This is a genomic window from Bacillus sp. ISL-78 (assembly GCF_018613455.1).
GTDB classification, from domain to species: domain Bacteria; phylum Bacillota; class Bacilli; order Bacillales; family DSM-1321; genus Peribacillus; species Peribacillus frigoritolerans.
In genome coordinates this window covers 1-115,343 of the sequence record NZ_JAGGQC010000008.1, presented here as the reverse complement: position 1 = coordinate 115,343, position 115,343 = coordinate 1, and the positions used below count along the sequence as shown (strand labels likewise).

The window sequence follows — 115,343 nt, the reverse complement described above, 5'->3', positions numbered from 1 at the left end:
TAATACTTCATGGATCTTTCTTGGACTTTTACCTATTGCTTCCTAGTATAGTCTTCTACCTTATTTCGTGTAGAATTCGCCATGGGAATAGAACATAAAAAAGTTATAATAGAAAGATAACCAGACATCAAGGGGACGTACAATGGATAGTAATGATAAATCTAAGATTTTTTAATGCAGGAGTTACTAAAGCTAAAACTTTCACTAAGACATGAATTAAATCGTGTCACTCAAATAATAGATCATTTAAACCCGGATCAAGAGGCTGTACTTCCTTTAAAAGATGTGTCAATACATAATGAATTGTTGGACGATAAAGATATATTCTCCCTTGTTAAATTACAAATGCAGAAAAAGATCTCTAAACCGAGTTATGAGGCTTGGATGAAAGATGTGTACTTTTCTTCTATTGAAAGTGACCAAATGACATTAGTTGCACCTAATGTATTCGCTCGAGATTGGCTTGAGGAAAGGTACTCTGAATTAATTAAATCCTTGCTGAAGAGTTTCAATGGAAGAGATTATACGATTCGATTTATTATGAAGTAAGGGAACTCTTAACCAACCAAACGAAGAAGCTATAAAGGCTCCTTCGTTCGTTATAAGAAAATAATAAAGTACATGTTATATGCCTAAAGCTTTAGTCTGAGATAATATGAAGTAAATAAGCAGTCAACTGGCTGTTTTTTCGTCCGGAATTTCCCCAATTTCATAAGTTTAGCGTTTACTAAGCATTCATTTTCCTATATCTTACGGTCATATCAACGATTGTCAATAATAAAACAAACCATAGCATAGGATTATTCAAAGAAATTCCTACAGTAGATTTTCCGCCCATTACCGTTAATAATCCTATTAGCACTAACATATAAAAAATAAATACTGCTTCTCCAATTAATGCATTTTCACAATCTTTTTCAGTCTTTCGATTAATGATAATATAGACAACCGCTAATGAGATCATTCCAATTGTCAGTGCAGTTTTAGGAATGTCTTTGAGAACGAGATGAGGGAAATAATCAAAAATCATTAGACAAGAAAATAATAAAAAGATACTTATTCTCAATAATATTTTCAAATTCATCTTATTCCCCATTTCCTCGATTTATTATTTCCCAAACCAGTAATTGCATTGGAAATATTGAACTGATTTAGGTGATGTGTAATTACTTTTGCCATAATGAACCACTGTCGCATGATAATTTCTTTTCTTTTCTGCAGTGCTATATGAACTTGATACCCAAGAACCCACGTAAGTTGGACTAATTTTGGACCAGCTATTTAACTTTACAAAAAGCTAATTAGCGAATACACTATCTGTCAGTTTTTTAGGAATCTTTTTCATCATATATGCAAAAATTAGATTTTTGGCTTCATTTAGACCGGTATTTTTGTAGGTTCTATAAATAGGAGCTATTTCAGTTATTGTTGATCCACCTGAAATAGGTCCATATGCAGTTATACCACCAGAGTTAAGTGTATTAATACTCATAACTTCATTATATAGATTTTCAATCTCTTGCTCCGTTAAAATTGTATTACTTATTATTTCTAGTTCATTAAAAGAATAGGCATGTTCGTTTACTTCTTGTTGTGTCGATGTCTCGTTGCTAACTTCTATACTTGCAAATGAAGGAGCTACAAAACTAAATAAAATAATCAACGATAATGAAAAGGCAAATATATTTTTCATAATATTCTATTCCCCTTCTAGTAGATTTTTTCTTAACATTTTTCCTACATTTAAGAAATAAATTCTCTCATAGAAAGAAGATGCGGTTTATGGAGTGATCTAAGTAGAGGCTGAAGGCTGAGGCGGGAACAATTTTGATTTCTATATCTGTTTATAAAATCCTCTCCTTTCCATGGTTAGGTATTATCTACCACTTTACATTAACATTAGTATGAAAATATAACTAGATTTATTTTGTTTTTATAAAAATATATATAAAAAAGGGTCTGAAGAATCATTATCCAAATTATCGTTACCTCTTTTAGAAGCTGTGGGATTTTATGACTTCATTCAAGACTTGAAATATGTCTCAGTCAAGATTTTTTTCGAAAGAAGTAGTTTTTTATGTTCGGTCAATTCTTTGACTGGTTCACATAGACGTCGTAAAAGATACTATTTATTATGTCATCTAATAATTTTTAAAAGTTTCATTTCCTCATACATTTAAATGCTTTTATAATATTTGTTAACCAATATCAAAATAATATATTATATTAATTTTTTTTGATTGTAATTCCACTTATTGCTTTTGAATTAAACGATTGGTTCGTTCATTCAATAAGAAAAAGAGCCGTTGTAACAGCTCCTTGTCCCCTCTTTCCCCCTTTTGGACCGAATGATAGAGGAATGTTTCTCCTACTCTTTTTTGACTCTTTGCAAGCGTTTGACCTTATATTGTTCAAAATCCCAATTCGACAAAAATTCTTTTGCAGAAGTATAGCCTGATTTATAGAGAAAGTCGATTTCATCCTCATTCAGTTCAAAATCCGTTGCGTTGATGCCGCCAGTAGGAATTTGAATCGTGCGTTCAATCGTTTCTTTGTTCATATAACGTAAATCATGGGCTTGAAGCATCGTTTTAAATATATTTTTGAAAAGGTGGATTGGCGTTGGTATAACCGCATCTATGTTAACTTCAGCTTTCACAAAATGGAATCCAAACGTTGGAAAGCGAGGATTGTCGGTATCAAAAATCCATATCGGGAAGTTACTAAGTAAACCACCATCTAAAATGTAGGATTTTTTCCGGTCTTTTGATTTCCAAATAACCGGACGGAAGAAAAATGGTAAGGAGGCACTCATCATTACGGCAGTTGAAACTTTTAAATCAGCAGGAGTCATCCCATAGCGATCCAAATCATCTGGCAAAATAAGCATCTGGCCATTCGAAACATCCGAAGCAATTATCTTCAACTTTCCATCTGGAAGATCCGCGAATGTCTTAATCCCTTTTTCTGAAAGAAGTGAATCCACCCATGTTTCCAAATAATCGTTTTTGTAAATCCCGAGATGAACCATAAGCTCCAAAAAGAATCCACAAATGGGAATTCGATTCAGAATTGTCCTGCCTCTAAGCTTTGAGTAATTGATTTCACTAAACTGTTTTCTAATTTCATGGCTTTTATAGCCACTAGCCAAAAGAGCAGCTATTATTGCTCCTGCTGATGTCCCAGCAAGTCTCTCCCATTCTACTTTTTCCTCTTCCATTGCTTGAATCGCTCCAATAAAAGCAATTCCCCTGACCCCACCACCTTCAAAAACGGCATCTGCTCTCATTTTTTTCCACCTCTCGATAAGAGTTACTATCATATTAACAATATTTGAAAATAAAGTGAATTTTCACACTCTTGGACTCTTTGATGGCAATCAAACGTAATAACAATAGTAGGATAGCATCTATTATCATGGTATGTAGAAAATGAAGCATTTGCATGGACAAATTATCAGATTAGGATGCAGCTTTTGATAAAGGAGTTCTTTAAATGATGTCGAAAAGGATATGTAACAATTAAAGGAGTGAAAAAATGGAAAATAACCGCGCCAAGAAAATGTATGATTACCACGTTTGGGCTAATCAGCAAGTGTTCCAAAAACTAAAACAATTACCGGAAGGAGTCTATGGAGACACGATAAAAAGTGTCTTTCCATCTATCAAGGAAGTTCTAATTCACCTTTACGCAACAGATATTACCTGGTTGGAGATAATGAAAGGACGCACAGTTCAAGAAACTTTTAAGAAAGTTGAACAGCGGCGGAAAGAAGTGGACGGAATCACATTAAATGAACTGGAATCCTTATATGATGAACTTGCAAAGGATTACGACAATTTCCTTACTTCGCAGCCTGATCTTGAACGGACCATTGTAACCGAACATCCGAAAATGGGGGCTTGTGAGTTTGTACTTGCCGACCTCATCCATCATGTAGTGAATCATGGGACCTATCATCGCGGTAATGTATCAGCGATGCTCCATCAACAAGGCGAGAATGGCACACCTACAGATTATGTTTTTTACTGTTTAAAATAAGCGGTTTGACAACCTATAAGAGTGGCAGTAACATGCCGCTCATTCCAGATGAAAGCCGATGATCCTCTTGCCAAGGAATCATCGGCTTTATTTGGATGATTATAATCCATACGCCCGTAGAATGGTATATGCAGTCAGTACAACTGCCTTCTATATATGTTACATGATCATTAAAGCTTTATCCGTTGAAGGCGAAGTGCATTCAATACGACTGACACAGAACTGAAGGCCATGGCAGCACCCGCTAACCACGGGGCAAGCAGTCCGATTGCCGCAATTGGTATTCCGATTACATTATAGGCAAAAGCCCAGAATAGGTTTTGTTTGATATTTTTCATCGTCTTTCTGCTCATGAGGATGGCATCTGCAATACTGTTCAAATCACCCCGAATCAAAGTGATATCGGCAGCCTCCATGGCTATGTCCGTCCCGGTTCCTATCGCCATTCCTATATCGGCTAGTGCCAGCGCGGGCGCATCATTTATCCCATCACCGACCATTGCCACAGTTTTACCGGCGGCCTGCAGTTTTTTCACTTCTTCCGCTTTCCCTTCAGGTAGGACTTCTGCGATTACATGGTCAATGCCAACTTGATGGCCGATGGCATTTGCTGTTCTTTGATTATCCCCGGTTATCATGATGACCTGGGTATCCATTGCTTTTAACCTTTTAATCGCCTCAAGCGAGCTCTCTTTTATCGTATCCGCAACAGCAATGAGTCCTGCATATTCCCCTTCAATGCTAGCGAGCATTGCAGTCTTCCCTTGCTCTTCAAATTCTTCCATCGCTGTTAGCGCCTTAGTGATATCCACGTTATTTTGCTTCATCAATTTACGGGTTCCGATGAATATCACTTTTTGATCCGCCACAGCTCTAATCCCGTATCCAGGCATCGCTTCAAATTCCTCAACCGCTGCAAGTGAAATCTGCCTTGCTTGAATTCCTTGAACGATTGATTGAGCAAGAGGGTGTTCAGATTGTTTTTCAGCTGCACCGATTAATGATAAAAACTGTTCTTCCTCCATACCATTCTCAATGAGGACATCTGTCAACACAGGGGTACCATTCGTTACCGTTCCCGTTTTATCCAGGATGACCGTATCGATATGGTGGGTGGTTTCCAGATGTTCCCCGCCTTTAAATAAGATGCCGAATTCGGCAGCCCTTCCAGATCCTGCCATGATAGAGGTGGGAGTGGCCAGGCCTAGAGCACATGGGCAGGCTATGACTAGCACTGCAATCATCGCTTCAAAAGCAGGTAGGAATTCTCCAGGGTTAACCCAAATCATCCAAACCAGAAAAGTTAAAAGAGCGATTCCGACAACAATGGGAACGAAAACACCGGAAATTTGGTCAGCAAGCCGTTGAATCGGCGCTTTCGAACCTTGAGCATCTTCGACGACTTTGATGATTTGGGAAAGAGCTGTATCCCTTCCTATTTTAGTCGCCTTCATTTTGAGAAACCCATTCTTATTCAATGTTGAACCGATAACAGTATCCCCGTTTGTTTTATCGACCGGGATGCTCTCACCCGTTAACATGGATTCATCGACGGCAGAGTTCCCCTCGATTACCTTGCCATCGACAGGAATCTTTTCACCCGGCTTCACCAAAATCGTATCCCCTACGATGACTTCTTCAAGTGGTATTTCCCGTTCTTCCCCATTTCTTAAAACCAATGCCGTTTTGGCCTGAAGCCCCATCAATTTTTTGATGGCCTCGGAAGAACGTCCTTTTGCTTTTGCTTCAAATAGCTTCCCCAAAAGAATGAGGGTGATAAGAATCGAACTGGTTTCGAAATAAAGTTGTGCCGTATTGTGATGGGAACCCATCGAGATGATCGCCTGATAAACACTGTAAAAATAGGCAGCGGATGTTCCCATCGCGACTAATACATCCATATTGGCACTTTTATTTCTCAAGGCTTTATAAGCTCCAACATAGAACTGCTTTCCAATCAAAAATTGAACGGGGGTTGCGAATGCCATCTGCACCCAAGGATTCATGAGGAAATCAGGCATATAGATAAACGAAGTAAAACTAAAATGGCTTACCATCGCCCATAACAATGGGAATGATAAAATGACCGAAAAGATGAATGTATTCTTTTGTTTTTGTATTTCTTTTTGACGGAAATTCACGGATTCCATTTTATCTTCCTTGATGATCGCCCCATACCCCAGCTTCTCCACCCGTTGAATGATGTCAATTGGGGAGGCTTGGGAAGGATCATATTCGACGGTCGCATTTTCAAGCGCTAGATTGACATTAGCCATGCTCACCCCATCCATCTTATTTAACCCTTTTTCAATTCGGTTTGCACAGGCAGCACAGGTCATGCCAGTAATCGTAAATTCCTTTTTCTCTTTTACTACATCATAGCCAAGATCTTGAATTTTCTTTTCAAAGTCCTGGTTGCTTACTTTTTCCGAATCATATTTAATAACCGATTTCTCAAGTGCAAAATTAACGGTGGCTTCCTCAACGCCTTCCATTTTGTTTAACCCTTTTACAATTCGGTTTGCACAGGCAGCGCAAGTCATTCCTGAAATCTGTAAACTTGTTTCTTTTATTTGGCTGCTCACTTCATTCCGCCTCCCTATACCGCTATGGGGTATATTTCCTTGTAAAAAAGAAGTGCTTAACAGCACTCTCATAATTTACTCAACATCATAGCCTTGATCATCGATTGTTTCTTTTATTTTCTCAAGTGATACTTTTTCCTTGTCAAACGCTACATCTACTTTTCCTGCATCCAAATGCACCTTTACGCTTTCAACACCCGCAAGTTTTCCTACATTCCCTTCAACTGCATTCACACAATGACCACAAGACATTCCACTAACATTCAATGTTACATTTTCCATTTTATCCACTGCTCCTTTATTTTTTCATTAATTTTTGTATCGTTACAAGAACTTCATCTATAACCTCTGTATCCCCTTCATTCAGGCGTTCCACCACACAATTCCTTAGATGGCCTTCCAATAAAATCTTGGCTACACTATTCATCGCGCTTTGTGTAGCTGCTATTTGGGTGATCACATCATCACAGTACGTATCTTTTTCAATAAGACCCTTTATACCGCGAATTTGACCTTCAATTCGATTTAACCGTGTCGTTAAATTCTTTTTTACTGCTTCTGAGTGATGACTCTTTCGGCCGTGGGAAGAGGTCGTACAGCATTCTTCTTCATTCTTCGCATCTTGCCCATTCATCATTTCATCCATTGCCCATCCCTCCTCAAAAATAATATACCATACCCTCCTACCCTATGCAAAGAGAAAGATTTATGTTCCTTATTTATTACTATTCGTTTATTAAAGTTTCTTATTCTTAAGCTAAGAAAAGCACAGGTTGTAGTTGGACTATCCTAAACCTATACCGCCAAGATCCTTTTTGCCAAGAATACGATTAGTCAGTAAATACCCAGGTAACACAAAACACTGCGATACTAATGTACCCTCAGCCAGACTGAGAACAAACTTGAAGAAAAAAATCAGTAAATATATTCTTACCCATTAAAACCCACCGTCCATTCTCATTACACTTATTGAAACATAAAAAACCCCGGATAAGGGACACTTTTTTATGTGTGTCCCTTATCCGGGGTATAGTTCATGTATCCTCAGCGTTTTTTTCATTCAATTTAAGATTCCAATTTGTAATCATCACAGTTCTTTTGAAATATTATTATTCCTTTTCTTTTTCACTAAAAGAATGATGGCAATGATAAAAGCAACTGCGCTGTATAACCAGGTATACATAAAGGCTAGGCCCAGTCCGATATTCGCGTCCATATAATCGTTTTTCACATGATCTATGGCTAAATATAAAAGCGGTGCAGCTCCAATGATGAACAGGATGACCCAGAGAACATTCTTTTTCGGATTCTTGGTTGATAAAATAATAATGATGAAGGACAACAAGAGAAACGCTTCTGAAACTATCGTCAACGTTACCAGATTGCTCATAATCATTCACTCCTAATCGTGGTTGCATAAAGGGAATATATTTATGTTCCCTTATATCTATGCTACTTTTCGTTCCTATAATATTAACTTTAAAAAACCTGAACCCCTCCAACAGGATGAAAGATCCAGGTTTGATGTTAATTTTTCTTGGATAATTGCAGGGCATTCTTGATGCTTTTCAATGATTTTGAGCTACCGTACATCAAGACTCCACCCCGATAGATTTTGGCTCCGATTATTCCAAGTAAAACAATCGTTAAGATTAACACTCCTATGCTGATGGCGATTTCCCAGAATGGAACATCAAGCATCCCCACGCGCAAGAACATGATCATCGGAGTGAAAAATGGAATGAATGATGTGATCGTAATATAACTGGCTGACGGATTCCCCAGTCCAAACATCGCAATCATGAAGGCGATGACAACTAACATGGTCATCGGTGAAATCATTTGCTGGACATCTTCAATTTTGCTGACAACGGATCCAAGGCATGCTGCAAGAGTCGCGTACAGAAAATACCCAAGCAAAGCGAAGATGATTGCATAAATGATCGTTGAGATATCTGTGCTGCCGAAACCGAAAAATGAAAAGAATCCTTCATCCATCCCCGTCAAGTTTTGTTTAATCGAGAAATAGCCCACCCCAAAAAATAAAATCATTTGAGTAAGACTAAGTAAAGCAACACCCATTATTTTGGCAAACATCTGTGTGACTGGCGGGACACTTGAAATCAGGATTTCCATGACTCGTGAAGTTTTTTCAGTTGCCACTTCCATTGCAATCATCGTTGCATACATCAACACACCGAAGTAAATCACGAATAGGAGCACATACACGAGACCGCGTGCTTGATTTAGATCCTCTTCCGTTTTTGCATTCTTCTGAAGTGCAATCGTATCAAATGCTGGCGGCGTATTTAATTGAGCGATTTGCAGCTCTGTCAAATTCAATTCCTTCGCCGTTATTTGACCCTTCAATTGGGTAAGTGCTAATAGCAAATCATTACTTACCGCAGAATCTGAAATTTGATTCGCTTTGTACGTTCCCTTAAAGCCGAGAGTTTTATCCTTTTGGATTAATAAATACCCAACGATTTCTTCCGCGCTGACCATTTCCTCCGCTTTCTTTTCATCCTGGGCTGATAGTATCGATAGGTCATCGTTCACACCTGCTACCGCATTTTTATAAGAATCAAATAAACCGCCTTCAGTCTGATCGATTACGGCAACCTTTTCCTGTTCATCACTGTCGAATTTATCAATAAGATTCGAAAGATTCGAAAGAACGAGAATCAGTGCCATCATAATGATTGTAGAAATGATAAAGGATTTCGTCTTTAATTTTGATAGGTATGTATGGGAAAGGACAATCCAAAATTTATTCATAGACTGCACCTACTTTTTCAATGAAAATATCCGTCAGCGATGGTTCTTCCAATTCGAATTTCCGGACGAAACCTCTTGGAACAAGATCACGCAGCATGCTCTCAGCCACATTTTCACCAGTTACTTGAAGAACTTTCCCTTCCATCGTGTTCTTCACTTTTGTTACACCTTCATAATGATCCAAGAAAGATAGATCAAAATCCGCTTTAATTGACACATTCTTTTTACCAAAAGAACGCTTGATTTCTTTTAACTTTCCAGCCACAACAGGTGAACCTTTATGCATGATGCAAAGATGCTCACACATCTCTTCGACATGCTCCATGCGATGGCTCGAGAAAACGATCGTCGTGCCGCTGTCCCTTAAGTCAATGACCGCTTTCTTCAGAATTTCCACATTCACTGGATCCAGTCCGCTGAAGGGTTCGTCAAGAATAAGTAATTCAGGTTTATGGATCATTGATGCGATCAGCTGGATTTTTTGTTGATTTCCCTTTGAAAGCTCTTCAACTCGCTTATCGATATAATCTGGCACCATGAAGCGGTCCAGCCAATACTCCAATTCTCTCAAAGCATCACGTTTGTTCATCCCTCTTAATCTAGCCAAATAAACAATTTGATCACGCACCTTCAGTTTTGGATATAGTCCGCGTTCCTCAGGAAGATAGCCAATCATTGAGCTGGTCGTATAATCGATTTTCTTACCATCCCAGGTCACTTCCCCTTCAGTAGGGTCAAGCAGGCCGAGTATCATCCGGAACGTGGTCGTTTTCCCTGCTCCGTTCCCGCCTAAAAAGCCGAACATTTCTTTTTCGGGGATAGTTAAATCAAGCTTGTTGACCGCCGTGAAATCCCCGAATTTTTTCGTAACTTCTTTAATTTGTAAAACCAATGCAAAACCTCCTAATATATGATTCTAATTACATGTTAACGGAAAGGTTTTCCAATTTCAACTATCGCCAAGGAGCAAATAACTCTTTTCTCCTTCGATTGTATGTAAATTTCCGGAAAAAATTAACGTTTCACGTCTGCCCTTTCGTTTGCCCTTTACCCTAATGGTATTTTTTCTGCGAAACTTAAGACAGAACCCCCTTTCCCTTCCTATTGGTAATATTCACAACCCCGTACGTCTCCTGCCTTTCCCTCACGCAAGCATGTTACTAAACTGAAAGCCCTTTTTTTTGGAAACGAGGCAATAATAAAAATAGATTGCTCGCTTTAAAGGACACATTTCCCAACTGTCGCTAATGATTCTATTTTATTTTACAATCGTTACTTTTACATTTCTTTTTTCAAGCAATTTTCTTGATGCTTCATCTATTTCTCTATCCGTAATGACCTCATCCACTTCACTAGGCGGAACGATTAATGAAAACGCCTTTTTTCCAAACTTTGAGGAATCCACCATCAGGATCACTGCATCCGACCTTTCGATCATTTTCTTTTTTAATAAAGCCTGCCCTTCATTAGAATCACTGAGTCCTTCTTCTAAGTGAATCCCCTTGCAAGACAAAAACGTTTTGTTGACATGATACATCGTTAATGATTTCTCTGCTATCGGACCAACAAATGATAAAGACTTTGACAGCAATCTTCCCCCGGTTGAAATAACCTCTATTTTTTCTTTTTTACTCAATTCCATCACCACTTTGGTGGAATTGGTAATAACCGTTAGCGGTATGTTTGGTAAGGCTTTTGACATATACCAGGCAGTTGTACTTGCATCTAAAATAATCCTGTCACCTTCCACTATCCGCTTTGCCGCTTCATATGCTATCACTTTTTTTTCGTTGACATTTGTTATCACTCTTTCGGAAAAATGGATTTCCGAATCATCTTCTTGCAGGCTAACGGCACCGCCGTGGCTGCGTTTTAGTTTTGTTTCTTTCTCAAGCTTTTCGAGATCACGTCGGATTGTTTCCTCTGTTACTGAAAAGATTTCACTTAATTCTGTAACACGAATACTCGAACGTTCATTTACGAGTTCGACAATTTTTTGGTGTCTTTGAGCTACAAGCATACCAACTTTCTCCTATCTATATAATCTTTGTTTACTTTTGTTTGTTTTTGTATTGTAACATATATAAAGCCCTCTATATAAATAGAGAGCTTAGGAACTGCCTTTTTTCATTGATATCGTTATTTGGCAATTAGCTTAAAACCTTCAATAATTTCTTCAATATCTTCATCACTAATATCGATTACTTCGCCAATACTTTTAGCGTACACCAATGCTTTTGCACTATATTCAGCTACTTCTAGCCTATCAAATACACTCAGTAAACTTTTTCCTGAGACAACTGCATACCCATTTTCAATTAATAGGACAGGATTATCCTCTGCTAGTTTATCTGCAATCATTCTATTATGATCTTCTCCCATTCCAAAAGGCACTTTATCTATATCCCGAAGTACAATGTAGGCCTCTGGAATTATATGTGTATTATATTTAACATCTGTCACAGCATAGGCCATTAAAAATCTTGGGTTCGCAATGATTACGGATGTAAGCTCCGGGTTTAACTCATATATTTTTTGATGAAGCTCAAAAAACTCACATGGTTCCTTTCCAGCTTCACTATACTCCTGATGAATCAGAACCAATTCATCTTCCTTAATATATTTACGGTCCTGTTGAGCAGGCGTGATTAAAATAGAGCCATCTTTAAGGCGGGTTGAAAAGCTGCCTGAGATACTTGTAAAAAGCTGACGATCATATAACCGTTCCAATAACCTGATCATTTCTTGACGGCAAGAAACCTCTTCGACAGAATGGTGCTTCATTTCTATCTGTGTTAATTTATCCGCTTTATATAAATCTATTTCTTGTAAATTTTGTTCGGTCAGTTCAAATGGTTTCCCTATATTCCTTGCATTTATTTCCATACAAGCAGTATCTTCAAGTGTTTCAAACAACTTAAAGGCATCAAATATAGTGGGTTTCCCTACCACAATACCATGATTCTCCAATATGACCGCATCCCCTCCTTTTGCAAATTCAGCCGAAATATTTTCCTTTAATTTGTCGCTTCCAGGGATCGCATAGGGTGCAACCTGAAGGGAATCTGCTACACTCTTATATGCATGTAAAAGCAACTTTGGGTTTGGTCCTTTACGAGCCATGCTAAAGGAAACCAAAGCCGGGGGATGTGCATGTACGACAGCTTTTATATCGGACCTTGCTTCATAAATTCCTTGATGAAAAGGAAGCTCTACCGATGGTTTATGTTTCCCTATGAATGTACCGTCCTTTTTGACGCACATGATATCATCCATGGTTAATGCTCCTTTATCAATTCCCGATGGAGTAATCCAAAGGTCACCATTTTCATCTAGAATAGAAAGGTTTCCTCCTGAAATTGTTGTCATGCCATATTTATAGACACGTTCCATGATCATAACAATTTGTTTGGCTGGATGCAGATTTTCATTCATACTTTATCACTCCTATTATTTACATTCTTCTTTCATGGAAATTGCTTGTTTGAATTTTTCAATCAGAGATGATGATTCAATTTTTTCTTTTGGCTCATATTTTTTTATAAGGAACGAGTGTTCTATTAACTGACGTGCCGTTTGTAAATCGCTTATTTCATTGCCTGAAATCATTTGTACTAGTATATTCCCAATCGCCGTAGCCTCCGTTGGTCCAGCGTATATGGTTTTCCCGCTAAGGTCTGCTGTAAGTTGATTAACGAATTCATTTTTCGCCCCTCCTCCGACAATATGAAGTTGCTCGATTCTTTTCCCGGTTATCTCTTCTATTTGCCGAATGGACATCGCATAAATAATAGACATATTTGTAAATATACAGTTCGCTAATTCGCCCACTGTATGTGGAATCTCCTGATTCGTCTCCCGACAATACTGCTGAATTTCTTGAATCATATTTTCTGGATTTAAAAATCGTTTATCATTAAAGTTGATGAACTGCGTGCACACCTTTATTTTCTCTGCCTCATATACAAACTGCTCGAAGTTATAGTCTTCCTTTAAATGTCTTCTGACCTCTTGAATAACCCACATACCAATGATATTTTTCAGAAAGCGGTAGGTTCCGTATGCACCCCATTCATTTGTATAATTGTTTTTAAGGGCTAACTCATTCACTATCGGTTTATCGCTTTCAATCCCAAGCAACGACCACGTTCCGCTACTAATATAGGCCCATTTCTCTCCATTACCAGGTGAACCGACTATGGCGGAAGCAGTATCATGTGAAGCAACGATAATCACTTCTGTATTGGGAAGATCAAAAGTAGAAAAACGTTCTTTCATCAGTTTCCCTAATCGTTCTCCCGGATTAACAAAAGGCGGGAATTGATCTTTTGACAATGCAATCAGGTTTAGTAACTCTTCATCAAACTTCTTCGTGTTTACATTCAATAATTGCATCGAAGAAGCACTTGTAACTTCTGTGACCTTTTTCCCCGTTAGGCAGTAACCTAAATAATCTGGCACAGTCATGACATTCCTAGTGACTTTCAGGTTCTTTATATCTTCTTCGTACAATTGGTATAACGTGTTAAATGATAAGAATTGAATCCCCGTTTTTTGATAAATGATTTCTTTAGGTAGTGTTCTTGTGACCTTTTCGATTGTATTTTCGGTGCGCTTATCACGATAAGAGATAACTTCTTGCACTCTGTGTCCATTATCATCCAACAATACGTAATCCGTTCCCCACGTATCAATTCCAAGTGTACAGTGGTCGTATCCAAGCTTTTTTGCTGATTCTAACCCCTTTAAGATTTCATTCAATAAATGATCAATATCCCAAAAACAGGTTTCATTTTGGGAGGTGAAACCATTCGCAAATCGATGGATTTCTTCAATTACTAATTTCCCGTTCTCCATTTTCCCTAAGACCAGCCGGCCACTTGAAGCACCAATATCCACCGCAATATGTATCATTAGTCCACACTCCTCAATTTCTTTAAACCGTGCATTATGGAAATATGATCGCGGCCAAAGAAGTCATGCAGTTCTAAATAATAAGCATACAGTTGTTGATAAATACTTACATTTTCTTTAACCGGTATAAAAGTATCTTCTTTTACTTTTGCCATCTTAGAGGATGCCTCCTCTATGGAATCATACCCACCATTTATACGGCCGGCAGCCGTGGCAGCGTATATGGCTGCTCCTAATGCAACCACTTGTTCCCCATCCGCGATTTTAATTTCACGATTTAAAATATCGGCATATATCTGCATTAACAGTTTATTTTTTTGAGGTAATCCGCCACAGGCAAACAAATCGTTTATCTCTATACCATCATTCTCAAAGGTTTCAAGGATTTTCCTTGTTCCAAAGGCTGTTGATTCTAAAAGTGCACGGTATATTTCTTCCGGCTTCGTGGAAAGAGTAATCCCTGCTATCACACCTGACAAGTTCGCATCTACAAGGACTGTTCGGTTGCCATTCCACCAATCTAACGCCACTAACCCAGATTGACCAGGCCTTAAGCGAGAAGCCTTTTTTTCCAGTAAGCTATGTAGATTGACACCTTCTTGCTCAGCTTCTTTCTTTACATACTCAGGAGCAGTTTGCTCAATATACCATGCAAACGAATCGCCAACAGCCACCTGACCCGTTTCATAACTGAATGATCCGGGAATTATTCCATCCTCCACTACTCCACAAATACCTTCTACTGTTTGTTTTTTCTCAGAAATTAACATGTGGCAAGTAGAGGTTCCCATCGTCATCACAAATTGGCCTGGATGGACAGCTCCTACAGCTGGAACACCTGCATGGGCATCGATTATGGATACAGAAACAGCCGTACCAGATTTCAACCCCATCTTCTTAGCCATCCCTTCTGTTAAACCACCCGACCGTCCAGCAATGGGTAATACTTCACCACGCATTTTTGTATCCAGTATATCCAGAAGACGTTCATCAATAGCCGCTAAAAAAGCAGGGTCCGGATATCCATCTTTTTTATCCCAAAATGCTTTATAACCGCTCATATTACTGCTGCGTACCAGCTCATTCGTCAGTCGGAAGGTAATCCAATCTCCGGCTTCCATAAATAGATCCGTTTCTTCATAGATATCAGGTGATTCACGTAACACTTGTAAAATCTTAGGGAACATCCATTCAGAAGAAATTTTCCCGCCATATCGTTGCAGGAATGGTTGATTCGTTGCCTGTGCAATGCGTGTAATATCATCCGCTTCTTTTTGTGCGGCATGATGCTTCCATAATTTGACCCAACTGTGAGGGTCCCTTTTCCACTTCTCATCAAAACAAAGGGGATTTCCTTTCTTATCAACAGGCAAAATGGTACATGAGGTAAAATCGATTCCAATGCCTATCACATCATTCGCATCTACTCCGCTTAACCGAATCACTTCAGGAACAGAAGTGTATAAAACGTCCAAATAATCACCTGGATGCTGGAGAGCCCAATCTTTTTCAAGTTTACATCCGTCTGGAAGCCTATTAGACAATACTCCATGACGATAAGGTGTAACATGTGTAGCCATTTCATTTCCGTTCTCTATATCTACTAGCAGCACTCTTCCTGATTCAGTGCCAAAATCAATTCCGATTGTATATCTCTCATTCATCCCTTCATCATCTCCTAACATGCAAGTCTCGCAATGATATTTAATAAAAAGGCCCCTCTAGATAGTTGAGAGGGGACTTTTCGGTCAATCTAACCTTAAAAATTAAAATCAGCTGCATTGTCTTTCGTAAAATCTGTCGGTGGTCCCATGATGATTGTTTTTCCATCCTCCCACACGTCAATTTCACCTACATTTTCAACTTTCAAACCATCTTCTGGTTTCTCCCCTTCAGCTAGACGTTTGGCGAGGGCAACTGTTAAATAACCTAGTTTGTCTGGCTCCCAAAGAATGGCTACATCTAGAGATCCATCATTTAAATATGGTGAAGAGTCTTTCGGTAGAGCAGTTCCAACAACTGTTATATCTTCTTGCAGTCCTTTTTCCTGAACAGCTTGGGCTGCCCCAAGAGGTGCCGGAGTAGAAAAAGCCATGATTCCTTTTAATTCAGGATTTGATTTTATTAAATCCAGTGTTTTTTGGTATGCCACCTGTTGTTTTTCATCTGTCGCGATTTTATCCGATACTAATTCAATACCTGGATAATTCTCTTCCAGTTCTTTTTTTGCTGCATCAATCCAGGTGTTTAAGTTTGCTGCTGAAAGCCCTCCAGTTAATATAGCGATTTGCCCTTTTTCAACACCCATTTGTTTTACGAGTGATTTAGCGATATGGCGACCGTATGCTTCATCGTCTATTTGGTGGACAGATAATTCTACAAGGGATTGATCAGCTGGTGTATCCCAATCCATTACAATTATTCCTTCATCCTTCGCCTTTTGAAGGACTGGTGAGAGTGATGCAGCGTCATTTGGTGCTACTGCGATTACATCCACATCTTGACTAATTAAGTCTTCAATGACTTTTACTTGCTGTGCAGCATCCGGTTCCGTAGGTCCTGTGTAAATGGTTTCCACACCAAGATCTTTACCTGCTTGAATCGCTCCTTTTTCAGAAGCATTGAAATATGGTATCCCCATTAATTTTGGAACTACGGCAATTTTCAACTTCTCATTACCACCTCCGCCACTTGTTTCTTTTTCACTGTTCCCCGATGCTCCTTCTTGTGATACACAGCCTGCTAACAGTCCCCCAGCTAAAATAGCTGTTGCCAATATCCCCGTCATTTTCTTCATAATGATCCCCCTTACAATTTTTCTGATTTTTCACTAAAGTATTTTCAGAGATTACATGGTCATGTAAATTACGCTACAGAGTTTGAAGGTAACTTCTTTTGACTTTTTTCATCTAATTTCGTTTTCACGAAGTTTATGACCAATACCGTGATTAAAATAACCCCCATCATCACAGTCACGATCGATCGTGGTACACCCATTAAGTTCAATCCACTTGATAACATTTGGAAAATGACCACTGCGTAAACAGTGCCGATAACTTTGCCATAACCACCTTGAATTTCAGTTCCGCCAAGTACGGCTGCCGCTACACTTTGTAATAAATAAGAAGATCCCAGATCCACTTTTGCAGTATTATAACGGGATGTCATAATAATGGAAGCAATTGTGGCAAGAAGTGCCGCATATAAGTAAACCCTCATTAATACCTTGCTATTATTTATACCTGAAAATAATGTGGCGATCGGATTGCTACCCACCATATAAACACTTCTGCCCCATTTGGTTTTTGACAGCAATATAGCTGTTATTATTGCAAATAGTACAAAAATAATGATGGAAAGAGGAACGATCCCCATATAGTAGCCGTTTCCAATTAAGCTATAACCCTCACTGAATCCTGAAATTGAATTTCCTTTCGTAATGCTTAAGATCAAACCTTCAAAAAGCACCATCGTTCCGAGTGTTACCAGTATTGGCGAAACACCGATTTTTGAGATGAGTACGCCGTTAATCAATCCGCAACTCAGCCCGACTAAAACACCGATTAAGATTGCGCCTAGCATTGGGTATCCGCTGCTTGCCATAAGTGCGATTGTCACGCCAGACAAGGCAGCTGTATACGTAATCGATAGGTCAATCCCTCCAGTTACAATCACCACCATCATTGCTAATGCGATTAAACCAAACTCCGGGAGCTGGAACATCATATTGGTTAAATTATTTGAAGAAAAGAATCCAGGTATTGAAAAACTCATTAACACAAACAAGCCTGCTGTAATTACACCTAAAGTATTTTCTTTTGATATTGAAAGCCGTTTCATTTTTTCACCTCTTTCTTACGCTTCCACTTCAATTTTCGCTAACTTATCTTTTGAGCGTTTATATTGAATGTGGTCGTATGACACAGCCAGTAATATAATCAATCCAGTGAATACTTTTTGCCAGAAGGTATCAATTTTTGCCAAGATAAGTCCATTTTGTACAATGCCTAGCAGAAGAACGCCCAAAACAGTTCCCAAAATGGTACCGCGCCCCCCCATGATGTTCGCACCGCCCAAAACAACGGCTGCTATGACCATCAGCTCCAGACCAAGCATTCCATTAGGATCCACAGACTTTGTATATGCTGTTTGAGCAATGGCTGCTATTCCTGCAAGAAACCCCATATAGGAGAAAACAAATATTTGAACTTTGTCAAAATTTATCCCAACCCGAATGGCTGAATCTTTATTACCGCCAATCGCCAATACTTCGCGACCGATTAATGTGTATTTCAAAATATACCAAGTAAACAGTGCTACGGCGATAAAAATTAGAATGATGATAGATATACCAAACATCTCAAAACTGGCAAACTTGATGAATACGGTTGGAAAACTGCTGCTGTTCAAATACTGTCCATTCGTAATGTACAACACGAGCCCATTAATGATACTCATCATTCCAAGTGTCACGACAATAGCTGGAATTTGAACCTTTGCAACAAGCAGTCCATTCAGTGCACCTAAACAAACCCCAAGAAATGGCCCAATCAAAAAGAGTAATAGTATAGAGATGGGATGGTCAGGCATGAGCATCATTACTTTTCCAACGATGACACAGACAGCGCTTGTAACAGCGGCCACCGATACGTCAATCCCGCCAGTGATGATTACAAGTGTCATACCCACCGCCAGAATTCCAAGTACAGCATTCCCTTTTAGTACATCCAGCAAATTGTCTACAGTAAAAAAATACGGGCTTAAGAATGTCAACGTAATACATAGAAGCAAAACAATCATTGCGATGCTGATTTCCTTCGACTTCAAAATGGCGTTCATGTACGTACCTCCTCTTTTAGCGGAAGCCCTTTTTTGGAAGGAGATTGAGAACCAAGCAGAGCATAATTCATGATATTTTCCTGTGTCGCTTCTTCTATACCAAGCTCTCCGGCTATTCTTCCATGTCTCATGACCAAAATCCGATCACTGACAGCAAGTACTTCTGGAAGCTCTGAAGAAATCACAATAATGCCTATTCCTTCAGCAGCCAGTTCCCTCATTAACTTATGAATTTCTGACTTCGCCCCAATATCAATCCCATTCGTCGGTTCGTCAATAATTAGGATTTGTGGTTTAGTAGAAAGCCACTTGCCGATCACGACTTTCTGTTGATTTCCGCCTGATAGGTCACCAGCTGCCCTTTTAGGCAAAGCGGGTCTAACATCTAGCGTTTTCATATAATGATCAGCCAGCTTAACTTCTTCCTTTCGCTTAATCAATTTGAATTTATTTCTCAATTGTTTCAAAACAGGTAATGAAATATTATTGATTATGGACTGGCGAAGGATGAGACCTTGCGTTTTTCTGCTTTCTGGAATATATGCAATCCCTTGCTTTACAGCATGTTCAGAAGAGTTGATTTTAGTAGAAACCCCATTTATTTTCATACTTCCATCGTAGGGCCTGTTGACCCCGAATATCGCTTGTGCAAGCTCTGTTCTTCCTGATCCGACAAGTCCTGTAATCCCAAGGACTTCTCCAGCTTTCAATTCAAAGGAAATATCTTTAAAGTTACCTTCTTTTGATAAACCATTCAGTTCCAAAAGAGTTTTTCCTGTTTTTCCTTTTACCATATTCTTGTTATATAAAATCTGACGTCCCACCATTAGTGTGATTAATTTATCTTCATCAAGTTCTTCAGTTTCATAAGTGCCGACATATTTCCCATCTCGCAATATTGTAAATCGATCGGAAACAGTAAATAACTCTTTTAACTTGTGGCTGACAAAGATTATGGAAATTCCGCGATCCTTTAATTTTTGTATAACTTTATAAAGCTTTTCAACTTCCCCTGCGGATAGGGATGAAGTCGGTTCGTCCATTACAATTAACTTGGAATCAAAAGCGAGGGCTCTGGCGATTTCAATCATCTGCTGTTGAGCAATGCTTAATTTTTCAACGGGTGTATGAACATCAATCTCAAATTCTAGTTCTTTAAGTGCCCGTTTTGCTGTATCCTCCATCTCCTTCCATCTAATCTTTTTCCATGGTTTTTTGTCACTATCCCGGCCAATATAGATATTTTCAGCTACAGATAGGTTTGAAAATAAACTTAAATCCTGATAAATGATTGAAATGCCTTTTAGCGTAGCATCAATCGGTTTTTGAATTTCGGCTTCTTTTCCTTCAAAGTAAAACTTGGCGCCTGGGTCCGGTCGATAAATGCCAGCTAATATTTTAATGAGCGTTGATTTCCCGGCACCATTCTCACCTATTAACGCATGAACTTCTCCTTTTTTCACTTCAAGCTGAACGCTATCCAGTGCTTTTACACCTGGGAAGGTTTTACTGACATTCGTCATTTGCAATAAGAAATCAGACATGTTTCTCTCCTTTCCAACCTTAATCAGTCATAAATTTGATTCAACTTTTGTTTTTTACCATAATAATTAATGTTATTAGTTTCACAAAAATGTTCCACTTCTGCTAGCCTCGGCACACCATCTTGGGCCCCCATTTTCGTTACCTTCATCGCCGCTACAATTGAAGCAAACTCGGCTGCTGATTCGATCGTCTCCCCATCTGCAATGGCACAAGCAAGGGCTCCTGCGAACGAGTCTCCTGCCCCCACTGTATCAACAGCTTTTACAGCAATGGGCTCGATAAAGTTTGTTTCACCGTTTTGATAAACCAATGCTCCTTTATGGCCCAACTTAATAATGCTATTCTCCACTCCAAAATGATTCTCAAAGAAAACACCCGCTTTGCATGCATTTTCCTTCGAGTTGACGTCAATCCCAGTCAACACTTTTGTTTCCTGCCAATTCGGCGTAATCAAATTGGCATACGTTAGTGCTTCAGTCGTTACCCCTTCTGCCGGAGCAGGGTCCAGGATAATAAACATATTTTTTTCTTTAGCCCTTTTCATTGCTTGTAGAACAGCCTCATTAGGAATTTCCATCTGTACAAGTAAAACAGCATAGTCATCAATGATGGTAGAAAAACAAATGTCAATATCACTTCTTGTCAAATGTTCATTGGCCCCTTTAATGACAAGCATGGTGTTTTCTGCTGTAGCATCTACTGTAATGACTGCGCATCCAGTTGGATGTTCTGCAACATGTTTCAAGGAAGATATGTTCACGTTATTTTGAAGAAGAGAACGTTCTATTTCATGCCCGAATGCGTCGTCGCCAACCGCACCGATCAGTTTTACTGGTTTTCCAAGTTTAGCGCACGTCGTTGCTTGATTTGCGCCTTTTCCACCACTTAATAGTTTCATATTTTCTCCAAAAATCGTTTCCCCATGCGCTGGATACTGATTAGTGACTGCGACAATATCCATATTAATACTCCCTACCACTACAACCCCTTTCATGCACAACCCTCGTTTTTCATTTTCATTTGCTCTAAGAATTCCCGGAGTTGGCCAACGGCATCTTCCAGTAATACATCGTTTTTAAATAAACAGGACGTCCCGCAAACCAACATGTCGGCTCCATTTTTCAATACACCCGGAATGGTTTCGAACCCAATGTTTCCATCTACCTGAATATCAATTTGGTAGCCTTCCGATTGAATTAATTCTTTTATCTTTTTTATTTTCTTATACATAAGCGGTACAAAGGACTGTCCGGCAAAACCAGGATTCACCGTCATCACCGTTACATAATCGACTACATCCAATACATGTTCAAGCTCTGTGATGGGGGTTGATGGATTTAAGGCTACCCCTGCCTTAATCCCATCATTCTTCAGCTTTTGTAGTGATCTCTGTAAATGGGCAGTTGCCTCTGCATGAATGGAAATCATATCTGCCCCCGACTGAATGAAAAGATCTAAATGGTCTTCCGGTCTTTCAACCATTAAGTGAACATCAAATGGTTTATCCGAGAATTGCCTAATGCGTTTAATTAGATCCGGGCCCATTGTAAAATTAGGAACAAACGATCCATCCATTATATCTAGATGAAAGAAATCAACACCTGCACGGTCTAATCTCATTACTGATTCTTGTAAATTCCCCATATCTGCACACATAAGTGAGGGTCCAATTAAGGTCATATAAACACTCCCGTTCCATTTCGTCTTTTATCAAGAAAGCGTTTTCCTCATAAAGGAAGCGCTTTCTTTTCTGATACTTTCACTATAAAGGGAATTGGTATAAGCTGGTAGGTGATAAAATTCGGGTAGGGGGGATTTTCTTCGGGACATTTTCAATGTAGACATAAAAAAAAGCTCCGGAATGGAAGCTTCTACTTTTTCACAAAAAACTCATGAGTATCTCGATATTGAGACGGAAGTTGTCCTGTCCATTGCTTAAACAGCCGACTAAAATATTTGGTATCTTGATAGCCTACTTTTGAAGCGATATCGTAAATCTTTAAATCTGTATGACTTAATAATTCCTTCGCCACTTTTAACCGTTCATTAGTTACATAGTCAAGCACGGTTTCACCTGTCTGATTTTTAAAATACTCACAAAAATAGGTTGAATTTAAATGGACATGATTGGCGATTTTTTTTATTGTGATGTTATCGCCTATATGTTTTAGAATCCATTCTTTTGCCTGGCGTATGGGATCTGTTTGGTCATTTTGAAATGCTGCTTGCTTTTTTAACATATTCATGACCCAGCGCTCCGTCTCCTTTTTTAAATGATTAAAATGAGAAGAATCCTCGGCAATGCTAAATGCTTCCTCAAGTAAAAGCGGAAGGTCTTTAAAACCATCACTTTTAATCCATTTATTAATAATTCTAATAGACAAATAGCGAACCGATTCTTGTATTATGAAAGGGGAAGTGACATCTTTCAGTTCGTTAAAAAATTGCCTGAGAGAACGAATGGCAGCTTCTTCACCATGCTCCATCGCCTCCACTGTCTCTTCTGCCCATTTATAGATGGATGGCGGCACTTCAATCACTTTATTATATGATACATGTTTAAGCATTTCAGTTCTGAAAATTTTATTGCCTCCTTGTATCATTCGATATTGCAAGGTAGATCGTAATTCATCTTTAATATTTACTAAAAGGGTAAGGTCATTAAACTCATTCGCAAGGGCAATGGAAACCGTAAAAGGGGTTTGCCGTTGGACACTTGTTTTTAATGTTATACACAATTGCTCCAAAGCTGTAGGGGTAGTATCCTTAATCAAAAACCAACTAGCATGTAGACTATCTTTCCACATCCAATGCATTGAATGATCATCTAGTAAGTCTGTTATAAGTTTTTTTATTACATCATTCCATCCACCCCAATCTTCTGGTGAAAAACTTTGGGTCTTGGCAGATGTATGATCGATTCCAATATGGATCAGGGAATAGGTTCCTTCTGGAAATTGCCGCGTCCATTCAAGTAATGATAAGTCCATTGCATCTTTCCACGTAATTTCCATCAGCAATTGAAGCTGCTTTTCATGGGTTAATATCAAGGCTCTTTCTTCTATTTCTCCTATCTTTTCCCTTTCCTTTCGTGCCTCAATTACTTTTTCCTGCACAGTCTTCAACTGCAGTTTAAACTTTTCTCGATCAATCGGTTTCAATATATAATCGACAGCTCCTTCCCTTAGGGCAGTCTGTACATAGAGAAAATCATCATACCCGCTTATAATGAATGGAAATAGCCTTGGTTTAGTTTTTTTCAAATGTTGAATTAACGTTAACCCGTCCATGACAGGCATTTGTACATCTGTAATTAATACATCAACTTCTTCTACTTGATTGATAATTGCATCGTATGCCTCTTGACCATCGGAGTAAACACCTACAACATGCCACTCTTCCCCACAAGATTGTACTAGTCTTTCTATGCCTCTTCTAATCCTTGGTTCATCATCTACAATGACCGTCCTGACCCTTTGTATCATCTCTGTTCTTCTCCTCTCCTTGAACATACATGCTTACTTGTTGGGCATTTATTTTGGGAAGTCGGATAATCACACTCGTTCCCTTTCCGTATTCGCTATTAATTTGAAGATTATATTGTTCCCCGAACATCATGCCAATTCTTGCATTTACATTGATAATCCCAAAGCCAGAGTCCCGTTTCATCATTGGATCCAAACGTAACTTTTCATTTAATTCAATCAATTTGCTTTCTGTCATCCCTGGTCCGTTATCACTGACTATCAGCAAAAGATATTCCTCACCTGTCTGAGTTTCCTCTTCAGAAATATGTATCTGAATGTCTATTTCCTTTCTTTTTTCCAATCCATATTTAATGGAATTTTCAACGATTGGCTGTAAAACAAACTTGGGTATATAATAATTAACTACATCTGCTCCTTTTTCTATCATAAAATGCAAACGATCTTCAAAACGGAATTGTTGGATGCTTAAATAATCTTCAATGTGCTGAACCTCACTGTTTATAAGAACCAAGCTTTCTTTATTACTGATTGAAAAGCGCATCATTCTACCAAGCAGAGTCACCATCTTCACGACTTCATCGCTCTCTCCTTCTTCCACAGCCATGCCTATGGTTTCCAGCGTATTATACATAAAGTGAGGATTTATTTGAGATTGAAGGGCGTATAATTCAGCTGTTTTTTTTCGCAGTTCAATGTGGTAGTTTTTATGAATCAGCTCTCTTATCTCTGCAAGCATTGATCGAAAACTGTTCGCGAGCATCCCGACTTCATCCTCGGAATGTATAGGTATATCTACTAATAAATCACCTTTTTCCACCCGCTTCATTATATCTCCTAATTCGTTTAGTGGACGTGTAACGGTCCAGGCAAAAAAGATAGAGATCAATGTAGTAATAAGTGTAAAAAGGATAAAAACGAAAATTGTTACATTTCGGATAACATCCGTTTTTTCTGTCATGTTTTTGATAGGCATGCTATGAACGAGTACCCATGGCAGCTCATTTGATTCACTTATACTGATTAAATTCCGTTTTCCATCGATTTCTGTACGAAAACTACCATTCAGTAATGGGTAATCATGTATCCCTTTTTCCACTGTACCAATTTTTGAATGATCCTTATGATAAATTATCTTCCCCTGCTTATTCATGATCCACATCGTAACATTCTTTTCCTTTTGCAAATCCTGAAGTGATTGCTCAAAAAAGGCTACATCGATGGCTAAATAGAGCGTTCCTAAATTTTTTCTATTATCGAAATCAGTAATTGTTTTGACCAGCATAAAATAGGAGGGATCCCCTTCAAACGTTAAATTAGTCTGATTAGGAAGGAGCAACTGCATCTCGCCTAGCAATCCTAGGTCATCTGCATATGGCAAGGAACCATCTTCAAAACCAAAATTGTCATAATGCAGACTTGTACTTGCAAATGTACGATTCTTGGAAACAAGAAACGCCCCCAAAATAAGAGATGAATTGTTATTTAAATAGGTTCTTGTCAAATAACTCTTCATGATATATTCATCGTGTAGCAAAACCGATTTTTTTTTTGATTGGCTGTCTCTTAAAATAGCCATAACATCACCGGAATTATAAATTAAATCAGGTAAGGTCTCTAGTTTTTGAATGTCATTTTCAATGTTGCCATTAACCTGTTTAACAAGACGGGGAATATATTCGCCTACTTCTTCTTCTATTGATTTTGTGTATTGCCAGTATGCAATTAACCCAAGGAAGGCCATAGGTAGAACCGTTAATAATGTATAGGTTGTAACTAGTTTTGTCGTTAAACGAAGGTTTTTTATCAGGATAGGCTTTTTTCCTTTAAAAATCATACTGGTTCACATTTCCCTTTGTAAAATCGATGGGCTCTCCCATAATAACCATATCACCTTTGAATTTAATCCTACCTATGTTATTAATGTTCTGTCCTTCATACGGAAATTCATCATTCAATAAGTTTTTTGCTAGGCTAACAGTCAAGTAACCTAACTTTTGTGGACTCCATAACGTAATGGTCTGGGCAGCCCCTTCCTGTAAATACCCATTCATTAAATTAGGAGTCGATGTACCGACTACAGCAACCTTGCCGATTTCCCCTGCATCTTTCACAGCCTGAGCCGCAGCAGGAGGATTAACCGTTGAAATACCAATAATTCCTTTTAGGTCCGGGTATTTTTTAAATAAATTTTGTGTTACCTTATACGCTTTATGAATATCTTCGTTTGTATATTCCACTTCAACTAGTTTCATAGTTGGATAATATTCTTTTTGTTGAATTTGAATCCAATCAATCCATGTATTAAGATTGGCAGCGGTAGGAGATCCCGTCATAATCGCAAACTCCCCTTTTTCTTCCATTTCAATAGCGAGAGTATCCATTACATGCCTGCCAATTATCTCAGGATCTATCATGTTCACAAAAAAGCTTCTGTATGATGCATTAGTATCAGAATCCCAGGTGATCACCTTGATTCCTTTACGCTTTGCTTTTTTCAGCACCCTGCCTAATTTATATGGATCATTTGCAGATACCGCAATTACGTCCACTTTTTTTTCAATTAATTTTGTTATAATCTCTTCCTGCTTTTCAGAGCTGGGGGTAGGTGGGCCTGTATATATGACCTTAACACCTAAGTCTTTTCCCGCCTCCAACGCCCCCTCCTCTACCGCTTTAAAATAAGGTATTCCGTCAATTTTAGGTATAACAGCTATCGTATACGAATCTTTTTTATTCTCGACAGGTTTTGTATTAACGTCGATACTTTCTTCATCATTGTAAATAATCTCGTATTCTGTAGAATGATCACAGCCGCTTAGTATAAATAAAAACAAAATAAAAAAGATGGGCATCCTTAACATGATTAGCTACCTTCTTTCTTAAATTCTAAACTTTAGCACGTATCATGGATATTGTAATAAGGAATGACTTAAGAAGTGCTTTTCTCTTCCGGTTCCATTCACCGCTGCTTCTTTCTAAGAAAACGGTTTCATAAATGATGGATTTTACCGGGAGTATAACCTTAATTTCTTTACTAAAATAGGAAACCTTTATATACTTTCAGGTTTCCCTATAATTTATTGTCCAGCCATGTCCTTCTCTGTTATGTTCAACCACTAACTTACACAAAAAGCGAGATGGAAACTGAAAAAATCGTATTTTAGCAACAAGAGTGAGCGCCTTTCCCATTCTCTTCTATATGTATTAAAAATATCTCTATTGTACATTTGAACCCCATCACTTTTTTCTTTTTATTATTGATTTTTACTGTTTTTGAAAGGTTTGTCAATTTAAATTTCACAAACTTTTTTAAAATTCAAATAATATTTTTATATAGTTTCACTTGCTCATAGTGTTTCATTTTTAGTTGTATTGGAAAATTACAAAGCAGTCTACGTCATTACATTTTCTATATCCTTTTTTCATAGTGCTTTTATTATCTTAAACTGTAGATTGATACCTTCAATCCAAATCCTCCCTTTTTAGAAAAAGTTACTTTAACGATTCCTCCTCAATCCTCAGTCTAATTTTCAACTGGTTAAATCAATTTGTTGCACGAGACTCTCATTCCGGATTTAACACAAATTGACTAGCTTTCATGTCTATTTATTAACGTGCAATCAAAAAAAATATACCCATAGAAAGACCTGTGTCATAGATCGTTATAGGTATATTTTATAAAGGAATTACCTTTCTAATAAGTTTTCCTTTTTAACTATATTAATTTTCTAATTTAAACAAAAACTTTTTTACTTTTTCTCCACTTCTTCGTTATATTTCGGTAATTCCAGACCATTCACCATTCACTCGGGACGAATCGATAGACCCCATATTAATACTGCAGAATTAGTCACACATCGGTTTGCGGATTCAGGACAACTTGTTATTTTAACGCTTTGCTAAGACATCACGTTCATATTCTTTCACTTGCGTCAGCCATCTTTCCTTTACCGGCACATTCATTTTTTCACAATAATAATCCCAAATTGCACCAAATGGATAGGTTTTAAATTCCTCCATTAATGCCAGTCGCTCAGTAAAATCGCCTTTTTCTTGCAGCTCTTTCAAATGATCGTTCGGTACAAGTAAGGCATATAAGAGGGCCTTAATCATATTACGCGTACCAATCGTCCAGGCAGCAACACGGTTGATGCTGGCATCAAAGAAATCAAGACCAATGATCACCTGGTTTAATGCATCATTGCGAACAATTTCAAGCGCAATTTCACGAAGCTCATCGTCTAAAATTACGACGTGGTCACTGTCCCATCGAACCGGGCGCGAAACATGAAGTGCTAGTTTATCACTGTATAATAGCATCGAAGAAATTTTGTTCGATACAGTTTCAGTCGGATGATAATGACCCGTATCCACTAAGCAAATCTTGTTATTTTTCAGTGCGTAGCCAAGGTAGAATTCATGCGATCCTACGACATATGACTCGGAGCCAATACCGAATACTTTACTTTCCACAGCATCCCAATTACATGTTTCATCCACTTCTGCTGTAAAAATTCGATCAAGGGATTCTTTTAATCTCTTTCTCGGTGTCAAACGGTCGCTTGGAATATCTTTGTAGCCGTCAGGAATCCATATATTTGTTAAGCAGGGATTGCCTAGTTCACGGCCAAAGTACTCTCCGATTTTTCGGCTGGCGATGCAATGATCAATCCAGAATTCACGAATTTCTTCATTTGGATGAGAAAGTGTCAAGCCGTCTGCTGCTTTTTCATGGGAAAATAGTGTCGGGTTAAAATCCAAACCAAGACCGTTTTCTTTAGCCCAATTCAACCAGTTTTCGAAGTGCTTTGGCTCAAGCTGATCGCGTTCGACTGCTTCTCCATTTGTTTCCGCATAAATGGCATGCAAATTGACCCGATGTTTCCCCGGAATAAGAGATAGCGCTTTTTCAAAATCCATGCGCAGCTCTTCCGGCGTAGTGGCTTTTCCTGGATAATTTCCCGTTATATCAATACCGCCAGATAATTCACTTTTGTTCACTTCAAATCCACCAATATCATCACCCTGCCAGCAATGAATCGAAATGGGCACTTTTTTCAGCGTTTCGAGTGCCGCATCAACATCAATTCCCCAATTCGAATACGCTTGTTTCGCTGTTTCGTACTGTTCTTTAATTGTCATATCGTCCCACCCTTTTAACGGATTGAATTGATTACTCCATGATTCCTACTACCTTTTCACATATTCTTCAATTATCATAATGGGCAGTACATACTTAATCTATTATTTTTCGATAGATTGATTCCACCTATGACAAACCCTCCACTTAAAGCAACAAAATCCAAGAAAGCAGGCAAAACCTATTCAGCGATTAAAAGCTCCAGGTACACCGCCGTCTACAGTGACCATACAACCCGTTGTTTTGTCTGCTTTTGATGAAGCGAAAAACGCTATGGACTCAGCAATGTCTTCCGGGAATATGTTGACTAGCAATGTCGTACGTTTTTTGTAATGATCTTCAAGCTGGTCTGGTTCTATTCCGTATGCAGCGGCACGCTCTTGACGCCAAGCCGATCCCCAAATGGAAGATCTTTGTAATACGGCGTCTGGCAAAACAGAATTAACACGGATTCCGAAATCCCCGCCTTCCACTGCAATGCATCGTGCTAGATGTGTTTCAAGTGCTTTGACTGAACTGTAAGCAGAAGCATTTTTTCCAGCGTAAACAGAGTTTTTCGATCCCACAAATACCATATTTCCTCCTGTTCCCTGTTGTTTCATTTGCTTAAAAGCTTCACGTGCTACAAGGAAATAGCCTGTCCCCAGTACATTCATGTTTAGGTTCCATTCTTTTAAGGTTGTTTCATCAAACGGGCTGGATGTGGCAAGGCCGGCATTGTTGACGATAATATCAATTCCCCCAAATGTAAGAGCTGATTTCTCAAAGGCATCCTGTACCTGCTCTTCACTGGTAACATCCATTTTAAAAGCTGCAGCACGTATTTCCCCGTATTCTTTATTGATTTCATCCGCAACTTTTTCAGCACCTTCAATATTTAAATCAGCTAGAACTACATGGGCACCTTCAGAAACTAAACGCCGTGCTGTTGCGCTGCCAATTCCGCCCGCACCGCCTGTAATGAAGGCTACTTTCCGTGAGAACTCCGCTTCTGCCGGTGAAAGAGACAATTTATAAAGCTCAAGTGGCCAGTATTCAACGTTATATGACTCATTTTCACTGAGAGATACGAACTCGCCAATTGCTGTTGCCCCTTTCATAACCGCAATCGCTCGATGGTAAAGTGCTCCGCTCACGTTTGCCATGGCTACGTTTCTGCCTGTGTTGACCATTCCGACACCTGGAATCAAAATAACTCGTGGTGCCACCTCAAACATCACATCTCCTTCGTTTTTATTGCGCTCGAAGTATTGCTTATACTCTTCCTTATATTGTTGAATACCCGTTTTAACTTTTTCCACCAAGGATTCAGTCCGTTCATTTTGAGGATCCCAGTTAATGAAAAGTGGCTTCATTTTTGTATGTACAAGGTGATCCGGGCAAGCGGCACCGACTTGTGATAGGGCTGCCGCATTTTTGCTGTTCAAAAATTGCAGGACATCATCTGCATCGTCAAAGGTTAAAAGCATTTTTTTCTCCTCGCCCACAGCACCGCGGATAACCGGCATAATAGAAGCAAGTACCTTTTTGCGCTCTGCTTCAGTTAAAGAGTCAAATGCCTGTCCACCAAATGCATCTTCTTCATGCTGGCGGCTTTTAATAAACTCTTCTGCTTCCGTTATGATCGAAATGGTTTTTTCATAGGCTTCTTTCGATGCTTCACCCCAAGTAACCAATCCGTGTTTTTCCATTAAAACAAGCTCGGCTTGCGGGTTATTTTTCACACCTTTTGCGATCATTTTAGACAAAGTGAAGCCAGGGCGCTCATATGGTACCCAGACAAAACGATCACCGAAAATTTCATTGGCGACTTCTTTTCCATTGTCTGCACAGCAAAGACTAATAATTGCATCTGGATGTGTGTGGTCAACATGTTTAAAGGGAAGGAAGGCATGAAGTAAAGTTTCAATCGACATTCGTGGATGCTTACTGTCGATCATGCAGTGTGACAAATATTCAACCATATCTGCATCAGGCATGTCATCACGCTCGATTAATGGGTGAATTTCCGCTAGATTCAAACCTGTGAAATTGCCCGCTTTCATTGTTGCTAGGTCGGAACCGCTTCCTTTAACCCATATGACTTCAATTTCCCGGCCACGAAAATCCTTTTCCATTGTTTTCATGGATGTATTGCCGCCTCCCCAGTTGCAGACGGCTCGATCTGTACCGATTAAATTAGACCGATATACCAGTTCTTCTACTCCAGATGTCACTTTTGACGCTTCTTTATCATTCCATAAATTATTAACCATTTTGTTTTACCCCCGTTTATCTTTATTTGTTTTTGTTTTATTGTATAACACTTTTGTTTTCATTTGAAGAAGTTTTTTTAATTGTTACAATTTTACGAAAACAAGGAAAATCGTTGAGCGTAAGATAATGGATGTATCCGCATTTTCAACAATCCAAATCATTCTGCAAGGTAATATCATCTAAAAAAATCACCATTTTCCTTAGATGAAGTCTGTAAAATAAACGTAAATACAACAAATGACCAGGAATGTAAACACCATGTCCCTTCCATCTTAGAAAAAGAAAGATGCAAAACTTCCCAAAGACTTCGCAGGACATTTCCTACGGAAAGACATAATTTTCACGGGTAAACAGGCAGCTAGACAAACTTCTTTCTAATCCAAATACCATTGATGCAATAATGCTTCTCAATCCTTTTTACTGAAATTAAGAGATACAGTGTTTTTAATCGAATTCCATTTGAAAAATCGGTGCTGTGGTTCAAATAAGAAATGGTCTTGGGCTTTCACACCAAAGATGGGGTTAACCTTTTGATATTGTCTTTCGCTTTAGTACATTTGAAGCTTTTTTTTCTATTTAAAATCAAAGATTCACAAAAGAGTGGATTGGGTACAATATGAAATGAACTAGTAAACGTTATCGTAGTATTAGAAGTTTCGGGAGGAAGTTTATATGATTAATGAAAAAGTGGCTTTAATATTAAAAGATAAAATTAACGTTATTAAAAGTGATGAAACATCCATTTATTTAGTCGGCCCAATCAAATTACCCGTTAACTTAGAGGGAGAAACAATTATATTCCAGTGGTATTGCTGGTTACGATGTGAGAATATGGCGGGTCATTTTTGTGGTGACGGCACTTATAATATAAATAAGATCATTGAAACTTTAGCCTCTTCCAACTTAGCGGAAATGCAGCAATCCAGTGTGTTACTGTATGGAGATTTTCAACATTCAGCTGATGCACTTATCCGGATGCATAGTATTTGTCATACTGGGGATATATTCGGAAGCAAACGCTGTGATTGTGGCTTTCAATTAAAGCAGGCTATGAAAATGATTGCAACTCAAGGATCCGGAGCGTTATTTTATTTAGCGAATCACGAAGGAAGAGGCATCGGATTATTTAGTAAAGCCATGGCTTATGTTCTGCAAGAAAAAGGATTGGATACGGTGGAAGCGAATTTGGAGCTTGGATTTGTGGATGATGCACGTAACTATGATGACGCCATTCGGGTGTTAAAAAAACTGCGCTCTAATCCAGTGACTCTTATCACCAACAATCCGAGAAAATTGGAAGCTCTTCAAAACTCAGGTGCTAATGTTGCAGGCAGAGTTCCGTTATGGGGAGACATTTCCGAGTTTAATGAAAAATATTTAAAAACTAAAGTCGTTCGTTCCGGTCATTTAAAAGATAGTAAAAATGAATGAATTATTTGTTTTATATGAAATTGTTTATACCCCTGAATAGGCTTGAAATGGAATAAATCAACTTGTTACCGTATGCTTTTCCTTATTGGGTGCTTTTATTTATAACACCACAGGTTACCTAAAATATACAGATAGGGGATAAAATAAAATTGCTAATAATACATAAAAACAGGATGCAACGGAACGTTGCACCCTGCCTGAAAAAGGGGTTTGCTTCATTTCGAATCAGCATAAATTCTCTGCGATAAACACCTCATCTACTTTAGAGTAAGAACAGGTATCTGGCTAGAGTTTACCCTCCAATGCAACCATCCCCTATATCTTCAAAGTTTCATCAACTTTCAAAGCATAAATGACAATTATTGAATGAGTTTTCTGCTTTTACGTGCAAGAGAACCATCTCCTTGCTCGAATCGATTTTTTAATGAAGCTACCAATAGTTAAGTTAAACGTCTTTAACTAACACCTCATTTACTATATGATGTGAATCATACGTAATCAGTAGCCCCTTCTTCTTTATTTATAATGACCATCAGCGGATAAAAAATAACTGGTTGTTTATGGATATCAGAATTTTTTCAAACGATTTCCAGCAAATACAAAGGCATTTAATGGAATCCCAAGCGAAAATCTTCGCATTTTCAATGGCATAACAAATGCTTTGTTCCCTAACGATCCTTATTAGCACATTAATTAGTGGAATTAAGCAAAACTAAACAGATAAACTCTACACTAATTTCAACTCCCATCAGTGGAAAAGGCGGGTGAGCAAAAATAAAAAAGGCACCAGTCAGTTAGTTTGCAACGACTTGTACACCCCCTTCCAGCATTTACTTTATCATTAATTTAGAAAGGACAAAGCGTTAACCTCGCTTTGTCCTTACCTCATTGCACAATGAAGAGTTTATTATTGCGCTTTCAAATCTGCACGATAATCATCAATAATCGCTTGTATCTCCGGATTAGCCGGAACATTTGTGACGTCGTAGAGGAATCCATCGGATTCGACCAAAGTCATTTTGGCGTCAACGACTTCAAAAGTCAAATTAAGACGGCCCAAATAATGTTCTTGTTCTCCGCCAGCTTGAGTGATTGGCACCATCACCTCTCCGTTGAATTCATATTCGGGTGTTTCGATGACCTTGTGTGTATCTGCGCCGATTACCGCCGAAACTCCGGGAACCTGAGCCAGCTTGTGGTCTTCGGGATTTCCAGCATGCGAAAGGACAATGTTTACGTCTGACTTTTCACTCACTTCAGGAAGCAACGCATTCAACGCTTCAACCGGTTCGATGAAATCGAGGTCTGCAACATCATCCCAACCGCGAATTTCCGGCTTCATCGAAGTAAGGCCGATCATACCGACTTTAACGCCTTTGAAAGTAAAACCCTTCCAGGGCTTGACATTCTGTATGTACTTTCCTGTTTCCTTTTCAATGACATTTCCAGTAAGGATGGGGAAATTTACGTTCCGGTGGTAATTCTTTAACTGTTCATAACGGCTGTCCGGTGTGCCCTCCCCGGCAGGGTAAACGCGGAAGTCGTTGTTTCCGAGAGCCATCGCATCATAGTCCAAATCTTTCAAAAGAGACGTCTCCAACTCTCCTTGACCCGCCTGAAACTCGCCTCGCAGGAAGACATCCCCGCCATCGACGAGAAGCACATTCTCCTCTTCATTGCGCACATTTTCAATGATGGTGGCGTACTTCGCAATGGAATTGTGATGAACGGTTCCATCATCAAGCATGACGATGTCATCCAAATGACCATGAAAGTCATTTGTCTGGAGAATGGTGAGTTCAAACCTCTCTCCCTCCTTGAGCTTTTCCTCGGCATCTGCCGTAACGGGAATTGCGGCAAAAGCGGCAGCCATCGCCAGCGAAAAGCAGCCCTTCAAATTAATCTTCCTTATTATATTCATACTATTTCCTCCAAGCATTAATTCTATTAAATGATAAAAGTAGTTATTTAGTTTCCAGTTTTTTCGGATTTCACAAGAGCTATTCAATTGTTTTTTTCTTCAAAGTTAGTTTTTTCTCTTTGTCATTGCTGATTAAAAATCATTTGTCTCTTTTTTAAATTCTTTTAATGTGTTTCCAAAAGCCCTTCCAATTTCGGGTAATTTTGAAGGACCAAAAATGATTAACGCAATGACTAGAATTAGAATTAGGCCAGGGATGCCGATACTGGATAACAAATGTCTCACCTGCTACCATGATGGTTTGAAAGATCTAAAAAAATGCGTTCATTACTTATAAAATTGGCATGCCATGACGCTCTAAAGCTGCTGCTTCTAATATAGACATGCCTTGTTCTTCTGCGAATGCAGTAAGTTTATCCGAAACAACAGGAGCAAGACTTGCTGGCGGCAAAGCCTGGTTCATAGCTCGTCTACGGGTAGAATTTCTGCGTGCAAATGGTCCCCAAATCGCAAAGGTGATACCTGGTGTTTGCATATTCACAAAGAAAGTATTTCCATCTGGAGAAAATGTAGGGCCAGCAAATTCAGAACCGTTCATCATATTCTCAGCGAAAGTATAAATATTTCCTTCAGGAGTTAATCCGACGATACGGTCATTGCCGCCACCATCTTCGGCGATCCAAAGATCTCCCCAAGGAGTGATCGTAATGTTATCCGGTGCTTCTAAATCATTTTTATCAGTAGACTCATAGAATAGTTCTAAGTTGTTTGTCGCTGGCGTGTAGCGATAAACACGGCCAAGGCGTGATGAACCTGCACTTGTATCATCAAACCATAAAGTACCTTCAGAAAAATATGCCCCTTCTAAGCGGCTAAACTGAATACAGCCTTTATCCTTAGCATCTTGCTGTGCGATTTCAGGATTTAATTTTTTCCAAACAATCCCGAATTTTTGTCTAGTACTAAATTGACTTGCTGCTGCAGCAGGCAATTCATCAATCGCTGCCGCTTCAAGGATACCGCCCTTTTGCAGAGAACCTAGCTTTTGACTACGGTCATGCGGGGTAAAACGGTACAAGAAGCTTGGACTTGCGTCTTCGGTTAAATACCAAATTCCTGTTGAAGGGTCAACATGCCCAGCTTCATGGGAGAAATACCCCATATCACGGATTGGTGTTCTTGACATTTCATTTTCAGGATCAAGCGGATTCACTTCAAATACAAAGCCATGCCCCATATCACGGGTTTCTTCCATTGTTAACCAAGTGCCCCAAGTTGTAGCTCCACCAGCACAGTTACGGATTGTACCTGAACTTGATACATACTGATCAATGACCTTGTTATTTTGTCCAACGATTAATGTGGTTGTGCCGCCGGCAGCACCAGCACTCCAAGGTTTTTTCCCGTTTACAGGGTAATCCGAGTTTGTCCCATTTTCATGATTTCTTACAAGAATGGTTGTACCCTTCTCTCCTTTATAGGCAGCCATTCCATCATGGGCAGAAGGGACAAGGTCACCATTAGGCATAATATCACCAGTTTTTGAAAGCATTTTGTAATGAAATCCCCTTGGCAGATCGAGAACTCCATTTGGGTCCTTTACTAGTGGGCCAAATCCACCAAATCCGTTTGTTGGTTTGCTGGAATCCGCTGCAAATCCTTTTGTAGCCCCCGCAAGAGAAAATACCCCGGTTGAACCAAGTGTTAATGCTAAAGTACTCATACCGCCAACTTTTAAGAAATTACGCCTGTTTAAACCGCTATTGCCAGATTTCATCAACATTACCTCCAAAAAATCTTTTTGAGGGGTGCTATATTCCTTATAGCAAACCCTACCCTCAAAATTAACAGATCATTTTAAATGCTCTGTTAAACTCATGTGATTTTATTCCTTCGCAAGAAAGATAAACCAAAAGTCACTGTTTTCACAAAACAATGGAGGTTATAACGACATTTTTAACATGTAAAGGGTGGAAATTGATGGTATTAGTCAAAAGTGGAGAAAAAACTAAGGATTTTGTCATAAAAAGACCGATGCAGAATATTAAAGCTTATTAATCGTTTGTAAATATAAGAGATACACTATGACAAACTAGTTACCCCGATTAATTCCACCAAAATCTACTGAATTTTTGGAAGAGGAAAGGCAAAGACTTGATATAGTTGAATCACGCTTGATATCTATTCGCACACAGTGAAGCATGCAGGAAAAATCAGCCGATGAGTTTGATGATTGTAGGACGGACAAAAATGCACATAACAACCAAAAATAAAATCCATACGATTGTAAGACAAAGCGACAGTCTTGTGCAGTTCCTGTGCAGTATTTGAGTAATGTAAATAGCGAGACAACACCCCAAATATATATTCTCTTTTCCTATCGCTTAATGAAGCAATAACAGTATAGTCACCACAGTCATATCAGATTATCCCTTTTATTTTGATGCAATCAGGATACCAAAATTGACTACAGGACTACTCAAAAACAATCAATAGCTTTTACATAGCCAATTATTAAGTAAATGGTCGATTTATTTTTCGACATATTCTTTTCTTAAAAGGAATTAACACTTGGATAATCGAATATAGGTATTTAAGTTTATTAGAAGGGGTGATTCAAGTGAGTATTAACATGGCTGAACACAGACTTGTCAAAGAAATAGCGATTTCAATCATCTCTACCCGCTTAGAAAAAAGCTTGGATGAAATAGAAAACTTATTTGGTGTCATTCTCGATACAGAACCGGCAGATGTATTGGCTACAAAAGCAAAACAGTTAGCCTCTGCAACAACTGTGGAACAATGCATTGATATTTTTATATAAAGGATTGAAACATAAAAGGCATTACAATAAAAGGTACTCACCATTGTTGTGAGTACCTTTTTGCCTAAAATTTCTGCTTTAAAAAATGAACATGAAAACTATTATTTCTCTTCCATAATCCATTTTGCTTTGCTACCCGTAGTATAATCTGTGAAAAAGATTTCATAAGGTGCATAATCGGTTACTCCGAAAGCAGCGGGCCCGTTAACGTGCTTACCAGCTTGAACAATCTCGGTTAATGTATCGAGAGCATATACCTCCATCTTTTCACCTTTGCTGTCATACACTTCAAAATCTCCTGCGCTAACTACTTGTTCTTCTTTTGTACCATTTAGGTATTCAATATCAAACCCCAATACTTCTTTGAGCTGTGTTTCTTCGAATTCGTTTCTTTCCTTTGTGTATTGTACATTTGTTAATATTATGATATGACCTTCTACATTTATCTTTTCACCTAGTTTAAAGGTTCCAAGCTCTTTCGGTTTTTGTTCGGAATCTTCATCGAATTCAATGGGTTTCTTGTTTTCCGCAATAACTGTATTGCTCAAATCAACGGTACGGATAGTGGGTTCTTTTTTATCATCATAGAGCTCAGAGTGTTTATATAGTTCTCGTATGTAGGCATCCATAATAGCTGCTTGCATGCTGCTCTCAAAGCATCCACCATCTGAGTAGTTCACTTTCATTTCTATCGTTTTAGAGTCTTTTAATTCAATGCTTTTATAAGTGATAGTTCCTTCATCATCAGGACCAGCCATCTGTTTTAAAATTGTTTTGAAATCTTTTTTAGGCATATAAATTTTAGCCCATGCATCTTTATCAGGATTCACAGAATCTATTTTAGAAAAATCTTCTATAGTTGAGAATTCTTTTTGTTCCTTCTTTGGTAAAGAAAAACGCCATAATACATAAAAGTATAATAACGATAGTATTCTTTATCTATATTTCTAAATAATAGGATGGGTACCCATAAAAATATAAGTTCTCCATATTGGTGAGCTAGAGAAATTAAGTAGCCAATTTCAGTATTGGTGCTAGTAGAATGGCATAGTCTATTCCACTTGCTTGTTGAGAGAATAATCGTTTTAATCTTTCTGTTAACATCAGTGCCCTTCCATACCGGTGTTTGTTGTATTTTTAATTTCACTATGAAATACAACTAAGGTTTTTCAAACACATAAAGCCAAAGGATTAAAAACCCTTTGGCCAAAAGAGCAACTTAATAGTAAACGGCTCTTTTATCTATTGAATGTGACCTTCTATTGCGTGTCTATTTCTAAGTTCCAATAAACTCTCCAATTTTCTCTTCACTCTCTGCAACGCATTATCTATAGACTTGGCGTGAGTATTTAATTTATCAGACATTTCTATATAAGTAAGGTCCTCTAAGTAATAAGCCAAAACCTTCTTTTCTAACGGACTTAGAACCTCAGATAATTTTAATTCCAAGTCATCCGCAGATTCTTTATCTATCAATATCGCAACCGGATCAGAAATAACGGTGTCTGTCATTACTTCCATAAGAGTATGATCCGGATTTTCTTCATATATAGGCATATCAAGCGAAATAGAAGAATTTAACGGAGTATGTTTTTGACGAGTAGCTGCCTTGATGGCTGTAATAATCTGCCTCGTGATACATAGTTCTGCAAACGCTTTAAAATAAGATTGTTTCTCGCCATTAAAATCCCTGATGGCTTTGAACAATCCTATCATCCCCTCTTGGATAATATCTTCTCTATCTGCCCCAATTAAGAAGTATCTGTTAGCCTTAATCTTTACAAAAGTTTGGTATTTTTTCATTAGTACTTCTAGTGCCTCCATATTTCCTTGCCGGACCTTTTCTATTAATACTCCATCTTCAAAATTAGCGCATAGGAATGACGGTTTTTCTTCGATAGCTATACCCACAAAAATCCCTCCATCGGCTGTATTCAATTGAGCCTTGTTGTTTAAACGGACGCCCATTTTATATGCGGTAAATTACCATATTATTTAATATTAACCTATAACGACCACCAATGATATTAGATTATTTCGACAATTTAATACATTCCTATACACCTTTTTTTAGTTAGAAGGAACCGTTTACACCCTCTTTTTAGGCTGTTTTCTAAAGGATTGTTGCCCTTTGGAAAAAAAATTAAAAACTTAAATTTTATGGTAAAACACAAGGTGGTTCTTATTCAATAAACTGGCAGTTTAATGGAGTTGCATTTTAAACGTTTGTACTAGGAGTCAATGTGAGGGTTATTTCCTAATGTACCATTTATATACAATGAAGGAGGGATTTCAGTCTTTTTTCAACTCTATTTAACTACTTCCTATGCAACTAACCTCCCTCTATAAACATTGATGTATCAACGGTTTGCACCACTCGGTATATTAGGGAATTTTTTTTTTTAATCTTCTTTTAAACAGAGCATTGAAATTCTGGTTTTTTTTAGTAAATTGAGCGTACGCTTCGCTAAAACTAATGGAAATTATCAGCTATTTTCTTCACTATGTGATGCACAATAGATCTCTGCGAAGCTTATGATGACGTACCCTCCCATGTCTCTTAGCGTGCTTCTACTTCTTTTAATGAACGTGGATAGCTATAACCGAATTGTTGATAGTTCATCATACTTTAAGTTGATGGACTTATCAGTTTTACATATTTTCTTTTCGATATTTTTCAATTAAACTTTTAATTGCTTTCCAATTTTAATTCTTCTTTGATTGACTATTTTTTCACGCTGACTTTCAGCTTCAATCCAATCTATACAGCATTAACATCTGCATAGAGTAGCTTTTTTTATTAAGACTTATTCATGATCATAGTAGCTCTTTCTTCCTTGTATGTAAGAATTGGCAAGGTCCAATGCTTTTTGGACGGCACCAATTCGGTTATAGAAGTGGAAGAGTTTTTTTTCGTAGTGTTCAATTAACATGGTGAAGCCCATATTTTTAAAAAAAGGAAGGGCTGTAGTCTCAATAAAATGATAGTAATCGTCTTCTTCATGATTAAGCTGATAAAGGTGTAATTCAAAAAAAATCCAGTTATACGATTTTGTCGATTTTGCTATTCTAAGGCCTTTATGTGCTAATTCCAATAAAATCTCGTTTGAAAGTAGTTTTCCTTTATAACAAGTATTCATATAACCATCTAATGCAGTTAAATAATGAGGAACCTTTTCATCCATTAGTTCCATGGCTTCTTTGTATAGTTCGGATGCTTCTTTGTATTTTTTTCTTCTGTAAAGTTCAAATGCAAGATTATTAAGAAGCTTTGATTTACGGTCTATTTCATTAATGGTATCACAGGTACGTATTAATTGTTCGTAACGTTCTTTCGTCTCTTCAAAATCATGAAGCTCCTTTGCATTTAATTGTAATAACATGATCGTCTCTGTATCAATTATTCGGATGACATTTAACGTTTTTTGAAAATAGTCAAGAACTTTCTCTGCATAATAATACGATATTATATTAGAATGAATAAGGTGATAGGCTAGTGCCAAATGGTAATAATATTCAAATTGATTATATTGACTTTGATCAATCGATGTTAAAATTTGAATACAATCTCGATACTGTCCGTTGTGAAAATAGTACATACCTAGAACATGTTTTAACATATTGCGGTCTTGCGGAGAAAAAGATGATTCAATTTTTTGCAGGTTTTGAATAATTAATAATGCTGTTTCTAATTGATAATTAGATAAATAATACCTTGCAGAGAGTAATTGATAGAAAACTTGAAAATCTGGCAATTGAATCAGTGTTTCTTTTTCGATTTCTTCTTTTAAAATTTCTGATTCTTTGCTTTGTTGCATAACGAACGTGTTGTGCCATAGCTTTAGTTTCTGTTGAAGATTATGATACCGCACAAATTCATCATCAAGACAGATATTCAATCTTTGGGATAATAAGAGAGTAATTTCCCCTGAGTATTCTGTTATCTCCCGTTCTATCTTACTAAGATGTGTAGCAGAACAAATTCCTTCACAAAGCTGCCCCTGAGTCAACCCCGCTTTTTCACGATAAAACTTGATAAGTTTCCCTTCAATCATAGCTTCACCTCTAGGTTGTAATTTTATCTAGTATATATAGAAAAAAATAAATATATAATCTATATATTCTAGTAAAATTAAGAAAAGCGCAAGACTACTTTAATACCATCCCTCTATTTATTAGCTTTTTCAATATTCACTTTTGTTTCCCTTTTTTACGAATTCCCTATCTACCTCAATATTTTATTCTGAAGAAAATCCAAATAACGCAACCTTATTGGAATACTCTCTTTCTTAATACTTTTAGAAAAATTTTATACTTTCTTTAAAGTTAAAACACGATGAAGCTAAGCTTTCATCGTGTTTTTTAATATTTATGGCTGTATTCCCAACTCAACTAAAATTGATTCTAATGTCTTACCTTTATACTTCTTCTTTGGTTTTGGAGCATTATCAACATGCACATTTTGCTTGAGATAGTTTGTTTGAACATATTTCATATCTTTAGCATCAACTATTCCATCAAAGGTGATATCCGCTGCACGCTTCTTTGTTTTCCATGCATTTTGAATTTCAATCGCATCTTGAACATCAATGACATGGTCTTGGTTTACATCACCTGCAGTAATATCAAGGGCAGGTATCCAGCGATTTTGACCGTATAACTCACCATTGTGCTCAAAACCTATACCAGAATTTAGTTTTTCTTTCGTGACAAAGTGGCCTGGGACTTTCATTTCTATCGTGAAGGCATTTGTGCTTAACGGCAGCTTGTTGAATACATATTGTCCATTTTCTTCTACCGTTGATGTCGCATCGAACTCATTTCCTTCTGAATCGAAGATTTTCACTGTACCGCCAACCTTGCTCCAATCCCTTTTCTCTGTAACAGTACCATCTTCATTTTCAAATCCTTGCGGAGAGACATAACCTCTAGCCATTGAGAATTGCGGATTAACCTTCCAACTATAACCAGCTTTTAACACACTGCTTTTCTGATTATTAGCATCCATTACGCTCACAATCGGATTAATCGCTGCTCCAAGGGTATATTGATCATCCTGAACCTTAAACGTAACCTCAACGACTTTTGCATGGTCCAATGCTTTACTCTCTTCATTAAATTGGACAGTAACGACCTTGTCTTTAATCGTTAAAGAGGCTTTGTCCGAGAATTTGCTGTAAAGCTTGGCATCAACTAACTCTACGCTATCTAAACCTCTGTCAAAGTCTCCGTCACCATTAAAGTTCCATTCCGCCTTTGACACTGCGTTTAGGTTATCTAATGATAGCGTTGCTTTTACCGTATCGCCTGTTTTCACCTCATACTTTTCGCCAATAGTATACGAGACAGGTGTACCTTCTTTTACAAAGTAATATTGCTTTGTTGCTGGTTTGTTTCCTGCCATATCATATCCATTCATGCGGAATTGAAGTGCTGGGATGGATTCATCCAGGGCGATTTCTTCGACAAACTTTCCTTCTTTATCCATTGGAATTGGCGTAGAAGGGAAACCACCTTGACCCCAGTAATACACCATCGAGTTCGATGATTGATCGATATTTACGCCCAATTTCTTTAGTTCGTCAATGGTTGGATCTGTGATTTGAATTTCGAATGGATATGTTTCTTGACCTGGTTTATATTCAATAAATGGAGACTTTCCATCAAGTGAACTTTTGAAGCTCGGTGCATCGAGATCGATGAGCAAATGCTGCGTTTCAGTTGTAACCTTCCCGGAAGTACCTGTACCAATGAATTTCAACTTGTAATGTCCCGGTTTTTTCACATAACTTGCTTCTTCCGAAATGGGCTGTTTTGAGTTTCCTGTAAACTCATAATAAGCTCCATTAAATGCATATAATCCATAATCTACATTGTCATAAGCGTAATCTAAATTTATTGTTCCGACCAACCCGAGGTCCTTTCCTGTTTTGCCATCTTGAAGAACGACATCCATTTTTTCCATTGGTGCACGAAGGTTAAAATCAGCAAATACAAATGGAGTACGCATAGGATCCCATCCTACTTGGTTTAAATGACTTGGAGAATAGGCAGGATTTAGTACATCAACCTTATTAAACCCATCTTTCATTGTTCGGAAGCTGAAAGGAATCCGATACTGCTCTGATGAATTCGAATTGTTTGTTAATGTTATATAGCCTTCGTAAATTCCATCCTTTGCTTTCTTAGGGATAAGCAAACGTGGTGTTACTTTTTTGAAGTCTTCACTTTTTACAGAAATTTTGCTTGGAATATCCAGCTCCACTCCGTTTTCCTTCAAGCTATTTGAACCATTCGATTCAGCTACAGATACACTGAAAGTTTTGTTTACTTTATCGTTATTTTCAATAGTGATTGATTTTTTTAGATTTAACTTTTTATCTGCATAGTGAACATCAAAGCTGAGTCCGCCCGTCAATTCTTTTACCTTGATTAATGCCTCTGCACCTGGAACAAATGTTTTATCGTTAATTTTGAAGCTTGTTCCACTATACACAGCTTGGTATGGATCGACTCTTCCTGCTCCAACTTCAAATACACTGTATTCTCCGTTAAGAGGATCTGCCGTATTCATTAGAACGGCTTTAATATCTTCCGGCTCTAATTGCGGATTCGCTTGAAGCATGAGTGCTGCAATCCCTGCTGTATGAGGAGTAGCCATAGATGTTCCAGAATATCTGGAATATGCATATTGATAGTTTTCTTGATGTTCAGCGTCCACCATATAAGAAGGGACTGTTGAAAGAACACTTACTCCCGGTGCCGTCACTTCTGGCTTCATATCGTATGTTTCTCTTGCCGGGCCTCTTGAGCTAAAGTCCGCTAAGTGGTCACCTTCTGTCTGTTTATCCGCGTATTTGGAAAAAGTAAAATTCGCTTCACCTGCTTGAATCTGTGCTTTAATGCTTTCTCCCGCTTCTTTTGTTAAAGAAAATGCAGGCACAAAGTCAACGGACTCTCCAAGATTGGCATTAATTTGCCCTTCCACATTGTTACAAAGAAGAACGGCGGCTGCTCCATTTTGTTTCGCATTGCTGACCTTTTCCGCTAAGGCGAACTCTCCGCGTTCCACAAGTGCAATTTTCCCTTTTACATCCTTGCCGGAATAATCAGAGCCATTTCCTAAACCGACATTCACTACCTTATAGGATTTCCCTTCCCATTCCTTTAAATGGTCTGAATAGTGGCGTCCCAAACTAACAAGCTCGATCGAATCTTTATTTCCGATTTTCCCATTGAAAGTAGAAACCGCCATCGGTACATCACTCGCCCCGACTGTCAAAGCAAGTGCTGCTGAGCCAGGTGAACCTAATGTATAATCATCTGATCCTGCATTTCCAGCTGCTACAACTGCTGTTACATCATTAAGGACAGCATAGTTAATGGCAGTACTGGTTGGATCATAAGGATCATTGATGTCCGATCCGAGGGAAAGGTTGATAATATCCATACCATCGTTTACAGCTTTTTCTATACCTGCAATGACCCCTTCAGATGATCCTGATCCATATGGTCCAAGAACACGATACGCATATAAATCCACATCAGGAGCCACACCTTTTACAAAAATCTCTGCATTCGTTCCTTGTCCAGCAATGGTACCTGCAACATGTGTTCCATGGGAAGTATAATAGGAAGAACCGGACCAGCTAAATTCTGGTTGCCCCGACGCTTGCCAATCCTTGTACGTTGCCTCCATTGGATCATTATCTTGATCAACTAAATCGTAACCGCCCTTATAGGCATCTTTCAAATCAGGGTGGTTGTAATCAATCCCTGTATCAAGAACCCCAACTTTGATTCCTTTTCCTGTAATACCTTCATTGTGCAGCTGGTCAATTTTTAAATATGGAATACTTTCAACGGATGTACCAGGGGCTGATTTCTCTCCCATGGCGATCGGATCGACCTTAAATTCTACATTTTTATATACTGCTTTTACGACCTTGGATTGCAAGAGCTGCTCTACCTGATTAGCTGGCAGCTTCATAGCTACCCCGTTATAAACGGTCTTAAAGGTAGAAGTGATTTTATGACCTGTTTTCTTGCTTCTAAGATTAGTAGATGGAAGAATCGATTGAATGTCTTTATTAAACTGGGAATGTTCCTTTTCTACTTGATCATCCGCTTGTTTTTTTGAAAGCTTCTTTCCTTTTACATTCGCATCCAAGACTGCAACTTTTCCCGGCTTTGATTTGAACTGGACGATGACCGAGATTTCTTTATCCTTTTTTAACTCTTCCATTTTAAATCCTTGCAATCCGACATTATCTGTCATTTCAAGTTTATTTAACGCTTTTCGTTGTTCACTTGTCAACGAAGCCAAGACGTCTTCTGCCTTTATGTTCGCTGCATTTGCATAAGGAATGAAAGGCGTGTTTGCTGATGATAGCAGCAGGCCAGCTGACAGCGTAATCGCTGCTGTTCGTTTAATGAATGAATGAATTTTCATATCTTCCCTACTTTCTTAGTTAAATAGAATTCCCCGAAAAAATACCCCTTTCTAAAAATTTAAAATATTCATACAATAATATTAATTGCCTTTCTATCGGATTGCTATTGGGTTAATTTTACAGGACTTTATACCTTCTTTCTCTTTTATATGTTCTGAAAAATCATTATTTTTGCGAAAATTAGTGAAAAAGACTTAAATCCATTTTTATAAATTGGGGTTTTCTTTAGTAAAATAAGAAAATATGAATTCATTGAAAGAGTTGAGGAGGGGAAGATCTATACTTAAGTTGCAGCAAAAAGGTTTATTCACGAAAATATCCAAATTAACTTCCAAGTGTTATTCTATTATCTGGCCCAATTGTTGAACAAAGATCAAACAGCACTGTTGTACTAATAGAAAAGGTTCGTTTCCCAAAGATTTTTTCGAACAGAATACACGCTTTTACCATCTCTGATGCCTTATTCTATTCTAAAAACCAGTAACGAACTGCCATTGAAGGATATTTTAATGCAATTTAGATGTCCCCTAATTTTTTTTACGAAGTTCTAACTCATTAGGATAGGTTGAAATTAACCCTATTAGTCTATCCCTTGCTTTCCCTAAATCATTTTTTTCAATGTCCTCTTCTATCTTCTTAATCGTTTTAACAGGTACCTTTTCTATACGAATACCTCCTTATCTTTTTTCTATATAGTATTTATTTCTAGGTAGTTCAAAATAGTTCTTTTTTCAACTAACCCGCCCCGTTAGTAGAATAAGAAAAAGCTGCCTTAAAGACAGCTCTGATCTTCAGCTAAACCAGCTAATAGGATGTCAATTTCTTTCTCTTATTTTTAACCTCATCTTTAGCTGAATAATCAAAAGGCTTTATCCACAGTTTCTTGAAATATTAATTATTACAAATAGTTGTCCTGTAATACGTTTTAATCCTTCTCTATTCTCCACCAATTGAGTAAATAAAACAAAACTGGCTATAAATTTTATAAACAAAAAAAGGCTCAAACCCCTATGATATCAAGATTTGATCCCTTGGTAGTTGATGACCTGTGCGGGATTCGAATATACAAAAGAAGAATAAATGGTGTTTGTCCCTAAATAGAAATATAATTTAATAGTTATATGAAAAAGTAAGTATGAAAAGGTGGAGTTTCATTGGATATTTTATGGTGGGGATTAACGATCGTCTTATTTGCTTTAAGTTTTGTAGGAATTATCTATCCTATTATTCCTTCGGTAGTTGCCATTTGGGGAGGATTTGCAGTTTATCAATTCCTGGTTAATCCCGATGAGTTATCGTTATGGTTCTGGATCAGTATGGTTGTGTTGAGCGGTGTATTAATCGCGGCCGACATTATCGCAAACAGTTATTTTGTTAAAAAGTATGGGGGGTCAAAAACATCCGAGACAATAGCAGCTATTGCCACGATTGTTGGTTCATTTGTATTCCCTCCTTTTGGAATAATTCTCGTACCATTTTTAGCAGTCCTCATTTCGGAATTTATCATTCAAAAAGATATAATGAAGGCTACTAAAGTTGGGTTTGCAACTATCATCGGTTTTTTAGGCGGCAGCTTAGCCAAAGTAATAATTCAATTATTGATGATTGTCTGGTTTATTTTAGCGGTAATCTTTTAATTATTAATAAACGGCCACATAAGAAAAAAGCTGACTTTCAACAGTCAGCTTTTTTCTATTAACTGAAATCACATTGACTTATCTGGTACAAGATAATAAGAAAAAAAGTGATGGAGGAAAAGGAACCATTAATGTGGCCTATTGTGAACACTTCTTTAACGATAGAACTTTTCACAACTGCTCCCTTTCGTGTCAAAACTCAAGACATGATCCCCGCCCAAGTTTTCACAGTTGTCGCTAAAATCAATAGAGCCAGTATGACTTGCAGCACTTTTACATTCATTCTTTTACCGGCCATTGCCCCAAGCGGAGATGCTATTAAGCTAGCTACAACCATGATCAACGCCGGATAGAAGTCAACTTGACCGGTTGAGATTTTCCCTGCTGTTGCACCAACGGATGAAATGAAAGTAATGGCCAATGAAGAAGCAATCGTGACCCTTGTTGGAATTCTTAAAACGATAAGCATGATGGGAACTAATAGAAAGCCCCCTCCGGCACCGACTATCCCGGCGCCTAAACCAACGATTAATGCCAGGATGGCCGTAAGCCATTTGTTAAAGGTAACTTGATCTACAGGAATGTCATCTATCCCTTTCTTCGGAATGAACATCATGACAGCCGCTATCAACGCCAAAATGCCATAGACGATTTTCACTCCGTTTTCCGACATCGATTGTGATCCAAAACTCCCAACCACGCTTCCGATCAACACACTGATTCCCATGTAGAGAATTAGCGTTTTATTTAAATGTCCGCTCTTACGATAGCTCCATATACCTCCGATGGAAGCGAATAAGACTTGTACAGCGCTTATACCTGTCACATCATGGGCACTAAATGCCGCTAAACCGAAGATTGGGGGAATAAACAGCAGCATTGGATAATTTATTATCGAACCGCCGATGCCGAGCATCCCTGAAACGTATGAACCTATAAAACCAATCAAAAAGATGGTAATGATAAAGGTTATATCCATTTTAAGTGCCTCCCTTAAAAGAAGGGAAACCAAATGGTTCCCCTCTCTTTATCAACCTTTTCTGATCCAAAATTTCAGTATATCATTTTCTTCTGCCGTTTCCACCAGTTCATGGCCACCGGATTTTGACCAAGCGGCTAAGTCTGCTTTAGCTCCTTTATCAGTTACATGTATTTCCAGAACTTGCCCGGTTTGCAAATCATTCATGGCTTTTCTCGTTTTGACGATTGGCATTGGACATGCCAGTCCCTTAGCATCTAGCACTTTATCTGCATTCATATTTCATCTCTCCCATTTACTTGGTTTCTATTTTTATCGGTTTTAGCGAACCGCACAGCGATTTGGTCCAATTTCCATTTCGCGCTGTTTATCATCATCGGGTTCGATTTTCCCCATATTAGTTTCGCGAATTTCTTGATAAGCGTTTGGCTGAGGCGGTAAATTACCTGTTACCATTTCTCTGAATTCCGTTTCATCCGCAATGTTCAATCCGTGATTTTCAGCAAACAGCGCACCCAGCTTTTTAGCGACACTTCCATCTTCATTCAATTCATCAATGATCATGAAATGTGATGGCAATAAAATTAACTCGTCTGATAATTCTTTATAACGTGTATACAGTGTTTCTCTCAAGTCCCCTACCCAATCCTCAGCCAAACCAGCTAGGTCCGGTCTGCCAATGGAATCGATGAATAGTATATCCCCGCTTAGCAAGTATTTTTGATCCACCACAAATGAAGTGGATCCAATGGTATGACCCGGGGAATATAATGCTTGGATATCAATCGCTGTATGACCGATCGTTATCACTTTCCCGCTTTCTAAAGGCTGATATTGAAAAGTTACTTCAGCCGCATCTTTTGGCGGCAGCCAGTAAGCTGCATTTGTTGCTTCCGCGATTCGTCTTCCACCTGAAATATGATCGGCATGTAAGTGCGTATCCAGAACATGTGTAATCTTCACCCCGATATCATCGGCGAAATCAAGATAGGCATCTATCATTCTTGTGGAATCAATAACGGCTGCCTCACCATTGGAAACGACCATGTAAGATAAACAGCCTTTACCAAGTCGAACAAATTGGTAAATTTCAGCGCCATTTGTCAATTCACCTATCCTCACTGGTTCCAAATGTTCACTCCATGCTTTCATGCCGCCCATTAAATAAAAAACATCCAATCCAGCTTCAGATAACATTTCAGCTACCATGACGGATGAGCCTTCCTTGGCACATACTACCAGGATTTCTTTATTGGCCGGGATTTGATCGAGAATTTCTTCTACGCCATCCAGTAGATCAAAGTAAGGGATATTAAGGAATTCGAAATTCTGCCCTTCAATTTTCCAATCATTAAAGTCACTTTCATTTCGAACATCCAAAATAAATAAGTCGGTTTTATTGATCACTTTCTTTGAAACTTCAGCAGCTGTCATTTGCTTACATGTCATATCATATACCCCCTATAGTATTAGTGCTTTCAAAAAATTTTCCTTCATTAAAAGGTTAATGTAACATCAGCATCTTTTGCGAACTCCAAAAATGTGACCGCTCCACCTACTTCGATACCGTCAGCGAAAGCTTCTTTTTCCAAGCCCACTACGTCCATGGTCATTTGACACCCAATAAACTTGACGTCCATTTCCTGTGCCATAGTAACTAACTCTGGACACATTGGCCCTTTTAAACCCTTCGGCAAAAAGCTCCTTACCTTCAGGCAGAGGAAGTTTTCCATTCGCTTCTTTATGAATTAAGTTCAAACCTTCGTCAGTAAAGAAATGGCCACTTCTTGATCTGTTGCTGCCGCTGCCATTGCAATGTTAAACACCATTACTTGCGATTATAGCTACTTTTTAGTCATGATGTATTCCTCCATTTTATAGTTTTATTCATTCACGAATTTTTGTGAAGGACCGTTCCATTGGCTCATGCCTGGTACAACATTGAAAACCCGTTCAAATCCAGCCTCAGTCAGTTTTTGTGCAGCAAGATCACTTCGGCTGCCTGTACGGCAAATCACGAAAATCTCTGACTCTATATCCAGTTCACCCATACGTTGTTCCAATTCACCCATTGGAAGGGATCTTGCTCCTGGAATGTGATTAATAGCATATTCTGCGGATTCTCGTACATCCAGGATGACCATATTTCTATTTTCTTCCATCACGTGTAGCAGTTCTTCATTTGAAATGATTTTTTCATGCTTCTTCATTTCTGTTTCTTCATCGCTTGCTTTCCGAAGATAATGTTTTAGTGTGGTACCTTCTTCAACCGTACCCAAGTATTGATGGCCTGAACTTTCCGCCCACGCCTTCATATCGGCGGTTGACCCTTTATCAGTTGCTTGAATCTCCAGTACTTCCCCCGCTTCCAGGCCATTCATGGCTTTTTTCGTTTTTACGATTGGCATTGGACAAGCTAAACCTTTAGCATCCAAAACGGAATTTGTTTTTATCATTTTATATCCTCCTTCTATTATAGATGTGGGGGTATATTCGAATTCAAAATTTTTCTGTGGGACCTTCCCATTCATTCATACCACCTATCATGTTCAACACTTTATATCCATGATCCTCAAGTAACTGTGCAGCCATTGAACTTCTGCCCCCTGACCGGCATACCATGATATACTCTTTTGATTTATCCAGATCCTGCATTCTAAATTCCACTAGACCCAACGGGATATTCAAAGCATTTGGTATTTCCCCTGCCTTGACTTCATTCACCTCCCGCACATCAATGATGTGGACTGGTGAGTTTCCCTTCAATAATGCGTTCACTTCATTCGGTAAAATTTCTTTCATTCTTATAAGATCCTCCTTTTATTCGCGCCAAGAACTCATGCCGCCTTTTACATTGGTGACTTCTTTAAATCCAAGTTTTTCCAATGCTTTACTCGCATTACTGCTCCTCATCCCGCTTTGGCAGATTACAATCACTTCTTTATCTTTTGAAAGTTCTTGTGCCCTTTTGCCAAGTTCGTTTAAAGGTATGTTTTTAAAGTCCTTTATGTGATTGCCCCTATATTCATTAGGTGTACGGACATCAATCAATTGCTTATTTCCTCTATTTTTCAACACAGCTTTTAGCTCAGCCGCATTTATATTTTTTATCCCTTTTACAGGGACAAAGCGCTGATATAAAAACCAAACGATGAAACCTAATATGATGAGGTTAAATATAGTTCCCAATGGACCCATCCCTCCGGTACCCAAATTTATATAAATAAGTTTACATTTCCATCCTCTGCTTCAGCTAAATAAGCCGCAACACCTGCATACTCAATTCCATCCAATAATTCCTCTTGCTGCAAGCCCAATAAATCCATTGTCATCGTACAGGCTATTAGTTTGATTTCTTGTTCCTGAGCCAACTCAATTAAATTTGGGAGTGACATGGCGTTATGCTTCTTCATCACGTGTTTGATCATTTTGGGACCCATCCCAGCAAAGTTCATGTTGGATAACCTCATTTTATCAGGACCACGCGGCATCATTTTTGCAAACATTTTCTCCAGAAATCCTTTTTTTAATGAAACCTGTTCATCCTTCCTTAAAGCATTCAATCCCCAGAATGTATGGAAGATAGTCACTTCATGATCGTAAGCCGCAGCCCCATTTGCAATGATATAAGCAGCCATTGCCTTATCATAATCACCACTAAATAAAATGATCGTCGTTCTTTTCTTTTCAGTCATTACAGTCATTATGTTTCCCCCTGATTGATATTCCACTTCACATTAATACCCTAAGGGGTATATATTATGCTAAAAAATATAGTTCGTCAACCCTATTCAAGGGAATAGGGTTTTCTTTATTTAATTGGTCCATGATTGATTGAAGTCAAAACGTCATTCACTTCGAAAATTTTCCCATTAACCTTCTCAATACCAAACCCATTTAACCGAGCTGTATGCATCGTCAAGTACTTACATGCGGTTTCCTTCGTTTCAAACAGATAAATGCCACCTGCTTCCTTTGCCTCACTGTCTTCGGTCCAAATCTTCCAGATCAATCCTTCTTCATCATTAATGCTTTTTGCTAAATCTGTAAATTCTTTTACCATTTCGTTGCCGAAAGGTCCCTCCATTTTAAAATCCACTTGTAAAATATAAGACATGAATAACACTCCTTTCCTGGTAGTCAGGTCAAATACTTTTACCTGCTTTTAATCAGTAAATTAACCGCTTCCTTGACTAGATGATCAGTGCCTTCTCCATTCTCGACGTTTTCCCGAACGCATTGCTCAAGATTGGCACTTACGATAACACCCATGGTTCTATCGATGGCATTTCGCGCAGCCGACAACTGAGTGACGATTTCCCTGCAATCTTTTCCCTGCTCCATCATTCCAAGAACACCCTTGATTTGTCCTTCAATCCGTTTCAAGCGATTCATGACATTTTTATCATACTCCATACCCCACACCCCCCATCTATTTGCAATCAGTAATATCATGACTGATTATATTATTTCCATTTCCGATTAAGAAGCTCAGTCCCAAGGTCACTTCCCAATTGATCAGATGCAATGATCGTGAATTTGCACGTTTTACTCGTGAGTTTGGGTATTTCACTTGTGAATTTTATGCTTTACTGATGAGTTTGCGCGTTTACTCATGAATTCGGGCACTTTACTCGTGTGTTTAGGCATTTTATCCCTGAGTTTGCGTGTTTACTCGTGAATTTTGGCATTTTACTCGTGAGTTTAGGCAGTTTACTCGTGAATTTGCACGTTTTACTCGTGAGTTTTGGCATTTTACTCGTGAATTTATTCATTAATGACTCGTGAGTTCATATTATACCTATAGGGGTATATTGTCAAGCCGTTGAATTCACACTTTAATAAACACAACCTAATACTAAAAACACATTATGGATTAAACTGACCTCTTGGAGGGAGAGCATTACGCTCATATGAAGCCAAACCAAGATATGAAGTGGCTGATATTTCTACAATTGCCCTAAGAAGTTAGCAAAAATGTGAGCAACTCACTAATGTTGATCAAAACGCATCTAGTGGACAAAATAAAAAGGCCCAAACCCCTGTTATTACAAGGATTCGAGCCTTAGGTAGCCACTTTTTTCTTGTATATCCAAAATATTGAATAAATAATGATTTTCCCCGTTTACGTTCTTTATATTGGCAATTCCAAAATCTAATATAGATTACTATAATAACGAACATAGAAAGAAAAAATTGGCAGGAGTGAGTGCGGTTCAATACCACCTTCACATTATTCAATTGTAAAAAGAGCCTTTTAGCGTCCTACTACGCTTTTACCTTGAATGGGGACACTTCTACTGTTCCCCCATTCCATCAAGATTCTTTGACCCAAAGTTTTCGAGCAATGCACGCGCTTCATCTGTTGACTCTGTGTTCATTAATTGATTTCTTAATTCACTTGCCCCTCGAAACCCACGGACATATATCTTAAAAAAGCGATGAAGAGCCTTGAATGAACGTAGCTCTAATTTTGAATATTTATCATGGAGATCCAGATGCAACCTTAAAAGATCAAGCAATTCCTTACTACTATGATCCTTCGGTTCTTTTTCAAAGGCAAATGGATTATTGAAAATACCACGCCCAATCATAACACCATCAATACCGTATTGATGAGCAAGCTTTAAGCCAGTTTGACGGTCAGGGATATCCCCATTGATCGTCAAGAGCGTATCTGGTGCCACCTGATCACGAAGTTTCTTAATCTCCGGGATTAGTTCCCAATGAGCATCTACTTTACTCATTTCATTTCTTGTACGCAGATGAATGGAAAGATTAACAATGTCTTGTTTCAATATGTGTGTTAGCCAGTCGTGCCATTCGTCCACATCCGTGAAACCAAGCCTCGTCTTTACACTTACGGGCAATCCTCCTGCTTTTGCTGCTTGTATTAATTCTGCTGCAACTTCTGGACGACGGATAAGGCCACTTCCCTTCCCATTCTGTGTCACATTAGGTACAGGACAGCCCATATTGATATCCACACCCCGAAAGCCCATTTCCGCCATACCTATGCTCATTTGCCGAAAGTATTCAGGCTTATCCCCCCATATATGGGCTACAATTGGTTGTTCATCCTCTGTAAAAGTCAAACGCCCACGTACACTGCGGATGCCCTCTGGGTGACAATAACTCTCCGTGTTTGTAAACTCTGTAAAAAACACATCTGGTCTGGCTGCTTCACTCACTACATGGCGAAAAACAACATCGGTCACATCTTCCATTGGTGCCAGTATAAAAAAAGGTCGTGGTAGATCACGCCAAAAATTATCTATCATATTCAAATTCCAATCCTTTCATTATGGGTTACCAGGATAACCCCTTATCCCAAAATTAAAAAGCAGAATGTCCCTGCTTCCTTTACACTTATACCATGCTTAAGCACTTTTTATCAAACTGCAGAAATTTTTTTTCACGAAACCCATCCGACTTCCATATTCCCCCTCCTAGTTTAGAGCCGCAAATGCTCAAAATGGTTTTTCATACACGCAAGTACATAATTTCTAGGGGGCAAAGCCAACATATAAGGAAAGAAATTGAAATGGTCGAGGAGGGAATAATTTGAAGGCATCTGATTTGTTTGTAAGATGTTTAGAGAATGAAGGGGTTCAGTTTATTTTTGGGATACCTGGTGAGGAAAATACGGATCTTATTGATTCTCTAATAAGCTCTGATATTGAATTTATCTTGGTTCATCATGAACAAGCTGCAGCTTTTATGGCAGACATCTATGGCCGGCTAACTGGAAAGCCAGGCGTATGCTTGGGCACATTGGGACCGGGTGCAACCAATTTATTGACAGGGATAGGAAGTGCTTATCTGGATTATTCCCCTGTTGTGGCGATTACAGGTCAGGCTGGCCTTGATCGCATTCATAAAGAGTCGCATCAATATGTGGACATTATTGGCGTTTTTGAGGAAGTAACGAAATGGAATCAACAAATTAAGGTGCCGCATACGATTCCGGAAATTATCCGTAAAGCATTTAAAACGGCTGTCATTGAAAAGCCGGGAGCTGTCCATATAGAACTTCCGGAAGATGTGGCGATGATGGATACAGAAGGGGAACCTCTTCCGGTTACACCAATGCCTAGATCCCGCCCAGCCGAGGAAGAAATCAAAAAAGCAGTCGAATTAATAAATCGCGCTAAAAAGCCTATCATTCTAGCTGGTAATGGCGTGATCCGCGATGGAGCTTCTGGGGTTTTGCGGAAATTTACAGAAGAGATGCAAATTCCCGTTGTGAATTCGTTCATGGCTAAAGGAGTTTTACCTTCCGACCATCCATTGTCCCTTTTTACAGTAGGGATGCAAGCAAGGGATTATGTTCTATGCGGATTTGATTTGGCCGATCTTATTATCACCGTCGGCTATGATTTCGTCGAGTATTTGCCAAAGTATTGGAACGATGAGGCAATGAACCCGATTGTTCATATTGATGCCCGGCCGGCCGAGATTGATGCCTATTACCCCGTTCAAGCAGAATTGGTCGGGAATGTTAGCGAGGCACTTGAAGCCTTGACGACTGGTGTAGCAAAAAAAGAACTTTGGCCAGAAGTGAAAAGGTTAAGGTCCCAAATCATTGAAAAATTTCATTCTTCGGATGATGTATCAGGAAGCCCAATCATCCCTCAGCGAATTATTGCCGATTTGAAAAGGGCGGAAAAGGGTAATGCCATTGTCATTTCGGATGTGGGTGCCCATAAATTATGGATTGCTCGGATGTATCAGCCGGAAATCCCTAATCAAACGATCATTTCTAATGGCTTTGCATCGATGGGAATTGCCATTCCCGGCGCAATTGCAGCCAAATTGGCAAAGCCTGATAAACCTGTCATTGCGGTTACAGGGGATGGTGGATTCCTGATGAATGGAGTTGAATTGGCAACGGCAAAACGTCTAGGTCTTGCCTTCGTGATAGTCATTTTCCATGATTCAAAATACGGCCTAATTGAATGGAAGCAATTGAATAAATTTGATCGTACGAATGCCATTGAATTTACAGATCCGGACTTTTTAGGGTTCGCAAAAAGTTTTGGGGTTAAAGGAGTGAAAGTAACCCACTCCGATGAATTGTTACCTGCATTAGAAGAAGCGCTTTCGAGTCAGGAAATTGTCTTGATTGATGTGGATGTCGATTATTCGGAAAATGTAAAGCTCTCGAAAACACTAGGTGATTATATTTGTAAATTATAGAAGCAGATATTATTGGAGGGATTTCAGATGAAGAAAAAGTGGCAATTGTGGATCGGTGGTAAATGGCGGGAGGCTAAATCCTATGAGCCATTATATAATCCCCATTCAAACGAAGAAATTGCACAAATCGGACAGGCTGAACCAGCGGATGCCATTGAAGCGATTGTAGAGGCAAATGCTGCTTTTCAGAAATACCGATCCTACCCGGCTCATGCACGAGCAGAAATTTTATTTAAAGCTGCAGCAATCATGGAAGAACGCAGTGAAGAACTTGCAAGAATCATTTCTCTGGAGGCGGCGAAAACGATTCGAAATGCTCGTGAAGAAATGAATCGTACGGTTCAGACCTATCGTTTCGCTGCAGAAGCGTCAAAGAACAATTATGGAGAACAAATCCCGATGGATGCGGCAGTCGGTGGGGTAAACCGTTTTGGCTTCACGGTTCGCACCCCGATTGGCGTCGTTACCGCGATTACCCCATTTAACTTTCCCTTTAATCTGGTTGCCCATAAAGTGGGTCCAGCTATTGCCGCTGGAAATTCGATTGTGTTAAAACCTGCCGAACAAACCCCATTGAGCGCACTGGTTCTTGCCGATATTTTTAAAGAAGCCGGGTTGCCAGATGGAGTATTGAACATCATACCTGGCAAAGGCGATGTTTTAAGCGAAGCCTTGACGACCCATCCACATGTAAAAAAAGTGACTTTCACAGGCAGTGTAGAGGTCGGACACCTTATCCAGCAGCAGGCAGGCTTCCGTAAGCTTACACTTGAACTCGGGTCCAATTCCCCTTTCATCATTGATGAAGGAGTCGACATCGATCAAATTATTCAAAGAAGTGTAATGGGTTCATTTACGAATAATGGGCAGGTGTGCATCTCGATTCAACGAATTTATGTCCACAAATCACTATACCAACAATTTTTAGATCGTTTCGTCAGTACCACAAAACAGCTTGTCATCGGTTCACCTCTGGAGGAAAATACAAATATCACAGCGGTGATTTCAAAAAAATCATTGGAGCGGTTACAAAGTTGGATTGATGAGGCAGTACAGGAAGGAGCAAAAATTGAGTGCGGCGGTACAGTGGAAGGCAATGTACTATTGCCTACCGTTTTAACCAATGTAAATCGTGACTCAAAGGTATTTCGTTTCGAAGTATTTGGTCCGATTGTCTGCATTTTCCCTTTCGATACGCTGGATGATGCCATCAATGATGCAAATGATTCGCGTTACGGCTTGAACTCAGGAGTGATGACTCCGAGTATAGAACGAGCTTTTTATGCGGCGGAACGCTTGGAAACAGGTGGAGTCGTAATCAATGATATCCCAACTTACCGAATTGATAATATGCCTTATGGCGGCTGGAAGGACAGCGGTGTTGGCCGGGAAGGCGTCAAATATGCGATGCAGGAAATGATGGAGCAGAAGTTTATCAGCTTTAAAATAAGCGACCATTGAGGATTATTAACCCGTGGTAATGATGAGAGGGCGATATCTTAAGGATATCGTCTTCTTGTTTTGTCGTACATCAATGCTTTTATTGTAGTTTTTGTTATTAATGGGCACAATCGGAAAAATTATTATTCTGCCACTTGCCGCATCGAACTTCAAGTCTGAAAGGGGTGAGTCGTCAATTGTTCCTAGAAGATTATTCTTGAAAAAATAAAAAGCCACCATTTACGGCAGCTAATTACTTCAATTCTTAATTATTTCAGCACCATAAGAGTTGTCGATTATACAGCGCCATGTACCCGTGGAGTCCGGTTCTTTCCATCGAGAATTCGGAATCGTCCTTTTGATTGGCACTTAGCTTGACTTGTGCCACAACCAATGCCGTATCACCTGTTTCGATTACTGCCATCTTTTCTTGATTGACGATTAAACTATGATTAAAGTATTCAGCGATAGCAATGAATGCCCGGCGAATTTCCTCTTTCCCTTTTGCGACTGTTCCAGGTTTGACAACTAAAGTCGCATCCTCTGAATAGAACTCCATTAAATGATCGAAATCTTCATTATTTATTGCCCTGTCCGCATTTTTTATGACTTGTTCCAGCTCATGATTCTGCATATTCACCCTCCTATTCAGCTTCTCTTCATACTTCTCATCATACTACTTCATACTCTATGGTGTTCGACTGTGATGATGGGGGATCCTGCTCATATAGTAAATAAAGTAAAGAACAAAGTAAGAATGATGTACAATGGTGCCATCCCTGCTCCCTACCTTCACCCTATTAACAAGAAGACTTCTTAAGAACAATGCCTGGCTCCATTTATCGAATAAAGGGTATATCAATTATTATGGCATCCCTTCCATACAAAAGATTTAAAGGTAAACAATATTCTAGTGTTTCTTGGGGATGGATTAGATCACTGCTACCTACAGAAAACACTCAAAAATTCAGAGAAAATAGCATGTCCTTGGAACATTAACTTTTGCTGAACGTTTTAGTATTTGCACATGGCTTAAAAAAGGGGTAAAATAACATCATTCAAATCGTAATGACTACGCTTTTTGCAATCATACAATATTTATATGATAAAGGAGAAATCCAATTGGCAAATAAATAGAAGGTGGAAAAAGTGAAGCAACCCCTGATATTAGTTGAAAATTACGCTTGACCTGAAAAAGGAATTAAAAGCGAAAGGTAGACTCATCCCCTACTCGATTGCATAATCGTTTCTAGTTTACAGGAAGACCTTAAGGATATAAGAAAGATTAAGATGTTTAGAATCGCCTTTCGGGAGTTAATACAAAAAGGTTTACTTTTAGGCATCAAAACTCCAGTTGGTAAAAACATCCTTTCAGGATATAGCTCTACTGAAAATGCTTACTCGGTAATTTAGTGAATTTAGTCGTTTAGAAAGTTAAAAATGAGACAATAATTGATTTTAAATCGTAATTATTACGATTTAACTGGAGGGAAAATTAAATATGGCCACATGGAATTTAAGTAATACGAAGCATCATGTACTCATTTGTAATGGTAGCAGCTGTACTGAGGTCGGATCAGAGGAACTGACTCAAGCAATTCGTAAAGAAATCTCAGACCGACAGGTAGACGACACCATTCACACAACTCGCACACGTTGTAATGGAAGATGCCATGATAAGTGCGTTGTCATCGCCTATCCGAAAGGAACTTGGTATAAAAATTTTAGTAACCAGCAAATCATATCGACGGTGGGATAATTCTTATTTTTAAATGCACTTTATCTCTAACTGAAAATGGAAATTTCCTTACTTTTAACACTCGAAAATGGAAATTATATACCATCGCAGAAAGAACAAGATGGTACCCCGAAATTTAAAAAAGCATTTTAATTCCTGCCTAATGCTTATAAAAAAATGAGCTGTTCGTAAATGTGTACTTTTACGAACAGTAGCAACAATGCTATACCTCCCATCTCGGAAATTCCTTTTCCGCATAATAAGGCAAGATATAAGGAATTGTAGAACAATCTCCAAAATAATTATCTTTCTTCCTATGTAAATATTGAATATTAAAAAGACTCATAACAATTTCCTATGAAGTATAATTTACCACCCATGGAGATCTGTCATGAGCTTTTAACATCTCTTTTTCACTGTAAAAATGGCATTTATTCATTATCCGATATTTCAATCCTTTTAACATCGCCTACAATGAAGATGTATGATAAAGCTCCAATTAAGGCAACTACACCTACGAAAACAATGGCCCCATTGAATGAATTAGTTGCGCTCAAAATTATTCCAATGACGATAGGCGTAACAATTGCTGATAAGTTTCCTGCAAAATTAAATATCCCGCCAGCTAAGCCGACTAGCTCTTTTGGAGCCATATCTGAAACTAGAGTCCATGTTATGGCTGACATTCCTTGGGAAAAGAATGCAAACGACATAACCGCGATAACCAAAGCAATAGACGTTGTATAGTTGGCCAGTATAATTGTACAAGCACCCAACAATCCAAGGATAATGGGGGTTTTACGTGCAACACCAACGGATACTCCACGTTTTACCATTTTATCTGACCAAAAACCACCTACAAGCACACCAATCCCTGCAGCAATGTATGGAATAGAACCAATAAAGCCAGCTTTTAGCAAAGTAATCCCTTTTTCTTGAACAAGATAGCTTGGAAACCACGTGAGAAAGAAGTAAAGAGTTGATGCAACGGCAAACTGTCCAATATAGATTCCCCAGAATTGACGATGCTTAAAAAGATGCCGTGCCTTTGTCCAATTAATTTTTTGACCTTGACCAGCGCTATCGGCTAGTCCGCCTCCTTCACGTATATAATCCATTTCTTCCTTGTTAATATACTTACTGTCCTTCGGATCCTTGTAAAACTTGTACCAAACTAAAGCAAAAATCAATCCAATTATACCTGTCACGATAAAGATTGAATGCCAGCCGAAAGAGGACAATAGCCAAAATAGAAAAGGAGTTGCGATTGCTAACCCTACATATTCACCTGCTGTGTAAACACCAGTAGCTAGTGCGCGTTCACGTTGTGGAAACCAAGAGGCGACAATACGGCTGTTTGCAGGAAAGGCAGGTGATTCTGCAAATCCAAGGCCAAGGCGCAGTCCGAATAAGGTCCCGAAGTTTTTGGCAAACCCTTGTAGAAGAGTAAAAAGTGAAAACAATAAAAGAGATATGCCATATACCACCCGAGGGCCAAAACGATCGGTTAGCCATCCTCCGGGAACTTGCATGAACGCGTATGTCCAACCAAAGGCAGAAAGAATTAGCCCTAACATAGCTGGATCTAACCCCAGATCATCTTGAATAGCAGAAGCGGCTACTGCCATGTTTGTACGGTCAAGATAGTTTATTGCAGTTCCAAAAAACAAAAGGGAAAGAATCATAAATCTAGCACGAGATGGTTTCCTATGTTTAATGGATATAGTTACATTTTCATTTTCTACCTTCAATGGATTGCACATAGTTAATCCTCCTTAAGATTTTCCTTTTTAAAAACCTGCAGTCTTCCCTTCTGCTGGATGATCCTATATACTCATTTTGGGGTCATAACGCTCTTGAACTAAATCTAATCAATTAATTGAGTAAGGATCTTATTATAATGGATCAAATTTCCCGGTGATTTTATAATTAATTTATGGCGCTCAAATAAAACGCTTACATCCCTAGATAGGAAACAGTTTATTATTTTTACAATCTTGAGCCTTGCTAATAAGGGCACCAAACATAAATTTTAAATTTAATATATTCATCTTGGATTACAGAAGAGGCTACTGCCATGTTGAAGTTATTGCCAATAAGAAAGCTATTTATTGTTTTAATATTTAACCAAATTCACTATAACTTTACACATTTATCTTATTTCTCATTGCCCGATAATGCATGATAATTTAACTCAATCCCTTTTCACCACAATTTTGTTAAAAATAAAATCGAAAGCTGAGAATAACAACCCAACTGTGTTGCAGTTAGCCCTAATTCTTGCTGAAGAGTGGAACCTGCCACACCAAGTTCTCTCGGTCCATATAGTTGATAGCGTCGCACACAACCATTTTACAATTTTAATGAAAAGCCACCAAATACGGCAGCTTTCACTAAATACTTCAATTGTTCAATTATTTTAGCATCATAAGAGCTGTCAATTATGCAGCTCCCATGTACCGGTGGAATCCTTTTTAAATCCATTTGTCGCGGTTCTTTCCATAGAGAATTCGGAATCGTCCAGAACCATTTAAATAAAAGTTGGATTCCCACCATCGATCTTCATCTAAAATACCCAAAAGAATCAATATGTCAGTTGTTGTTTCCATTGTTCCAATGAGGCAAGCAAGTTAGGCATTCCTTCCTGACCGAAATACTCGAGAGAAACAAAGCCAGTATAATTTCGCTTTCTCAATTCTTCAAGTAAACGAAGATTGTCAACGTCCCCACTAAAAATGGGTGCTGGTTTGTTTTTATAACGCTCTTCATGATTGTAGTGATAATTTTTTAAATGTACATGGCTGACATGGGGGAAGATGGATTCCAATACCTCCTTCGGATTCAATTGATCAACGTATAAGTTAGCACCATCGAAAATCAGTTTTATCCGTGGATGGTTGATATCTTCTAAAAGCTTATGAATGGCTTCGAGGTTATCGGCAAAAGAGTCATAGTGAATTTCTATTGCTACATCCACTCCATAGAGATCTGCCATTTGCCCTAATTTATTTAATTCGGTAGCCGTTTCCGACCATTGCTCTGGTGAGGCATTCCTTGATGCAATATGGCCTGCGAATGTCCGTATTAATGGGCAGTTTAATTGATGAGCCATATCTAACAATTTTCTTGCTTGATTGATTTCGTTTTGATGTTCTTTTTGGTTCCATAGTTTCGAAAAAGTCGTATATCCACTTATGGAAGGTATTTGTAGATCATTGGTTTCAAGTAATTTGGCTAATTTGTCCAGTGGTCCGTGCTTCTCCTGAAATCGCTCTATATGCTTATTCCATAATTCAAGTCCTTTAACATCCGCTTGCAAAGGAAGCAGCCAATTTATTATTTCCTCTATGTCCCATTCTTTAAATCCTGTCGTGCATAAACTTAGTTTCAATGTAATTCCGCCTTTCTCCATTTATTTTTTCATTGTGATTTCTATCCGCTGGACTTTTCCGATAAGAAAGATATAAGCAAAAGCGCCAATTAGGGCCACTACGGATATGAAGGTTAGCGCCGCTGCATAAGAATGTGTCGCACTAATGATTAAACCGACGATTAACGGAGATAAAGCCCCGCCAATGTTAGCTACGAAATATAGTGATGAGCCCGTTAGGCCTACCATTCCTTTCGGCGCAATATCTGCTAAAAGGGCACCGGTAACTGTTGATGCCATCCCCTGTCCAAAGAATGCTATCGCCATAAAGGTGATGACTATGTTTGGTGAATCCGTATAATTCCCCCCCAGAATCAAACAAGACAATAACAACCCGACAATAATGGGAAGTTTGCGTGCCAATCCTGTTGATACACCGCGAGTCAGCATCCAATCGGAACATCGGCCGCCAATCAGGGTTCCTAATATGGCAACAATGTAAGGGATACTCGCATAAATTCCGGTTTTTAACATCGTCATTCCCTTTTCATCAATCAAATAGGATGGAAACCAAGTCATGAAGAAAAACAAAGTAGTTTGAATCGAAAATTGCCCGATGAACATTCCCCAAATTTGACGGTGTTTAAGCAGTTGCCCTATTCGTTTCCATGAGAAAGGATGCTTCTCTTCAGTCCCGATCATTCCTCCGCCTTCTTTGATATAATTTAGCTCTTCTTGAGAAATCCGCTTATGCTCCCTAGGGTTCCGATAGAATCCATACCAAACAAATCCAATAAGAATCCCAATGATTCCGGCGATATAAAAAAGGTAATTCCATCCAAATGTTATGATGATCCAAGTAAAAACTGGAGTCAGGAAGGCTAACCCAATATATTGGGTACCCGTATAAATCCCTACCGCAGTAGCACGTTCCTTTTTAGGAAACCACTCGGATACACACCATGCATTAGTAGGTATGGAGGGAGATTCAAAGGCACCCAGTCCTATGCGATATGTAATAAGTGACGTTATATTTTTCGCGGTTCCTACCATGAATGTAAATACTGACCATAAAATGAGGGAAACCGTGTATACCTTCCTAGGACCGAATCTATCAAGAAAGTATCCGCTGAATAGCATGGAGAAGGTATAGCTCCAGCCAAATACGGAAAATATGATTCCCATCATAGCCGGATCAATATGTAAATCGGCTTGAATATTCGGAGCCGCAAGCGAAATGATGGCACGGTCGATGTAATTAATACAGGTGACCAAAGCAATTAGAAATAAGATGAACCATCGAACAGTTTTCTGTTTTCTTTTTTTCGATTTGTCAGTTACCGGTTCCGATGTGCGATCTTCTATTATTGCCTTTAATTCTGAGCTCAATATTTTTCCCCCTTAACCTAATGCCCAAATTAGTATATCGTTCTACTAAACCTTTTTTGAAATTTTATAAATGCTACTATGTTTCCTTCCATTACTTACAACCTGAGTTTCATATTTTCAAGAGCAGCCCCTAGGAACATTGACAACAGATCCCCTTGTTGCAAAGATAAACAACCAAGGGGATTATTTTTCGAATTGTGAATCATTTCTTCAGATAGTTACAGTCTTCTCTGATTCTACCTCTTCAGTGTCCTCCTTGACTACCCTGTCAAAAGATCCATGTTTTTCTTGGACCAGAATATAACCGACCGCTGCGATGATACTTGGCAGGGCAAATGTAGCAAAAGCCACCTTCGGATCCATGCCTGTTGATAGAAGAAAGGCAATTAAAGTAGGAGCGAGAATGGAACCAATCCTGCCTATAGCTTGCGAATAGCCCATTCCCGTCGTACGAATTTCACGGGGGTAATATTCTGTGATATACGGATTGGCTAAGTTCATGGCACCAACAGTACATGCCCCCCCCATAAAAATCAGTAAATATACTCCAATTGTATTAGTCGTAGCGCTCAATGCGACAAAGGTACCGGCCCCTAATAAGAATAGTGTAACAAGTATTTTGCGATGCCCAATTTTCCCCGCATAATAACCGCCGATTAATGAGCCTCCTATTTGACCAAGGCATAAAACCAGGTTAAATGAAAGGCTTGAGGTGATACTGAATCCTGCATCCTGCATCATTTTTGGAAGCCATGTATTTAATCCATAAGCCATCATCAATGTAAAGAACACAGCCATCCATATGGAAATCGTGCTGAATGCCCGTTTATTCGTGAATAGTTTTTTAACTGGGGATCCTTTCCCCCTCTGTTCAGCTTCACTAAGCCTGAAATCGTCAGTTTCTTTAAAATCCCCTTCTGGTTTGACCTTATTAAGGATTTCAACAACCTTTCCAAATTCCTTTTTTGCTAGATAGTAGGAAAGGGATTCAGGAAACTGCTTCATGAATATTGGAAGTGTAAGTAATGGCAAAATCCCAATAAAGTATAATACACGCCAATCCGTATAAGGAATGATATACATTCCCACTAACGATGCCAGGATTCCGCCGATTGAATAGCCACAATACATCGCAGCTACAATGATGGCCCGATTTTGTTTTGGGGAATATTCAGTCATTAGCGATATAACATTCGGCATCAAAGCTCCCATGCCTATTGCCGCTATGAAACGCATGACGGTAAACCATGTGAGGTTGGGTGCAATCCCTGCCCCCAAGGTAAATACGCTGAACAAAATCATACAAATGACGAGAACATTCTTCCGGCCGTGTTTATCTGCGATCGGTGCTAAAATCAAGGCGCCAATCATCATGCCGAATAAGGAATAACTGCCGACTGCCCCAGCCTGAATCGAAGTTAAGTCCCACTCTTCCATCATCCAAGGCAAACCCACACCATACATCGCTATTTCATACCCGTCGAAAGCTATGGCATAAAAACACCAAAGAAAAACAAGTAAATGAAAGCGGTTAAATTTACTGACAGCAATGATATCCGAAGCGATTACACTACGCATTTTCCGCCTCCCATCATTTTAACAATATCCGTTACGAATTTATTTTTCCGAGTTCCAAAATAGGAACTCGGAAAGTTTTCAAAAAATCAGATAATGAAGATTGGAATTGTTCAACAAACCATCTTTTTTATTTTCATTACCCACTTAGACACTTTCGTTTAAAAGATATATTTACTAAGGAAACTACCCTTTTTTTCTAGATTCTTTGCTTTCATATTCTTAGCGAAGATTAGTTTTTTACAACAGCTTTATTGAAAACAGGTTTATCTTGCAATCTAAGTTCAAAATCTAAATGAGCCGTATAATAATCATTTTTCAATCCTTTTTCTGCACCTGAATGTTTTTCTAACTTCGTAATTAAGCTTCCGCGAACACCTTGTGCAACATCATTTTCTAAATATTCATCGCCCTCGAAATATATTTGCGTTACTAATCTATCGCCATTTTCCGGTTGGAACAGGAGGTGTAAATGTGCTGGACGAAATGCATGATGATCGATCCACTTTAAGAATTGTCCGGAAGGTCCATCTGTCGGAATCGAATAATTACCCGGTACAACTGTTTTTATTTCAAAATTACCATTCGCATCCGTATAAAAAACACCACGTAAATTATCATTTGGAATACCTTCAGCGAAATAGGAGTATTCACCATTTGCATCAGCCTGCCACATATCGATTTTGGTATTTTCCAACGGATTTCCATTAACATCTTTAACAGATCCTGAAAAGTAAAGGGCGTCACCTGGTTCATTTTCTCGTTGTGGCAGCATTCCGGGATTTTGAACGACTGGCGTATTTTCAATGTAATATGGTCCTAGAATAGTAGGTTCCGTTCCTTTTACGCTTTTATACATTTCCTGAAGTGCATGCGTTTCAAAGAAAACATCCATAAATAACGGAATTTCCCCAGCCCTGCCTAATTGATCCATCCAATCAACAAGAGCTTGATAGTCATTATGATCTATTTCATATTCACTAACTAATTCCTTGAATTTAACTACCAATCCATTATAAACGTCGATTACTTTTTGATTCTTCATAATACTTCCTCCCAATTTTTTTAAAGTTTTTATATTTGTTGATTTTCAATGATGGTACTGATTCCTAATCCACCTGCTATACATAGTGTGACTAGCCCATATCTTTTTCCGGTTCTTTCTAACTCATGTATCAATTTGGTTGCTAAAATTGCACCAGTGGCACCAATTGGATGCCCCATGGCAATGGCACCGCCGTTAGGATTCACCTTATTCATATCAAGCTTCAATTCTTTGATAACTGCCAAAGCTTGTGCAGAAAAGGCCTCGTTCAGTTCTATTAAATCAATATCATCCAGTTTCAGTCCTGACATTTGAAGCGCTTTCAAGGTAGAGTTGACAGGCCCCAGCCCCATGAAGTTCGGAGATACGCCTGCTGCCGCTTGAGCGATCACTCTTGCTTTCGGCTTTTTACCATGCCTTTTTGCCGCTTCTTCCGACATTAGTATCAGAGCGGATGCACCATCATTTCTTCCACTGCTATTTCCAGCGGTCACCGTTCCATTTTTCTTGAAAACCGGTTTTAAAAAAGCCAACTTTTCCAGACTGGTTTCTCTTGGGTGCTCATCCGCATTAAATTCCATTACTCCTTTTTTCGTTTTGATTTGATAGGGAACGATCTCTTTCGTGAATATTTCAGTAGAAATTGCCCGTCTTGCATTTTCTTGGCTCCTTAAAGCAAATTCATCTTGTTCAGTCCTTGAAATGGAATATTTTTCAGCCAGATTTTCTGCTGTCATTCCCATAGTTAACATTCCGTAATCTTCAATGGGCTGTGATCCTGGCTGGCTTTCCGTATTCGGATCCAATAACTGTCCATTCCCTGATTTCAATCCAAAACGGATATTTCTCATATAGTATGGGGCCGTGCTCATTGATTCCGCTCCGCCTGCAATGATTACATCTCCTAATCCGCTTTGTATTTGTTGACTGGCAGAATTGATTGCCTGGATGCCGGATCCGCATTGTCTGTGTACGGTATAACCTGGTACTTCCACAGGAAATCCTGCCCGGAGTGATGCAACTCTTGCCAAATTCGACGCGTCTGAACTTTGTTTGGCTTGTCCCATGATCACTTCATCAATACTCTCTTTAGGAATATCCGCTCTCTTGATCACTTCATCAAGGACAGCAGCTGCCAGGAAATCGGCAGGAACATTTTCCAATGCTCCCCCTAATTTCCCTATAGCGGTGCGAACCGAGTCTATAATAACTACATTACTCAATTTTCTACCTCCTGCTATTTTTATTTCTTTCTTCTAAACTATCCTTATATCTCTGGTGAGCTATTTTCAGGGCAACAATCACCGACTGCTGCGATGGAGCTAAAAAGTCCGTTTTAATATTCTCTATTAAAGAATCAATATCTTTACTAAAATCAAAACCAACTATCATTCGCTTAAAAAAATCCTGGGCCAAAGTCGTTAAAAACGTAAATTCTGCATTAATGATGATGTGACTTTCCTTGTGAATTTCCAATACCATCCCAGCGTATTTATAATTTTCATACATGCTCGTATTTTGCGGCGCCTTCGCATAGGCGGTGATTAATAATGTTGGCTGTCCCATATAAAACTACATCCTCTCAAGATTACTTGTATAAACTAGTGGGTTTTCCATAATCCCCTTTCAAGTTTATATTAATTAAAGACCTCTTGAAAAATGTTTTACTTTTTCCATATCTATCTCCATGCCAAATCCTGGACCATCCGGGATGATTATTTCATAATTCTCATATTTTATTTCGTTTAGCGTAATATTTTCTTTAAAAAGTAACGGACCAAATAATTCAGTACCGAATTCAAATTTGGGAATGGTTGAATAAAGTTGGGCACAAATGGCCGTGCCTAATGATGATTCAATCATCGTTCCTCCATACAAACCAAAACCTACACCTTCAGCAATTGCAGCCACTTTTTTCGTTTGTGTCATCCCGCCATGTTTACATATTTTCAAGGCGAACGAATTACCTGCTCTATGTTTAGCTATTTGGAATGAATCTTGTAAAGAATTCAATGACTCATCGGCCATGATCGGGACCTTAAAACGATCGGTCAATCTTGACATCCCTTCATTATCCCAAGCTGGCAGCGGCTGTTCGACCATGGAAACCCCGCCTTCCTGTAAAGCTTCAATGCAATACGTAGCCGTTGTTTCATCCCATGCCTGATTAACATCAACCGTAATGCGTGCTTGATCTCCCACGGCTTCAATAATTTTCAATACATGCTCCACATTCTTATATGGATTCCCTTTGCCAATTTTCAATTTAAAGATATTATGACGTTTTTGATGTAAGGATTCTTTCGCTTCTTCGATATCTTTATTCGTATCCCCACTTGCCAAAGTCCATGCCACCGGCAATGATTTATGAATTTGTCCACCGAATAATTCATAAGCAGGGATGTTTCTTCTTCTGGCTACCAAATCCACCATGGCTGATTCAACGACAGCCTTCGCAAAATTATTTCCTCTAACATTGAGTGAAACTTCATGCATGATTTTGTCATAATGGACGGGGTCTTTACCAATGATAAGCGGGGCGATATATGTATCAATATTCACTTTTATCGCCTCTGGCGTCCCCTCACCATATGAAGCCCCGCCTATTGTCGCCACCTCTGCCCAACCTTCCGCGCCTTCTTCATCCATGACACGGGCAAGAATGATCGTTTGTTCCACGATCGTATGCATGGCAAGCTGATGAGGACGAATTGTGGGTAAATCAATAATGTATACTTCTACTGAACGTATTTTCATTTAATCCACCTTTTTAACATTTAATAGATAAAATCCGCTTCTGTTTTTGCTCTTACTTCTTCGATCGTTATACCGGGCATCAATTCAATCAATTTCAACTGTTTGTCAATAACTTCAAAGACAGCCAACTCGGTGATGATCATGTCAACGCTTCTAGTGGAAGTAATCGGGTAGGTGCATTTCTTTAAAACTTTACTTTTACCCTCCTTACTTGTATGTGTCATGGTCACGATCACTTTTTTGGCGCCAACCAACAGGTCCATCGCTCCTCCAACACCCATGATATTCTTGCCTGGTACCGCCCAATTTGCAATTTCACCGGTTTGACCTACCTGCAAAACACCTAAGATGGCAACATCAATGTGACCTCCACGGATCATTGCAAACGATTCTGCACTATTAAAGAATGATGCCCCAATCGATTGCCCTACTGGTAACTTGCCTGCATTGACTAAATTGGGATCGATTTCATCTTCCTCTACATCAGCAACTCCCAACAATCCATTTTCCGTATGGAAAAAAATATTTTCATCATCAATGTACTTTGCAACCAAGGTCGGAATCCCGATTCCAAGGTTCACTATACAAGGACCCGTCAATTCTTTTGCCGCGCGTCTTGCTATCATATTTTGCATGAATTCTTTGTCACCCATAATCCTTCACACCTTCCTTCGTCAGGATTTTCTTTGCCTTAATGATTCCATCGACGAATAGATGCGGTGTTACAATCTCCTCTGGCGAAAGTTCTCCAGGTTCAACTATCTCATCCACTTCTGCAATTACGACATCTGCGGCCGTTGCCATAGCCGGATTAAAGTTTCGAGCCGTTTTATAATAAACAAGATTACCAAGTGTATCTGCCTTCCACGCCCTGATTAAAGCTACATTTGCTCTTATGGCAGGTTCAAAAATATATGTAGCCCCATTTATTTCCCTTTCTTCTTTTCCTTTAGCTAAATCGGTCCCTACACCTGTTTTCGTATAGTAACCGCCTATGCCTGCACCGCCAGCACGAATGGATTCAGCTAATGTTCCCTGTGGTAATAGTTCTATCTCTATTTCGCCACGTTGGTAAAACTCCCCAATTTCACGATTGCTTGTAAAATAAGAACCGATCGCTTTTTTTATTTTCTTCTGGCTTAGGAGAGCTCCCAGACCTTTCCCTTTCTCGCCTAAATTGTTGCTGATAACCGTCAAGCCTGCTACATCCTTTTTGCCCAATCCATCTATTAACGTAAGAGGGGCCCCGATCAAGCCAAATCCACCTACCATTAATGTATGACCATTCTTCACACAAGATAAAGCTGCTTCAATATCTTGATGTACTTTCGTCATGTTTTCCCCACCAATCCCACGTTAATTATTTTCAATCAATGAATCGCTTGCCTCAAACCAAGCAGGTATTCCAGCAGTCAATAAGCAAATGAGACCCACTTCCGCTAATTGTTCTTCCGAAGCTCCATTTACCCTTGCCGCCTCCATCCATTCCCCAACCTGTTTCCCTTTTAATTCTGTAATGAATATTCCTGTCATCAGGATGTGTTTTAGCCTTTTTGTAACGATGGAATCACTTAATATATAATCTTTAAGGGAGTTTTGGTCTCCCGATTTAACCAGTTTCAAAACATTCGAGACGAATCCCGTTTCCTCATCACCTAATAACTCAATCATATACAACAGGATTTCTTCTGTTGTTTCTTTATGGCCACTTCCTTCACGATATCGAATCCCTTTAAGTTCAAGGGCATATTCCAATGACTTTATCCCAGTTTTTAATGCCTTAGTTCCGTTATATAAGTATGAAACTATTAGGTATTCCACCAGTTCCGGTAATGTTGCTCCACCATCCATTGCCCCTTTTGTATGGTAAACCATACTCCGTTCATACAACCTTGCAGCATTCATGCCGACCAGTAATATATCTTTCTCCTTCTTCGTCAAGGCTCCCTCTTGCATGATGTTACTTCGCAAGTTGGTATAGTGATCAAGTGCATTAGGGCTATAATCGTGCATTTTTTGCACCCAGCCTGGTACCACATCATAAACTTCCTTGAAATACAATAGTCCTTCGTTCATTCGTCTGCACCTCTTTAAATTAATTGAGAGTCAAGAATCGATAGTGCTCTAATAGGGGAAGCTGTTGCATTTTTTAGTTTTAAAGGAATCCCGAAGAAAAGAAAACGGGAATGCTTGGGTAATTTTTCGAGATTCACTAGATTTCCAACGATATATATATCATTCTTCAGTAATTTTTGATGAATTCCGCTTTCTGAATCCTGGTTCAAATCGGCATTGGGCAAATCCAACCCGACAATATGTATTTGCTTCTCAATTAACCATTGGGCCACACTATCATCTAATGCCTGTGCTTCAAAAAAGCCTTCTTCCCCCCAGGACTTCCCCCATGTCCTGACGAGGACGATATCGTCTTTTTCAACATATACTCCCTGCCGGCGTTCCGCCTCTTCAAGTAAATCTTTCGTAACAGGTTCATGTGTCGCTTTTAACAAGCTTACATCCAGTATGAGGGCATCCCCAAACATATTCTCTAGATTGATGTTTTCAACCGACTCCCCGTTTTCTGAGTAACGTGGAGCCACGTCGACATGTGTCCCACTATGGTCAGAAAAAGAAATCAACTTGGAACGGCAGCCTTTAGGATGTGAATCAGATTTCCCCTCATGTTCAAGAGGTTCATCTTTAATGCCTATTGCAGGTAAATCATTATCCGTAACTAGACCATCGTAAAATTCCAATGTTATCAACGGTAAAACCCCCAAATTCATTAAGCGTTTATATTATCACGACAAAAATGGCTACCCTAAACATTACTATCAATAATTGACAGCAGGTGTTTAAGGTAGCCAGTTGTTCACTAGTTGTTATTAAAAAAGGTTATTTTTTAATAGCTAATGAATAGGCAATAATTAAGTTTATTATATATTCATAATATTACACTATTTTCTGTTAATTTCAATATTTTTTTAAAAAATATCTTCAAAAAAATCAAATTCTTTTTAAGAAGGACTTTATCTCTTTGTTGATCTCCGCCCTATTTTCAAACACCATTGTATAGTGGTTACAAGTTGAAACGATCGTTTCAATATAAGGTGTATATTTCTTCGTATCACCATAGGCTTCTTCATAAAATAAAGGGGGAAAATCCCCTATTTTCCCACTGGCATACACCAATAACGTTTTACAGGAAATTAGTCTACAAATCTCTTTAGGGACAAAAGAATAAAAACTATCAAAATCCCTAAGAATGCTATCTTCTGTTGATTTATTCTCCCAATGACCATCCACTTCATGTACCTCATACTCCGCTACACTTTGCAGATGATCCGTCCATTTGATACCCAAACGGCTATAGATTTCCTTAATTTCTGCAATATAGCTTTCTTGAGAGTCATATTCTTTACTTAATCGGCCTAGAGAAGGTTGTACGATGTCCCTTTGTTGTTGAGAGCAATTGGCCGCACCATCCAATAATATCAGGGCCTTTACCGAGGTTAATTTGCTGGCTACAACGCTTGAGATGAAGGCTCCCATTGAATACCCGATCAAAATCGGGTTATTAATCTTTAATTCTTGAATTAACTCAATTACATCTTCTGCATGTTTGAATAGAGAAGACTGCACATCTGCCCTTGAACTATTCCCCCTCCCTCTCAAGTCAATCGAAATGACTCTATAATCGCCCTTTAACATTTCTGCATAATAATGCATTTGCTTATGATTACCCGTTAAACCATGTATGGCGATGATTGGCCCTTTCGTTCCAGGATAATCAGCAATTTGGATTCTGTGATCCCCCAATTCCTTTACATACATTTCCAAAGCAACTCCTCCATTTCCATGTTTATTAACATTAACCATCCTGCTATTTAATAAAAAAAGCTATCTTAACTTCACATCAAGGTAACTTGATCGAGAAATTAAGATAGCCAGTCAGTTCATTAATTTTCATTAAAAAAGGGCTTTTTTTAATGGTTAATGAATAGGCAAGTTATAAATACATGTAATGATTCAATTTTACATGAAGTTAAAATAATTTCAATCATAATTTGATTATTTCGAATCCTTTAGTGACTTAAACTCATTAATTGGGATTTTATTGAAGAAGGTCCTCTATGGTAGCACTCCATCGTTCAACAACTTCTTTAGGGTTTTTCAAGTCGATTTTAATTCCAGAGGTTATTTCAGCATATTTAGCACTATCCTCCCGTGCCTCTATTATTTTGGCGTGGAATCTTTCTCTTTTGTATTGCGCATCTGGCAGTTCTTTTAATCTCTCTAATGAAAGGCGAATATATTGTGCTTTACCTTTCCAAAACAAAACAAGTGTGGCCTTATCGGTACGAATGACATTGGCTGTAGTCGAAGTATCCGGCCATAGGCCAATCCTTAATTCCTTCCTGCTTATCGCTACGATCTCACCCACGCTAACCATAGCAGTATGCGGCCATCCTTCTTCACTTACCGTCAACAGCATCATGGCTTCATGCTGCTTGTCGACAAGATCTTTACCATTTAACAAGTCGAATACCTCTACTGGCATTTCCACCCCATTCATTTTTTCACCTTTTTCCTTAATTCACTAGCAATCTGTTATATTTTGGTGTGATATTTCATTCCATCCCACCGTTTCGCACCGTGAGTATCGATTTCAAATTGATCTAACGCCCGATAAGCAAGATGGTCAATGATATCGTTAACATTCTCCGGATGATTATAGAAGGCTGGCATCGGAGGGAATATAATGGTCCCCATTTTGGAAAGCGCCGTCATATTCTCCAAATGAATCGTATTCAGAGGCGTTTCTCTTGTCATTAGTAATAGTTTTTTTCTTTCCTTCAACATGACATCAGCAGATCGCGTTAATAAATTATCGGCTAGTCCCATGCGAATGGAAGCTAGCGTTTTCATACTGCAAGGTGCTACGATCATGCCATCAACCCGGTAAGATCCACTTGATATTCTGGCTGCTTGATCTTTGTAAGAATAGGAATGATCAGCTAATCCCTCCACGTCTTTAACAGAATATGATGTTTCATGTTGAATGGTGGCATGTGCCCACGGAGACATGATTAAATGGGTCTCCACTTCACTGCTTTTAAGCATCTGAAGAATCCTAATTCCGAAAATGGCTCCAGTCGCTCCTGTTATTCCAACAATGATTTTCATTCATTCCCCTCCTTACATTAGTCATTGAATCGAAGTTTTATAGAAACTTATGCATTGGAAAATCCAGGCACAAACCGACTTGGATCCACCTCTTTAAATTCGGATCTTTTAAATTCATCTTTTAAATGAAATGGTACTGTGCAGTCAAAAATGGTTTTACAGGAAACCCCCTTTTCCTGAATAGTAGGGCTGTATGCGGGATCTTGTGTAGGATCTAATGGGTGACAGCGCACTCCAGGAATGAAAACCGTATCAACATCACCTTGGTAACGAGTATTTAACGCCCATAAAACATCATTGCTATCGAAGGGATCCACATCTTCATCCACGATAAATACATGCTTCAGTTCAGAAAAGGCGGAGAACGCCAATAGTGCAGCTTGTCTTTGGCGCCCTTCATCACTTGGCTGACTTTTCTTGAATTGAAGAACAGCCATGTATTTACCTCCTCCTGAAGTATGGGCATAAACATTCAATAATTTTCCTGGCATGGACTTTTCCACCATTTGCAGAATGCTTGCTTCAGTTGGAATGCCAGCCATATTCACATGCTCCTCACTTGGACCAATAACTGTTTGCATGATTGGGTTGACTCGGTGCGTTACGGCTTTCACTTTGATTAGTGGCAGATCCGCAACAGCTGAACCTGTATAACCAGGGAATTCCGGCATTGCTTTTCCAGTATTGGTGTTTTGATCTTCCCGAACACGCACTCCGGGAACCAATTCCCCTTCTATTACATATTCAGCATTCGCGATAGCCTTTTCATCTATCGTCAAGCATTGGACCAATTCTACCGCTTCTTTCCTAATTGCCCCTGCAACACTCAACTCATCAAAACCAAGGGGAGTCGTTGGCGCTTCAAAACAAGCAGCGACTTCAATTGCAGGGTCAACACCAATACTAATGGAAATGGGTAACGGTTTTCCTGCTTTTTCAGCCTTTTCACGAAAAACTTCCAAATGACGTCCTGGAACAAAATACATGGTCATCTCATCTTTACTTTGTAAACATAAACGATGTATCGTAATATCAGATTCACCCGTTTCTGAATCGGAGGCATAGCACATGCCTATCGTGATATACGGGCCTGCATCTTCCTCTGTATTCGTAGGCGCAGGTATTAATTTTCTGATATCGAAATCCGGATCTTCTGCATAGTGAACCACTTCTTGAGCTTTCGCTTTATCATTTGAAATGGTGATTGGATCAATTGGATTTTTTACAGCTTCATTTAAAAGGAATCCCAGTCGCTCCGGTTTTGTATCCAGCATGAGGCCGACTCTTTCCCGGCTGGCTAAAAGTCCGATCACCACGCTTGAATCTTCATGTCCCAATACATGATTGAAAACCATTGCAGGTCCGATTTTTGTTGGACGCATGACTGTTCCGCCAGCACCGACATGACGATAAACCCCAGATAATTCAGCATGAGGATTGACTGGTTCATCCGTTTCAATCAATTGTCCTGGAATGGATTTCAGGAGTTCCAACGCAGAACGTAAATCTGTCACTCTGTTCATTTTTTCAGACATAAAAAATCCCCCTATCACTTCATGATCTGTATCCTATGTATCATCCTAATTCAAATAACCTATATAGTATCGGTTACAAATGATATTCTAAAGTGTATTTCTACTATACAGTCAATGGATATTTGAAAATTCAAGTAATTTTCTCTACAGGGATTTGCAGCTGACAAAAATCAACACTATTATCATTCTCGTAAAAGGTCGTATCCAATAAGCACGCGTCTACGACGTCCCCTACAATTCTATACTGATTTTCACTGACCCATTGAACCAATTCATTTAAAAACTCTATGTTATATGGCATTCCATATTTATACACACATGCATATTGACCAGCAGGCAACGTCATCATATTATCCATATCAGGATCTATAAAAGGTAATGCTGTATATATTCCCGCACCCTCGAAAACATCATCCGTTCCAAGCTTATCCTTTAAAATGACCGTGCCAAATCCCTCTGACGGAAGCATTTCATGTTTACTTAATACATTCCAAGCTTTCATCAGCGTTAAATGTAATTCTTCTCGGCACAATTCATTTTCAAATGGTATAAATAAGACATGCCTTTCAGGAAATTCTTCGATAATAGGTTTATCCAATTCACTTTTAATATTTTTGGCTTCTGAATATTTCATTAATCTCTGTTGAATGAATGTACGTATATTCATCAAGGCATTTATTTCTTTATCAATGAATTCTTGATGAAATTCCAAAAGTGACATGGCAGTCGTTAAATTCCGATTTCCTATATGGTCCTTAATATCATTCAGTTTGATGCCAATCGACTTCAAAAAGCAAATTTCCCTTAGAAACGGAATCTGAACTGCACTATAATATCTATAACCATGTTCATCTATATGTACGGGTTTAAATAAACCGATCTTATCGTAATAAATGAGTGTTTGCCTTGAGATACTGTGAATGGAAGCCATTTCACTGATTGATAAGTAATTGCCCATATGAGTTCCCCCTCCGCAAAGCTTTTTTTATAAAGTTCCTCTAATTCTTACAGTTACTTTTACAGCCCTGATTAATTTTATTTATCTTTTGATTTCCCTTCTTTCATACGGCAGCAACAGCCGGTTGGAGAGGATCCTCCACTAACTTTACCATTTTCCCATTTAAAATGAATGGAATTTCAACTGCCCTTTCTATCGAAATGGAGCATATCAACATCTTCATTAATAGCCAATATGTAAGTGACTGCAATGGATACAGAAGGAAAATACCAAAAGGTTTATTTTCTTACCAGCAATGTGTAGTGAACAGCTAATCACCTATACAAATGATTAAAAAGAACTTCATCAATCTATCCACTGAAAAAAAGAGCACCTCTTGGGCGCTCTTTTTCCATAAATATTTTCCCATGATTCATAAACATGTCTTGTTGCTTTTCGTTCAACATTATATTGTATATCCTCAATTTAAGCATTATTAACCGCTGTTATGAGTTTAATATAATCAGCAGTAAATCCAACCCTTAAAACTATTACTCGTCTCTTTCATGACCTGGAACCACAATCACCTCTACCACATGTTCATTTAAGAGTTCCTGCATGTTTTTTGGTACTTCTTTGTCTGTAATCACTATATCAACGGAGGTTAAGTCACATACTTTTTGAAAAAAAGTTTTATTGAACTTCGTTGAATCTGCAATCACAATGACCTGGTCAGAACGCTTAATCATTTCGTTAACGAGGAGACCTTCTTCCTCGATGGATGTAGACAGTCCTTCAGCAGATATTCCGCAAGTGCCAATGATGCATTTATTCACCTTATAATCTTGTATATCCCTTATGGCTCTTGAACCATAAATGGCTTGGTGTCTAGTGCTTAATGTTCCGCCTAATAAATTAACTTTTATATCTTCCCTCTGGCTTAATACACTGGCAATGTTAATCGAATTAGTCACGACAGTGTTGTTCCGGCTAGTTAAATATTTAGCTAAAAATTGAACTGTTGTAGAGGCATCCAAAATAAGATGATCCCCGTTGTTTATCAAAGAAGCTGCAAATTTTCCGATCATGCCTTTAGCTTCCGATGCCATGTTCATGCGCTCACCATAATTATGGACTTCATTGGAAAGCAGAGCCTTTTTCGCCCCACCCCGTATTCGAATGATCTTCCTCATCTCTTCTAAATTGATTAAGTCTCTTCTGGCCGTATCTTTAGATACATTATTTATTTTACAAATTGTTTCAATATCAATCCGTTCGTGTTCGTTTAAATATTGTACAATGGCGTCTAGTCGTTCATCCTGTAGCATGATCTCACCTCGTACATTTAATTATAAGTTAATCCAAATTTAATCACAAAGAAACATGAATTATTTTAAGGATAATTAAGCTTTTGAGGGTAGATTATTAGTTAATACTGAAGACATTATCAATATATTTTTAACAGAATTCCATATCGGAGATATTAACCATGGATTAAACATGACGGTTTGCCCATCAAATTATAGATCCCGACCATTGGAAGGATATTTTCCGGGCATGAAAAAAATCAACCTTAAAATGGAGATGCTACTTTCTTGGTGCAAGTCCCTTTTTAGACAGATTCATCCATCTCTTTTTTACTTTCTTTTTCCCTTTGATGTCGATTATATACGAATTTAGATAAGCTGACACTGCTTTCATATAAGAGTAATAAAGGTATTGTAACTAGGATATCTGATAGAAAGTCTGGTGGAGTAACCAAAATTGAAATAACTATTAAAATAAAGTAAGAATATTTCCTGATTTTTTGCAAACGGTATGGATTTATAATTCCTAAACTTGTTAGAAACATGATAACAACGGGCATTTCAAACAGAAATCCAAAAGGCACTGTCATATGAAGCATAAACCGGAAATATTTCTCAGTTGTAAAGAAAGTAGTAAACATGCCGTTTGATAGAGACATTAAAAAATTTAGGACAATAGGAAATAAAATAAAGTAACCAAAACTGATTCCTAATATGAATAGAATAAATAGAGCTGGAATATAAGCGCTAGTAACCTTGCGTTCTTTTGCTGTTAACGCTGGACGTACAAAGAGCCAAGTTTGGTGAGCAGCAACCGGTATAGTAGCCGCGATGGCAACGACGGTGGCAATCATTAAATAAACGAGTATGATATCACTCGGTCCTAACAGGGCTAGCTTAAACGGCAAGTCTTTAACTATTACATTATAAATATCTTGAACATATATAAATGTCAGTACGAGGAACAGCGTGAAAACGACTAAAGTGATAATAATACGTTTACGTAACTCCTCAAGGTGCTGAATCATGCTCGTTTTTTTTTGATTTTCCAACTTCATCACTCCAGGAAAAAAAGATGTAAGACAGATCCTACATCCCCTCTTCATTTATTTGATTAGCTTTCTTTCTTATTGGTCACATCTGCATTAGTGTCATCTGCTACAAGGTCTCTGGTAGACTTTTTAAATTCTCTTAATGTTGAGCCAAACGCCCTTCCGATTTCCGGTAACTTTGAAGGGCCGAAAATAATAAGGGCAATCACTAAAATTAGCATCAATCCTGGTATTCCAATATTTTGTAGCATAACTTCCCCCATCGGTATTCATATTTTGTAATTCATTTAAAACGTTAAACGTTAATGTGCTCATCGAACCTATCCCCAATTCTTTTTTTACCAAGGTTCATTAACATTGTCATACCCTTTTAATTGGTATGAAGCTTTGGCTTCACTCTATCCAGAGAACCCGAAGAGAGAGTTCCCTTATGCAATACGGCAGCACGCTTAGGCAGTCGGGCTACGGCTTCGGCCGAGCAGCTTGCTGGAATGAGTACAGCGGTCGCGGCATCGCCTACCTTTGGCCATATTTGCTTGCCAGCCTCGTCTAACGGTGTAATACCACCGGTAGCAAGGGAAAGTGAGCGAGACAGGTTGTATTCGTTTGACCATCCGTACAAATCTGAGGCGAGATGTGCCTTTTGCAGCGTATCTCCACTCCCGAATGGTGACCAGTGATCCGTAATACTATCATTACCTAGCATGACGTTCACCTTATGCTTCTGAAGGAGCGGAATCGGCATTACTTCTTTGCCGATTGGAACGGTTGAGGCAATGGAAATACCCAGCGATGCAAGGCGCTTTGCCATTTCTACGTCGGCGCCATCCCCTAACGAAGCGAGCGAAAACGCATGACTAATCGTCACTTTTCCCTGCAGACCCGCTTCCTCAGTCAGATCAGCCAATCGACGTATTGCCTTCAAACCCGTTTCGCCACCTTCATGAAGGTGAATATCAATACCTGCTTTGTAGTCAACGGCGATCTGTACCATCGTTTGCAACGATTTTTCCATATCCCCGTCAACTAAGGTTGGATCAAGTCCGCCAACATGTGTAACTCCGAGCTTCATGGCTTCGCGTATCAATCCCTGAGAATTTGAACGAAGTAGGCCATGTTGAGGAAATCCAACGATTTCATGTGATATTTTATCTGAATAGTTCGCTAAGGCCAGATTTAGCTTTTCAAGATTTTTCAAGCCAACGACTGGATCGATGTTGCAATGGCTTCTGACATAAGTTGAGCCATAGCCAAGAATTAGTTCAATCAATTTCTCCGCACGCTCCTGAGCTGTTGGAAGAAGCTCCAGCAGCAGTGTCTGCTCCAAGGTAATCATGTCAAAAATGCCATTTTTCCTCGTCGCAGCCGCTCTCCAAGGACCGCCATAAAAAGTTTTATCCAAATGAATATGCATATCTCTAAAAGAAGGAAGGAGCAGCATCCCTTTCGCGTCGTAGCAATCGACACCTTTTCCATAAGGGGACTTGGTATCTAGTATTCTGGTAATGATGCCTTTTACAATATGGAGGTTCCTCAATACGGTTTCGGTTGCGACGACCTGGCCATTTTTATACTTGTATCCACTTTCCAATCTAACATTCATCAACATGTAGGAACTGTTCTTTCCTGGTTTTTTGGTGTTATGGCCAGCCTTCCTCTCAGCATCCGCACTTGCCGTCTCAGGCATAAATAATCCCACCGTGTCCGTGACACCGAGAACAGCGGAAGCGCTTCCAATTTTACAGACGTTACCTATAAACTTTCTGCGGGACAAACCTTCTTTTTCCTGATTCACCTGTGAAATCCTCCTCTAGTACGTTCGTATTTTAAGATGATCATGATTATAAACTTCATTGGAGAACAAGAGGCATCCAGCCCGGCATTTGATTGGAATTACTCTTTCCTTCCAATCTTTCATATCTCTTCTAGTGGTGTTTTTGGATTTATTTTTTACAATTTCAATCCATTCATATCTGTTGAAATAGTCACTGGTCCAGTTACATGATGTCACCCTATAAATCTAATTATAAGTCTACTTAATTTTAATAGCAACAAATTCTGCATTATCTTAAGTTTTTTTAAGTTTTTGTGGTAATCAATTGTTTTCTCATTTTAATTTCGACATAAGATACCTTTGTTTCATTCCTTGTTAATGGAAAACAAAAAGGAATGGTAAAATCCATTCCCTTTTTGACTGTATGCAAAGCCCTTGTAGTTAAATGTAACCCTTAACGCCGGAAGGCCGCCAATTGGCGGCCTTGACATTGAAAGACTTTTTGTAATTGCCCAAGATCCTTCTTCTTTTCAGTCCGTTATTCGTGTAAATATGCCCATGCATATTGGGCATAAAGTTCTGAACCGGTAGCAAGCGCATCCTCGTCGATGTTGAATTTCCCGTGATGATGCGCCCATTCCGTATCCTTTTCAGGGTTTCCTGATCCCACTAAAGCGAAGCTTCCGGGTACTTCATCTAAATAGAAGCTAAAGTCTTCTCCCCCCATTGTTGGCTTTTCATTATATATTGCGTCTTCGCCAAACGCTTGTGAGGCCACCTTTTGCACTAATTTGGCACTATATTCATCATTAATGACAGCTTGCGTGCCACGGTAGTAATCAACCTTTGCGGTCGCACCGTAAATGTTCGCAACATTTTCAGCATAAATCTGGAGCTGCTTTTCAATATGGTCACGTGTTTTAGGATCAAAACAACGGACAGTCCCTTCAATGACGGCGTTTTCTGCAATGACATTAAATCGTGTGCCGACGACCATTTTTCCGACTGTCAAAACAGCGGGATTTTGGGGGTCGACCGTTCTTGATACGACAGACTGTACGTTCATGACAAATGAAGAGGCGATAATAGTAGCATCGATACAGTCCTGCGGCATTGCACCATGTCCCCCTCTTCCTTTAAACGTTACGGTAAAGATATCTGCTGAAGCGAATGAAGGTCCTTGAGTGCAAGCGACTTTGTTTGTTGGCATTTGCGACCAAATATGTATGCCAAAAACATTATCAACCCCTTCAACGGCCCCCTGTTTAACCATTTCCCTTGCACCTGTTGCCACTTCTTCGGCTGGTTGAAATATTAAGCGCACATTCCCAGGTAATTCTTCTTTTATTTCGTTTAGTGCCTTCGCCGCAATTAATAGCATGGAAGTGTGTGCATCATGACCACATGCATGCATTTTCCCTTCTTCCTTTGAAGCATACGACAAGTCTTTATTTAGTTCTTCTACAGAAAGGGCGTCCATATCTGCTCTTAACGCGACGGTCTTTCCAGCCTTACCGCCTTTAATTTCTCCAATGACACCTGTTGGTTCTGCTTTTCGATAAGTAATTCCTAATTTTTCAAGGTAGTCACAAACAAAGGCAGTTGTATTTTCTTCTTCCCATGATAACTCAGGTTCGCTATGAAGTTTTCTACGTATTTCTGTTAATTCATCACTATAATTTTGAATCGCTTCTTTTATCGTTTGATTAATCATTCTTATTCTACCTCCGTTAAACATTTAGCCACTTCGTAAAATATTTGCACTCCATTTGCCAAATGACGTGCATCAGACCATTCCTCTGGACAATGACTTAGTCCTGCTTTACTTGGAACAAAAAGCATGCCCACATCAGTCACATCGGAAAAAACCATCGCATCATGACCTGCACCACTATCAATGGAACAGTATGGAATTTCCAAATCAGAACTTTTATCTTTTAATAAATCCTTAATCTCATTACTCAATATCTTTGGCGGCATATACAACAGCTGTTCTGCCGTTGTATGGATCCCCTGTACCTGATAGGATTCGATTAATTCTTTCATCCGCCTGATGACATTGTTAATATGTTCTTCCTTGCTTGATCGGATATCTACCGAAAATACCACTTTATTCGGTATGACGTTTGCTCCATTTGGTAAAACATCTAGTCGCCCTGTCGTTATAACCGTTCCTTCTCCTTCCTCAATTGCAAAGCTCGGTAATTGAGAAATAATTTGAGCGGCAGTAACCAATGCGTCCGTACGGCGATCCATTGGGGTAGTGCCTGCATGTCCTGCCTTTCCTTCAATGGTTACTTCAAATTGAGTTAAACCAACAATAGCTTCTACAACACCAATGGGGATATTCTTCTCTTCAAGGATTGGTCCTTGTTCTATATGCAATTCGAGAAATGCTTTAATGCTATTGGGATTTCTTCTTTTCGGAAGAGAGAAATCCAGTCCAACTTTTGACATCGCTTCAATGGTTGTGATACCATCTTTATCCTTTAAATTTTTAAAACTTTCCTCACTAAGCGTTCCCACTATTCCTCTCGACCCCATTAGCCCTCCGCAAAAACGAGCTCCTTCTTCTTCAATCAGGGCAACGATTTCCAATGGATATTTAGGTGTTAATTGATTTTCTGCAAATAGGGCAGCCACTTCCAGTGCGACAATTACACCGGCTGGTCCGTCATACGCACCGCCATTTGGTACGGAATCAAAATGTGAACCTAACAGAACGCTTGGTGCATCTTTTAAAGTACCCTCAAGCCTTCCAAAAATATTTCCAAATCCATCTTCCTTTACTGACAGGCCATATTCCATCATTTTATTTTTTATATAATTACGTGTAAGCAAGTCTTCCTTGCTATACGTAAGCCGGGTAGTCCCTTCTCCGGGTGTTGATGTAAATTCTTTCAAATCATTTATTTGCTTTTCTATACGTTCGCTAAGACTCACTTGGAATCCCTCCTATTTTACAAGAATTGTACGAATATTCCTGCCAAAATAACCGATACGATTGTTACCGATATAAATCCGCCAACAAGCATCGGCGGCAGCATATGGCTTAGCAATGCTTCTTTTTCATATTCATCTTTTGTTAATGAATTGACGACTTCATTGGTGATAATGTAATCAGCTGGAAATCCGTATAATGCTGTTAAAGATACAGCAAAGGCCATTTCTTTGCTGACTTTTAACAATTTCCCTGCTATGAATGAGAATATATACATCCCTATCACAGCTAAGATAATGCAAACAACAAGTGGGTAAAGAATCTCCATCATCATACTTGGTGTTGCATTTTTCAATCCATCAAAGACGAAAAGCATAAGGGCCATGATGGCAAATCCAAATCCATTTGCTTTTTGCAGTGTCTGTCTTTCCAAGAAACCGATACTTTTTCCGATAACCCCGAATAGTAAGCAAAGAACAAATGCATTTATAGATATAATCGGCTCTAATCCACTCGAAACAAGGTAAGCAAGTAAAGCAACAACTGCAAGTCTTAAAAATTTGAAATACTCCGTATTATATTTTTCAGGAAGTTTCTTAAACAGCCTAAGTTCCGTCATGCCTTCTGCAGCGGCTGCAGTTTCATCCTTTTTTACCGTTAACTTTCCATTGCGGTATTGCACCAAAAGCTTCTTCCCTTCTTTCTTCAAGACAATTGAAGTTAAAGGATATCCAGCGAAGCCTTGCATTACATAAATAACAATGGCAAAAACGGACAAGCTCGTAAGTCCTGCATCTGCCGCTCCTTCTGACATGATTATTGAAGAAACCATACCTCCCACTAAAGGTGGAACCGCTACAAGGACAGTTTGCAGATCAAAAATAAAGATGCCAATTCCGAATAATAGTGCAACAATGCCAAGAATACCAGATAAGGAGATGACAATCGTCTTCCATTGATTCACCAATTCCCTTATTGAAAGCAATGTCCCCATATTTGTGATCAATAAGTACATCATCATGGTTGCCACTACCGGTGGAACACCTGCTATTGAAACGATGTCTTGCGGGAAGAATGTCCAATAACCACATAGAAATAGGATCGCCGAAATGAAAACGGAAGGTACCCAGGCTTTTGTTCGAACCGCCACTATGTCTCCTACAAATAAAATCAGAATTACGATAACCAAAGCCAACATCTGTGACATATGAGTTCCCTCACCTTCTCATTTAATAGTTTGAATATTCTTATAAAATAATAACACTGAATCATTTGAATTTAAAGATAATTTCATATTTTCAGGTATTTATACACAGATAATAGGAAATGTAAGTGTTTTATTTTCGATTTCAAAAACTAAATATTCTCGAACAATTAAAGGATTGGATATATCAAAATAATTTTAATCTTAAAACAGACACTTTATCTCCTTTAAATACCAAAAAGAAAAAGCCGTCTATTGACGGCTCAGACTGTAGACAAACTCGATGAAAATCGAGTTTGTCTACAGTTTTTTTTGGCTTGTACAAATTTGATTGGAACGTAGGGCACTCGCTTTCCGAGAGCGGTCCACCCTCGGCGCACTTGCCCTGTGGGGTCTCCCCTTGAACTCGCTATTCCCGCAGGAGTCTCGCACACCCCGCTCCAATCAACTATGTTTAAAGCTTCAGACAGAACCCTTTTTGATACAAACTTAGCCGACAAAGGACATTTCTGTTAATTAATAAAAAATATCATTAAGTAAATTGCGGCTCAATGGACTCGGATTTATATAGGAGAAGGATGCTTTGGCAACCCAGAAACTCTCTATCAATATAAAATACGTACCTTAATAATTGTTACAGTAGAGTCGTCATCGTGATTTGATAACTTTATATTTAAATTGTTGGAGGTATGTTCTCTGTTTAAGGTGATTAAGTCGCCTTGCTCTAAAACAATTGTCTCTTTTTCATCAATATTCATTCTACTCCTTCCTTTAAAACAATAGAAGGCGTCGGTTCTTTTCGAAGAATCCCGATTATCCAGCACTTCCGCATGGGTTCCATCATTCATATGAATCGTGCTGATATCACCTTCACATCCTTCCGCTAACATCAAGTTAAAGTCAGTGACCTTCCCAATACTGCGGGTTGTCCAGCCTCCATCAAACCGATCCTGTTCAAATGGGCTTAAATGCACACTGGGCTTTCCCTGATGTTGCAGCGACATTTCACCATCAAGGATCATGATGATTCTCTGAATGCCTGGAAGGTGAGTAAATAAGGATTCGTCCACCTCGACTTCTGCTGTGCTTATCCGCCATTTGAAATCACGCTTCGAGTAATCAGCTTCTTCAGGATAAATGGCTAGTTGAGTTGTTTTACCACCTGACCAAAAACTGGTTATTTGTTCACTTTTCTTTATTATTTTTAGTGAAAATGACAATGATTTTCTCCCCTTTAATTATTACATTTTTTCAGTACAATTCAATTTAGGCCAGGGTGGATATCATTAACAGAGATGCATAAGAGAGCTTAATTCTACTGAACTCTGATCATCGCAGCAGCATTCGTACCTAAATCAGGATCTGATACGATACACCTATGGTTGCTGATGTCTACTTGAAATTGATAGGTTTCCGGTGCATTAATAATCATACAGAAAAACCATTGTGATAACCTACTATATGGGCAATTTCGGAATAAAAAAATCAATACCGAATGTTTTGGCATTCCCAAAAACATTCGGTAACACTTTATTTTAATCCATTTATTTACCAAGACGGGATTTATAGTAAAGCCACTCTTTGATGCCTTAATTAATGGCAAATCATCATTTAAATAGATTAATACTTATTATGATGATAGGCATGGCAAAAACATCAATAAGAAATGCACCGACTATCGGAACGATTAAATATGCTTTACTTGAAGGTCCATATTTCGCAGTGATTGTTGACATATTTGCCATAGCATTCGGTGTAGCCCCTATACCATGTCCGATGAAACCGCCAACCATAACTGCCGCATCGTAGTTTTTGCCAAGAAAGCGAAACATGATGAATATACTTAAAAGGATAATGAAAATTACTTGTATAACCACAATTAAAATAATTGGTAAAGCAAGGTCAGCAACTTCCCATAATTTTATACTCATTAATGCCATAGATAAGAAAATACCTAAAGTGATATCTCCAATAAAATTAATACTTGGCATTTCGATAATTTTTCCGTTTATTTTATCTAAAATATTCCGAACTATTACAGCCACTATCATTGCTCCAACATAGTTCGGTAAAACATAACCTGTCTTTGCCGAAAATAACTCTCCTAGATATGAACCTAATGCCATACAAAATGTCAGTATTAACACTTGTTTCATAAATGAAGCTACATTTAATTCTATTTTGTCTTCCATTTCTTTCTTTTCTTGAATTTCAATATCCTCTTTACTTGGTGTTAATTTGTGCTTATTAATTAAATACTTTACAGTGGGACCTCCAACTAATCCACCAAACACTAATCCTAATGTAGCGGCTGCTATTCCAATTGCTTGGGCAGATTGAATGCCAAGCGATTCAATTGTACCGCCAAATGCTGTAGCTGCACCTATGCCGCCTTCCATGGAAATTGCTCCTGCCATCATGCCAATCAATGGATCAATCCCAAAAACGGGCGCTAAAGAAATTCCGATTAAATTTTGAGCAAATGCCAGAAACCCACATAACAACCAATATATTAATAATAATTTACCGCCGACTTTCACTAATTGGAAACTGGCACCCAATCCAACGGACGTAAAAAATGTTAACATGAATAAACCCTGGAGTGTCGTATCCAATGAGATGGTCATGTTTAAAAAGGTTTTAAGACTTGTAGCGACGATTGCAAAAAGTAATCCCCCAACAACGGGTGCAGGGATACAAAAGTGTCTAAATAATTTGACATTCTTAACGATAATCCCGCCTAGTGCTAAAAGCAGTATCGCTAAAAAAATAGTGATTGTTTGATTAATCTCGATGTTCATATTGCTTATCTCCTCTCCACACACATGAATACTTCATTTATTAGGTTTGCAGCTAGTTTTACAGTGCGATTATCACAATCTAATGATGGATTCACTTCACAGATATCAAATGAAATAGTTTTCGTATGTGAAGTAATCTTACGAATTAATTGCCTAACCATTTTTCCTGAAAGACCAAATGAGGAAGGGGCACTAACACCCGGTGCTTCAGAAGCGTTTATTACATCCATACAAAGTGTTAATATAATATAATCATGCTGATTTATAAAATTCAGAATTTTATTTTCATTTTCTTCAGAATTTTCATCTACTAATTCTTCTTCCAATATCCAAGAGCAACCAAGTGTAGTTGCAGTGTCAAATAATTTTTTTGTATTTCCATAACGTTGAATGCCAATTGGCAAATAACTAGCTTGATGATCATTATCTAATATTTGTTTAAACATCGTTCCAGAAGAAGTTATATCTTCATAAGAGCGTAAGTCAAAATGAGCATCAATGTTAAGAATGCCTATTTTGGCATTGGGTCCAACACTCGACCTAATTCCTAGATAATGACCATAAAAGGTTTCATGTCCGCCCCCCAAAATAACAGGAAACATATTCTTAGATAATATTTTCTCGACGTGACTTCCCAATTCAGCTTGAGCTGCTTCTAACTGTTGATTTTCACAAATGATATTTCCGAAATCAACTAAGCTATCTGCTGATTGTCCGTGCCAAGATAGAGATGATAAGGATTTACGTATTTCATTGGGAGCTTCTTTGCTTCCAAGTCTTCCTTTATTCCTGCGTACACCTTCTTCACAAGAGAACCCTATTATTCCACATGTATTATTTACTGATGTTGTTTGATTATCTTTAACTATTTGATGAATTCTAAATTCATCTTTATCTATTAGACTATCTGTTCTGCCTTTCCATAAATCCATATTTGGTAACGCATACATTTATTTTTCCTCCCCATGAATAAAAATACTTCATATTTGCAATCGCCATGAATTTCAGGTTGTACTGTTATAAAAGGTATGGTGCGATAGCTTGTCCTTTTGTTTTCGGTAAATTTGGATAGACCATCGACTTATCCTACCTGATGCATTTTGCACATCCCCGCTTTCGCCGCACTGTAACTTCCAGTCCAGCTCTGTAGACCATTATGTTGTATATCTATGTTCCCTCCATTCTGCTTAATGGTTTTACTACAATTTTATTAAGCAAGTTTCATGCCAGGTCCATTGTCTTAAAAACAGTGGAAAATTCAGATTTTTTCAAAATAAAAAGTAGGCGAAAATTGCCGCTCGGCAATTTCCGCCTACTTTTCTTCCCGATATTTCTTCAACTTGTCCCGCAATGTCCTCTCCCCGATGCCAATTGTTTGCGCTGTCTTCCTTTGATGACCGTTAAAAGCGGCAAGGTTATGAAGAATCACTCTTTTTTCGATATCTTCAAGCGGTTCGCCGACATATACGGGGATTAGGGTATTCCCGAAAAATGGGCGCGAGCTTTTTTGGATGTCGGAAGGTAAATCGTCTTTCTGTATGTAAGAATCATTCGTAAGCGCTATTGCTCTTTCAATCACGTTCTGCAGTTCACGAATATTTCCTGGAAAGTCATATTGCTGTAAAAGCTGTAACGCTTCCATGGGAAATTCCTTCTACAGGTTTTCCCATTCGATCACCGATTTTTGCAATGAAAAATTCCAACAGCAAAGGAATATCCTCTTTTCGTTCACGTAAAGCCGGAAGGTGAATCGGAATCACATTTAATCTGTAATATAAATCTTCACGAAATCTATTCTCTTTTACTTCTTTAACCAAGTCTCTGTTTGTCGCTGCAATGATCCGGACATCGATGCTGACTTCTTCTATCCCGCCAACGGGCATTACCTTTCTCTCTTGTAGAACACGCAAAATTTTCCCCTGCAGCGCCAAATCCATCTCACCGATTTCGTCAAGAAATATTGTACCTCCTTCCGCCAGCACAAAAAGTCCATATTTTCGCTGTGTCGCCCCTGTAAATGCGCCCTTTTCATATCCAAATAATTCTGATTCCAACAGGTGAGTCGGAATGGCGGCACAATTAATAGCCTGAAACTTTTTGTTTCTGCGCTTGCTTTGATTATGGATGGTTCTGGCGACGACTTCTTTACCGGTTCCACTTTCCCCTTCTATGAGAATGTTGGAATCGATATCCTTCACTTTTTCGATGAGGGAGAATATTTTGCGCATGGCCAAGCTTTCACCAATGAGGCCGTTCACACCTGCCACCTTATCCAATTCTTCACTCAGCCATTTCACTTTGGACTGAAGGGTGTACACTTCTTCTGCTTTTTGCATCAGCACTTCCAATTCATCAATATGAAGCGGCTTTGTCGCATATGAAAACGCACCCTTACGCATTGCTTCCACGGAAGAAGGAATGGTGCCGTAGGCCGTCATCATAATGACAACAGTCGAGGGGGAGAGGCGTTTGATTTCTTCTAACACTTCCATTCCATTATATCCCCCGATTTTTAAATCCAGCAAAACGATGGCGATTTCTGCTCTTTCGAAAAGCGGAAGCGCTTCACGTGGGTCTGTAAACGAATAAACGTGATACTGGTCTTCCAATGCAAACGTAAGTGACTGACAAATGGTTGGCTCATCATCAATAATCATGATATCGTACATCGTCTTCATCCTTTCTGTATGAATGCTGTATACAAATGGTCACTACTGTTCCCTTTCCTACTTCACTTCTTGTCTCGATAATGCCATCGTTTTCTTTGACAAGCTGATACGTAATAGAAAGCCCTAGCCCGACCCCGTTGGGTTTCCTGGTGTAAAACGGTTCAAAGATCTTATCAATGTCTTCTTCCGAAATGCCGATCCCTTCATCCTCGATTTCAACGACGGTGAACATATCCCGATAATATGCCCGAAAAATAAGGGTTCCCCCTGTATTGGACGCCTGTATGGCATTGAGAATGACGTTCACCAGTACTTGTTTGATCTGCTGTGTATCTGCAGTTGCCTGAATGTCTCCAGCGAACTCTCGAACAATGCTCAGGTTTTTTTCTTTGATTTTCGGCTTAAGCAATAGCTCAATCCCTGCCATGGCCTCATTCAGCGAAAATGTGACAGGCTCTGATTTTTTAGGGCGGGCATAATCGAGCAAATCGTTAACCAATGTATTAAGTCGGGTAATTTCACTAGTGACCTGTTCGGAAAAGAACGTTCGAAAATCTGCGCTTGCAAATTTTTTCGGCAGCAATTGCGTATAGGTAAGGATCGATGTTAACGGATTTCTTATTTCATGAGCGATACCCGCCACGAGTTGACCCAATGAACGCAATCGGTCATCCTGAGCCACTTTTCTCTCCAGTTGTTTTTGTTCCGTACTATCGAAAAAATTCAATACCGCACCTACACTTTCTCCCCCAATAGTCTGAATTGGATACATGCTGTAAGTTATATGCCTTTTTTTGCCCGCATAATGAGACCATACCGTTTCCTTTTGCAAGAAAACTCTCTTTTTCTCTAATGCAGCCTTAATTTCCTTTTCCGGGATGAAATGGGCAGTTGGCAGATCCTGAAAACGTTTTCCAACAACATTACCGTCCACCCCCAAATATTCCATGGCCCTAACATTAATCATCGATACAAGACCTTGCTGATTCAGTGTAATAAGCGAACTGTAGGCACTGTTTAATACTTGCTGCTGAAAGTTGATGTTTTCCTCAAGAAGCAGCATCTTCTCTTCCAAGTCTTTATTCACGTGCTCAATTTGCTCGGTTCGCTTAGCCACTTCTCGTTTAAGGCTGAGATTCCACCATAAGATGAGAGAAATCACAATGAAGGTAAGAATAAGACCAATTTCCAAATACAACAGCGTTTTACGTAGCCGTTGAGTATTTGGCAGGATATATTCGCCGAACCACTTTTTCTCTATCTTTTCATACGTTCCATCTTTCTTGATTTGAGAAATTGCCTGATTGAATAGTGTCAGCAACTCTTTATTTTTCGGCATCACGGCTACAGCATATTTTGTGGTGCCAAGTGGCTCACCGACAATCTTAATGAGTGATTGCTGCTCATTTTTCTGCAGAAAATATTGACCCGTAATCCGATTTCCAATGAAAGCATCCACTTTACCGTCGATCAGCGACTGAACGGCTTCTTGTTGATTATTAGTTTCCACCAATTTCAAACGGTCGACTTTACTTAATAGGCCGCTTGCAACATCTCCTTTTTGTACAGCTACTTTCCGGCCTTTAAGATCTTCGATTTTTCGGATAAACATATTATCTTTCAACACAAAAATCCCTTGTGAACTTGTGAAATACGGAGCTGAAAAATCATAAATCCCTTCACGTTCTTGGTTGTACTTCATGCCTTGAATCGCATCCACTTTTCCAGAGCGCATAGCTTGTACAGCCTCGTTCCACGGCATGGGATAGTATTCGAACCTAATGCCAGTCTCGATAGAAATGGCGTTCATTATATCCACATTAAAACCGGTATAAACACCAGAATCGCTCAAGTATTCAAAAGGTGGAAAGTTATTATCCCCAGCAACCCGTATCACTTTTTGGGCTTCCGAATGGACTGCTGAAGGAAAGAAACAGCTAAAAAAGAAAAGGTAGACGGTTATTACGGCACAGATAGTATGTAAATTTCGCATCGCCTCACCCCTTTTTTCTATACATGCAGTTTTGTATCATAAATGTGTATATATACAATGTATAAAGACTCTATTATGATAACTTTTTAAAGGATATAAGAAAAGCTAATCTGCATTTCATAACACCATACATGGCACAAAGTCGAATTACAATATATTTTAAATGGAAAATGGATTATAAATAAAAAAGGCATGCTCCCTTTTTCGGGAATCATGCCTTTATATAATCTAGTAGCACTCTAGGCGTTTCTAGCAACATTTTCACTTAAATGATAGATTTGACTGTGTATAGTATACTTATTGATTTTTTCCATGCTTGGTTCATAGCCGATTCCAGGCAATTCTGGAACACTGATCATTCCGTTTTCCACTGTAACTTCAGGGTCAGTGATATCTTCTGCCCAATAGAGGGAGGAAGCTGCGGTATCACCGGGAAGAGTGAAGTTCGGCAGTGAAGTGATTGCAATATTATGAGCTCTTCCAATGCCTGATTCCAGCATCCCCCCACACCAAAGCGGAATGCCATGTTCTAGGCATAAATCATGGATTTTCTTAGATTCAGTCAAACCTCCGACACGGCCAATCTTGATATTAATAATTTTACAGCTGCCCAATTTAATAGCTTTCCTGGCATCTTCTAATGAGTGTATGCTTTCATCCAGGCAAATAGGGGTTTTTAACCTTGACTGTAAATCTGCATGGTCAATGATATCATTATAGGCAAGAGGCTGCTCAATCATCATTAAATTAAAATCATCCAAGGCGGATAACCGGTCTATATCTTTTAAGGTATAAGCTGAATTTGCATCGGCCATGAGCGGGATTTCAGGATATACTTTTCGTACCTTGTCTATTAATTCAACATCCCAGCCCGGTTTGATTTTTAGTTTAAAACGTTTATAGCCTTCACCGAGACGGGCTTCAATTATATCCAGGGTCGAATCGATCGAATCCTTTATGCCGATGCTTACCCCCACTTCAATTTTCTTTTTTGTTCCACCTAACACATTTGAAAGAGAAGCACCTTTCTTTTTAGCATACAAATCCCAAACGGCACCCTCTAAAGCGGCTTTTGCCATATAATTTCCGCGAATATGGGTGAAATATTTTTCGGAAATTTCATCAGGATGCTTGATTTCATTTTTTAGGATTATTGGAATTAGATAGTCTTCTAGTATATGCCAGTTTGTTTTTAAGGTCTCTTCATTATACAGGGGGTCGAGCATCGCAACCGATTCAGCCCAACCGGAAATGCCATCCTCGCTTATGGCTTCCACAAGGATAAAATCCCTATCGTATTCCGTCCCAAAGCTAGTTGTAAAAGGTTCGAGCAAGTCTAGCTTAAGATGCCTTAGAATAACTTGTTTAATTTTCACTTAGAAATTCTCCTTTTGTGATAAAACTGTTAATGGACACAGTCTTACAAATTTTTTATTAATAGGCTTACACAGCCTGAAATCACTAAACATTATATATATTCTTCCTAGTTCACTTCCTTGATAGCACATAAAACTGAACGGGAATTTCCGTCATGGAATTCTTCATAAAATCTGTTACCTGCCATCCTTGCTGAAATAATCCGGTAAAAATGTCCCTGGTTTTCATCCGCCATTCATTGGCCGCCTGAATATTCGTGACTCTTATTGTTCGGAAGTCCTTTGGAATGGCCACGAAAGCTGTTTCACATTCATGCTCAGGCAGCGGGCGAGTGAACGATGGAACAGGCAATCCCTTTTCAATGGTATCCCATTGAATAAGCGAGTTTTCCATCATGAAGTCCAGCGGCATTCCCCCTCCACTAGAATCCGTTGTTTCTTTTTTATCAATATGCCATTCGACAAGAAAGCGGTCAGAAGGAATTCCGCTGTTTAAAAGATCTTCCATTTCACCATAGCAGTTTGCTATATATGTGGAGCATACCCCACCGAGCTTGGCTATATTTAAATACCCATTAACACTTTCCAAAGGATCGTATGTCCATGTAATAAGCGAATAGCCAAGCTTTAGCGCTTCCTCACGTTGCGCTAACTTTAACTTCTCGCCTATACCTTTGTTGCGAAATTGCTCATCTATGCCTAGTATATGTGAACAAAGATAGGCTGATTGCCCATTGAATCCCGGAAAGCTGTATTGAAATCCAATCAGCTTTCCTTCGCAATAAGCTCCTATAACCAAACCGCCGTTTTTCACGGCTGTCAGGGTTTGGTGTGTGGGGATTGAGTCGGTTTCTCCCCAAATGCTGGACTCTAGCTTTCTTACGTCCTCTAGTTCTTCAATTCCATGAATAGAACGAATTACAATTTCCTGTAATTTTGTCATGGTCAACCTCCTTGGTATAGCATAAGTGCCCTTATTTACAACATAAGATGACAAGGTAGTCCACAGCTGACGGCATGTCGTTACGAGGCACTGGAGCTATCATGTAAATGGTCTTTCTTAATAAGAAATGCTTTCCTGCTTTTTTAAAGAAAGAGGTTATTCCACTTTACTGAAATCGGCCTCCTGCAATGGAGTCATTTTTGTTCTCTTTACGATTTTATATCCTAGAAAAGCCAGGAAAAATAAAGGAAGCCCGATATAGGAAATTAAAATTCCATACCAATCAATCTCAGGACCGAAAAATGCAGAGTAATTTTGTCCCAGGATTGCCGTCACACATAAAAGTGTCGCTAATATCGGACCGAATGGATACCATTTTGATACATAAGGCAAATCTTTCAAATCTCTACCTTGTGCAATATATGCCTTCCGGAAACGATAATGTGTAATCGAAATTCCTAACCAGGATAAAAAACCGGATAATCCTGCAGCATTCAATAGCCAAGTATAAATCGTGCCTTCACCGAAAAGAGAGGTCAGGAAAGCTGCCATCCCAACGATGGTGGAAAAGTACACAGCGTTTACTGGAATGCCGCCTGAATTCACTTTTTTTAGAAACGAAGGGGCTTTGCCTTCTTTCGCCAGCACCCAAAGCACCCGAGAAGCTCCGTACATGGCCGAATTGCCTGCAGAAAGAACGGAAGTAAGAATGACCACATTCATAACGGAGGCAGCGATGGCAAGCCCAGCGTTTTGAAAAACTAGAGTGAAGGGACTTACCGCAATATCTTCAATATCCGAGCTTAACAAACGCGGATCATTATAGCTTATTAAGAATCCAATCACAATTATCGCCAATACATAAAACAAGAGCAGTCTCCAGAAGATTTGCTTAATGGCCTTTGGTATATTTTTTCTCGGGTTTTCACTCTCGCCGGCCGCAATTCCTACTAACTCGGTACCTTGAAAGGCAAATCCCACCACCATAAAGACACTTATAATAGATAAAAAGCCTCCTTTAAACGGTGCCTCCCCTTTGGTGATATTTTCAAAACCAACGGCATCCCCTCCCATGATTTCAACAATCATTAATAAACCTACTGCAATAAAAATGATAATCGTCAAAACCTTTATAATGGCAAACCAGAATTCTGATTCTCCATACCCTTTTACCGATAAAATATTAAGGCCAAATATGAGTGCAAGAAATAATGCGCTCCAAATGATGCCCGGAACGGAAGGAAGCCAATATTTCATTATCAGGGAGGAAGCCGCTAATTCCAGTGCGACTACGATTGCATTGTTATACCAATAGTTCCATCCGATCGCAAATCCCAATGCAGGATCGACAAACCTTGATGTATAGGTACTAAAAGAACCTGTAATAGGAATAAGGGCAGCCATTTCGGCTAAGCTTGTCATCAGAAAGTAAACCATGATCCCGGCAATTATATAAGCAGCCACAGCTCCTCCAGGACCCGCAGTATGAATAATGGAACCGCTTGCCAAAAATAGTCCTGTTCCAATGGTGCCGCCGATTGCAATCATCGATAGATGCCTTGGTTTGAGTTTTCGCTCCAGTTGTTTTTCATCAGCTGCTGTTTGGCCCCCGGTTTGTGATGTTTGTGCCGTATTTTCCATAAAACACCCCTTCATTAATTTTTTAAGTAACAAATTTTACTCTTCTGCCGCCATCATGACTGTGTTAATTAAAATTTTCGTTCCATAAATAAGTGCTTGTAAATTAAACTTCATATCCGGATGGTGCAGACCAGGCGTTAGATCGCAGCCTAACCCTATCATGGTTGCTGTTATATCAGGATTTTCGGCAGTATAAAAATGAAAATCCTCGCCTCCTTGAGAAACACAGACTGGAACGACATTTTCCATCCCTAGGATATCTCTAATTGCGGCCTCAGCCAGCTTTATCGCCTTTTCATTCAAGGTCGCAGCTGGGACAAATTCTTCCGCAGACCAGGAAATCGATGTTTCAGTTTGTTCCATTGACTGTTCAAAAGCTTCCTTTGTTAAGCGATTTAATTCATTCATTACATCATTTGACTGTGCTCTAGCATCAATAGCAAAGACAGCTGTTTCCGGGATGACGTTTGATGCTTTATTGTTTGTTTCAAATTGAGTCATTTTGATGGAATAAGGAAATTCGGTTTCCAGATTAATCTGCTGTAATTTTTGGACAAGCAAAGCTGCTGCCTCAATTACATTTATTCCATCTTGCGGCCGGGATGCATGCGCCTGAAGGCCTTTGATTGTACCCCTTATTGTTTCGGCTGAGCCATGGACAATGACGGGGGAAGCCTTCATATAAGGAACCTCCATACTTGGTCTTACATGTACCCCGAATAAATATGTAACATTCTCCAACGCGCCATCATTGATCATTTGAAGAGCGCCTTCCCCTTTTTCTTCTGCAGGCTGAAATATAAATCGGAGAGTGTGCTTAGGCCGAATTCCGCTGGAGGCAATGCCCAACGCTGTATATAAAACCATTGTGCTATGTGCGTCGTGTCCACATGAATGATTGGCCTTAACAACTCCATCCACTTCCTGAACAAGTGCATCCATATCAGCCCTTAATGCTACAACCTTTTTTGAAATGCCTGGGATCTCGGCAATGATTCCATAATGGCCGTGAAATGTTTTTACGGTTATGCCCGCTTCCCTAAGACATTTTAAAATATAGCAAGACGTTCTTTCTTCCTGCCAGCTTGGCTCAGCCAAAGAATGCAAGTCATGGTAGGACTTCATCAATGATTCTTGATGGTGATCAATATATTGAATCGGGTCCATAATGTTGCACCTCCTCCTTTACATGAATTCTAACTTTATTAAAAACTCATTCATTAAACACCTCATAACTTGAATATAGCCTTTCTAATTTTTGCTGATGGGTATAAATCCGTTTTTCGTCTTTTTGATGGATGCCTGCAATGACCAAGTCCAATAAGCTAATAACGGAAGCGATTGAATTGGTTCCGGTTTCTGCGTTTTCTTCAGTTGTCAGTGAAATATCGGAGATGCGTCCAACTGGTGACAGAAGGCGGTCTGTAACTGAAATTAAACAAACTCCTTGTTCTTTGGCACACTCAGCAACTTTTAATGTTTCATTTGCATATCTGGGAAAGGAAAAAACAACTAATGCAGACTTATTTGTGAGATTACAAAACTTTTCATAGAAGTCTCCAGTAGGAGAACATAAACTTACATTTTCCCTTAATGAACTTAGCGTATAGGAGAACCAATAGGCGGCGGCATGGGAAATCCGATGCCCAGCAATCAATATTTGGTCAGCCTGGATCAGAACATCGACTGCTTTCCATATATCCTGAACGTTCGTATGATCTAATAGATGTCTTAAAATATGTACTTCGTTTTCTATCACTTTTGTAAAGGGATCTTGCTTGTCATCAATGCGGAGAATGGAATCAGTATTGGATAAGTCTATTTGATTTTGGTGCAGCAGCTGTTTTTGAATCCTCGACTGCATTTTACTAAACCCTTCAAACCCCAAAGAATACGAAAACCGAATGACCGTTGTTTCACTAACCTCCGCTTCCCTACCAATTTGAAATGCCGTTTTAAAGGCGGCTTCATCCAAATTTTCAATCAGATAAGCGGCAACTTTTTTTTGACCTGCGGATAAATGGTCAAATTTTTCTTTTACTAATAATTTAAATGGAAGATGTTCCACCATATCACTCCTCTCTGATGAATCAAATACTTCTTTTTGAAATTATGATGAAGGTAATACTTCTATTTTTTATACACTATCACAATTTAATTAGAAAAAGAAGAAGTTTTTGATTTTTTTGATAATTATTAACTTCAACTTCCCTACGGCTTTTTATAAAATAATATTCCCGGTGATTCCAGAAATCAGCTCCCTTTCCGCCGACTGCTGCCAAGCCTCCTCGGCACGAGCGCCTGTGGGCTCTAGGCTAGACAGTATTTCGGCAGGAGTGTCGCAATTTTCTTCCATCCAATGAGGAATATAGGTGAAAAAAACTTAAAGGATAAACTGGTCTCAAACATAATTCGGTGTAAGCTCAGACTGTAGTTTTTTCTAGAAAACATTCCAGCTAATTCAAGAAATCCGCTCCCTTTCCGCCGACTGCCTGCCAAGCCTCCTCGGCACAAGCGCTTGTGGAATATAAGCTAACCAGTTTTTTGAAAGGAGTATCGTAAATTTCTTCCATCCATTAAGGAGTACAGGAAAAAACATGAAATATAAACAGATCTTAAACATGGTTCGTGATGAGACCTGCCTACAGTTTTTTCTTTTAAAACACACAGTTGATTGGAACGGAAGGTACGTGACTCCTGCGGGAAAAGCGTGGCATGGGAGACCCCGAAGGCTCGCCGAGGAGGCTCCCGCCCGCCCGCGGAAAGCGAGTGCCTGAAGTGGAAATCAACGTTCCCATTTTATAAACCCACAAAAAAAGACTGTCGGCAAACAAAAATTATCTAGTTTGTAGACAAAAGGATTCTATCTAAATAAAACAAAGTTGATTGGAACGAAAGGTACGTGACTCCTGCGGGAAAAGCGTGGCATGGGAGACCCCGCAGGCTCGCCGAGGAGGCTCCCGCCCGCCCGCGGAAAGCGAGTGCCTGAAGTGGAAATCAACGTTCCCAATTTATAAACCTAAAAAAAAGACTATCGGCAAACAAAAATCATCTAGTTTGTAGACAAAAGGATTCTAAATAAAACAAAGTTGATTGGAACGAAAGGTACGTGACTCCTGCGGGAAAAGCGTGGCATGGGAGACCCCGCAGGCTCGCCGAGGAGGCTCCCGCCCGCCCGCGGAAAGCGAGTGCCTGAAGTGGAAATCACCGTTCCCAATTTATAAACCCCAAAAAAAGACTATCGGCAAACAAAAATTATCTAGTTTGTAGACAAAAGGATTCTAAATAAAACAAAGTTGATTGGAACGGAAGGTACGAGACTCCTGCGGGCAAAACGTGTCTAGGGGAGACCCTGCAGGCGGAAGCCGAGTAGGCTCCACAGACCGCCCGCGGAAAGCGAGTGCCTAGAGTGGAAATCAAATCCACCACCAAATTACATTTATTGGTTCGAATCTCTAATTACTTTATTTGTAAATCAATAACTTCATTGATACCAAGATATATGTTAGAATATTCTGTAGTTTCAACTTATTCTAGGGGGTATTTTAATGGGGGAACCATCCAAAGGAAACGAGCTTTTACAGGTTATTACAGAGGGGAAACAACCTCCGAATTGTGATCTAACGTTACAGATTGAAGCAAATTATGCCCAGGATGGAATTGCGAGGGGTGTATGGAAAGTAGATGAAAAGTTCATTAACGGAATTGGTGTAGCAATGGGTGGATTTGTCACTTCTGCAGCAGATATTATGATGGCTTATGCGATATCATCTAAATTAAGCATTGGACAATCCTTTGCATCCATTGATTTACATACTACCTTTCATCGACCAGTAAGATTAGGAGACGTACAAGTTGAAGCAAAAGTAGACCGAATCGGAAAAAAAACAGCTTATGTACTTGCAGATTTATTTCAAAATGATAAAAAAGTGGCAAGCGTTGTTTCATCAGTTATGATCCTTTAAACCATAAAAAAAGCATGTTGCACAAAAAAGCCCTTCGTAACATGCTTGTTTCATTTAGACAATTCGATAAAATCAAGAGAGCACAAGATTCACCGCTTCGCCTAATCACCTCATTGTAAATCAATTTTATATTTTCTTTGGAGACACCTCATCAAACAAGCCATCGCAGCACGGGGCTTTTAAGATCCATGGTGAATAGACCGTAATCAATGACGACCATTTCATCATTCTCGTTATATCCGACGTTATCTAAACGCAAATCTATTGGGATAATACCGTGCCTCAGGAATTTTAATTCCAACTTAATCAGTTTCGTATATTCATTGATTGCAAACGGCACTTTCGTGTCCACCTTCTTCATGATTATCCAGCCCGTCCCATACTCCTTAACCGGACATAAATACTTTTTGACTTCCTCATTACAGTTATTATATATATAAGCTTCATTTGCACTGCTTATTAGTCCTACTTGTGACAATGCAATTTTTAAAATATAGCCATTATTTAAATCATAGACGACCCGGTTAAATCCATGACCAATGATTTTATACTTGAACTTTAGCGTTTTTCTGGCGGTAGATACTAATTGTCCAGCGGTTATATAAATTTGGAATATCCCAATTTGAGATATCCAGGACTCAATGGCTTTTATCTCTTTCATGGACAGCATTGCACTTTTATTCGGCTGATGTAACCTTTCCTTACCATTGTTAATTGGCCACAACATTCCCTAAACGTCTCCTTTTTTTAAATTTGTTACTAGAGAGGTCTCCAGGGATGAGAAAACTATAAAAGATTAAAAGCATATTCTCAGTTTTTCAGATTTCCCCTTCGTTATAAATATGATATGACTCTTTTATAAATCGGCTTGTACTGTAGCTGAGAAATCATTATCATGGACAGACTTCGAAACATTTGGATGAACACGGAACTTGTTCTAGTAATCAAAAGGATCAATCTTCAGTCACTCCCCTTTCCTTCTTTTTCAAAAAAAATGGTATATTATTCTTTGACACCAATGGTTAAAGACAAGGAGTGATGAAGTATTCGTAAAAGTTGGGTCATTTCAGCAATGGTTGGATTATTGCTTATTTGTTTAAGTGTGATTGCCTTAAATTATTTCAAGAGCGATAAAACTGAAAAAGGGGAAAATGCGGAAGCCAAGGATTCCAAAATTCCTGAGGTTGATGAATATGGCGGGATCCATCTTGAAAAAGTCGGGGATAAGGTTCGCCAAAAAAATTGGGGAACCTTCAGATTACTAGAAACGAAGTCTATTAATGAGGCTTTTGAATTGGCACCGATGGTCATCACAGTCAAGGATATCCGCAGGATTCAATTATCTTCACTCACAGATGAAGTAAAAGAGGAACCAAGTCCTATACGGGATTGAGTTTTGAAGAGGCCTATTCGATATATTATAAAGAGAATTTATCCATGGAGGAAATCGATCAACAGGCGGCGTTGTCTAAAACGGATATCGATGAAGAGGTTTCTTATCTAGAGATAACTTATTCTGTTGAAAATAAAGATTCGAAGGAACTTCAGTTCTTCAGCATGGAAAATGTTACTTTCAATGATGATCTTACATATGAGGTGCCTTCTAAAAATTTCATCCATTCCGGGGATACTTTTATGGGGACAAAAAAAGTAAGTCGATCAGACCAGGAGAATTGAGAAAAGGCACAATTGGTTTATTGGTTGATCCAGAGGAAAACTTCGAACGGCTCGATTCCTTTTCTTTCACTACCGATGATATAGCGGATGGTGAGTCTCATGAATTATTGGTGGATGGGACTTCATTTGAAATTCCCCTAAAAGGAAAGTAGATTTCGTCTATAAACCCTAAATAAGGGGAACCTCGAATAAAGGTTTCCCTTATTTAGGGTTTCAACTGAGCTCCCTTGCGATAACTGATATGCTTATCTCCCCCCGGCAGTAGGGCTTTGTGTTCCTTCCTCCATTAATATTCTGCGCAATATTTTCCCGACAGCTGATTTTGGCAATTGCTCCCTGAACTCAAAGCTTCGCGGCACTTTATATCTGGCAAGTCGCTGCACGCAAAACTCCCTGATTTCCTGCTCCGTGACTGACTTGCCTTTCTTTAAAACTATGGCCGCTTTTACCGTTTCCCCACGGTATGAATCCGGGACTCCATATACACATGTCTCTTTTACGGATGGATGCTGATAAATAATATCTTCGACTTCGATTGGATATACATTATAACCGCTTGCAATGATCATATCTTTCTTCCTGCCTACGATATAAAAATATCCCTCTTCATCCATCGTAGCTATATCTCCCGTGTAAAGCCACCCTTCCCGCAAAGCTGTTGCCGTTTCCTCTGGATTTTCCCAATATCCCTTCATTACTTGCGGGCCTTTAATGATCAGTTCGCCTCTTTCTCCTGCTGGCAATTCATCAACGCCTGTTTTCAAATCGACGATTTTAGCATCGGTATTTGGATATGGAATTCCGATACTTCCTTGTTTTTGCTGTCCTATGACTGGATTACGGTGGGTAGTGGGGGAAGTTTCCGACATCCCGAATCCTTCTAATATTGTAATCCGTAATTTTTTTTCGAACTGTTGAATGATTTCTATCGGGAGCGGCGCAGAACCACAGCTGCAGTACTTAAAGCAGCATAAATCGTCCGCCGTCAAATCCGGGTGATTCAATAAAGCAATATACATGGTCGGGACACCAGGAAAAATGGTTGGCCGATGTGTTCGAATCAAATCTACCACCTTATTTATTTCAAATTTCTCTAATGTGATATAAGTTGATCCGGCATATATGGCACTATTCAATCGTCCATTACCAAAGACATGGAATAATGGGGTCAATCCAAGCATCCGTTCGCCAGGACTTTGGAGTTGAAGGGCATTAGCCGTGAAAGCAAAATCTTGAAATACATTCGAGATCAAATTAAAATGCGTGAGCATGACCCCTTTTGATTTCCCTGTAGTTCCCCCTGTATATTGAAGAACAGCCACAGCTTCCTTTGGGTCGATGTCCAGAACAGGAAGTTCCTTATCTTTCCTTGATAAATCCGCTCCAGTTTCCATTAATCGCTCGGCAGATATGAACGTTAACCTTTCAGAAAAACTTGTTAGCGCTAATATTTCCCGTTGTACCTCCCGCCCAATGAACCAATTGGCTCCGGAATCCCGTAATATATAGTCCAATTCAATCGACTTATACAGTGGGTTCACTTGAACGACCATACCTCCCAAACGATGGGTGGCATAATAGGCAATGATATATTCTAGACAATTTGGCAGCATGATTGCTATACGATCGTCTTTTTGAAATCCACGGTTGTCTAAATTCACAGCAAAACGATCTGCGGCATCCTTTAATTCCATATATGTCATTTCCCGATCCCCATCTATTACGGCCTTGCAGGTTGGGTAAAGTCGGGCTGAACGTTCAAGGAGTCCATATAAGGACAATACTGGAATGTCAATTTCTGCTGGGGTTTCTTTCGGATAAAATCGATGCCAAGTTCGAGTCAATTTTTTCACACCTCATTCTTTACTACTAAAATGGAGCATAGTCACTTGTCAGCCAATTTGATCATCCTTGCCTCATTTATCGCGAATGATTTTAAAAATTCCTGTGCCCTTAGCAATGATGTTGCCTTCAGCATCTTTTATTTCTCCTTCAGTAAAGGCAATTTTGTATCCTTTTTGCAGGACTTTTGCTTCCGCAAATAGTTCCCCGCTTGATATGCTGGCTAAATAATGTACTGTTAAACTTGTCGTCACGACTTTAGACTTGGTAACGGAACGAGTCACCATTCCTAGGATGGTATCCAGCATGGTGGCATGAATGCCCCCGTGCAGTGTTCCATTGACATTAAGTAGATGTTCTTCAATGTTTAGCTTTATCGTTACATTACCTTCTTCAAACCGAATGATTTCAAACCCAATATGCGAAAAGAATGCACTACTTTCGAATTGATTCCGAATATCCTCCACTTCAACAGGCAATCTTCCTCCCCCTCACTTATGCGCGATTCAAATTACGGAAAGGAGCAGAAACGTATGGGGTTTCCGCTCCTTTATCGTTGGACTATATCGTTTCAATCATGATCGCCATTCCCTGGCCGCCGCCTACACAAAGTGTAGCAACTCCATATTTTTCTTTCCTGCGAATCAGTTCATGTATTAGCGTTGCCACGATCCTTGCGCCTGTCGATCCGACTGGGTGCCCAAGTGCAATGGCGCCTCCGTTTACATTCACCTTGTTTTCATCTAGCGATAAATCCCTGATTACTGCCAATGCTTGTGAAGCGAACGCTTCATTTAATTCGAAAAGCCCAATTTCTTCAACTTTCTTCCCGGTGCGCTCCATAAGTTTTCCAACCGCTGGTACTGGACCAATTCCCATCACTTCAGGAGAAACTCCGGCAGTCGCCCAATCGACGATCTTTGCTATCGGCTGTACTTGCAACCGTTTTGCTTCACTGGCCTTCATTAACACCAATGCAGCTGCCCCGTCATTACGTCCACAAGCATTACCGGCAGTGACGGTTCCGTTTTCCCTGAATGCCGGTTTTAAGCTTGCAAGCTTTTCCATTGTGGTGTCAGGGCGTGGATATTCATCCGTTTCAATGATAACCGTACCCTTCCTGTCAGAGACCTGGACAGGAACGATTTCATCTTTGAACCTTCCTTCTTCCATAGCTTGCGCCGCTCTTCGTTGACTTTCCACTGAAAAGGCATCTTGTTCTTCCCTGGAAATGTTGTATCGCTGCGCGACATTTTCAGCGGTGATTCCCATCCCCAAACTTTTCCCATAAATTTCTTGAGGCTGCTGCCCTGCTTCAGTATTAGAATCAACTAGTTGGGTCCTGTCTCCCCCAAAACGGGCACTTCTTAAATAAAGCGGTGCCCGGCTCATGCTTTCCGTCCCCCCGGCAACGACTATATTTGCTTGACCTGAGCTTATCTGCTGTGCAGCTGAGGTGATGGCCTGCATTCCAGATGCACATAACCGGTTTACCGTAAAAGCCGGTGCAGAATCGGGAATCCCTGAACGCAATGCTGCCACCCTCGCGACATTCGAGGATTCGGTCGTTTGCCTAACCTCCCCGAAAATGACTTCATCCACTTGTTCCGCTGCAATATTTGCCCGCTTGATCGCTTCTTTAATGGCAATGCTAGCCAAATGACCGGAACTAATCTCTTTAAATGCTCCACCGTACCTACCAATTGGTGTACGTACAGCACTCACGATCACGATATCTTCTCCCATTTCGTTCCTCTCCTTTGAAACTCCAGATACTTGGACAAAAGACTACCTGCCCGAATAAAACAGTAAACATTCAGCACTCTTCCAAAACATTTCTTGCAATGATTAAACGTTGGATTTCATTCGTTCCTTCATAGATCTTCGTTATGCGGGCATCCCGATAAAAACGTTCCACTGGATATTCAGCCATATATCCCATCCCGCCATGAATTTGTACCGCTTTATCCGCCACCCGATTAAAAACGTCAGAAGCGAACAGTTTGGCCATTGAAGCTTCCTTGATCACTTTTTTTCCTTCATCAATCTTTTGTGCCGCCATCATCGTCAATGCTCTTGCAGCTTCCGTTTCGGTTGCCATATCAGCAAGCATCCATTGAATCGCTTGGTTGTCAGCGATCGGTTTACCGAATTGGATGCGCTCTTTGGCATATTTGGCTGATAATTCAATTAATTTACCACTTGAACCCACTGCTCTTGCAGCCAATCCTACTCGCCCTTCACCTAAAATTTTAAGTGCAGAAATATATCCCATTCCAACTTCGCCGATTACATTTTCTTCAGGTATGATACAATCTTCAAAAATGACCTGTGAGGTATATGATCCTCTTAATCCCATTTTTTTGTCCTTTTTGCCGACAGTCAAACCAGGAAAGTCTCTTTCCACTAAAAAAGCGGTAATCCCTCCCTTTGCCCCTTTATCTTTATCCGTTAATGCGAATACGGTATAAACATCAGCTATCGGCCCATTCGTGATGAAATGTTTCGTCCCGTTCATCACCCAGTAATCACCCTTCTTTTCTGCACTCGTTGCCAAATTGGTTGCATCCGATCCCGCTCCGGGTTCAGATAAAGCAAAGGCGCCAATTTTCGTGCCTGCTGCCATTTCAGGCAAGTATTTATTTTTCAAATGTTCGGATGCCAGCTTAACCAGACCTGTACTGCCAATCCCGGTGTGAGCGCTTATTAATGAAACGAAACCATTATGGGTCCTTCCTAACTGCTCTAAAACGGTCGCTTTTCCCACCGCATTTAAGCCAATTCCACCGTATTGTTCGGGAATGCTTATCCCGAATAAGCCAAGGTCTTTTGCTTTTTCCACCAAATGTCCCGGGATGGCATCTTCTTCTTCAATTTGTATGGCGAAGGGCTCCACTTCCCTTTCAACAAAATTACGGATCATTTCCTTCATTTGCTGCATTTCCTTGGTTAAAGTGATTGTCATTTAGTTTATTCCTCCTTAGTTCTGTTCATATATAGTAGCCATCGACAAGCAGGCCCTTTAGGTCTGAATGCTGTGCTAAATTGATTGTCCTTTGTAAACACACACATAAAGTCAGCCTTCACGTTCAATTATCGTAGCAATTCCCTGTCCGCCTCCAATGCAAGCTGTAATAAGGGCGAACCTTCCGGCAGAACGCTTCAATTCATGAACCGCTTTCGTAATGAGGATGGCACCCGTCGCACCTAGTGGGTGTCCATGTGCAATGGCTCCCCCGTTCACATTCACTTTTGCTAGATTCATATCAAGCTCCCGATTACAAGCAATGACTTGAGCGGCGAATGCTTCATTAATCTCAATGATGTCCATTTCATTTAAGGAAAGTCCTGATTTCTCCATTATTTTTCTTATTGCGGGAACAGGTCCTATTCCCATATAATTTGGATCTACCCCTGCAACTGCCTGTGCCCTGATCGTCGCTAAAGGCTTAATCCCCAATTCCATCGCTTTTTCCCTCGACATGATGACCAATGCTGAAGCGGCATCATTCAATCCCGAACTATTGCCTGCAGTCACGGACCCGCCTTCCAGAAATGCAGGCGATAATTTGGCTAGCCCTTCTTTCGTTATTTGCGGTCGTGGATGTTCATCCAAATTAAATTCGATATCGTCACCTTTTCTGACGGGAATGTGGATAGGCACAATTTGTTCATTGAACCGGCCCTCTTCCACGGCTCTGGCCATATTTTTTTGGCTTTGTAGAGCAAAGGCATCTTGTTCTTCCCTGCTGACCTCATATTTTCCCGCTAAGTTTTCAGCCGTGATTCCCATCGGGGGATCGCCAATCTCTTTAGGGGACAACCTGGACTTTCTGAACTGTGGGGGTTTTGCACTGTATGGTTTTTCCGGTCGGTCCATCAAGTATGGCGCCCTGCTCATGCTCTCGACCCCACCGGCGATATAGACATCGCCTTCGCCAGCCCGGATCGCTTGTGCAGCCAAGTTGACAGCATTTATTCCCGAGCCGCATTGACGGTCGACAGTCAGTCCCGGAAGATGAATCGAGAGGCCCGTTTCCAGTGCAGTTAACCTGGCAATGTTTCCACCCCCGCTTAACACATTCCCCATGATTACATCATCTACCATACGAGGTTCTACATTCGCTCGTCTTAAGGCTTCCTTCATTACTTCTGCCCCAAATACGTGGGCAGGAACAGATGCAAGTGCACCTCCTTGTTTTCCAATCGCTGTTCGAACTGCAGAAACTATGACTGCTTCTCTATTCATGTCCCATCCGCTCCTTTTCCTTTTATTCACTCCATTATTTGAAGGCATTCCTTCTCTACTAGTTTCATTGAATGTAAGCAGGTTTGACCCTGCTTATGAGGATTTAAGGTCAAAATTATCAGAACTTTTATTTTTAAGTTTCCCGGCCGGCTTAACGAATATGGCAAACAGGATGCCAAAAGCCAGGACAAGGATGGCCATGAACAATATCGATAGGTTATAACCCAATAGTTGATTTCCTCCAGCTAGACTTATGATATAGCCAGTTAATAGAGGTGCAACAATGCCCGCTAGATTTCCTGATGATGTTAAGATGCTTGTCATCAGTCCCCCCCGCTCCTGCATTTCATTGATCATGATCGTTGGTCCGATTGGTAAAATGGCGTATGTAAGACCCTTTGCTAAACACATGGCGACTATCACCCAGATTGGATTTTGAAATATCATGATTGAGGAAAAGAACAATGCACCAAGAATCATGGCGCCCGCAACGACGAATACCCTTGATGATCGCCAATTCTGATTCTTCTTGAATAAATGATCGGACGCCATCGAAACACCCATATAAATACATACGGAAACGACTCCGATTATCGCAACGCTGGTTCCCATTTGACCTGGAGTCATTTTTACGGCTTCCACTAAATAAATAGGGAGCCAAACAGAAAACCAAACAACTAAAATATAAGTTGAAAAATAAGCGAGCGTAGTAAACAAAGCAGTTGGTGAAGCCAATAGCAGTAGAAAGTCTTTCACTTTTATTTTCTCCAGTTTTTGTTTCTTTTTCTTTTGGACGTTTTCATATACTTCAACCGGATTTTCCTTTGTTAAAAATTGAAAGAGGAAGAACCAAACAAGGCTTGCTGCACCAAGGGCGGCAAAGGCAACCTTCCAGCCGAATATCGTAATTAAGGATACGAGGATCGGTGCCACGATCATCGCACCAACGGTCCCTCCGCCAACAACCACCGAATTGGCAAAACCTTTGAGCTTCGGCGGAAACCACTTATCGGCATGACTGTAAGCAATCGGGCTATAAGGCCCTTCGAATGCGCCAAGTAAAATCCTGTATAGAATTAATAACGGAAGAGCGGTGATGGCTAAAACGCCGAATTGCAAGACGGTCCATGTCAGCATGATGAACCCCAGCACTTTTTTAGCCCCCAGCCGATCAGCCCATGCTGCCCCAAAAATCCCTGTTACTGGGTAGAGCCAATAATAACTGCTTCCAACAAGACCCCACTCTGCATAGGTAAGATTGAATTCCTTCATGATGGGAACAGCTGCAAGGCCCACGATCGATTTATCTGCAAAATTGATGACGGCTCCAAAGAATAATAGAATGAGAACAACCCAACGCATATGAATCCCTCCTCTTCATTATTTTCGTTTACAAACTGGCATACCATCCAACGTAAGGTTCAACTTAGCCCTCTTTCAACCCTTTTCTAATTCCTCCTTAACTAACAGTCTTTTTAAGAGTTTACCCACTGTATTTCGCGGAAGTTCTTTTTTTAATTCAAATACTTTCGGTACTTTATAAGGCGTCAATTGGGAATAGCAATATCCTTCTATTTCTTCAAGATCCACAGAAGCGCTTTCTTTAGGTACGATGAATGCTTTCACTATTTCTCCTTTTTCTTTATGTGGGATGCCAACCACAGCTGCCTCTTTAATGGCCGGATGTTCATACAGAACCCCTTCTACCTCCTGCGGGTAAATATTGAATCCCCCGACGATGATCATTTCTTTTTTCCTGCCGACGATATAGAAATATCCTTCGTCATCCATCACAGCAAGATCGCCAGTATATAGCCAATCATTCTGTAAGGCCTTTTTGGTTTCGGCTTCGTTATTCCAATAACCCTTCATGATTTGCGGGCCTTTTATGAGCAACTCCCCGACGCATGTGTTAGGCACTTCATTATTTTCATCGTCTATGATCATACAGTCCGTGCCTGGAAAAGGGATGCCAATGCTTCCTATTTTCCTTTTTCCGAAAGGCGGATTACGATGAGTGGAAGGTGAAGCCTCAGACAAACCGAAACCCTCTCCTATTTTGGCACCGGTCAGCCCCTCAAATCGCTTTATTACTTCAACCGGCAGGGGCGCCGATCCACAAGAACAACTTTTTAAACAATTCAGTCCATAGTTTTCAATTCCTGGGTGATTGACGAAAGCGTTATACATCTTTGGAACTCCTGGAAAGAAAGTCGGACGATACTTTTTTATTTTTGCAAGTACATCTTCAAGTTCGAATTTAGGAAATAAGAGGATGGCAGCTCCAATATAGATACCTAGATTCATTGCACTTGTCATGGCATAAACATGGTAAAGAGGCGTAGCTGCCAAAACGATTTCTTCGCCAGGTTTCAGGGAATCACCATACATTTCAAAGCTCTGCACGACATTGGAGGTTAAATTATGGTGAGTAAGCATGACACCTTTCATCTTCCCAGTGGTGCCGCCAGTATATTGGATGACTGCCGTATCTTCATGCGGGATTATCACTACGGGCTTCTTAATCGCATCCCCGGTTTCAATCATCGTTTTAAGAGAATAGGAGCCATTTGGATCATTTTCCGTATCAATGCATACATCAAATTCATATATCGCTCTCGTTTCTTCGATCGTCTTTGCGGCCGTTTGGTCAAATACAATATTCTTGGTATCCGAGTCTATTAATATTTGCAATAGTTCCCGCGGTTTGTACATGGGATTAATTTGTACAACCAACAGACCCAGTGCCTGGGCAGCATAATAACTGATTATGAAATAAGGGTGGTTGGCCATCATCAGTCCAATCCGTTCACCTTTAACAAAGCCCATTTCTCTCCATTTACCTGCAAGTTTGTCTACCTGCATTTTCAGATTCTTATAATCCATGGACTGGTCTTCATAAATGATGGCTGTATGGTGTGGAAACCTACTCGCTGTTATATCAAGCAGTGAATAGACGGATATTTCCGGTAGCTTCATAGATTTCATTCTTTCAACATACCATTGCTCCCATGGTTTATTTATCATTTTTCGCACCATTCATCCCTCCGCACATAAACGAATTTCATATCGTGCATGTTTGATTTATAACTAATATTATGCAACTTGCATGCCAAGTCCCAATTTAATGTAAAGTCGCTTATTATTAAGATCAGACAATTCATTAATGAATTTTATTCACAAAAAATGCCTTTCTATTGGGGATTCATCGAAATGCCCATAATTCATTTTTGAATTTAAACAAACTCAGCTCTTTTCTAACGATATTGAAAAGATGATTTTTACCATATTATAGATTATACCTACTCACAAATCGTGATATAGACTTTCTCCATGGTTGATTATAAAATTCGAAAAGCCCATCCTTAGCTGGATGGGCTTTTCGAATTTTATTGACCTACGGTTAAATAAAAAATCTATAGCTCCCTTTCCATTCCTGGATTTTTAGATTTTGCGCGTTCGTAGACTTTTTTGCCACCGCTGAATCCAAGAATCATCAAAGCCACACAACTGGTTCAATCGATCGGACCATCCTGTAAAGACCTAGATATCACGTTCTTTAAGAACATTATCCAACATGGCCTGAAGTTGTCGTCCTTCATTTTGATCTTTGCTACTCATTCTTATGTATCCAAATTTACGGACATCCATTTTTTTACTCCTTCATCTACTTTTCTCTCTCTTATTCTATCAAAAGCGTTCGTAAATGTTTTTCTAACTTTTACGAACGGGTGTAACAATGCTATACAGACCATTTCGGAAATTTTTTAGCTTTAAACGGCGCTCAACCATTTTTGTGAAATACAACATTTTCTTTTTTGGATATTATTAAAATAATAAATCTGCTGATTTTTTTAATTTTAGCCCCTTCATCCTATCAGCCTGTCACCCTTTTATCATACCAAGAGGTTTTTGCTCGAATTTCCAAATGAAATTCTTGACAATGTAAGCGCTTTCTTTTATGATGATAATAGGTTGGATGGCATGCGTGGCCGTCATAGTATCTGGCGTAGGTGGGGCCAATACCCGGAACAGTACATAGAAAGAATAGCTTCTTCCGAATAGGAAACAGTGATTCATCAATCATATTATTCAAATACAAAAAAACTCTGTATTCGATCAAATTCAGGGTTTCCCTAGCTTAAAAGCCCCCCCTTAAGATCTCTTATGTTTTTAGTACAAATATGTATGCTAGTTTTATTGTAGAATGAGGAGGTACTTTATGAAGATCAAAAAAAGTTCCCTTTACGATGAATTACCGTTAGAATTATTGGCAGGATTTTATTATGAAATAAATAAGAACATTGAAAATGGAATCTTGTCTGGTGCTATGCAGCATGAAATTAGATTAATTGAACAAACAGCATTAAAAAGGAGTATCTCACTTGAATACCTACATGACAAGGGTGCTTGTATAATTGAAGCCGAGAAACTACTAAGAGAAACTACCCTGCAACCCTAAATTGTAGAATAAGAAGTCCAATGATGTTTTCTAGTCTACCCTAGGTAAAGAATAAATTCCTTCTAATTAACCCTCTTGGCTACCAAAGGGTTGTTTTGGGTGGCATTCACCAAAAGAGATCTTGCCTTAAAAATTCCTAGTCATTTTAATCTGTCCTTTAAAAGGCCTACAACTATAAAAGAAATGCTATTTTTAAATCATCAGCATTAAATTCCCCGTGCTATTGGAACTTATGAAGGAAAACTTCTTGTATATCGTTAAGTATTCCCAATCCTACAAATTATCAAAAGTATTTTCAATGGCTGATTCCAATTCTTCTTTTCCTTCTCCTATATAACGTTTGGTCATGTTCAAATCTTTATGCCCCATCAATTTTGAAACGGTTTGAAGGTCTATCCCCTTATCGATTAATGTTTGGCAAAACGTATTCCGAAGCCTATGGGGAGTCGTATTATATTTAGTCAACATATATTGCACGGACCTTGGCGTTATGCGTTGATTCACACTGGATATGAAGATGGCTTCCGTTTCCATATTTAAAAATTCCTTGTATGCCTTGATCTTTTCACTAGCAGTCATGGAGAGTGGAATCTTCCTGTCTATATCACCTTTTGAATCCCGAATGAGGATATATTGCCTTTCTCCCTCTTTTTGAATGTCACTATGGTTCAAATCACAAAGTTCGGATACCCGGATACCCGTATGAATCATTGTGTAGACAATAGCAATATTCCTGAAATGCCCAGAGGCCTCGATTTCTTTTAGGAGAGCAGCTTGCTCATGCATGTTCAGGGCTTTTGGTGGATCTTCTTTCTTTTCCTTTGCTTTACGATCGATGTTGAGGACGATTTCGGGTTTATCAAGGAACCTGGAAAACATGGTAATGGCTGAATAATGTTTTTCAATCGTTCCTCCACTCTTGTTTGACTGTTCCATATCGTCTAAATAGGTTTGGACGTGGAATTTTTCAATCTCTTCCGCCTCATCTTTAAACCATTGAAGAAACTGGGAGATGACTCCCACATAGGTTTTAATCGTACCATCGGATTTATTTTGACCCATTAACCATTTCCCAAAAGAATGAAGAATTTGTTTATTGTCCAGGATTTCTTCTTTACTGGTCATTCGAGAAGCCCCCTACCAAAATCATGCTATTAATAAGCCTTTCCAACGAATTGTGGAATTTATACAAAAAAACCTTAGGATAATCCTAAGGTTTAGATGCGTAGATAGGATTTGAACCTGTTTATACGGGTTTATGAATCCTAATTGATGTGATAAACATTGCTTGGCGGCGTCCTACTCTCACAGGGGGAAACCCCCAACTACCATCGGCGCTGAAGAGCTTAACTGCCGTGTTCGGAATGGGAACGGGTGTGACCTCTTCGCTATCGCCACCAAACATAAAAGGAACGTTGTTCCTTCAAAACTAGATAATAAGAAG

99 protein-coding genes, 1 rRNA gene and 4 pseudogenes are annotated in these 115,343 nt (G+C 39.3%); 13 read left to right on the top strand and 91 right to left on the bottom strand.

The annotated features are described in order from the left end of the window. Positions 1 to 174: 174 nt before the first annotated feature. Positions 175 to 549 (top strand): DnaA N-terminal domain-containing protein, encoded by a 375-nt coding sequence (locus J7I96_RS10410; protein WP_214767626.1) that lies wholly within the window; start codon positions 175 to 177, stop codon positions 547 to 549. A gap of 178 nt (positions 550 to 727) precedes the next feature. Here the strand turns inward: J7I96_RS10410 and J7I96_RS10405 are convergent, their stop codons facing one another. The 3 genes from J7I96_RS10405 to J7I96_RS10395 form a co-directional block, all read right to left on the bottom strand. Further along, positions 728 to 1,084, bottom strand: a complete 357-nt coding sequence (locus J7I96_RS10405; RefSeq protein WP_214923869.1) for a hypothetical protein — start codon at positions 1,082 to 1,084, stop codon at positions 728 to 730. Positions 1,085 to 1,297: 213 nt separating this feature from the next. Then, complete coding sequence (locus tag J7I96_RS10400; protein ID WP_214923872.1) at positions 1,298 to 1,693, bottom strand: hypothetical protein; 396 nt, start codon at positions 1,691 to 1,693, stop codon at positions 1,298 to 1,300. A 675-nt stretch (positions 1,694 to 2,368) separates the two neighbouring features. Beyond that, positions 2,369 to 3,289 carry a patatin-like phospholipase family protein gene (locus tag J7I96_RS10395; protein WP_214767622.1) on the bottom strand — a complete coding sequence of 307 codons (921 nt, stop codon included), beginning with the start codon at positions 3,287 to 3,289 and terminating at the stop codon, positions 2,369 to 2,371. A gap of 248 nt (positions 3,290 to 3,537) precedes the next feature. Between J7I96_RS10395 and J7I96_RS10390 the strand changes: the two genes are divergently transcribed. Next, complete coding sequence (locus J7I96_RS10390; RefSeq protein ID WP_214767621.1) at positions 3,538 to 4,041, top strand: DinB family protein; 504 nt, start codon at positions 3,538 to 3,540, stop codon at positions 4,039 to 4,041. Positions 4,042 to 4,211: 170 nt separating this feature from the next. On the opposite strand, the gene J7I96_RS10385 is transcribed toward J7I96_RS10390, so the two are convergent. The 21 genes from J7I96_RS10385 to J7I96_RS10285 all read right to left on the bottom strand — a co-directional run bounded on the left by J7I96_RS10385 (position 4,212) and on the right by J7I96_RS10285 (position 31,585). Continuing rightward, positions 4,212 to 6,626: a heavy metal translocating P-type ATPase gene (locus J7I96_RS10385; protein WP_311315213.1), complete on the bottom strand. Its 2,415-nt coding sequence runs from the start codon at positions 6,624 to 6,626 to the stop codon at positions 4,212 to 4,214. A gap of 75 nt (positions 6,627 to 6,701) precedes the next feature. Continuing rightward, entirely contained in the window at positions 6,702 to 6,908 is a 207-nt protein-coding gene (gene copZ, locus J7I96_RS10380) for a copper chaperone CopZ (protein WP_053534714.1), read from the bottom strand. 16 nt (positions 6,909 to 6,924) lie between these two features. Beyond that, entirely contained in the window at positions 6,925 to 7,263 is a 339-nt protein-coding gene (locus J7I96_RS10375; protein ID WP_214768378.1) for a metal-sensitive transcriptional regulator, read from the bottom strand. A gap of 450 nt (positions 7,264 to 7,713) precedes the next feature. Beyond that, positions 7,714 to 8,016: a hypothetical protein gene (locus J7I96_RS10370; RefSeq protein ID WP_096338702.1), complete on the bottom strand. Its 303-nt coding sequence runs from the start codon at positions 8,014 to 8,016 to the stop codon at positions 7,714 to 7,716. A 137-nt stretch (positions 8,017 to 8,153) separates the two neighbouring features. Beyond that, the gene (locus J7I96_RS10365) at positions 8,154 to 9,404 is read right to left on the bottom strand and encodes an ABC transporter permease (RefSeq protein ID WP_214767619.1); all 1,251 of its coding nucleotides are present in this window, start codon (positions 9,402 to 9,404) and stop codon (positions 8,154 to 8,156) included. Beyond that, positions 9,397 to 10,296 carry an ABC transporter ATP-binding protein gene (locus tag J7I96_RS10360; RefSeq protein WP_214923878.1) on the bottom strand — a complete coding sequence of 300 codons (900 nt, stop codon included), beginning with the start codon at positions 10,294 to 10,296 and terminating at the stop codon, positions 9,397 to 9,399. Before J7I96_RS10360 ends, J7I96_RS10365 begins: the two co-directional genes overlap by 8 nt. Before the next feature lie 366 nt (positions 10,297 to 10,662). Then, positions 10,663 to 11,424 (bottom strand): DeoR/GlpR family DNA-binding transcription regulator, encoded by a 762-nt coding sequence (locus J7I96_RS10355; RefSeq protein ID WP_101221779.1) that lies wholly within the window; start codon positions 11,422 to 11,424, stop codon positions 10,663 to 10,665. Positions 11,425 to 11,543: 119 nt separating this feature from the next. Further along, positions 11,544 to 12,839 carry a class II aldolase/adducin family protein gene (locus tag J7I96_RS10350; protein ID WP_214767617.1) on the bottom strand — a complete coding sequence of 432 codons (1,296 nt, stop codon included), beginning with the start codon at positions 12,837 to 12,839 and terminating at the stop codon, positions 11,544 to 11,546. A 15-nt stretch (positions 12,840 to 12,854) separates the two neighbouring features. After that, positions 12,855 to 14,318 (bottom strand): rhamnulokinase, encoded by a 1,464-nt coding sequence (gene rhaB / locus J7I96_RS10345; RefSeq protein ID WP_214923880.1) that lies wholly within the window; start codon positions 14,316 to 14,318, stop codon positions 12,855 to 12,857. Beyond that, positions 14,318 to 15,982, bottom strand: a complete 1,665-nt coding sequence (locus J7I96_RS10340) for a ribulokinase (protein WP_214767614.1) — start codon at positions 15,980 to 15,982, stop codon at positions 14,318 to 14,320. The genes rhaB and J7I96_RS10340 overlap by 1 nt, the downstream gene beginning before the upstream one ends. 95 nt (positions 15,983 to 16,077) lie before the next feature. Continuing rightward, positions 16,078 to 17,115: an autoinducer 2 ABC transporter substrate-binding protein gene (locus J7I96_RS10335; RefSeq protein ID WP_214767612.1), complete on the bottom strand. Its 1,038-nt coding sequence runs from the start codon at positions 17,113 to 17,115 to the stop codon at positions 16,078 to 16,080. 68 nt (positions 17,116 to 17,183) lie between these two features. Continuing rightward, complete coding sequence (locus tag J7I96_RS10330) at positions 17,184 to 18,158, bottom strand: ABC transporter permease (RefSeq protein WP_214767610.1); 975 nt, start codon at positions 18,156 to 18,158, stop codon at positions 17,184 to 17,186. A 15-nt stretch (positions 18,159 to 18,173) separates the two neighbouring features. Beyond that, on the bottom strand, positions 18,174 to 19,157 hold the full coding sequence (locus J7I96_RS10325; protein ID WP_214767608.1) for an ABC transporter permease: 984 nt from the start codon (positions 19,155 to 19,157) through the stop codon (positions 18,174 to 18,176). Further along, positions 19,154 to 20,701: a sugar ABC transporter ATP-binding protein gene (locus tag J7I96_RS10320; protein WP_214767606.1), complete on the bottom strand. Its 1,548-nt coding sequence runs from the start codon at positions 20,699 to 20,701 to the stop codon at positions 19,154 to 19,156. Before J7I96_RS10320 ends, J7I96_RS10325 begins: the two co-directional genes overlap by 4 nt. A gap of 23 nt (positions 20,702 to 20,724) precedes the next feature. Continuing rightward, positions 20,725 to 21,696, bottom strand: coding sequence for a ribokinase (gene rbsK, locus J7I96_RS10315; RefSeq protein ID WP_214923882.1), 972 nt, complete (start codon positions 21,694 to 21,696; stop codon positions 20,725 to 20,727). Continuing rightward, positions 21,693 to 22,382, bottom strand: a complete 690-nt coding sequence (gene rpe / locus J7I96_RS10310; RefSeq protein ID WP_214767601.1) for a ribulose-phosphate 3-epimerase — start codon at positions 22,380 to 22,382, stop codon at positions 21,693 to 21,695. The genes rbsK and rpe overlap by 4 nt, the downstream gene beginning before the upstream one ends. Positions 22,383 to 22,573: 191 nt before the next feature. Further along, complete coding sequence (locus tag J7I96_RS10305) at positions 22,574 to 24,187, bottom strand: response regulator (protein ID WP_214767598.1); 1,614 nt, start codon at positions 24,185 to 24,187, stop codon at positions 22,574 to 22,576. Beyond that, positions 24,153 to 26,024, bottom strand: a complete 1,872-nt coding sequence (locus J7I96_RS10300) for a cache domain-containing sensor histidine kinase (RefSeq protein WP_214767595.1) — start codon at positions 26,022 to 26,024, stop codon at positions 24,153 to 24,155. Before J7I96_RS10300 ends, J7I96_RS10305 begins: the two co-directional genes overlap by 35 nt. Next, the gene (locus tag J7I96_RS10295) at positions 26,014 to 27,051 is read right to left on the bottom strand and encodes an autoinducer 2 ABC transporter substrate-binding protein (RefSeq protein ID WP_214767592.1); all 1,038 of its coding nucleotides are present in this window, start codon (positions 27,049 to 27,051) and stop codon (positions 26,014 to 26,016) included. The genes J7I96_RS10300 and J7I96_RS10295 overlap by 11 nt, the downstream gene beginning before the upstream one ends. Positions 27,052 to 28,078: 1,027 nt before the next feature. Next, on the bottom strand, positions 28,079 to 29,332 hold the full coding sequence (gene rhaA, locus J7I96_RS10290; protein WP_214767590.1) for an L-rhamnose isomerase: 1,254 nt from the start codon (positions 29,330 to 29,332) through the stop codon (positions 28,079 to 28,081). 183 nt (positions 29,333 to 29,515) lie between these two features. Then, entirely contained in the window at positions 29,516 to 31,585 is a 2,070-nt protein-coding gene (locus J7I96_RS10285; protein WP_214767587.1) for a bifunctional aldolase/short-chain dehydrogenase, read from the bottom strand. Positions 31,586 to 32,258: 673 nt separating this feature from the next. Between J7I96_RS10285 and J7I96_RS10280 the strand changes: the two genes are divergently transcribed. After that, positions 32,259 to 33,017 (top strand): GTP cyclohydrolase II, encoded by a 759-nt coding sequence (locus J7I96_RS10280; RefSeq protein ID WP_214923884.1) that lies wholly within the window; start codon positions 32,259 to 32,261, stop codon positions 33,015 to 33,017. Between the two features lie 907 nt (positions 33,018 to 33,924). Here J7I96_RS10280 and J7I96_RS10275 read toward each other — a convergent pair. From J7I96_RS10275 to J7I96_RS10265, 3 genes are read right to left on the bottom strand one after another with little or no spacing between them, the layout of a single operon-like run. Continuing rightward, positions 33,925 to 35,025 carry a bifunctional metallophosphatase/5'-nucleotidase gene (locus tag J7I96_RS10275; protein ID WP_251029144.1) on the bottom strand — a complete coding sequence of 367 codons (1,101 nt, stop codon included), beginning with the start codon at positions 35,023 to 35,025 and terminating at the stop codon, positions 33,925 to 33,927. A 45-nt stretch (positions 35,026 to 35,070) separates the two neighbouring features. Beyond that, positions 35,071 to 35,214: a twin-arginine translocase TatA/TatE family subunit gene (gene tatA, locus J7I96_RS10270; RefSeq protein WP_214767581.1), complete on the bottom strand. Its 144-nt coding sequence runs from the start codon at positions 35,212 to 35,214 to the stop codon at positions 35,071 to 35,073. 55 nt (positions 35,215 to 35,269) lie between these two features. Continuing rightward, on the bottom strand, positions 35,270 to 36,715 hold the full coding sequence (locus J7I96_RS10265) for an alkaline phosphatase PhoX (protein ID WP_214923886.1): 1,446 nt from the start codon (positions 36,713 to 36,715) through the stop codon (positions 35,270 to 35,272). Between the two features lie 843 nt (positions 36,716 to 37,558). Here J7I96_RS10265 and J7I96_RS10260 point away from each other — a divergent pair. After that, positions 37,559 to 37,762, top strand: a complete 204-nt coding sequence (locus J7I96_RS10260) for a hypothetical protein (RefSeq protein ID WP_034312777.1) — start codon at positions 37,559 to 37,561, stop codon at positions 37,760 to 37,762. Positions 37,763 to 37,863: 101 nt separating this feature from the next. Here the strand turns inward: J7I96_RS10260 and J7I96_RS10255 are convergent, their stop codons facing one another. The 5 genes from J7I96_RS10255 to J7I96_RS28775 form a co-directional block, all read right to left on the bottom strand. Next, the gene (locus J7I96_RS10255) at positions 37,864 to 38,556 is read right to left on the bottom strand and encodes a hypothetical protein (protein ID WP_214923888.1); all 693 of its coding nucleotides are present in this window, start codon (positions 38,554 to 38,556) and stop codon (positions 37,864 to 37,866) included. Positions 38,557 to 39,004: 448 nt separating this feature from the next. Next, complete coding sequence (sigH, locus tag J7I96_RS10250; protein ID WP_214923890.1) at positions 39,005 to 39,730, bottom strand: RNA polymerase sporulation sigma factor SigH; 726 nt, start codon at positions 39,728 to 39,730, stop codon at positions 39,005 to 39,007. 839 nt (positions 39,731 to 40,569) lie between these two features. Continuing rightward, positions 40,570 to 41,817, bottom strand: a complete 1,248-nt coding sequence (locus J7I96_RS10245; protein ID WP_214809847.1) for a helix-turn-helix domain-containing protein — start codon at positions 41,815 to 41,817, stop codon at positions 40,570 to 40,572. Positions 41,818 to 42,131: 314 nt separating this feature from the next. After that, entirely contained in the window at positions 42,132 to 46,214 is a 4,083-nt protein-coding gene (locus J7I96_RS10240) for a S8 family serine peptidase (protein ID WP_214923893.1), read from the bottom strand. Positions 46,215 to 46,742: 528 nt separating this feature from the next. Beyond that, positions 46,743 to 46,835, bottom strand: coding sequence for a DUF6584 family protein (locus J7I96_RS28775; protein WP_396020089.1), 93 nt, complete (start codon positions 46,833 to 46,835; stop codon positions 46,743 to 46,745). Positions 46,836 to 47,369: 534 nt separating this feature from the next. On the opposite strand from J7I96_RS28775, the gene J7I96_RS10235 reads away from it, so the two are divergent. Continuing rightward, positions 47,370 to 47,852, top strand: a complete 483-nt coding sequence (locus J7I96_RS10235; protein WP_214923896.1) for a DUF456 domain-containing protein — start codon at positions 47,370 to 47,372, stop codon at positions 47,850 to 47,852. Between the two features lie 199 nt (positions 47,853 to 48,051). Here the strand turns inward: J7I96_RS10235 and J7I96_RS10230 are convergent, their stop codons facing one another. From J7I96_RS10230 to J7I96_RS10180, 11 genes and pseudogenes are all read right to left on the bottom strand, one after another. Further along, the gene (locus J7I96_RS10230) at positions 48,052 to 48,831 is read right to left on the bottom strand and encodes a sulfite exporter TauE/SafE family protein (RefSeq protein WP_214923899.1); all 780 of its coding nucleotides are present in this window, start codon (positions 48,829 to 48,831) and stop codon (positions 48,052 to 48,054) included. Between the two features lie 51 nt (positions 48,832 to 48,882). Further along, the gene (locus tag J7I96_RS10225; RefSeq protein ID WP_063593098.1) at positions 48,883 to 49,110 is read right to left on the bottom strand and encodes a sulfurtransferase TusA family protein; all 228 of its coding nucleotides are present in this window, start codon (positions 49,108 to 49,110) and stop codon (positions 48,883 to 48,885) included. Between the two features lie 42 nt (positions 49,111 to 49,152). After that, complete coding sequence (locus J7I96_RS10220; protein ID WP_214923901.1) at positions 49,153 to 50,280, bottom strand: MBL fold metallo-hydrolase; 1,128 nt, start codon at positions 50,278 to 50,280, stop codon at positions 49,153 to 49,155. 47 nt (positions 50,281 to 50,327) lie between these two features. Beyond that, a pseudogene (locus J7I96_RS10215) lies at positions 50,328 to 50,660 on the bottom strand (DsrE/DsrF/DrsH-like family protein). Positions 50,661 to 50,714: 54 nt separating this feature from the next. Beyond that, entirely contained in the window at positions 50,715 to 51,287 is a 573-nt protein-coding gene (locus J7I96_RS10210) for a sulfurtransferase TusA family protein (protein ID WP_214767558.1), read from the bottom strand. A gap of 43 nt (positions 51,288 to 51,330) precedes the next feature. Further along, the gene (locus J7I96_RS10205) at positions 51,331 to 51,633 is read right to left on the bottom strand and encodes a rhodanese-like domain-containing protein (protein ID WP_214767555.1); all 303 of its coding nucleotides are present in this window, start codon (positions 51,631 to 51,633) and stop codon (positions 51,331 to 51,333) included. Positions 51,634 to 51,651: 18 nt separating this feature from the next. Continuing rightward, the gene (locus J7I96_RS10200) at positions 51,652 to 52,020 is read right to left on the bottom strand and encodes a rhodanese-like domain-containing protein (protein WP_251029143.1); all 369 of its coding nucleotides are present in this window, start codon (positions 52,018 to 52,020) and stop codon (positions 51,652 to 51,654) included. 26 nt (positions 52,021 to 52,046) lie between these two features. Then, positions 52,047 to 52,526: a DsrE/DsrF/DrsH-like family protein gene (locus tag J7I96_RS10195; protein WP_214923951.1), complete on the bottom strand. Its 480-nt coding sequence runs from the start codon at positions 52,524 to 52,526 to the stop codon at positions 52,047 to 52,049. Between the two features lie 116 nt (positions 52,527 to 52,642). After that, entirely contained in the window at positions 52,643 to 52,948 is a 306-nt protein-coding gene (locus J7I96_RS10190) for a monooxygenase (RefSeq protein ID WP_214767552.1), read from the bottom strand. A gap of 38 nt (positions 52,949 to 52,986) precedes the next feature. Continuing rightward, positions 52,987 to 53,247: a metal-sensitive transcriptional regulator gene (locus J7I96_RS10185; protein WP_214923905.1), complete on the bottom strand. Its 261-nt coding sequence runs from the start codon at positions 53,245 to 53,247 to the stop codon at positions 52,987 to 52,989. A gap of 881 nt (positions 53,248 to 54,128) precedes the next feature. Then, complete coding sequence (locus tag J7I96_RS10180) at positions 54,129 to 55,112, bottom strand: tRNA dihydrouridine synthase (RefSeq protein WP_214923907.1); 984 nt, start codon at positions 55,110 to 55,112, stop codon at positions 54,129 to 54,131. Between the two features lie 283 nt (positions 55,113 to 55,395). On the opposite strand from J7I96_RS10180, the gene J7I96_RS10175 reads away from it, so the two are divergent. Next, positions 55,396 to 57,030 (top strand): acetolactate synthase large subunit, encoded by a 1,635-nt coding sequence (locus tag J7I96_RS10175; protein ID WP_214923909.1) that lies wholly within the window; start codon positions 55,396 to 55,398, stop codon positions 57,028 to 57,030. Positions 57,031 to 57,057: 27 nt separating this feature from the next. Next, entirely contained in the window at positions 57,058 to 58,491 is a 1,434-nt protein-coding gene (locus J7I96_RS10170) for an aldehyde dehydrogenase family protein (protein WP_048687700.1), read from the top strand. Positions 58,492 to 58,728: 237 nt separating this feature from the next. Here the strand turns inward: J7I96_RS10170 and J7I96_RS10165 are convergent. Further along, a pseudogene (locus J7I96_RS10165) lies at positions 58,729 to 59,104 on the bottom strand (YybH family protein). 867 nt (positions 59,105 to 59,971) lie between these two features. Here J7I96_RS10165 and J7I96_RS10160 point away from each other — a divergent pair. Continuing rightward, a pseudogene (locus J7I96_RS10160) lies at positions 59,972 to 60,205 on the top strand ((2Fe-2S) ferredoxin domain-containing protein); the annotation flags it as partial. Positions 60,206 to 60,639: 434 nt separating this feature from the next. Here the strand turns inward: J7I96_RS10160 and J7I96_RS10155 are convergent. From J7I96_RS10155 to J7I96_RS28400, 36 genes are all read right to left on the bottom strand, one after another. After that, positions 60,640 to 61,959, bottom strand: a complete 1,320-nt coding sequence (locus J7I96_RS10155; RefSeq protein WP_396020088.1) for an MFS transporter — start codon at positions 61,957 to 61,959, stop codon at positions 60,640 to 60,642. Positions 61,960 to 62,792: 833 nt separating this feature from the next. Further along, a complete protein-coding gene (locus tag J7I96_RS10150) occupies positions 62,793 to 63,599 on the bottom strand; it encodes a sugar phosphate isomerase/epimerase family protein (RefSeq protein ID WP_214767535.1) in 807 nt (268 codons plus the stop codon). A 21-nt stretch (positions 63,600 to 63,620) separates the two neighbouring features. Further along, entirely contained in the window at positions 63,621 to 64,967 is a 1,347-nt protein-coding gene (locus tag J7I96_RS10145) for an MFS transporter (RefSeq protein WP_214923911.1), read from the bottom strand. 210 nt (positions 64,968 to 65,177) lie between these two features. Further along, positions 65,178 to 66,545 carry an MFS transporter gene (locus J7I96_RS10140; protein ID WP_214923913.1) on the bottom strand — a complete coding sequence of 456 codons (1,368 nt, stop codon included), beginning with the start codon at positions 66,543 to 66,545 and terminating at the stop codon, positions 65,178 to 65,180. Positions 66,546 to 66,774: 229 nt separating this feature from the next. After that, positions 66,775 to 67,587 (bottom strand): dioxygenase family protein, encoded by an 813-nt coding sequence (locus tag J7I96_RS10135; RefSeq protein ID WP_214923915.1) that lies wholly within the window; start codon positions 67,585 to 67,587, stop codon positions 66,775 to 66,777. Between the two features lie 29 nt (positions 67,588 to 67,616). Continuing rightward, positions 67,617 to 68,810, bottom strand: coding sequence for a thiolase family protein (locus tag J7I96_RS10130; RefSeq protein WP_214923918.1), 1,194 nt, complete (start codon positions 68,808 to 68,810; stop codon positions 67,617 to 67,619). 4 nt (positions 68,811 to 68,814) lie between these two features. Then, positions 68,815 to 69,153 (bottom strand): DUF3870 domain-containing protein, encoded by a 339-nt coding sequence (locus J7I96_RS10125; RefSeq protein WP_048687694.1) that lies wholly within the window; start codon positions 69,151 to 69,153, stop codon positions 68,815 to 68,817. Positions 69,154 to 69,228: 75 nt separating this feature from the next. Further along, positions 69,229 to 70,344 carry a muconate cycloisomerase family protein gene (locus J7I96_RS10120; protein ID WP_057277159.1) on the bottom strand — a complete coding sequence of 372 codons (1,116 nt, stop codon included), beginning with the start codon at positions 70,342 to 70,344 and terminating at the stop codon, positions 69,229 to 69,231. Between the two features lie 20 nt (positions 70,345 to 70,364). Beyond that, the gene (locus tag J7I96_RS10115) at positions 70,365 to 70,997 is read right to left on the bottom strand and encodes a 3-oxoacid CoA-transferase subunit B (protein WP_214767510.1); all 633 of its coding nucleotides are present in this window, start codon (positions 70,995 to 70,997) and stop codon (positions 70,365 to 70,367) included. Continuing rightward, positions 70,990 to 71,679: a CoA transferase subunit A gene (locus J7I96_RS10110; RefSeq protein WP_214923921.1), complete on the bottom strand. Its 690-nt coding sequence runs from the start codon at positions 71,677 to 71,679 to the stop codon at positions 70,990 to 70,992. Before J7I96_RS10110 ends, J7I96_RS10115 begins: the two co-directional genes overlap by 8 nt. Positions 71,680 to 71,700: 21 nt before the next feature. Beyond that, complete coding sequence (locus tag J7I96_RS10105; RefSeq protein ID WP_214923924.1) at positions 71,701 to 72,420, bottom strand: carboxymuconolactone decarboxylase family protein; 720 nt, start codon at positions 72,418 to 72,420, stop codon at positions 71,701 to 71,703. A gap of 14 nt (positions 72,421 to 72,434) precedes the next feature. Then, positions 72,435 to 73,109 (bottom strand): cyclase family protein, encoded by a 675-nt coding sequence (locus tag J7I96_RS10100; protein WP_214923926.1) that lies wholly within the window; start codon positions 73,107 to 73,109, stop codon positions 72,435 to 72,437. 241 nt (positions 73,110 to 73,350) lie between these two features. After that, positions 73,351 to 74,178 carry an alpha/beta hydrolase gene (locus J7I96_RS10095; RefSeq protein ID WP_251029153.1) on the bottom strand — a complete coding sequence of 276 codons (828 nt, stop codon included), beginning with the start codon at positions 74,176 to 74,178 and terminating at the stop codon, positions 73,351 to 73,353. Between the two features lie 280 nt (positions 74,179 to 74,458). Further along, a complete protein-coding gene (locus tag J7I96_RS10090) occupies positions 74,459 to 74,920 on the bottom strand; it encodes a pyridoxamine 5'-phosphate oxidase family protein (protein WP_214767496.1) in 462 nt (153 codons plus the stop codon). 35 nt (positions 74,921 to 74,955) lie between these two features. Then, positions 74,956 to 75,531, bottom strand: coding sequence for a non-oxidative hydroxyarylic acid decarboxylases subunit B (locus J7I96_RS10085; RefSeq protein ID WP_214923930.1), 576 nt, complete (start codon positions 75,529 to 75,531; stop codon positions 74,956 to 74,958). A gap of 47 nt (positions 75,532 to 75,578) precedes the next feature. Further along, entirely contained in the window at positions 75,579 to 77,066 is a 1,488-nt protein-coding gene (locus tag J7I96_RS10080; protein ID WP_214767491.1) for a UbiD family decarboxylase, read from the bottom strand. Positions 77,067 to 77,196: 130 nt separating this feature from the next. Beyond that, positions 77,197 to 78,024 (bottom strand): MerR family transcriptional regulator, encoded by an 828-nt coding sequence (locus J7I96_RS10075; RefSeq protein ID WP_214923933.1) that lies wholly within the window; start codon positions 78,022 to 78,024, stop codon positions 77,197 to 77,199. A 530-nt stretch (positions 78,025 to 78,554) separates the two neighbouring features. Continuing rightward, complete coding sequence (locus J7I96_RS10070; protein ID WP_214767483.1) at positions 78,555 to 79,331, bottom strand: DeoR/GlpR family DNA-binding transcription regulator; 777 nt, start codon at positions 79,329 to 79,331, stop codon at positions 78,555 to 78,557. A 284-nt stretch (positions 79,332 to 79,615) separates the two neighbouring features. Then, positions 79,616 to 80,338 carry a twin-arginine translocase subunit TatC gene (gene tatC, locus J7I96_RS10065; protein WP_251025062.1) on the bottom strand — a complete coding sequence of 241 codons (723 nt, stop codon included), beginning with the start codon at positions 80,336 to 80,338 and terminating at the stop codon, positions 79,616 to 79,618. A gap of 86 nt (positions 80,339 to 80,424) precedes the next feature. Further along, positions 80,425 to 80,613, bottom strand: coding sequence for a twin-arginine translocase TatA/TatE family subunit (locus tag J7I96_RS10060; RefSeq protein WP_063236065.1), 189 nt, complete (start codon positions 80,611 to 80,613; stop codon positions 80,425 to 80,427). 119 nt (positions 80,614 to 80,732) lie between these two features. Beyond that, on the bottom strand, positions 80,733 to 81,971 hold the full coding sequence (locus J7I96_RS10055) for an amidohydrolase (RefSeq protein ID WP_251029152.1): 1,239 nt from the start codon (positions 81,969 to 81,971) through the stop codon (positions 80,733 to 80,735). Positions 81,972 to 82,674: 703 nt separating this feature from the next. Continuing rightward, a complete protein-coding gene (locus J7I96_RS10050) occupies positions 82,675 to 83,850 on the bottom strand; it encodes a M20 family metallopeptidase (RefSeq protein ID WP_214767477.1) in 1,176 nt (391 codons plus the stop codon). Positions 83,851 to 83,852: 2 nt separating this feature from the next. Then, entirely contained in the window at positions 83,853 to 85,079 is a 1,227-nt protein-coding gene (locus tag J7I96_RS10045; RefSeq protein WP_214923935.1) for a Zn-dependent hydrolase, read from the bottom strand. 17 nt (positions 85,080 to 85,096) lie between these two features. After that, positions 85,097 to 86,284 carry a hypothetical protein gene (locus tag J7I96_RS10040; protein WP_214767470.1) on the bottom strand — a complete coding sequence of 396 codons (1,188 nt, stop codon included), beginning with the start codon at positions 86,282 to 86,284 and terminating at the stop codon, positions 85,097 to 85,099. A gap of 602 nt (positions 86,285 to 86,886) precedes the next feature. Beyond that, positions 86,887 to 87,501, bottom strand: a complete 615-nt coding sequence (locus tag J7I96_RS10035) for a HutD/Ves family protein (RefSeq protein WP_214767467.1) — start codon at positions 87,499 to 87,501, stop codon at positions 86,887 to 86,889. Positions 87,502 to 87,888: 387 nt separating this feature from the next. After that, positions 87,889 to 89,082, bottom strand: coding sequence for a sodium/glutamate symporter (gene gltS, locus J7I96_RS10030; RefSeq protein WP_214767464.1), 1,194 nt, complete (start codon positions 89,080 to 89,082; stop codon positions 87,889 to 87,891). 5 nt (positions 89,083 to 89,087) lie between these two features. Further along, a complete protein-coding gene (gene hutG / locus J7I96_RS10025) occupies positions 89,088 to 90,032 on the bottom strand; it encodes a formimidoylglutamase (protein ID WP_214767461.1) in 945 nt (314 codons plus the stop codon). A gap of 362 nt (positions 90,033 to 90,394) precedes the next feature. Further along, on the bottom strand, positions 90,395 to 90,724 hold the full coding sequence (locus J7I96_RS28595) for an AAA-type ATPase lid domain-containing protein (RefSeq protein WP_311315215.1): 330 nt from the start codon (positions 90,722 to 90,724) through the stop codon (positions 90,395 to 90,397). Further along, a complete protein-coding gene (locus J7I96_RS10020; protein WP_311315216.1) occupies positions 90,693 to 91,751 on the bottom strand; it encodes a sigma-54-dependent transcriptional regulator in 1,059 nt (352 codons plus the stop codon). Before J7I96_RS10020 ends, J7I96_RS28595 begins: the two co-directional genes overlap by 32 nt. Next, positions 91,729 to 93,744 (bottom strand): transporter substrate-binding domain-containing protein, encoded by a 2,016-nt coding sequence (locus tag J7I96_RS10015; protein WP_214767454.1) that lies wholly within the window; start codon positions 93,742 to 93,744, stop codon positions 91,729 to 91,731. The genes J7I96_RS10020 and J7I96_RS10015 overlap by 23 nt, the downstream gene beginning before the upstream one ends. Before the next feature lie 239 nt (positions 93,745 to 93,983). Further along, on the bottom strand, positions 93,984 to 95,120 hold the full coding sequence (gene menC, locus J7I96_RS10010; protein WP_214923937.1) for an o-succinylbenzoate synthase: 1,137 nt from the start codon (positions 95,118 to 95,120) through the stop codon (positions 93,984 to 93,986). 112 nt (positions 95,121 to 95,232) lie between these two features. Then, positions 95,233 to 96,063 (bottom strand): GNAT family N-acetyltransferase, encoded by an 831-nt coding sequence (locus J7I96_RS10005; protein WP_214767449.1) that lies wholly within the window; start codon positions 96,061 to 96,063, stop codon positions 95,233 to 95,235. 156 nt (positions 96,064 to 96,219) lie between these two features. After that, entirely contained in the window at positions 96,220 to 97,704 is a 1,485-nt protein-coding gene (locus tag J7I96_RS10000) for an amino acid permease (RefSeq protein WP_251029142.1), read from the bottom strand. 36 nt (positions 97,705 to 97,740) lie between these two features. Further along, positions 97,741 to 98,871 (bottom strand): amidohydrolase, encoded by a 1,131-nt coding sequence (locus J7I96_RS09995; RefSeq protein ID WP_214767446.1) that lies wholly within the window; start codon positions 98,869 to 98,871, stop codon positions 97,741 to 97,743. Between the two features lie 46 nt (positions 98,872 to 98,917). Beyond that, positions 98,918 to 99,775 carry a MurR/RpiR family transcriptional regulator gene (locus J7I96_RS09990; RefSeq protein ID WP_251025021.1) on the bottom strand — a complete coding sequence of 286 codons (858 nt, stop codon included), beginning with the start codon at positions 99,773 to 99,775 and terminating at the stop codon, positions 98,918 to 98,920. A 76-nt stretch (positions 99,776 to 99,851) separates the two neighbouring features. Then, on the bottom strand, positions 99,852 to 99,986 hold the full coding sequence (locus tag J7I96_RS28400) for a hypothetical protein (RefSeq protein ID WP_285289393.1): 135 nt from the start codon (positions 99,984 to 99,986) through the stop codon (positions 99,852 to 99,854). A gap of 1,266 nt (positions 99,987 to 101,252) precedes the next feature. On the opposite strand from J7I96_RS28400, the gene J7I96_RS09985 reads away from it, so the two are divergent. Beyond that, complete coding sequence (locus J7I96_RS09985) at positions 101,253 to 101,669, top strand: PaaI family thioesterase (protein ID WP_034312878.1); 417 nt, start codon at positions 101,253 to 101,255, stop codon at positions 101,667 to 101,669. Between the two features lie 151 nt (positions 101,670 to 101,820). Here the strand turns inward: J7I96_RS09985 and J7I96_RS09980 are convergent, their stop codons facing one another. Beyond that, entirely contained in the window at positions 101,821 to 102,396 is a 576-nt protein-coding gene (locus J7I96_RS09980) for a hypothetical protein (RefSeq protein ID WP_214767443.1), read from the bottom strand. A gap of 345 nt (positions 102,397 to 102,741) precedes the next feature. On the opposite strand from J7I96_RS09980, the gene J7I96_RS09975 reads away from it, so the two are divergent. Genes J7I96_RS09975 through J7I96_RS09965 form a run of 3 tightly spaced genes read left to right on the top strand, consistent with a single transcriptional unit; the run spans position 102,742 to position 103,498 of the window. Next, the gene (locus J7I96_RS09975; RefSeq protein ID WP_214767441.1) at positions 102,742 to 103,062 is read left to right on the top strand and encodes a hypothetical protein; all 321 of its coding nucleotides are present in this window, start codon (positions 102,742 to 102,744) and stop codon (positions 103,060 to 103,062) included. Between the two features lie 44 nt (positions 103,063 to 103,106). Then, positions 103,107 to 103,346: a hypothetical protein gene (locus tag J7I96_RS09970; RefSeq protein ID WP_214767438.1), complete on the top strand. Its 240-nt coding sequence runs from the start codon at positions 103,107 to 103,109 to the stop codon at positions 103,344 to 103,346. Continuing rightward, on the top strand, positions 103,343 to 103,498 hold the full coding sequence (locus tag J7I96_RS09965; RefSeq protein ID WP_214767435.1) for a hypothetical protein: 156 nt from the start codon (positions 103,343 to 103,345) through the stop codon (positions 103,496 to 103,498). The genes J7I96_RS09970 and J7I96_RS09965 overlap by 4 nt, the downstream gene beginning before the upstream one ends. Before the next feature lie 93 nt (positions 103,499 to 103,591). Here the strand turns inward: J7I96_RS09965 and J7I96_RS09960 are convergent, their stop codons facing one another. The 8 genes and pseudogenes from J7I96_RS09960 to J7I96_RS09925 all read right to left on the bottom strand — a co-directional run. After that, positions 103,592 to 105,199 carry a long-chain-fatty-acid--CoA ligase gene (locus J7I96_RS09960; RefSeq protein WP_214767432.1) on the bottom strand — a complete coding sequence of 536 codons (1,608 nt, stop codon included), beginning with the start codon at positions 105,197 to 105,199 and terminating at the stop codon, positions 103,592 to 103,594. 63 nt (positions 105,200 to 105,262) lie between these two features. After that, complete coding sequence (locus tag J7I96_RS09955) at positions 105,263 to 105,667, bottom strand: PaaI family thioesterase (RefSeq protein WP_063576637.1); 405 nt, start codon at positions 105,665 to 105,667, stop codon at positions 105,263 to 105,265. An 82-nt stretch (positions 105,668 to 105,749) separates the two neighbouring features. Next, on the bottom strand, positions 105,750 to 106,934 hold the full coding sequence (locus tag J7I96_RS09950; protein WP_214767430.1) for a thiolase family protein: 1,185 nt from the start codon (positions 106,932 to 106,934) through the stop codon (positions 105,750 to 105,752). A gap of 70 nt (positions 106,935 to 107,004) precedes the next feature. Further along, positions 107,005 to 108,153, bottom strand: a complete 1,149-nt coding sequence (locus J7I96_RS09945) for an acyl-CoA dehydrogenase family protein (RefSeq protein ID WP_072272816.1) — start codon at positions 108,151 to 108,153, stop codon at positions 107,005 to 107,007. Between the two features lie 111 nt (positions 108,154 to 108,264). Next, positions 108,265 to 109,437, bottom strand: coding sequence for a thiolase family protein (locus tag J7I96_RS09940; RefSeq protein WP_214767427.1), 1,173 nt, complete (start codon positions 109,435 to 109,437; stop codon positions 108,265 to 108,267). Positions 109,438 to 109,530: 93 nt separating this feature from the next. Continuing rightward, positions 109,531 to 110,799, bottom strand: coding sequence for an MFS transporter (locus J7I96_RS09935; protein ID WP_048686008.1), 1,269 nt, complete (start codon positions 110,797 to 110,799; stop codon positions 109,531 to 109,533). A gap of 75 nt (positions 110,800 to 110,874) precedes the next feature. After that, positions 110,875 to 112,476: a long-chain-fatty-acid--CoA ligase gene (locus J7I96_RS09930; RefSeq protein ID WP_251029141.1), complete on the bottom strand. Its 1,602-nt coding sequence runs from the start codon at positions 112,474 to 112,476 to the stop codon at positions 110,875 to 110,877. Positions 112,477 to 112,983: 507 nt separating this feature from the next. Beyond that, positions 112,984 to 113,088 (bottom strand): annotated as a pseudogene (locus J7I96_RS09925) (recombinase family protein); the annotation flags it as partial. 571 nt (positions 113,089 to 113,659) lie between these two features. Between J7I96_RS09925 and J7I96_RS09920 the strand changes: the two are divergent. Beyond that, positions 113,660 to 113,899 carry a hypothetical protein gene (locus J7I96_RS09920; RefSeq protein WP_096338764.1) on the top strand — a complete coding sequence of 80 codons (240 nt, stop codon included), beginning with the start codon at positions 113,660 to 113,662 and terminating at the stop codon, positions 113,897 to 113,899. Between the two features lie 273 nt (positions 113,900 to 114,172). On the opposite strand, the gene J7I96_RS09915 is transcribed toward J7I96_RS09920, so the two are convergent. Continuing rightward, positions 114,173 to 115,024, bottom strand: coding sequence for a tyrosine-type recombinase/integrase (locus J7I96_RS09915; RefSeq protein WP_214767421.1), 852 nt, complete (start codon positions 115,022 to 115,024; stop codon positions 114,173 to 114,175). A gap of 161 nt (positions 115,025 to 115,185) precedes the next feature. Then, a 5S ribosomal RNA gene (rrf, locus tag J7I96_RS09910) occupies positions 115,186 to 115,301 on the bottom strand. Between the last annotated feature and the right edge of the window lie 42 nt (positions 115,302 to 115,343).

What these genes read in the sequence shown, in the direction of transcription:
- J7I96_RS10115 (WP_214767510.1), bottom strand. Translation starts at nt 70,997, where the DNA reads ATGGGTGACAAAGAATTCATGCAAAATATGATAGCAAGACGCGCGGCA.
- J7I96_RS10020 (WP_311315216.1), bottom strand. Translation starts at nt 91,751, where the DNA reads ATGTACGATATCATGATTATTGATGATGAGCCAACCATTTGTCAGTCA.
- J7I96_RS10305 (WP_214767598.1), bottom strand. Translation starts at nt 24,187, where the DNA reads ATGATACAAAGGGTCAGGACGGTCATTGTAGATGATGAACCAAGGATT.
- J7I96_RS10005 (WP_214767449.1), bottom strand. Translation starts at nt 96,063, where the DNA reads ATGACAAAATTACAGGAAATTGTAATTCGTTCTATTCATGGAATTGAA.
- J7I96_RS10190 (WP_214767552.1), bottom strand. Translation starts at nt 52,948, where the DNA reads ATGTCTTATATTTTACAAGTGGATTTTAAAATGGAGGGACCTTTCGGC.
- J7I96_RS09915 (WP_214767421.1), bottom strand. Translation starts at nt 115,024, where the DNA reads ATGACCAGTAAAGAAGAAATCCTGGACAATAAACAAATTCTTCATTCT.
- J7I96_RS10400 (WP_214923872.1), bottom strand. Translation starts at nt 1,693, where the DNA reads ATGAAAAATATATTTGCCTTTTCATTATCGTTGATTATTTTATTTAGT.
- J7I96_RS10090 (WP_214767496.1), bottom strand. Translation starts at nt 74,920, where the DNA reads ATGAATGGGGTGGAAATGCCAGTAGAGGTATTCGACTTGTTAAATGGT.
- J7I96_RS10000 (WP_251029142.1), bottom strand. Translation starts at nt 97,704, where the DNA reads ATGGAAAATACGGCACAAACATCACAAACCGGGGGCCAAACAGCAGCT.
- J7I96_RS10060 (WP_063236065.1), bottom strand. Translation starts at nt 80,613, where the DNA reads ATGCTACAAAATATTGGAATACCAGGATTGATGCTAATTTTAGTGATT.
- J7I96_RS09995 (WP_214767446.1), bottom strand. Translation starts at nt 98,871, where the DNA reads ATGGACCCGATTCAATATATTGATCACCATCAAGAATCATTGATGAAG.
- sigH (WP_214923890.1), bottom strand. Translation starts at nt 39,730, where the DNA reads ATGGGCGTCCGTTTAAACAACAAGGCTCAATTGAATACAGCCGATGGA.
- J7I96_RS10365 (WP_214767619.1), bottom strand. Translation starts at nt 9,404, where the DNA reads ATGAATAAATTTTGGATTGTCCTTTCCCATACATACCTATCAAAATTA.
- J7I96_RS10390 (WP_214767621.1), top strand. Translation starts at nt 3,538, where the DNA reads ATGGAAAATAACCGCGCCAAGAAAATGTATGATTACCACGTTTGGGCT.
- J7I96_RS09950 (WP_214767430.1), bottom strand. Translation starts at nt 106,934, where the DNA reads ATGGGAGAAGATATCGTGATCGTGAGTGCTGTACGTACACCAATTGGT.
- J7I96_RS10285 (WP_214767587.1), bottom strand. Translation starts at nt 31,585, where the DNA reads ATGGTTAATAATTTATGGAATGATAAAGAAGCGTCAAAAGTGACATCT.
- J7I96_RS10015 (WP_214767454.1), bottom strand. Translation starts at nt 93,744, where the DNA reads ATGCGAAATTTACATACTATCTGTGCCGTAATAACCGTCTACCTTTTC.
- J7I96_RS10395 (WP_214767622.1), bottom strand. Translation starts at nt 3,289, where the DNA reads ATGAGAGCAGATGCCGTTTTTGAAGGTGGTGGGGTCAGGGGAATTGCT.
- J7I96_RS10335 (WP_214767612.1), bottom strand. Translation starts at nt 17,115, where the DNA reads ATGAAGAAAATGACGGGGATATTGGCAACAGCTATTTTAGCTGGGGGA.
- J7I96_RS10105 (WP_214923924.1), bottom strand. Translation starts at nt 72,420, where the DNA reads ATGAACGAAGGACTATTGTATTTCAAGGAAGTTTATGATGTGGTACCA.
- copZ (WP_053534714.1), bottom strand. Translation starts at nt 6,908, where the DNA reads ATGGAAAATGTAACATTGAATGTTAGTGGAATGTCTTGTGGTCATTGT.
- rpe (WP_214767601.1), bottom strand. Translation starts at nt 22,382, where the DNA reads ATGACCTTAATTGGACCCTCACTTATGTGTGCAGATATGGGGAATTTA.
- rhaB (WP_214923880.1), bottom strand. Translation starts at nt 14,318, where the DNA reads ATGATACATATTGCGGTGGATATTGGTGCTTCAAGTGGCCGGCTGGTC.
- J7I96_RS10295 (WP_214767592.1), bottom strand. Translation starts at nt 27,051, where the DNA reads ATGTTAAGGATGCCCATCTTTTTTATTTTGTTTTTATTTATACTAAGC.
- J7I96_RS10205 (WP_214767555.1), bottom strand. Translation starts at nt 51,633, where the DNA reads ATGAAAGAAATTTTACCGAATGAAGTGAACGCATTATTGAAGGGAAAC.
- J7I96_RS09980 (WP_214767443.1), bottom strand. Translation starts at nt 102,396, where the DNA reads ATGTTGTGGCCAATTAACAATGGTAAGGAAAGGTTACATCAGCCGAAT.
- J7I96_RS10210 (WP_214767558.1), bottom strand. Translation starts at nt 51,287, where the DNA reads ATGATAAAAACAAATTCCGTTTTGGATGCTAAAGGTTTAGCTTGTCCA.
- J7I96_RS09945 (WP_072272816.1), bottom strand. Translation starts at nt 108,153, where the DNA reads ATGACAATCACTTTAACCAAGGAAATGCAGCAAATGAAGGAAATGATC.
- J7I96_RS10080 (WP_214767491.1), bottom strand. Translation starts at nt 77,066, where the DNA reads ATGTCTGAAAAAATGAACAGAGTGACAGATTTACGTTCTGCGTTGGAA.
- J7I96_RS10375 (WP_214768378.1), bottom strand. Translation starts at nt 7,263, where the DNA reads ATGATGAATGGGCAAGATGCGAAGAATGAAGAAGAATGCTGTACGACC.
- J7I96_RS09920 (WP_096338764.1), top strand. Translation starts at nt 113,660, where the DNA reads ATGAAGATCAAAAAAAGTTCCCTTTACGATGAATTACCGTTAGAATTA.
- J7I96_RS10355 (WP_101221779.1), bottom strand. Translation starts at nt 11,424, where the DNA reads ATGCTTGTAGCTCAAAGACACCAAAAAATTGTCGAACTCGTAAATGAA.
- J7I96_RS10405 (WP_214923869.1), bottom strand. Translation starts at nt 1,084, where the DNA reads ATGAATTTGAAAATATTATTGAGAATAAGTATCTTTTTATTATTTTCT.
- J7I96_RS10095 (WP_251029153.1), bottom strand. Translation starts at nt 74,178, where the DNA reads ATGTATGTAAAGGAATTGGGGGATCACAGAATCCAAATTGCTGATTAT.
- J7I96_RS10300 (WP_214767595.1), bottom strand. Translation starts at nt 26,024, where the DNA reads ATGATTTTTAAAGGAAAAAAGCCTATCCTGATAAAAAACCTTCGTTTA.
- J7I96_RS10240 (WP_214923893.1), bottom strand. Translation starts at nt 46,214, where the DNA reads ATGAAAATTCATTCATTCATTAAACGAACAGCAGCGATTACGCTGTCA.
- J7I96_RS10040 (WP_214767470.1), bottom strand. Translation starts at nt 86,284, where the DNA reads ATGTCACAGATGTTGGCTTTGGTTATCGTAATTCTGATTTTATTTGTA.
- tatC (WP_251025062.1), bottom strand. Translation starts at nt 80,338, where the DNA reads ATGATTCAGCACCTTGAGGAGTTACGTAAACGTATTATTATCACTTTA.
- J7I96_RS10330 (WP_214767610.1), bottom strand. Translation starts at nt 18,158, where the DNA reads ATGAAACGGCTTTCAATATCAAAAGAAAATACTTTAGGTGTAATTACA.
- J7I96_RS10125 (WP_048687694.1), bottom strand. Translation starts at nt 69,153, where the DNA reads ATGGGACAGCCAACATTATTAATCACCGCCTATGCGAAGGCGCCGCAA.
- J7I96_RS09975 (WP_214767441.1), top strand. Translation starts at nt 102,742, where the DNA reads ATGGTTGGATTATTGCTTATTTGTTTAAGTGTGATTGCCTTAAATTAT.
- J7I96_RS10370 (WP_096338702.1), bottom strand. Translation starts at nt 8,016, where the DNA reads ATGAGCAATCTGGTAACGTTGACGATAGTTTCAGAAGCGTTTCTCTTG.
- J7I96_RS10245 (WP_214809847.1), bottom strand. Translation starts at nt 41,817, where the DNA reads ATGATTGAAGGGAAACTTATCAAGTTTTATCGTGAAAAAGCGGGGTTG.
- J7I96_RS09930 (WP_251029141.1), bottom strand. Translation starts at nt 112,476, where the DNA reads ATGGTGCGAAAAATGATAAATAAACCATGGGAGCAATGGTATGTTGAA.
- J7I96_RS10255 (WP_214923888.1), bottom strand. Translation starts at nt 38,556, where the DNA reads ATGCCTAAAAAAGATTTCAAAACAATTTTAAAACAGATGGCTGGTCCT.
- J7I96_RS10185 (WP_214923905.1), bottom strand. Translation starts at nt 53,247, where the DNA reads ATGGAGTATGATAAAAATGTCATGAATCGCTTGAAACGGATTGAAGGA.
- rhaA (WP_214767590.1), bottom strand. Translation starts at nt 29,332, where the DNA reads ATGACAATTAAAGAACAGTACGAAACAGCGAAACAAGCGTATTCGAAT.
- J7I96_RS10075 (WP_214923933.1), bottom strand. Translation starts at nt 78,024, where the DNA reads ATGGGCAATTACTTATCAATCAGTGAAATGGCTTCCATTCACAGTATC.
- J7I96_RS10085 (WP_214923930.1), bottom strand. Translation starts at nt 75,531, where the DNA reads ATGAAAATCATTGTTGGAATAACAGGAGCGACTGGAGCCATTTTCGGA.
- J7I96_RS10050 (WP_214767477.1), bottom strand. Translation starts at nt 83,850, where the DNA reads ATGATTAATCAAACGATAAAAGAAGCGATTCAAAATTATAGTGATGAA.
- J7I96_RS10120 (WP_057277159.1), bottom strand. Translation starts at nt 70,344, where the DNA reads ATGAAAATACGTTCAGTAGAAGTATACATTATTGATTTACCCACAATT.
- J7I96_RS09940 (WP_214767427.1), bottom strand. Translation starts at nt 109,437, where the DNA reads ATGAATAGAGAAGCAGTCATAGTTTCTGCAGTTCGAACAGCGATTGGA.
- J7I96_RS28595 (WP_311315215.1), bottom strand. Translation starts at nt 90,724, where the DNA reads ATGGAAGCGTTACAGCTTTTACAGCAATATGACTTTCCAGGAAATATT.
- J7I96_RS09985 (WP_034312878.1), top strand. Translation starts at nt 101,253, where the DNA reads ATGGGGGAACCATCCAAAGGAAACGAGCTTTTACAGGTTATTACAGAG.
- J7I96_RS10225 (WP_063593098.1), bottom strand. Translation starts at nt 49,110, where the DNA reads ATGAATGCAGATAAAGTGCTAGATGCTAAGGGACTGGCATGTCCAATG.
- J7I96_RS10230 (WP_214923899.1), bottom strand. Translation starts at nt 48,831, where the DNA reads ATGGATATAACCTTTATCATTACCATCTTTTTGATTGGTTTTATAGGT.
- J7I96_RS10280 (WP_214923884.1), top strand. Translation starts at nt 32,259, where the DNA reads ATGATTAATGAAAAAGTGGCTTTAATATTAAAAGATAAAATTAACGTT.
- J7I96_RS10070 (WP_214767483.1), bottom strand. Translation starts at nt 79,331, where the DNA reads ATGCTACAGGATGAACGACTAGACGCCATTGTACAATATTTAAACGAA.
- gltS (WP_214767464.1), bottom strand. Translation starts at nt 89,082, where the DNA reads ATGAACATCGAGATTAATCAAACAATCACTATTTTTTTAGCGATACTG.
- J7I96_RS10110 (WP_214923921.1), bottom strand. Translation starts at nt 71,679, where the DNA reads ATGACGAAAGTACATCAAGATATTGAAGCAGCTTTATCTTGTGTGAAG.
- J7I96_RS10140 (WP_214923913.1), bottom strand. Translation starts at nt 66,545, where the DNA reads ATGCGTAGTGTAATCGCTTCGGATATCATTGCTGTCAGTAAATTTAAC.
- J7I96_RS10350 (WP_214767617.1), bottom strand. Translation starts at nt 12,839, where the DNA reads ATGAATGAAAATCTGCATCCAGCCAAACAAATTGTTATGATCATGGAA.
- J7I96_RS10170 (WP_048687700.1), top strand. Translation starts at nt 57,058, where the DNA reads ATGAAGAAAAAGTGGCAATTGTGGATCGGTGGTAAATGGCGGGAGGCT.
- J7I96_RS10410 (WP_214767626.1), top strand. Translation starts at nt 175, where the DNA reads ATGCAGGAGTTACTAAAGCTAAAACTTTCACTAAGACATGAATTAAAT.
- J7I96_RS10055 (WP_251029152.1), bottom strand. Translation starts at nt 81,971, where the DNA reads ATGTTGATGAATGTTAGATTGGAAAGTGGATACAAGTATAAAAATGGC.
- J7I96_RS10220 (WP_214923901.1), bottom strand. Translation starts at nt 50,280, where the DNA reads ATGACATGTAAGCAAATGACAGCTGCTGAAGTTTCAAAGAAAGTGATC.
- J7I96_RS10265 (WP_214923886.1), bottom strand. Translation starts at nt 36,715, where the DNA reads ATGAAATCTGGCAATAGCGGTTTAAACAGGCGTAATTTCTTAAAAGTT.
- J7I96_RS10195 (WP_214923951.1), bottom strand. Translation starts at nt 52,526, where the DNA reads ATGACTGAAAAGAAAAGAACGACGATCATTTTATTTAGTGGTGATTAT.
- J7I96_RS09935 (WP_048686008.1), bottom strand. Translation starts at nt 110,799, where the DNA reads ATGCGTTGGGTTGTTCTCATTCTATTATTCTTTGGAGCCGTCATCAAT.
- J7I96_RS10135 (WP_214923915.1), bottom strand. Translation starts at nt 67,587, where the DNA reads ATGAAGAATCAAAAAGTAATCGACGTTTATAATGGATTGGTAGTTAAA.
- J7I96_RS10320 (WP_214767606.1), bottom strand. Translation starts at nt 20,701, where the DNA reads ATGTCTGATTTCTTATTGCAAATGACGAATGTCAGTAAAACCTTCCCA.
- J7I96_RS10340 (WP_214767614.1), bottom strand. Translation starts at nt 15,982, where the DNA reads ATGAATGAGAGATATACAATCGGAATTGATTTTGGCACTGAATCAGGA.
- J7I96_RS10180 (WP_214923907.1), bottom strand. Translation starts at nt 55,112, where the DNA reads ATGATAGATAATTTTTGGCGTGATCTACCACGACCTTTTTTTATACTG.
- rbsK (WP_214923882.1), bottom strand. Translation starts at nt 21,696, where the DNA reads ATGAAAGGGGTTGTAGTGGTAGGGAGTATTAATATGGATATTGTCGCA.
- J7I96_RS09970 (WP_214767438.1), top strand. Translation starts at nt 103,107, where the DNA reads ATGGAGGAAATCGATCAACAGGCGGCGTTGTCTAAAACGGATATCGAT.
- hutG (WP_214767461.1), bottom strand. Translation starts at nt 90,032, where the DNA reads ATGTATGCGTTACCAAATATGGATTTATGGAAAGGCAGAACAGATAGT.
- J7I96_RS09990 (WP_251025021.1), bottom strand. Translation starts at nt 99,775, where the DNA reads ATGGTGGAACATCTTCCATTTAAATTATTAGTAAAAGAAAAATTTGAC.
- J7I96_RS10325 (WP_214767608.1), bottom strand. Translation starts at nt 19,157, where the DNA reads ATGAACGCCATTTTGAAGTCGAAGGAAATCAGCATCGCAATGATTGTT.